The organism is Desulfonatronum zhilinae, assembly GCF_900182865.1.
Taxonomy (GTDB): domain Bacteria; phylum Desulfobacterota; class Desulfovibrionia; order Desulfovibrionales; family Desulfonatronaceae; genus Desulfonatronum; species Desulfonatronum lacustre.
The window spans coordinates 1-111056 of sequence record NZ_FXUJ01000015.1 but is presented as its reverse complement, the minus strand read 5'-3'; the positions used below and the strand labels follow the sequence as shown (position 1 = coordinate 111056).

Sequence of the window (111056 nt, the reverse complement as noted above, 5' to 3'; positions counted from 1 at the left end):
CAAAATTTCGGCAAGAGACTGGTCAAAATGCCCAAGCTGTATTTTTATGACCTGGGGCTTGCGGCGCACCTCCTGGAAATCCAAAGTCCGGAACAATTACGAACCCATTACCTAAAAGGTGCTTTATTTGAATCCCTGGTGATCACCGAGTTGATCAAGAAACGATACAACCAGGGCAAGCAAATGAACTGCTATTTTTGGAGAGATAAAACCGGAAATGAGGTGGACTGCCTCATCGACCAGGGAGGTTCTCAGCTTCCCATGGAAATCAAGGCAGGTCGTACAGTGTCCCCGGACTTCTTCAAGGGATTGGAGTATTATGTAAATCTGGCTGGGGATTCGGCGGCCAAACCCTGTGTCGTGTACGGTGGCAACGCAAACCAGAACAGAAGCAATGCCGAAGTGATTTCCTGGAACAATTTGAAAGGGTTGTTTTTGTACGGCACAAAATCTGTTGACACTTGAAGCGTTGAACGTCACTCGCTTCGCTGTTCATCGAGTTTGCCGACCAGACCCTCTCCATCTGCGACTCCGTCACCGGAGAGGTCCGGCAGGCGCAGATTTTCGTGGCCGTGCTCGGGGCCAGGAACTACACCTTCACCGAGGCTGAACGGCTGGCGCTTCTCATTGAACGGGAAAAACTGTACCGCGCGAATCGCCGTCTCGGCACTCGTCTAAAGAAGGCGCAACTCAAACATGACGCCTGCTTCGACGATCGACGCAGCAATTGGGAGTTATTCAACGGACTATTAAAGCATGTTCACCGGGTCCAAGTCCAGGGTCACGCGAAGAGGGGAGGAACCGGGGAGGGTGGAGCGCATGGCCGTGAAGGCTTCACGCAGGTTTTGCCAGGACATGGCCTTGAGCAGGCACTGGAAGCGTTTGCGGCCGTTGAGCAACCCCAGGGGAGCCGGGGCAGGGCCGAGGACCCGGAGGCCCAGTCGCGTTCCTTCGCGGCGCAGGTGGTCACCGGCCGTGGCCACCAGGGCCGCGCCTTCCTCCCATTCACGCGGATAGCTCAACCGGATCATGGCCAGCTTTACGAAGGGCGGGTAGGCGAATTTGCGGCGGCGTTCCAGTTCCTGTGCGAAAAATCCCTCGTAGTTGCCGGTCCGAATGTGCTCCCAACAGGGATGGTCCGGATTGCGCGTCTGAATCAGCACCCTACCCGGCCGATCTCCTCGTCCGGCCCTCCCTGCCAGTTGGACAAGCAGTTGAAACGTTTTTTCCGCGGCCCGATAGTCCGGAAGATTCAGCCCGACGTCCCCGTCCACGGCCACGACCAGGGTCACGCCTGGGAAATGATGGCCCTTGCTGAGCATCTGTGTCCCGACCATCACCTGGGCCCGTCCTTGGCTAAAGGCCTTGAGGATTTGATCCAGGCTGCCCTTGCGCCGGGTGCTGTCCCGGTCCAGGCGAACGATTCCCAGGCCCGAGGCCCCAAGGTTCTCCAGGTACTCTTCCAGCCCCTCGGTCCCCTCACCCAGAGGCAGGAACCGGGTTCCACCGCACTGACCGCACCCAAAAGGGAAAGGCTGAGCAAAGCCGCAGTAATGGCACAGCAGGCGCTCCCACCCCTTGTGATAGGTCAGCCCCACTTCGCAGCGCGGACATTTCGGGGCCGTGCCGCAGTCCAGGCATGAGACCAGCGGCGCGAAGCCGCGACGGTTGAGCAAAAACATGGCCTGCTCTCCGCGCTGGAGCGCGCCCTCCAACTCGGATCGACAGAGCTGGGAAAGCGGGGCGGAGCGAGGCTCCGGGCGCATGTCCACAAGTTGGATTTCGGGCAACGGCTTGCGACTGACTCGGTGACGCAGGGTAACGCTGTTGATCTCGCTCTGGTCGGCGGCGTGAAAGGTCTTGATGTCCGGCGTGGCCGAACCCAGCAGCAGCAGGCCGCCCTGCTGCTTGATCCGGAAATAGGCCACTTCCTTGGCCTGATACGTGAACCCCTCGTCCTGCTTGTAGGAGGCGTCGTGCTCCTCGTCCACCACGATCAACCCCAAGTTGGCGAAAGGTAAAAACAGCGCGGATCGGGTGCCCACCACGATCTGGGGCGTGGCCTGGTGGCGCAGGGCGCGAAACACCCCCAACCTGGCTCCGGCGGGAAGCGAACCGTGATACCAGTGTCGAGGCGTCTGGGGAAAAAACTGGTTCACCTCGTTCCAAAGCTGGGCGGACAAGGCCACCTCCGGGGCCAGCAACAGCACGCTCCTCCCCTGGGCCAGAGCCGCTCGAGCCAACCGCAGATACAGCAGGGTCTTGCCGCTGCCGGTCACGCCGTGGACCAGGCGGACACGAACTTGCCTCGGAGAGCCGTCAGGACTCCGGACATCTTCCGGTACAGGCTCCAGGGTCAGACGCAGATCTGCTTCCAGGGCCCCGAGCGCATCGACCTGCTCGTCGGAGAGAGGGTGGCATTCGAGAGAAGGAACATCGGAAGTGCCGGAAAGGACATCCGGGGATGATTGCGAGAGGCCCCCCGCAGTATCGGGAAGCGCTCGGGCCGACTTGTGAGCCTGCCAGTCAGCCTGCCAGTCAGCCTTTTGGGCGGAAAGAACCGGCACGGCCTGGACCAGCCCCTTGCGGACCAAGTCCGCCATAACACGTTTGAGACCTTGTTTCGTCTCACGCACTGAAAAAGCGTCCCGGGCCCGGATTTGATCCGTTTCCCCAGCGCACTGGACCAGCGCACCATCCGGACCATGATCCGCAAAGAGGGATTGATCCTGAACAACGGCCACGCCTCGAGCGATACCGCTCAAAGAAGCGCTGCCGTGGGCGAACAGGTGCTCAAGGACAGCTTGTTGCCGTTTGGCCTTGGGGCGCAGGCCCCAGGGAGGGTCGCGCAGCAAGGTATAGAGGACGTCGTCGTCCCCCTTGCGCTGGTTTTGCTCCAGGCACAATCGGCCTTCCATCCAAGCCTGTCCGAGTCGCGCCGACTCCTCGACGCGAAGACGGCTCATTTCCTCCAAGGTCCACCGCCGCGTCGCCGAACCCTCCTCCAGCCTGAACCGAGGTTGTCCGGAGCGCAGGGCCTTGGGCAGGATGCTGGAAAGAACGAGTCCCTCGGGGACCATCTGGCGTCTGGCCAGGTGCCGGACCAAGTCCAGAACGGCGTCTGTCAGGAGCAGTTCCTGGTCCAGGGGCCAAATCATGGGCTTCAAGGTCCGCCCCCCTCCGTCTTCGACCGCGGAAGGCTCCATGATCACCCCCATCCGCGTCCTTTTGCCCACCGGGACCATCACACGCTGTCCGGCGGCCCAGGCCGCGGAAGGCAGACAATCAGGCATCGCATAAGTGAAAACGAGGTACGGCGGGCTGCAAAGAGCCACATTCCAAGCCTGGGTCATGCCGCTCGTCTCGCAAGAAGATTCGTCCAAAGCTTGTCCATCAGTAAGGCCCGGCTCCCTTGTTGTCGAGTTGTCGAGGGGGATGAAACGCAACGAGCCGACCGCACGCCCCATGGTGCAGTCGGCTCGAAAAACCGGGGGATCAAAATCGAGTCCGCCGCGATCAACAATTGAAAGGAAGCAAATTCTTCAGCTTGCCTACCAATTCCTCGCGCAACGACTCGTCTTGCAAGGCGAAATAAATGTTGGCCGTGAGATAGTCGCTCCAGTCGCCCACGTCGAAGCGCATCCCGCGCATCTTCACCGCCAGGAGGCGATTCTTCTGAGCCAGTTTCATCAGTGCGTCCGTGATCTGAATCTCGCCGCCGTGACCCGGCTCGGCCCCTTCGAGATGTTCGAATATTTCCGGCATGAGCACGTAGCGTCCGACCACGGCCATCCTTGAAGGCGCCTGGGCCGGAGCCGGCTTCTCCACCATGGAGCGAACCCGATAGACTCCCGGAGCGAACTCTTCGCCATGGATGATCCCATAGCTACTCACCTTTTCCGCGGCGACCTCGATCACGCCGACCACGGACATATTTTCTGACAAGGCCACGTCCAGCAACTGCTTGATGCCCGGCTCCATCCCGAACATCAGGTCGTCCCCGAGCATCAAGGCGAAGGGTTCCTGCTTGATGACCTCCTTGGCGCAGAGCACGGCGTGTCCCAGCCCCAACTGCTTTTTCTGGCGCACGGAAATGATGTTCACCATCTCGGCAACGGCCCGAACCTCCTCCAATAGCGCCGTTTTCCCGGTCCGTTGCAGCAGGTCCTCCAAGGCCCAGTTGTAGTCAAAATGGTCCTCAATGATCTTCTTATTGGAGTTGTTCACGAAAACCACGTCCGTCAACCCGGAATACATGGCTTCCTCGACGATGTGCTGCACGGCCGGCTTTTTGAACACCGGAAGCATTTCCTTGGGGATGTTCTTGGTTGCCGGCAACGACCTGGTTCCCCAGCCAGCCACGGGAATGACGACTTTTCTGATCTGCATCGGAACAATCTCCTTCGTTTGGATCAATGCTGACGGATATCACTGGTGAAAACGCCACAGAGGAACACGCCCGGCATCGATGCGAAAAAACACAAAACTATCTTTTTTTATATCATTCGAATGAATTGCGACCAATCCTGGAACGCAAAAGGTCAAAAATGCAAGTCGCCGAAAGCTTTCGCCGGAAACTTGCGCAGGAAGCTTTGCCTCCGACAATCGGCTCAAGTCTATCCCCATTCGTGCAAACAGTCTATCGCAAATACGTATGCAAGACGTCCACCAGTTCATCGGCAAGCCGCTGAACCAGGACGGAATCCTCGCCTTCCACCATGACCCGGGCCACCGGCTCGGTTCCGGAGTAGCGCAGCAGCACGCGCCCCCTGGCCCCGAGCTTTTCCTCAGCCTCAGCCACGGCCTTGGCCACTTCCGGGGATTGTTCGAAGGGGATTTTGCGCTCCACGTGAACGTTGACCAGCACCTGGGGAAACGGCTTCAACTGCCCGGCCAGCTCGGACAGCGGCTTGCCTTTTTCCTGCATGATCCGCATCAGTTGCAGGGCCGCCAGGATGCCGTCCCCCGTGGTGCAATGGTTCAGAAAGATCAAGTGGCCGGACTGCTCGCCGCCGAACACCGCGCCTTCGCGACGCATGGCCTCCACCACGTAGCGGTCGCCCACGGGCGTGCGCAACAGTCTGCCGCCATGGTCCCGCATGAACAGTTCCAGAGACATGTTGCTCATCACCGTGGCCACCAGGGTATTGCCGGGCAACGTGCCGTTTTGCATCATGTCCTGGGCGCAAATGGCCATGATCTGGTCGCCGTCCAGCACGGTCCCCTGCTCGTCCGTGACGATCAGCCGGTCTCCGTCTCCGTCCAGGGCCAGGCCGATGTCCGCCCCGGATTCCAGGACGCGATGCGCCACGAGTTCCGGATAGAGGGAACCGCACTTGCGATTGATGTTCAATCCGTCGGGCTCCGTGCCGATTTCCTCGACCTTGGCCCCCAGTTCCTCGAACAGCAAGGGGGCGACCTTGTACGTCGCGCCGTTGGCGCAGTCCAAGACCACCTTCACCCCGTCGAAGGTCATGGTCGAAGGGATGGTGTTCTTCAAAAACACCAGGTACCGCCCCAGACTATCCTGAATCCGAGCGGCCTTGCCTACGTTTTCCGGCTGCGGATACTCCCAATCCGTATCCGGAGAGAGAATCAACTCCGAGATACTGTCTTCCATGGCGTCGGCCAGCTTGAATCCCAGATTGTCGAACAGCTTGATCCCGTTGTCCATGAACGGATTGTGCGAGGCGGAAATGACCACGCCGACGTCGGCGCGCATGTTGCGGGTCAGAAAGGAAATGGCCGGGGTGGGCATGGGACCGACAAGATAGACGTCCATCCCCGCCGCGCAAAATCCGGAAGTCAGGGCCGTCTCGAACACGTACCCCGACAAGCGCGTATCCTTGCCGATCACCACCCGAGGCCGCCGCGAACCGTTGCGCATCATTTGGCCCACGGCCAGCCCCAGCCGAAGGGCGATCTCCGGAAGCATGGGGAAAATATTCACCTGGCCGCGCATACCGTCCGTTCCAAAAAGACCTTTCCGCATTAAGCACCTCGCTATATCGTTCGCATATCTGCTTTGTATTGGTTCAATCACTCGCCGACGCTTGCTTCACCCGGAGGACCGGCTTCTTCCAGTTCAAGCGCCACCCGTATCCGTTCCGGCTCACTCTGCGTCAACGTCACTCCGGAAGGCAATTCAACCCGGTACCCCACCTCGTGCTCCCCAACGGGCAACTCTCCCACCGGGGAGACTATCACCCGCACCTGATCCTCAAGCCCGGGGTCGCGGGCCAGGGATACCGGAACGGAGAGCGTCAGGCGGATCGAGGTCGGCTCAAGCGTCATGACCATGCCCGAGGGCCGCGTGGCCTGAATATCTCGGTCCAGGGACACTTCGGTCCGCTTCTCACGAAAATCAAGTTGCACCACCACCCGGCTGGGACTGGCCTCTACTTCCGGAGGCAAGACCAACCCAACGGTCGTTTCCACCAGCCCGGGGCGGTCACCCTCCACCTTGACGGGCTGGGTTTCCACCTCCTCCACGGGCTCCACCATCACCAACGGCCCCCGGAGCACCACTCCCGGCGGCGTCACAGCGGATCGGCGCAATTCGAAGTCCTCGTCCAGGTCGACGACGACGTTCTTGTTCACGGGAATGGTTTTGGTCATCAGCCGGTCCACGAGCAGTTCAACCCGGGACGGCATGATTTCCACCACTTCAATGGCCCGGGACAGATTCAGGTTCCGGGTTTCGAAGTCAATTTGGTTCAAACCGACCTGCAATTCCGCAAGGTCCAAGGGGTAGAAAGCATTACGCATGTCAATGGTCCGGACCATGGGGCGCGGCCCGCGGACCCGGACCTCGATCCGATTGACCATGCCCTGCCGCACGATGTATCCCTGCGGCATATTGACCATTTCCACGGGCACCTGAATCCAGGAGTCCACCTTCTCCCGCCCGGAAACGAGATACCAGGAGAACACGGCCAGGGCGAAGGCCAAGGCCAGATATTGCCAATTGGCGCGTGGTATCATGATTGCTCCAGAACTTCGCGCAGCATGTCCTTGAGTTGGGCTTCACTCAGGTCTTCGGTCAACCGTCCGCCCTGAGCAATGGAGATGATGCCGCGCTCCTCGGAGACCACCAAGGCCACGGCGTCGGTTTCCTCGCTGACCCCGATGGCGGCCCGGTGCCGGGTCCCCAGCTTCGCGGAGTGATCCACGCCGGAGGACAACGGAAGAATGCAGCCCGCGGCCTCAATCCGCCCCCCCCGGACGACCACCGCTCCGTCATGCAGGGGAGTGTTCGGGTAAAAAATGGTCACCAGCAATTCACGAGTCAGGTCGGCCTTGATTTCCACGCCACGGGCAATGATGTCCCCCAGGGGAACGCCGCGTTCAAGGACGATCAAGGCCCCGATGCGGGACTTGGCCATGTTCAGGGCCGCGAAGACGACTTCGTTCACCAGCTGGTCCGAAACCTTGCGTCGCCGCCACAAGCTCCCGGCCCCCAACTCGGACAGGGCTTTTCGGATGTCCTGCTGAAAAAAAATGATGATCACCAGGAAAAGCGAGCCGAGAAAATTGGCCAGCAACCAGTTCAGGGTGAACAAGCCGAACTCGTCGGACAGGTAGAAGATAACCAGGATCAGGACCAGGCCGTAGATCACTGAAACGGCCCGCGTTCCCTTGACCAGCAGAATCAGTCGGTAAAAGGCGAAAGTTACCAGACCGATGTCCACCATGTCCCGAATGCTTATCGGAATGTTGATCGGCATCTCTAGCATGTCGGCCCTCCCCGGACGCGCAGGGCCTTTTCAACCCGCAATGTTCGCGCCGTGGCCCGCACGTCGTGCATCCGATGGATCAACACGCCCCGAGCCGCGAGCAAGGCCGCGGCCACCTGGGTGACCGTCCCCCGCTCTTCCAGTTCCAGACCCAAAAGGTCCTTCCAGAGCGACTTGTTGGAAACGCCCACCAGAATCGGACGGCCCAATTCCTGAAACACCTCGATGTTGCGCAGCAATTCCAGGTTGTGCTCCAGCCGCTTGCCGAAGCCGATGCCGGGATCGAGAACCACATGTTCTTCCGGCAGCCCGGAACGCGCCAAGGCGTCCAACCGTTGCTCGAAAAACCGACGCACCGCGTCCACGACGTCGTCGTACCGCGGATCATGCTGCATACTTTCCGGATTGCCCTGGGCGTGCATCAATACATAGCCGGGCTTGAACTGAGCCAGTACGTCCAAAAGCCCCGGATCGAACCGACACCCGGAGACGTCGTTGACAATGGCCGCCCCGGCCTGAAGGCACCGGGCCGCCACCGTGGATTTGGTCGTGTCGATGGATAGTACCGGAGAAGCGACGGAAGGTTCGGCCTCCGGACACGTCGTCGCCGACGACAACCCGCGAACCACGGGCAGCACTCGTTCCAACTCCTGCTGAACGCTCACGGGACGAGAGCCGGGGCGAGTGGACTCTCCGCCCACGTCCAGGATCAGCGCGCCTTGAGAGGCCAGCAACAGACCATGACGAAGAGCGGCGTCGGGCTCGTCATGCCGCCCTCCGTCATAAAACGAGTCCGGGGTGCAGTTCACCACCCCCATGATCACCGGATCGGCTAGATCGATCCAACGACCATCCTTGATTCGCCAGGAAGAAACGGGCCGCATCCGAAATGTCGTGACCAAGTCAAGACCGATTGGTTTTGTCCGGTTCTTCCAGGGCGAACTCGTCCGCGTCGTCTGTGTCGTCCGCGCCGTCCTTGTCTTCAGAACGTCCGTCGGTGGCGTCGGAAGACTCGGAAGGCTTGGCGGACTGCTCGAAGTCGGCTCTCTCAGCTTCCGCCTCTTTTTCGCCCCCGCCTTTGTCGTCGCCGAATCCAGTCCCGGATGCCGCTTCAGGCATCGTTTCAGCTTCCTTCCGGACCGGCTTCGCGAGAGTCGGGCTCATGGGCGGTAGCGGCTCGCCCTTCATCAGCAGAGTAATGTCCGCGCCGGTTATGGTCTCCCGCTCCAGAAGCGCGCCGGCCACGGCGTGCAGAACATCGATATTTTTTTCTAGAAGCTGCTTGGCCTTGCCGTGTGCCCTCGTCACGAAGCCCTTGATTTCCCCGTCGATCACCTGAGCGGTTTGTTCGCTGTAATCCTTATGGTGAGCGATCTCCCGGCCCAGAAAGACATGGTCGTTGTTTTCCCCCAGGGAAAGCGGCCCCAGGGTGTCGCTCATGCCCCACTGGCAGACCATCTTCCGGGCCATTTTCGTGGCCCGTTCAATGTCGTTGCCCGCTCCGGTGGTCAGTTGATCGAAGATGATCTCCTCGGCAACTCGACCAGCCATCAGCACGGCCAGGGTCTTTTCCAAATAGGATCGGCTGTAGTTGTGCCGGTCGTCGTCCGGAAGCTGCATGGTCACGCCCAGGGCCATGCCTCGGGGAATGATGGACACCTTGTGCACCGGGTCCGTGCCGGGAAGCAGACGGGCCACCAGGGCGTGACCGGCCTCGTGATAGGCCGTGGTTTTCTTTTCGTCGTCGCTGAGGATCATGCTCCGCCGCTCCTTGCCCATGAGCAGCTTGTCCTTGGCTTCCTCAAAGTCCCGCATGTCCAGCTGTTCCTTGCCTTTTCGGGCCGCGTGCAGAGCCGCCTCGTTGACCAGGTTTTCCAGGTCAGCTCCGGACATGCCCGGAGTGCCCTTGGCCAGGGATTCCAAATCAACTCCCTTGGCCATGGGCGTGCGTTTGGCATGGACCTGCAGAATGCGCACCCGGCCGCGCAAATCAGGCGACGGGACCACCACTTGCCGGTCGAATCGACCCGGGCGCAGCAAGGCCGGGTCCAAAACATCCGGACGGTTTGTGGCCGCGATCAGGATCACGCCCTCGTTGGATTCGAACCCGTCCATTTCCACGAGCATCTGGTTCAGGGTCTGTTCCCGCTCGTCATGCCCGCCGCCCAGTCCAGCCCCTCGCTGCCGTCCCACGGCGTCGATCTCGTCGATGAAAATCAAACAGGGCGCGTTCTTCTTGCCCTGGGTGAACAGATCCCGGACCCGGGCCGCGCCCACGCCCACGAACATCTCCACAAAGTCCGAGCCGGAGATGGAGAAAAACGGCACCCCGGCCTCGCCGGCCACGGCCCGGGCCAGGAGGGTCTTTCCGGTTCCCGGCGAACCGACCAGCAGGACGCCCTTGGGAATCCGCCCGCCCAGGCGGGTGAATTTCTTGGGCTCGCGTAAAAACTCCACCACCTCCATCAGCTCTTCCTTGGCCTCGTCCACCCCGGCTACGTCCTCGAAGGTGACTTTGGTGGATTCCTCGCTGAGCATCTTGGCCCGGGACCGTCCGAAAGACATGGCCCGCCCACCGCCGGACTGCATCTGGCGCATGAAAAAGATCCAGACGCCGATTAGCAGCAGCATCGGAAACCAGGAGATGAGCACCGTGAAGTACCACGGCGACTGGTCCTCGGGCTCGGCCACCACGCGCACATTGTTGTCCAGAAGCGTCTGCACCAGGTTCGGATCGTTGGGATTGAACGAAACAAAACGCTGTTCGTTAAGCAGAACGCCCTGGATGCGCTGTCCCTGGACCTTGACCTCGGTGATTTCACCGGCGCGCACACGGGTCAACAACTCGCTGTAGCTCAGCCTCTGCTCCGGCGCCGGCGGCTGGCTGAACATATTGAACAGAACCACCATGACCACGGATATGGTGGCCCAGAGCAGCAGGTTCTTAGAAAAATTATTCAATGAAAATTCCTCCGGTATCAGTTTGTCACGTCAACATAATCGAAATCGAAATCGGGATCGAAATCGAGCGTCATTTCAAAAAGGATTGCGGAACTGGCCAGATAAAGCACACTACGATTCCACGCCTAATCCGAGGTTCAGAAACGAATTCACTCCGAGTTTTTCTCATCCCGCGCTTGCGGATCAAGAACGAAATGGATACAAGTCACCGCTGTTCGCCAAGCAGCAAGCCCAATCAAGTACTGCGTAAGCATTGAGCACGAATTGAGGAAGCGTTTCGTCACCGGTGTGGCGCCTGGACTTCAAATCCAGTGGACGGTCGAGAGGTCGTCGGTAGGTTCGACTCCTATACGCTTCCGCCATTTTCCCCTCACTCCGGCTCTTCCCGCGTTCACCTCGCCGCACCAGCACTCGAACAGTCTCTACGTCATTCGCACCAAAAGCTTCTCTGTGTAGCCCCTCAGTCACCGATCACACCGATGGGCGCACGGCCTCCAGCCACGTTCGGAGATCGGCGACTTGCCCGCGCACCGGCCCTTCCCCCGTGCCCCCCGGCGCTGAGCGCCGGGCCACGGCCTGGTGGTAATCCAGCACCGTGAAGACGTCTTCCTCGATCAGCGGGGAAAATGACCGCAACGCTTCCAGAGACAGATCCTCCAGACCCAGCCTCCGCTCCTCGGCAAAGGCCACGGCCCGCCCGACGACATGGTGGGCGTCGCGAAAGGCCAAGCCCTTGCCCGCCAAATAGTCGGCCAGTTCCGTGGCATTAAGAAAACCCTTGCGCAGCAGGGCCAACATCCGCTCGGGGACGAACTCCATTTCGGCCATCATCGCGGCCATCAGCCGCAATGAGGACGACACGGTCGTGTCCGCGTCGAAAAACGGCTCCTTGTCTTCCTGCATGTCTCGATTGTACGTCAGCGGCAGGCCCTTGACCAGAGTCAACAAGGCCGTCAGATCGCCGTAGACCCGCCCGGTCTTGCCGCGCATCAGCTCGGCCACGTCCGGGTTCTTTTTCTGAGGCATGATGCTTGATCCCGTGGCAAACGCGTCTGGCAGCCGCACGAATCCGAAGGCCGGGTTAGCCCAAAGGATCAACTCCTCACAGAGCCGAGACAAGTGGGCCATGATCACGCAGGCGCAGAATACGGACTCCATGACAAAGTCCCGGTCCGCCACAGCGTCCATGCTGTTGGTGAAAATTTTGGAAAACCCCACTTCCCGGGCGACCATTTCCGGGTCAATGGGATAGGTGGTCCCGGCCAGAGCCGCGGCACCCAAGGGGCTGACCCGGACCCGCTGGCGGGCGTCGGCGACCCGGTCGAAATCCCGGCGACACATCCAGGCGTAGGCCAGGAGATGCTGGGCCAGACTGACCGGCTGGGCCGGCTGCAAATGGGTGCAGCCGGGCAGCAGGGTCCGGACGTGCTCTTCGGCCCGGCGGACCAGCACAGCGATCAGCTCATGCAGAGCACCCTGCCATTGCTCCAGAGCCTCGTCCACATGCAGCCGGAAGTCCAGGGCCACCTGGTCGTTGCGGCTGCGTCCGGTGTGCAGCCGCTTGCCGGCTTCGCCGATCAGCTCGGTCAACCGGGCTTCAATATTCATGTGCACGTCTTCCAGTTCGTCTTTCCAAACGAACGTCCCGGCCGCGACCTCGGCTTCGACCCGCCGCAACCCGTCCAGAATGGCGTCCACGTCCTCGGCTCGCAAAACACCCTGCTTGCCCAGCATCCGGGCATGGGCCATGGAACCCCGGATGTCCTGCAAGGCCAAGCGGCGATCCGCCCCGACCGAAGCCGTATACTGCTCCACGAGCCGGTTCGTGGCTGCCTCGAACCGTCCGCCCCAGAGTTTGCCTGTGGATTCTTTCCCGGACATTACTGGTTCCAGGCCCGCAGTCGCAGGGCGTTCAACCGGATGAACCCGGCCGCGTCGGCCTGGTCGTAAACCATGTCTTGCTCGAAGGTGGCCAGTTCAGGATTGTACAGGGAAACGTCAGACTTGCGACCCAGTACAGAGACCGCTCCTTTATACAGTTTCAGCCGCACAGTGCCTCGGACCCGTTCCTGGGTCTTGTCGATGAAGGCCTGCAGGGCCTCCCGCTCCGGAGCGAACCAGAAACCGTTGTAGACCATGGCCGCGTATTGCGGGATCAACTGATCGCGCAGGCGCATGGTTTCGCGGTCCATGGTCAGGCCCTCCAGGTCGCGGTGAGCGGTCTGCAAGACCGTTCCGCCCGGTGTTTCGTAGACTCCGCGGGACTTCATGCCCACAAAACGGCTTTCCACCATGTCCAGACGACCGATGCCGTGCCGCCCGCCCAGAACGTTCAGCTCGGCCATGATCGTTGCCGGACTCATGGACTGACCGTTAAGAGCCACGGGATTCCCGGCCTCGAATTCGATGGTCGCGATCTCCGGCTGGTCCGGGGCCTGCTCCGGCGGCACGCACATCAGGTAGGTGTGTGGTCCGGGCTCGGCCCAGGGGTCTTCCAGCTCTCCGCCTTCAAAGGAGAGGTGCAGAAGATTTCCGTCACAGGAATAGGGCTTGTCCTTGGTCACGGTCACGGGAATGCCGTGCTTTTTGGCGTATTCGACGCAGTCCGTGCGCGAACGCAGATCCCACTCCCGCCAGGGAGCGATGGTTTTCAAGGTTTTGTCCAGGGCCGCGGCGGTCAGTTCGAACCGGACCTGGTCGTTGCCTTTGCCCGTGGCCCCGTGAGCAATGGCCTGAGCCCCCTCGGCCCGGGCGATCTCCACCATCCGCTTGGCGATCAGGGGCCGGGCGATGGAGGTTCCCAGCAGATAGCGGCCCTCGTACACCGCGTTGGCCCGCATCATCGGGAATATATAGTCCCTGGCGAACTCCTCGCGCAAATCCTCGACATAAGCCTTGGTCGCGCCGGTATCCAGGGCCCGGCGCTCCACGCCGGAAAGGTCCTCTCCCTGGCCCAGATCCGCGGTAAAGGCGATCACCTCGCAGGAATAGGTTTCCTTGATCCACTTCAGAATCACCGACGTATCCAGACCGCCGGAGTAGGCCAATACGACCTTTTCAATTTTTTGATTCATTGCCGAGCACCCGTCCTGTTCAAGTGGATTTCGTTAATTCTGTTCCTCAAAAACCCATTCCAGCAAGGCCTTCTGCATATGCAGCCGATTCTCGGCCTGGTCCCAGACCACGGAGGCCTCGCCTTCCATGACCTCGTCGGTAATCTCCTCCCCGCGCTTGGCCGGCAGGCAGTGCAGGACCTTGCAGTCCGGCCGGGCCAAGGCCAGAAGCCGGGAGTTGACCTGGAAGGGCGCGAAAATCTCCCGCCGTTCCTCCGCCGAGTCCTCTTGGCCCATGGAAGCCCAGACGTCGGTGTTGACGTAGTGGGCCTCGCTCACGGCCTCCCTGGGATCGTTGGTCACCACCACGTTGGCCCCGTTCTCCCGGGCCTGCTGCAAAACCTCCGGATTCGGCTCATATCCCTGAGGCACGGCCAAATGCAGGGCAAAGGGAAAATGCATGGCCGCATGCAGCCAGGAATTGGCCATGTTGTTCCCATCGCCCACCCAGGCGATCTTCAGGCTCGGGATGTCCGGCGTCTGCTCGAAAACAGTCAGCATGTCGCTCATCACCTGACAGGGATGATGCAGGTCGGTCAGGGCGTTGATCACCGGGATCCCGCCCGCCGAAGCCAGCTCTTCGAGCACTTCCTGGGCAAATGTCCGCACCACCACGCCCTGGACGTAGCGTCCGAAAACCCGGGCCGTGTCCCGCAACGGTTCGTTCCGACCGAGCTGGGACTCCTTGTTGGTCATGAACAGCACGTCGCCGCCCAGGGCCCGGATGGCCACTTCAAAGGAAATCCGCGTCCGGGTTGAGGCCTTTTCGAACAGCAGGATCAACGTCTTGCCGTCGAGCAGGGACGAACGCCAATTGGAGGCCTTGATCTCCTTGGCCCTGGTCAACATGTTCCAGGCCTCGGAACGTTTCAAATCGGTTATCTGCAAAAAATGTCGAGCCATAACGCCCTCACGCGCCCCCTCAAACACTCACGGGGGGGATTCAAGATGAACAAACTCCACGACCCGATCCGCGTCACGAACACGCACCACGAACACGTATCGCAAGCAACTCTTGCGGAAAGAAAAATGATGAACATAGCCTGGGGGATTGTCGGTGTAAAGAACCAAAAACCGCGCCTCCTGAACGGAGAAGACGCGGTGTGATTGCTCGGCAAATCGACACGAAAAAAGTCGCCTCGATTGTCCATAAGACAAGGAAGTCCTTAACTGAGTGTTGAAAAAGTCCTTATCCGGCAGTCCGTTCAAAAACCCCAAGTGCAAGGAGCAAAAAAAAGTTCAAGGTCGAAGAGTATTTATTCATACGTGAGAGTTTGAACTTTTTGCAGCGACGCAGCAATTGGGAGTTTTTCAACGGACTGTTAAAAGCAAAACTCCCCATTCTCATAGATCACCCGAGTCTTTCCCGATCGCAGCCGGGCCGTGACGACCTTGGGGTGGGTGTTGACCAGATCCCAGTGCAGGGCGGATTCGTTGAATCCGAGGCCGCGCTTGCGGCGCTTGTCCAGGTCCGCGACGTTGCCGGAAAAGGACTCCACGTAGGACGATCCCAGGGCCAAATGGCAGTTACCGTGTTCGCCGCCGTAGTTCTCGTCGAACAAGGTATTGGCCATGAAGGCGTTGATGCGGGAGAAACGCTTGTCGGTCAGGGAAAACTCGCCGACCTGGGCCGCTCCGGCGTCCATGGCCACCTGGGAACGCAGGAATGCCTCGCCCTGTTCGGCCTGGGCGGACGTCACCCTTCCACCCGTGAACTCCAAACGCACTCCGGAAACCAGGTTGCCGTTGCGGTAAGACGGTTGATCGGCGACGTACACGCCGCGAACCCCTCGCCAGTCCGGAGAAAGAAAAATCTCGAAACTGGGGATATTGTGGCCGGACAGGCCCACCCATTTGCGTTGTTCGCCGATGGAGATCTCCAGATCCATGCCTTCGGATTCCACCCGGAGCGTCTTCGGGTTCATTTTGTTCAGCCAGCGCTTGATCCGGCTGACCGCGTCGAAAACTTCCCGCCAACTGCCCACGGCATCGTCGGCGTCCAGGTAACAAGCGTTCGCGATTTGCCGGGAGTAGGCGTCCAGGTCCATGCCCGCGGCCTGGGCCATCTCCTGGGTGGGCAGCATGGCCAGGGTCCAGCCGAACAGACCCCGCTGTTCCCGGGCGTCCAGGATGTCCCGAAGCGGCCTGCGGGCCAGGGTGGCCAGGCTGATCCGTTCCGGACGAACGTCGCGTAGGTGGGTCAAAGACTCCGGTGCACGCAGGTGGATCGCGCCGTGCAAGGCTCCCAACAACTCCTTGGTCCCCGGAGGGTGAAACGTGAGCTGTTTGTCCTCACCCAGGGCGTAGAAATCGTGCTCCATGCGCACCGTGGGATTCCAGCGCACCACGGGTTGCAGCGAGCGACCCAGCAGCAGCGCGTATATTTTCTCGGCCAGGGCCGAAGCCGCGGGATCGGATTGCAGCAGGACGACATTGCCCTTGCGCAGCTTTCGCCTCCTGGCCGTGTCCAGAGCCCAGATCATGACCTGGGCATAGGCGTCCAGGTGTTTTTCCGTCAACATTCTGCGATGATCTCCTTGTTTTTCGTTCATGAACCGTAACAATCGGGAATGGATAGGGCGTCATCGCCGATTTTGCAAGCGACGCCCTGGAGGCTCGGGCGACAAGATTGACGATCCCGGAAAAACAGGCCAACAAGTTCCCTTTCCCCCAACCCACCAATCAGCAAGGAGGACGTCCATGGCCGCCAGCCACCCGGAAACCCTTTTCCCTTCGGCACAAAACGACGTCGCAAGGGCCCAACAGCAGCCTTCCACGCCACAGACCGAATCCGCGGCCTATCGCTTGGCCTTTCTGGACAAAGATTTTATTCTCCAGGATGAACTGCGCCCGGTTCGCCTCCAGTTGGAACTGCTCAAGCCCGAAATGCTGATGCGGGATAATCGGATCGAGTCCACGGTGGTGGTTTTCGGCAGCGCCAGGCTGCTGGACGCCGAAACCGCCCAGTCCCGGCTGGACGAGGCCTTGGCCGCCGTCGGGAACCAGCCCGACGGCCCCGAAGACAAAGGCGCAACGGCCCGACTCCAGGCCGCCAAAAGCGCGCTGGAGCACAGCCGCTATTACGAGGAAGCCCGCAAGCTTTCCCGGATCATATCGGAAAACTGCCAGTGCGAGGAGAAAAAAACCCATGTGGTGATCACCGGCGGCGGTCCGGGAATCATGGAGGCGGCCAACCGCGGGGCGGCGGAAGTCCAGGCCAAAAGTATCGGCCTGAACATCGTCCTGCCTCATGAGCAGGCCCCCAACCCCTATATTACGCCGGAACTCAGCTTCCAGTTTCACTATTTCGCCATCCGCAAAATGCACTTTCTGATCCGGGCCAGGGCCCTGGTGATTTTCCCCGGCGGATTCGGCACCCTGGACGAGCTGTTCGACGCCCTGACCCTGATCCAGACCGGAAAGATCGCCCCCATGCCGGTTTTGCTCTTCGGCTCCCAATTCTGGAACAAGGTCATCAACTTCGGGGCTCTGGTGGAAGCCGGGACCGTTTCGCCCCGGGACCTGGAGCTGTTCGAGTTCGTGGAAACCGCCGATGAGGCCTGGGACCGGATCGCGGCTTTCGACAATCTGGAACGCAAGCGCTGAGCCCGGAGGAAAAGTCGTTCGCTTTGTTCACTCGCCGCCCAGCCCCAGCATCGCGACGGCTTGGACGGGATCGATCCGGAAGGGCGAACCGATGCCCTGAAAAAAGCCATGTCGCTCGATCAGGTGCAGGGCCAAAGGGGTGATGACGAGCGATTCCGCCCCTTGCTCGCGGACCACCCGGACCTGATGCTTGGGAAAGGTACCCTCGCCTGGAAACGGCGAAGGAATCCGCCCCCGGCACTCCAGGCACTCCGCGACACTTCCCGGGCCCACCGGTACCGGATCCCCACCGGCCTTCACCGCCCGTTCGTAAACCTCTCGCAGCTCTTCAACCAGCTGCTTCCTGCTCACTCCCAAGCCTTCCAGGGTTCGTGCGTCGTCGGCCAGGATATCCTCCCAGTCCCGGGCATCCTCGCCGAGAAAACCCAGGGCTGAAAAACGCGAAGGCCCGAGATGGGAGTACATTTCCGCTTCCAAAGGCGCCCGTCGCGGCATCTTCTTGCTCCTTGGTATCTGTTGAGGATATGTCGATCACGCCTTTCAAACAAACACGTCCGTTCATGCGGTCGTAGCGCAATCGTTTGTTCGGTGACAAGTTGTTTGTGAGCGGACAAAACCATGGACATCTTGAAAGGGATTATATATGGCAAACCGAATCGTCCACGGTGAACACGTGGTTTCCACTATTTTTTCCCTTGGTTTCTTGCAATGGCGGCGGCTTTGGGCTAGAGGCCGTCCAAGGAAGGTCGTTGATAGGGCTGTCAATCTGACAGTTTTTTTTCTCACCATCACCATTAAGTGCAAAAGGAGAAAGCGTTATGACAAAGGCGGATCTGGTAGCGAAAGTCGCCAACAAGGCGGGAATGACCAAGGCGAGCGCGGAGAGCGCCCTCAATGCCTTTATTGATTCCGTTGAGGAAATTCTTTCCGCCAACGGAAAGCTGACCTTGACCGGCTTCGGCACCTTTGAGGTTCAGCAGCGCCAGGAGCGCACCGGCCGCAATCCCCGGACCGGAGAAGAAATCAAGATTCCGGCCAGCAAGGTCGTCAAGTTTCGCCCCGGCAAACTGCTTAAGGACGCCGTCAACTAACTTTTGCACAGGAGAGAATGATGCTTCCCGGAGAAACCATTCAAAGTTTTCTGCCCCAGGACATCCCCTGGTGGATGCCCGACCACGCCATTTTCATGGGCGCCTTTTACTTGGCGCTGATCCTTATCGGCACGGGCGTGGGCGTCGTTGTCTTGAAATCCATCAAGGACACCCTCAACGATGACGGACACGGACACGGTCATTAGCCTGTCCATAAATTTTCCTTCAAACCGGACACCCTCTTCGGGAGGGTGTCCGGTTTTTTTTCATATCCACCTCCATTGAACCAGCCCAGAACCAGTTCCGGGCACCTCGGAAAAACCATGAGCACTGACGATAAAAAAATCATCTATTCCATGCACAGGGTCAGCAAGTATTACGACAAGAAACCGATCCTGAAGGATATTTCCCTTTCCTATTTTTACGGGGCGAAAATCGGCGTCCTGGGGATGAACGGCTCCGGAAAGAGCACGCTGCTGAAAATCCTGGCCGGAGTGGACCAGGATTTCCAGGGGTCAACATCCCTGGCCCCGGGGCATACCATCGGCTACCTGGAACAGGAACCACTGGCCAATGAACCACGCACGGTTCTGGAGGTCGTGGAGGAAGGCGCCGGGGAATCCGTCCGGTTGCTCAAGGAATTCGAGGAAATCAACGCCCAGTTCGCGGAACCCATGAGCGACGAGGCCATGGACGCCCTGCTGGCCCGACAGGCTTCGGTCCAGGAAAAGCTGGACGCCCTGAACGCCTGGGAACTGGAAAGCCGTCTGGAAATGGCCATGGACGCCCTGCGCTGCCCGCCCCCGGACATGCCGTTGAACCTCGTCTCCGGCGGTGAGCGTCGGCGGGTGGCCCTGTGCCGCCTGCTGCTCCAGCAGCCGGACATCCTGCTTCTGGATGAGCCCACCAACCACCTGGACGCCGAATCCGTGGCCTGGTTGGAGCATCACCTCCACCAGTACCCGGGGACGATCATCGCCGTAACCCACGATCGCTACTTCCTGGACAACGTGGCCGGCTGGATCCTGGAGTTGGACCGGGGCAAGGGCATCCCCTGGAAGGGCAACTACTCCTCCTGGCTGGACCAGAAGAAGGAACGTCTGCGCCAGGAAGAAAAAGCCGAGAGCGACCGCCAGAAGACCCTGCAGCGGGAACTGGAGTGGATCAGGATGTCTCCCCGGGCCCGGCACGCCAAAAGCAAGGCCCGGATCGGAGCCTATGAGCAACTCCTGTCCCAGGAATCCGAAAAGCAGGGCAAGGAGTTGGAAATCTTTATCCCGCCGGGCCCCCGTCTGGGTCAGAAGGTGATCGAGGCCCAGGACCTGTGCAAGGCCTACGGGGACCGGATGCTCCTGGCCAACGCCGACTTTCTGATTCCTCCCGGCGCCATCGTGGGGATCATCGGTCCCAACGGGGCCGGTAAGACCACCCTGTTCCGAATGATCTCCGGCCAGGAACAGCCGGACTCCGGCCGAATCGCCGTGGGCGAGACCGTGAAGCTGGCCTACGTGGACCAAAAGCGGGACGACTTGGAAGCGGACAAAACCGTCTTCGAGATGATCAGCGACGGCCACGACCTGATCCGCCTGGGCAATCGCGACGTCAACGCACGGGCCTACCTGGGCCGCTTCAACATCACCGGCGCGGATCAGCAAAAAAAGGTGGGCCTGCTCTCCGGCGGGGAGCGCAACCGGGTCCACCTGGCCCGCATGCTCAAGGAAGGGGCCAACGTCCTACTGCTGGACGAGCCCACCAACGACCTGGACGTGAACACCATGCGCGCCCTGGAAGACGCCCTGCTGAACTTCGCCGGAGCAGTCCTGGTGATCAGCCACGACCGCTGGTTCCTGGACCGCATCGCTACCCACATCATGGCCTTTGAGGGCGACAGCCAGGTGACCTTTTTCGACGGAAATTTCACCGAGTACGAGGAAGATCGCCGGCGACGCCTGGGCAAGGACGCCGACGTTCCCAAGCGGATCAAGTACCGCAAGTTCACCCGCGGCTGATCCTTTCGGCCATGGCCAAAAAGCGCACCCTTCGCAATCCGCTCAAGGCCATTCGGGCCAAGTGCCTGGAATGCTGCGGCGGCAGCCCCAAAGAGGTCCGCCTCTGCCCGGACGTGGCCTGCTTTCTGCATCCCTTCCGCTCCGGCACGAATCCCTTTCCCCGCCGCAAACCAAAGGCGAAAGCACTTCCCGCTGCTTCCGAGACGGCCCCCGCCCCTCGGAAGCAGCAGGAAGTGCAGCTCAGCCTGTTTCCGGACTGAAGCTTCTTTCCGCGTCGAGTCCAAAATACCCTGGGCCAATCCCAATCGAAATCGAAATCGGAAAATACCGTGCATCCCCCGTGATTACGCCACATAACGTCCGATTTCGATCACGATTTCGATTTCGATACCGATTCAGTGCCCTCATAAAGCATAAATGCTCTGGTTGACCATTCCTCTGCTGGCCGCGGCCCTGGATCTCTGGCTCAAGGATCCGCCGAACTGGCCGCATCCGGTACGGCTCATCGGATGGCTACTGGACCGCCTGGAGCGCCTGGCCCGGTCCTCTCCGCTCCCTCCGCGCCTGACTGGACTGCTTTGCGTTCTGGGCCTGGCCTTGGGCGTGGGACTCACGATCCAGTTGATCGTCTCCCTGCCCATTCTCGGCTGGTTGTCGGCCCTGTATTTCAGCTTCGCCGGACTGGCCCTGGGCGGACTGCTCCAGGAAGGACGCCGAGTCGCCCGATTGCTCCAGGATCAGGATATCGAAGCCGCCAGGGCGGCTCTTTCCGGGCTGGTCAGCCGGGACGTGGAGCAACTGGACGAAAACGGCATCCGCCGGGCCTTGGCCGAAACAATTAGCGAAAACCTTAACGATGGCTTCACGGCCCCGTTTTTCTACCTGGTCTGCTTCGGCCCCGCCGGACTGTGGGCCTACAAGACCGTGAGCACAATGGATTCCATGTGGGGGTACAAGACGCCGCGCTGGCGGGAATTGGGCTGGGCCGCGGCCCGGGCCGACGACCTCCTGGCCTTTCTCCCGGCGCGGTTGACCGCCCTGGCCTTGACGACAGCGGCCCGCCTGCTGGGCCACCCCGCCGTTCGCCTACCCGAACTGCGCCACGCCGCGGGCCTGACCGAAAGCCCCAACGCGGGCTGGCCCATGGCCGCCGCAGCCCTGACCCTCCAGGCCGGAATGGGCGGCCCGACCCGCTACTTCGGCCAAGCCAAGGTCAAGCCCTGGCTCGGGCCGGAAGGCCAAACCTGGACGGACCAAAAGCTGAACGACCTATTCCGACTGACCCTGCTCGCCGGCCTGGGAGTCTGCGTCGGGCTGGTTCTGATGGCGCTGTTCATGATGCTTGCTTTTTCCGTGCTTTGAGCAACGTTCCATCTTTCACTTGACCCCTCGGACAAACGAGAGTATCCGCCAACCAAAGAAAGAGCGTGCATCGCGCCGCTCAGGCCAGTCCTAAGGCCAACTCTCTGTATTTCTTTAAGGAGGTCTTTTTTTTATGGAAGGTGTTGTAAAGTGGTTCAGCAAGCAGAAAGGCTACGGTTTCATCACTCCGGATGGTCAGGAAGACGGCAAGGACGTCTTCGTTCATTTCTCGGCCATTGAGGGCGGCGGGTTCAAGACGCTGCGGGAGGGAGCCAGGGTTTCCTTCGAGATCGTCGACGGCGACAAGGGCCTGCAAGCCTCGAACGTCCAGGAACTCGACTAAATTCACGCAACATATAGCAAAAAAGGCCGCTTTGCTCAGCGGCCTTTTTTGTTGGTTCGGCCCCACTTCAGCCATGTCCCGTTCCGATATTTCCGACTTTTTGACGCCCCTGCAACGCCGCTTGATCAGCGTGGCCCTGGTGGTCCTGGCGCTGAACCTGATCGGCGCGTTCTTCTTCGGCGTCTTCCTGCTGCTCCAAGGCCTGGTGGTCTACTTTTCCGACGTGCTCTGGCCCCTGGCCGCGGCCGGGATCCTGGCCCTGCTGCTCAAGCCGCTGGTCCACTGGTTCCAGCGCATCCTGCATCTCGGACGCATCACGGCCATTCTCCTGCTCTACGGCATCGTCCTGCTGACCTTGGCTCTGCTGGGGGCCTTGATCCTGCCGGAAATCCTCTCCCAGGTTCGTTCCCTGATCGAACACCTTCCGGTCCTCGCCGAACAGCTGTCCCGTTTGATCGCCCGCCTGTTCCCAGACGCCGCGACCTGGGCCGAGGAGTCCCTGAATCCGGAAGTCCTCCGCGAACACCTGCAATCCTGGACTGAACACCTGCAAAAGATCATCCAGACCTCCCTGCCGGCCCTAAACACCCTGGGAGAATTCCTGGGCCGCACCTTCACCCTTGTCGCCGGAACGGCGATCATCCCGGTCTATCTGTTCTTCTTCCTGCTCACGGACAAGGACCCGTTGCGCGCTCTGGACGAACAACTGTCCTTCATCCCGCCCTGGCTGCGGGAGGACATCACGTTTCTGACCGGCGAGTTCGCCCGGATCATGGTCGCCTTTTTTCGGGGCCAGATCCTGATCGGGCTGATCATGGGCGTGCTCATGGCCGTCGGCTTTACCCTGGCCGGCCTGAAATTCGGGACCCTGCTGGGCATCGTCATCGGCCTGCTGAACATCATTCCCTACCTGGGCAGCCTCCTGGGCCTGCTCACGGTTCTGCCCCTGGCCTACCTGCAACAGGACGGCGGACTGTTCCTCCTGGCCCTGGTGCTGGCTATCTTCGTCGCGGTCCAACTCCTGGAAAGCTATCTGCTCACCCCACGGATCATGGCCCGGGGCACCGGGCTGCACCCGCTGATGATCATCATCGCCATTTTTTTCTGGGGCAAGGCCCTGGGCGGCATCCTGGGCATGGTCCTGGCCATCCCGCTGACCGCCTTTTTCGTGGTGGTCTGGCGACTGGTGCGCAAGAAATACCTCGCCGTCGCGACGAACCGGGACCAGTCGCCCTCTGAGGCCGAAACCGCGTCATGACCGAATCCCTCATCGAGCTGCTGCGCCACTACGGCATGTACGCCGCGCTGGTCAGCATCGGCCTGAACGTCCTGGCCACCATCAGCGGCGTCTTTCCCACATTCTTCATCACCGCGGCGAACATCGTCCTGTTCGGCTTCTGGACGGGCGCCTTTGTCTCGTTTCTGGGCGAGTCCCTGGGCGCGGTCACGGCCTTCCTGCTCTACCGGGCCGGATTTCGGTCCTCGGCCCAGACGGCCCTGAACCGCTACCCCAGAGCCAAGGCCCTGATCAACGCCCAAGGCCGGGAAGCCTTTCAGCTCATCTTCCTGCTCCGCCTGCTGCCCTTTGCCCCGGCCGTAGTCGCGACCCTGGGGGCGGCAGTGGGCAGGATTTCCCTGCCCCTCTTCGCCGCGGCCTCCACCCTGGGCAAAATCCCGGCACTGCTCATGGAAGCCTATGCCGTCTACGAAGTCACCCGGTTCCAGCTATCCGGCAAGATCATCCTGGTTGTCTTGGCCCTGTGGCTGGCTTATGATGTTTACAAGCGGTTTCAAGGGACGCATGTTTCTCCAAAAAACTAAGTAATCAAGGCTCAAAACGATTTCCAAGGAGAATGGCACGATGTTGCAAAGCTATGAGGCTGTATACGAAAAAAACTGTCTCCGATGGATTGATGAAAAGCCGGATATTGACCAAGCTCATGTCATTGTCACCATCCTACCGTCTTCCAAACACGTTTCCGCGCCGAGCTCGCGGCGTCCATCGCCTCGGATTGCCGGCAAAGGAAAAATCCTTGGCGACATCATGACCCCTTTGTCCGAAAATGACTGGGACGCATTGAAATGATCATCCTTGACACCCATATTTGGATAAAGTGGATACTTCTTGGAGAGAGCGGACTCCCCCCTGGAATTCTACATGCCATGACAACCCATGCTCGTCTTGCCGTATCTTCAATCTCCTGTTTTGAGATTTCCCTCCTCGTCAAACGAGGAAGGCTTGAACTGCCCTTGCCCACAGATGAGTGGATGAAAGAGGCTCTAACCAACTCCGGAATCGAGAATGTACCTGTAGACTGCTCAATTGCCAGAAAGTCCGTGATGTTGAGTGATATCCACAAAGATCCGGCGGATCGTCTGATCATTGCTACGGCGTTGTCCCTTAACGCAATGCTTGCCAGTCAGGACGCGTTTTTTCCAAGCTATCCTGAACTTGATGGTCGTTTGATCGTTTAGAACGATAATCCGTAGAGCAGTTTCTCAATGTAGTCAGCATCAACTGTATAATATGTCCTCAAACAACCCGAAACGCCCTCACTCAGGTGATCCATCCTTGCTTTTTCTCCGTCCACTCTTGATTTGCGCCCTGCTCCTCTTCACCGGGTGCGCCGAGACCGAACCGGTGTACGCACCGGGACCGCGGCCGGTGAAGACCATGGTCGTGGAGCCGCCACAGAGCCAAGTCGTGCGAAGCTTTTCCGGCATGGCCCGGGCCTCCCGGGACATGGCGCTCAGCTTTCAGGTCTCCGGCGTGCTGCGGGAACTGCCCGTCCAGATAGGCCAGCGGATCCGCGCCGGGGAGCTGATCGCCCGGCTGGACCCAAAGGATTTTGAGCTGAAGGTCATGGAACTGGAGGCCCAGACCGTCCAGGCCCGGGCGGCCTTCACACGGGCCAAGGCGGATTACGAACGATTTCAGACATTGTTCGAAGCGGACAGCGTCAGCAAAAGCGAACTGGATCAGGTCCGGGCCGAATTTGAGACGGCTCAGGCCCAACTGGCCGCGATGGGCAAAAGTCTGGAACTGGTCCGCCAACAGTTCTCCTACACCAGGTTGACCGCGCCCATGGCCGGGACCATCTCCGAAGTGCCGGTGGAGAACCATCAGACCGTTTCCTCCGGACAGCCCATCGTCGTCCTCAGCACCGACGACGATCTGGAGTTCGAAGTCGGCCTGCCGGATCAACTGATCCACCAGGTTCAACCAGGCGAACCGGCCCAGGTGATCTTCGACGTGCTTCCGAACCAACCCTACGATGCCACGGTCAGCGAGGTCGGGATCACTCCAGGACCGGTGAGCACCTTTCCGGTCAAGCTGCGTCTGGCCGAGCCCGCGCCGCAAGTCCGTCCCGGCATGATCGGCATGGCCCGGTTCACCTTTTCCCACGCAAACTCCCGGCCTTTCACCCTGGTTCCCGTGGAAGCCGTCTTCGGCCTGCCCTCCGGGGAACAGGCCGTCTGGCTGGTGGATCCCGAATCCGACACAAACTCCGGCACCAACTCCGGCACCGTCCACCGCCAACCCGTCATCGCGGGCCGCCTGCTCCCCGGGGGGCTGCAAATCCTGGACGGCCTGCTCGGCGGCGAAATCATCGTCATCCGCGGCGTCCACCGCCTGGAACAAGGCCAAAAAGTCCGCCTCCCCCAAAACGCCTCCTGACCTCTGACTTCAACCTTCATCCTTCAGCCTTCCCCCCTCATGAACATCGCCGCCTGGTGCATCCAAAACAACCGGACTTCCCTGGTCGTCTTCGCCCTCCTGGCCTTTCTCGGGCTGAGCACCTACCTGAGCATCCCTCGCCTGGAAGACCCCGAATTCACCGTGCGCGTCGCCCTGGTGATCACCCCCTTTCCCGGCGCATCGCCTCAGCGCGTGGAAGAACTGGTCACGGACAAGCTGGAGGAGCGCATCCGGGAAATCGCGGAGGTGGATTATATCACCTCCCAGTCCATGTCCGGCCTGTCCATCATTGAGGTGAACATCCAGCAGCGGTTCAAGGATCTGGGCCCGATCTGGCAGAACCTGCGCAACAAGGTGGCCGACGCGGCCCCGGATCTGCCCGACGGCGTTCTGCCGTCCATGGTCAACGACGAGTTCGGCGATGTGTTCGGTATTCTCATCGCCCTGACCGGAGACGGCTACACCTACCGGGAGATGAAGGACGCCGCAGACCATATCCGGGATCAGCTTCTGCGCCTGGAGGACGTGGGCAAGGTATCGCTGCACGGGGTCCAGGAAGAGCGCATCTTCGTGGAGTTTTCCAATGCCCGGCTAGCCGAGTTCGGCTTCAGCCCGGCCCATGTGCTCCACCTGCTCCGCGCCCAGAACGCCATTCAGCCCAGCGGCGTGGCCCTGGTGGGCACGGAACGGATCGTCATCGAGCCCACCGGCGAATTCACCTCTCTGGACGACCTGGCCCAGGTCACCTTTCGCTTGCCGGGGCGAGCCGACAACATTTCCCTGCGGGATTTCGCCACCATCACCCGGGACTACGTGGACCCGCCCGATCCCATGGCCCGGTTCAACGGCCAGCGCACCCTGATCGTGGCCGTGAGCATGGCCCAGGGCGGCAAGATCACGGATCTGGGGGATAGGGTCCAGGAACGATTGACCGAGCTGCGGGCCAACCTGCCCATGGGCCTGGATCTGGATATCCTGCTTTTCCAGCCGGATTTCGTCCGCACGGCCATTGACGACTTCATGGTCAACCTGTTTTTGGCCTTCGTCTTCGTGGTCGGGGCCATGTTCGTATTCACGGGACTGCGCACCGGCATCGTGGCCGGGCTGATCATCCCCATGTCCATCCTGACCTGCATCGCCCTGATGCCCGTGTTCGGCGTGGACCTGCAGCGAGTGTCCATCGCCTCGTTCATCATCGCCCTGGGTCTGCTGGTGGCCAACGGCGTGGTGGTCAGCGAAAACATTCTGGTCCGTTTGAACCGGGGCGAAGACCGCCTCAACGCGGCCGTCCGGTCGGTGCGCGAGCTCTGGTTTCCCCTGCTAACCTCCTCCCTGACCACGATCTTCGCCTTCATGCCCATCCCCATGGCCAAGTCCGAGACCGGCGAATACACCACGTCTCTGTTCATCGTGGTCAGCCTGACCCTGCTGCTGTCCTGGATATTCTCTCTGACCATGGTCCCCCTGCTCAGTTACTATTTCCAGAAACCACGCCAAAGGGAGCGCCAAAACGGTGGCCAGCCTTTTTCCGGGTTCTGGTATCGGGGATTCCGGGCTCTGCTGCTGTTCTGCCTGCGCCGTCGGAAGCTCTTTCTGACCTTCGCCCTGCTGCTGACCATCGGCGGGACCGCGGCCTTCAGCCTGGTGCCGGCCATCTTCTTCCCGCCCAATGACCGGGAAATGTTCACCATCGACTTCTGGCAGCCCTTTGGCACGGATATCCGCTCCACCGCGGACCGGTTGGCCGATCTGGAAGCCCACTTGATCGATCAACCCGGCGTGGCCTCTCTGGGCGCGTTCATCGGCGACGGCGGCCCGCGCTGGGACCTCGCCGTGAACCCGGAACACCCAAATCCCAACTACGCCTTCGTCATCGTGAACACCAAAACTCTGGAGGACGTCGGTCCGCTGATCCGGTCCACCAGGGTTTATCTGGACGATCACTTTCCAGACGCCCGGCATACGGTACGTCGCCTGGAACTGGGCCCGCCCGTGGGCGCGCCGATCCAGATCCGCGTCTCCGGCCCGGATATTGGCGCCCTGTACCGGCTGCGGGACGCGATCAGCCAGGCCATCGCTCCCATCGAGGGCATCAGTGCCATCTACGACGACTGGGGCGAGTGGACCAAGAAAATGGTCGTGGACGTGAACCAGGAGCAGGCCAAACGTGCCGGGCTGAGCACCCAGGACATCGCCTTGTCCCTGCAAACCCAGATCTCCGGCCTCACGGCCACCCAGTTCCGGGAAGGCGACAACCTTGTGCCCGTGGTCCTGCGGGCCCAGGAGAGCTTTCGAGAGGATCTGGGCAACATCGAGGGGCTCAACGTCTATGCCTTTGAAGACGGCCAAAGCGTGCCTCTGCTCCAACTGGCCTCCACCAGGCTGACCTGGCAGCCCAGCGACATCCGTCGCAGGGACCAGACCCGGACCATGACCGTAAAGGTGGAGATTTCCGGGCGCTACGCCGAGGATGTCCTGGCCGAGGTCCAGGCCCGGATAGACCGGATCGTCCAGGGGCCGGAATGGCCGGATCACTATTTCGTGGAGTACGGCGGAGAGGTGGAGGAAAGCACCGAGGCCAACGCCTCGGTCATGGCCGGGGTGCCTCTGGCCATGGGCCTGCTGGCCCTGGTGCTCATCGTGCAGTTCAATTCCATTCGCCGCTTTCTGATCATCCTGCTGACCATCCCGCCGATGATGGTCGGAATCAGCGCCGGCCTGCTGCTGACCCGGGAGCCCTTCGGGTTCATGGCCATGCTGGGTATGATCAGTCTGGTGGGGATCATCGTGAACAACGCCATCCTGATCCTGGACCGGATGGACATCGAACGGGCCGAGGGCAAGCCAGAACAGGAACTGGTGGTCAACGCGGTGCTGGAACGGCTGCGGGCCATCTTCCTCACCGCGGTCACCACGATCATGGGCCTGGTCCCCCTGGCCGTGCTGGGCGGCGACATGTGGCGGCCCATGGCCAACGTCCTGATCTTCGGCCTGGCCTTCTCCTCCCTGTTCACCCTGGTGCTCTGCCCGGTGCTCTACGCCGCGTTCTTCCGGGTGCGGTTCGCGAAGTCGTAGGCCTGGAGCGGCAAAGCCGTCCGGAATCGAACAGAAATCGTAACTACTCAGCACAGAGTGATTCTGCTGCCGGGGTCGGAATCGGGATCGGGATCGGGATCGAAAACGCTGGGATGCTTCTTAATTCTTCCTGTTTCGATTCCGACCCCGATACCGATTGCCGGAGCAAGAGCGGACACAAAATGTACTGAGTAGTTACCAGAAATCTAATCAGTGGAGGCAGAGAAACAAAAGGAGATCACGCGAATAAACGGAGGAAAAGCGAAGGAAAAGAGGGAAAAAAAGCGGAAAGGTATTTTTTTTTGGCGGAGAGGGAGGGATTCGAACCCTCGATAGAAGTTTTAGCCCCTATACTCGCTTAGCAGGCGAGCGCCTTCGTCCGCCTCGGCCACCTCTCCCCAAAGAGGACAGTCTCCTATCCAAATCTTCGGACCGGGTCAAGTAGGAGCGGACCTGTGCGTCCGCCCCTACAGTTCGGATAGTGCGCCCGCCTTTGACAGAACCACGCCCCCCGGATACATTCCACGACCGGTTTTTCCTGGACATCTTACCTTAACGGCAGGCCCTTCATGGAACAATTTCCTCGCGTACACAGACTGCCCCCCTATGTTTTCGCCGTGGTCAACGAACTCAAGGCCCGGATGCGTCATCAAGGGGAGGACATCATTGATCTCGGCATGGGCAATCCGGACCTGGCCACGCCCAAGCACATCGTGGACAAGCTGTGCGAAGCCGCGCACAAGGCCACGAACCATCGCTATTCCGCTTCCAAGGGTATTCCCAAGTTGCGCCTGGCCATCTGCGACTGGTACTGGCGGCGGTTCGGGGTGGAGCTGAACCCGGACCAGGAGTCCGTGGTCACCCTGGGCGCCAAGGAAGGCTTGGCCCACCTGGCCATGGTCATGCTCAGCCCCGGCGACGTGGTCTTTGCCCAGGACCCGACATATCCCATCCATCCCTACTCGGCGATCATCGCCGGCGCGGATGTCCGACGCATCCCCATTGGTCGGGACCGGGACTTTTTCGAAGATCTGATGGTGGCCACCCGCCAGACCTGGCCCCAGCCCAAGGTGCTGATCATCTCCTATCCGCACAATCCCACCACCCAGTGCGTGGACCTGGCCTTTTTCGAAAAGATCGTGGATTTCGCCAAGGAACACAAAATGTACGTGATCCACGATCTGGCCTACGCCGACCTGACCTTTGACGGCTACCAGGCCCCCAGCTTTTTGCAGGCCAAGGGCGCCAAGGACGTGGGCGTAGAGTTCTTCTCCTTGTCAAAGAGCTACTCCATGGCCGGCTGGCGGGTCGGATTTTGCGCGGGCAACCGGGACATGGTCCAGGCCCTGACCCGGATCAAGAGCTACCTGGACTACGGCATGTTCCAGCCCGTTCAGATCGCGGCGATCATCGCCCTGAACGGCCCTCAGGACTGCGTCCAGGAAATCGTGGAGACCTACAAGGATCGCCGGGATGCACTGATCGAAGGCCTGCACCGCATCGGCTGGGACGTTCCCTCGCCCAAGGGCACGATGTTCGTCTGGGCCCAGATTCCCGAAGAATTCCGAAGCATGGGTTCGGTGGAGTTCTCCAAGCTGCTCCTGCGGGAAGGCAAGGTGGCCGTGTCTCCGGGGCTTGGTTTCGGAAACTACGGCGACGACCACGTCCGCTTCGCCCTGGTGGAGAACCGCCACCGCATCAATCAGGCAATCCGCGGATTGCGCAAAGTCATTTCGGGGGAATCATGTCCGGAGAGCTGATCCGCCTGGGACTGGCCGGACTGGGCACCGTGGGCACGGGGCTGGCCAAGATCCTGGCCTCCAACGCGGATTGGATCGAGCGACGGCTGGGCCGACGCGTGACGATCAAAACCGCTTTGGTCCGCGATCCGTCCAAAGTCCGTGACGTTCCAGAGGACATGCCCATCCGGCTGACCGCCGACATCCAGGATTTACTCGACGATCCGGAACTGGACATCATCGTGGAGTTGATGGGCGGCCAGGACACAGCCTACGAACTGATCACGAAATCCCTACGCTCGGGTCGGCACGTGGTCACGGCCAACAAGGCCTTGCTGGCCAAACGGAGCAACGAACTTTTCGCCCTGGCTGCGGAACACGGGGTGGGCCTGGGTTACGAAGCGAGCATCGCCGGGGGTATTCCCATTGTCCAGACCCTCAAGGAAGGGCTGGCCGGCAATCGGATCAATGTACTCACCGGCATTCTCAACGGCACGGCCAACTTCATCCTCTCGGAAATGACATCCCGAGGACTGGACTTCCAGACCGCCCTGCGCCAGGCCCAGGTCAAGGGCTATGCCGAGGCCGACCCCACCCTGGACATCGAAGGACTGGACGCGGCCCACAAGCTGATTCTGCTGATCCGGCTGGCCCATGGTCAGGACTATCCCCTGGGCAGCCTGCCGGTCACGGGCATCACCCACGTGGACCCACAGGACATCGCCTTTGCCGAGGAGTTCGGCTACAGGATCAAGCTCATCGCCCAGGTCCGGGAGTCCGACGGCCTGCTGGACGCCGGGGTGTTCACGGCCCTGGTCCGGCGGGAGGCCATCCTGGGCAAGGTGGACGGCCCGTTCAACGCCATCCTCCTGGACGGCGACGCGGTGGGGCCGATCATGCTCTACGGCCAGGGAGCCGGAGACCTGCCCACGGGCAGCGCCGTGCTCGCGGACATCATGAGCCTGGTTCGCAACGGCCGGGCCCCGGACAATACGGGCTTCCAGAACGCCACCCTGCCCCCGGCCCGCATTCTGCCCCCCGAACTGGTTCGCTCCCGGCACTATTTCCGCTTTTCCGTCCAGGATCGCCCCGGCGTGCTGGCCAGCATCGCCGGGATGCTCGGGCAACGCAACATCAGCATTGCCCAGGTGGTCCAGAAGGGGTCACCGACGGGACGCAGCGTTCCGGTGGTCATCGTCACCCACAAGGCCCAGGCCCAGGACGTCCAGGCGGCCGTCGGCGAAATCGATGGGCAAAGCTTCATCACCGCCCCCACGGTGCATCACAGGATACTCCCCTCCCCGGCATGAACGCTGTTTGCCGCGATAGACCACGGTGCCACGGAATCATCCCGGCCCGCTTCGCTTCCACTCGTTTTCCGGGCAAGCCGCTGACCGACATTCTGGGCAAGCCCATGATCTGGCACGTGTACCAGCGAGCCCGGGCCTGTCCGGAACTGTGCGGCGTGACCCTGGCCACGGACGACCAACGCATTCTGGACGTGGCCGGGGAGCTGGACATTCCGGCGACCATGACCCGCGACGACCACCCCAGCGGCACTGACCGGACTCTGGAAGCCGCTGAACGACTGGGGGTCGACACGGACGACGTGGTGGTCAACATCCAGGGCGACGAACCGGCCCTGTGCCCGGAACTGTTGACATTGCTGCTCAGCCCCTTTGACGACCCAGCCGTCCAGGTGAGCACATTGGCCAGACCGCTTTCTCCCGAAGAGGCCCGGAGTCCCGACGTGGTCAAGGTCGTCACCGACGCCCGGAGCCAAGCCCTCTACTTCTCCCGCGCCCTGATCCCTTACCCCAGGGAAGGAACCGGCGAATTTCTGGGCCATATCGGACTGTACGCCTTCCGGATGCGCACCCTGCGCGCCTTTGTCGACCTGGGTCCGGGCAAGCTGGAACAGATTGAAAAACTGGAACAACTACGGCTTCTTGAAGCAGGCATTCCCATCCGCGTTCTGCGCACGGAGCACCGCACCCACGGCGTGGACCGGCCCGAGGACGTCCCCAGCGTTTGCACGCTGCTCCGGGAGCAAGGATTGGCCTGAATTTCGGCCATCATCACGACAAACCCACATGAGGCACGACATGCGCGCAATATTGGCCCTTGAAGACGGCGCCTGGTTCGCCGGACGCTCCTTTACCGGCGAAGGCGAAGCCGGCGGCGAGGTGATTTTCAACACCGGCATGACAGGATATCAGGAAGTGCTCACCGACCCCTCGTACATCGGCCAGATGGTCTGCATGACCTATCCGCTGATGGGCAACTACGGGGTCAACCCCGAAGACGTGGAGTCCGACCGGGTCCAGGTGGAGGCGATGATCGTCAAGGAGTGCTGCAAGCAACCCTCCAACTGGCGGGCCACCCAGTCCCTGCCGGACTATCTGCGCGACGCCGGGGTGGTCGGCCTGGAAGGCATCGACACCCGGGCTCTGACCCGGCATCTGCGCATTCATGGAGCCCAGCGCGGCATCATCTCCACCCGGAACGTCCCGGTCCAGGAGCTGGTGGAACAGGCCCGGGCCCTGCCTTCCATGGAGGGCGCGAACCTGGTCCAACGGGTCAATGTTCCCGGCCCGTACGTCTGGGACGGCCAAAGGCCGCAGCCGGTGAACATCGATCAGGGCTTTTCCTGGCCCGACCGAGGATATGGCAAAAGATACCGGGTGGTGGTCTTTGATTTCGGCATCAAGTGGAGCATCCTGCGCATTCTTCAGGAAAAGGGGCTGGATATGCTGATGGTCCCCTCCACCTTTACGGCGGATCAGGTCCTGGCCCTGAAGCCGGACGCGGTGTTTCTGGGCAACGGACCGGGCGACCCGGCGGCGGTGACCGAAGCGGTCCAGACCGCGAGAACGCTCACGGACAAACTGCCCATGGCCGGAATCTGCCTGGGTCAGCAGATCATGGGCCTGGCCCTGGGCGGGACCACCTTCAAACTGAAGTTCGGCCACCACGGCCTGAACCATCCGGTCAAGGAACTGGCCACGGGCCGGGTGGAGATTTCCTCCCAAAACCACGGTTTTTGCGTAGACTTCGGGCAGGCCGATTTTTACGAACCCACCCACATCAATCTCAATGACAACACCCTGGAAGGCTTCCGGCACAAGACCAAGCCGCTGATGGCCGTCCAGCACCACCCCGAAGCCGGTCCCGGCCCCCACGACTGTCGCTCGTTCTTCGACCGCTTCATCTCCATGTTGGACGACGTGGTCGGCAAACGTTAGGAGGGCTCCCATGTCCAAGGAACTGATCAAGGCCCGGGCCTCGCTGGCGGGCATCGGCACCCTGCTTAAGCAACAAAAAGTCCTGCCCGCGGTCCTGGCGCTGCACGACGCCCTGGGCCAGATCATCCGTACGCCTTTGATGAAAAGCGAAAAGGCGGACTTTGAGCGTTCCCTGGAGAAAGCCGTCTATCAGCTCAACGGTGACGCCAATCTGCGCAAAATCTACCCGATCCTGCTCAAATACACACCCGGTGAGGAAGCCGAACTCCAGAGTATGCTCCGGGAATTGCTGGGCGAGCTGCAGGAAAGCGCGGTCCAGGACGCCAGAGACATGCTGGCCGAACGGGAACGCCGCAAGCAGGAAGGACTGGCCAAGGGCCAACAGTTGATCCTGGAAGGCCAGTACGATCCCGCGGGCCAGTTCTTCGACAAGATGCTCAAGTATTTCCACGACGATCAGGAGCTCCGGGTGGACATCGGCGAACTGTTCCTCGAGGCTGGCCAGTTCGACCAAGCCTTCACCTACCTGCTCGAATCCTTGCGGAACAACCCGGAATCCGTCCATCTGCTGAACCGCATCGGCATGGGCCTGCGCAAGCTGGGCAAGTTCGAGGAGGCGGAACAGTGTTTTCTGCAGGCCCTGAAGCTGTCCACGGACGACGAACGGCTTTATTTCAACCTGGGCCGCGTCTATGTCGACCGGGCCCAATGGGATAAGGCCGAGCAAGCCGCTTCCAAGGCCATGGTCCTTAATCCCGACCTGGAACAGGCCAAAAAAATGCGGAATTTCGCCCAACGCAAGCAAAAGGGCTGATCATTTTTCCCATACGTTGACAATTGTCCTCAACACTCTCTATCAACCAGAGTTTTGTCACGGCCCGACCCCGTACACCCCATTTTGCCAAAGGACGACGTTCCATGTCCACTTCCATCGATACCGCCGTCTTCGTCCCCAGCCCCTCCCGTGCTTCGGCCTGTCTCGACTGGCTGCAAATGCTCACCGGCGCCGGCCTGATCCTGTTCATGTGGGCGCACATGATTCTGGTGGCCAGCGTGATCATCGGTCCGGGAGTGATGAACGCCATCGCCCATTTTTTCGAGGCCACCTACATGGCCCAGGTGGGCGGCCCGATGATCGGCTTGATCTTCCTGCTGCACTTCGTGCTGGCGGCCCGCAAGATTCCTTTCCGGGCCGAACAGCAGTCCAAAATCTGGAAGCACTCCCGGATGCTGGCCCACAAGGACACTTGGCTCTGGCTCGTCCAGGTGGTCACGGCCATGATCATCCTGATCATGGGGGCGATCCACATGTGGGTGGTGCTCACGGACCTGCCCATCACCGCGGAAAAAAGCGCGGCCCGGATTCAGGACGGTTTCTGGATGGGCTTCTATCTCGTTTTGCTGCCCCTGGTGGAACTGCACGTAGGCGTGGGCTTGTACCGGATCGCCGTAAAGTGGGGATTCGTGGGCCGGGCCGATCGGCCCAGAATGCAGCGCATCGAGTACATCGTCACCGGCGGGTTCATCTTCATCGGCCTGATGGCCCTGCTCCGGTTTTACTTTCTCGCGATATAGCGGGGATGCGGGTTCACGGTTCACAGTTATTTCAAGCATAAGATAAGGATAGACCACATGCAGACCTTCCAAACCGACCTTCTGTGCATCGGCGCCGGACTCGCCGGAGAGCGCGTGGCCATCGAGGCCGCCGCCGCCGGATTCGACGTCACCTGTCTGAGCCTTGTCCCGGCCCGCCGCTCCCACTCTTCCGCTGCGCAGGGGGGCATGCAGGCAGCCCTGGGCAACTGCGCCATGGGCGAGGGGGATTCTCCGGACGTGCATTTCGAGGACACGGTCAAAGGTTCGGACTGGGGCTGCGATCAGGAGGTGGCCCGGCTGTTCTGCGACAACGCGCCCATTGCCATGCGCCAGTTGGCGGCCTGGGGCGTACCCTGGAACCGGGTCGTGCCGGGCAAGTCCACCTATTTCAAGGGTGGCAAGCTGTTCGAAAAGGAAGAAAAGCAGGAGAAGGAAGGGCTGATCACGGCCCGGGCCTTCGGCGGCACGGCCAAATGGCGAACCTGCTACACCTCCGACGGCACGGGCCACACCGTACTCTACACCATGGACAACCGGGCCGTGCAGTTGGGCGTTGCGGTCCATGACAAGATCGAGGCCCTCAGCCTGATCCACGACGGAGAAAACTGTCTGGGCGCGGTGGTCCGGTGCCTGAAAACCGGCGAGTTGCGCGTCTATCTGGCCCGGGTCACCCTCATCGCCACCGGCGGTTTCGGCCGGATCTACCGGGAATCCACCAATGCCGTGATCAACGACGGCGGCGGCCTGATCATCGCTCTGGACACCGGAGTCGTCCCCCTGGGCAACATGGAGGCGGTCCAGTTCCATCCCACGGGCATCGTGCCCACGGACATCCTGGTCACCGAAGGCTGCCGCGGCGACGGCGGGACCTTGCTGGACAAGAATGAACACCGCTTCATGCCCGACTACGAACCGGACAAGGCCGAACTGGCCTCACGGGACGTGGTCTCCCGCTGGATGACCCATCATATGCGCCAGGGACTGGGCGCACCCAGCCCTTACGGCGACCACCTCTGGCTGGATATCCGTCATCTGGGCTGCCACCATCTGGCCACCAAGCTGCGGGAAGTGGACGAAATCTGCAAGAATTTCCTGGGCATTGACCCTGCCGTAAACCTGATCCCGGTCCGTCCCACCCAGCACTACAGCATGGGAGGGGTGCGCACGGACAAGGACGGTCTGGCCTACGGCCTGAAAGGCCTGTTCTCCGCCGGGGAGGCGGCCTGTTGGGACATGCACGGCTTCAACCGCCTGGGCGGCAACTCCCTGGCCGAAACCGTGGTCGCCGGAATGATCGTCGGCGCGAAGGTCGTGGAATACCTCCGAAACCACCAGGTTTCCTATCCCACCGGCTTGATCCGGGACTTCGCCGCCCAGCAGCAAGACCGGACCAAGCGTCTGATTTCCAAGGCCGACGGCAAGGAAAATGTCTTCACCGTGCGCAACGCCATGTACGACGCTCTGATGCACGGCGCGGGCATCTTCCGCAACGGCAAGGACCTGGAAGCCTGTGTCCAAGCGCTCCAGGAGGTCCATGAGCGGGCCAATAAAATCGGTCTGCGCTCCAACGGTCGGGGCGCGAACCCGGAACTGGCTCTGGCCCTGCGCTTGCCGGGCATGGTCCGCCTGGCCCTATGCGTGGCCCAGGGAGCCCTGCAACGCACGGAAAGCCGGGGCAGCCATGCCCGGGAAGACTACCCGGAACGCAACGACCGCGACTGGCTGGTGCGCACCCTGGCCACCTGGCAACCCGGCGCACCTCTGCCGACCCTGAACTACGAACCGGTCTCCCAAGTCTGGTCCATTCCCCCGGGCGAACGCGGCTACGGCGGCGGCAAGATCATCCCGGCGGAGCCCAAGGAATAGGCTGAAAGCTGACTTGTATCGAACCATGGTGGAACTGAGACACTATCGAACCTCTGATGGTCGAGATCATGTTTCAGAGTGGCTCGATAGCCTGGAAGCCGCCACAAGAGCACGTATAACGAGAAGATTGAATCGGTTTGCTTCTGGTCTTATGGGAGATTGTAAATCCGTAGGCGACGGCGTGACAGAAGCTCGAGAAATGTTTGGCCCTGGATATCGAATATACTTTGCACGAATAGGTGACCAAGTCATCCTTTTGCTTTGCGGTGGAAGCAAGACAAATCAACAAGAGGATATCAGTCGCGCCAAGAAATTTCTGCGAGACTACAAGCTGAGGAGCGAACAATGAGTGTATACGGCGCTGCATCCATTTCCCATCATGATGCCATTGTGGGCCTTCTGAAGAAAGATCCGGAATTTGCAAAAGCATATCTTCAGCAAACTCTTGAGGAAGACGCGAATGATCCAAAGTCTCTCAGCATGGCACTGAAGCAACTTGCGGATGCCATGGGAGTAAACTGGTTGACGGAGAGGCTTGCATTCATGTCTTCGCAAACATCAGCGATACAGAGTGAAATAGCATTCTTGGAAAGCCGGATAACACAACTGGATAATGCATCCTACACCAGACTTCGCGATTGGTTTCTGAAGTTTGACCAAGCACGATGGGATAAAGAAATCAAAGCGGATTCTAGCTCTAAAAGAATCGACTTTCTCATTGATGCCGCTTTAGTCAAGCATGAAAACGAGAGAACCAAAAACTCATAAATATCCATCACAAAACCAATTAGCCCCGAACGATACGTTTGCATCACGTAAAACGAGGAACCGCATGGCCAGGAACCTGACCTTTTCCATTTTTCGCTATAATCCCCAGGACCCGATCTCCGTGCCGCATACGGACACCTTTGTCCTGGACGAGACCAACCACATGACCCTGTTCATCGCCCTGAACAGAATCCGCGAGGAACAAGACCCCGGCTTACAATTCGATTTCTGTTGCCGGGCCGGGATCTGCGGAGCCTGCGCCATGGTTGTCAACGGTCGTCCGGGTCTGGCCTGTCATACCAAGACCAAGGACCTTCCGGACGCCATCACCTTGATGCCCCTGCCCTTTTTCACCCTAGTGGGCGATCTCTCCGTGGATACGGGGACTTGGTTTCGGAACATGGCCCAACGAGTCCGCTCCTGGGTGCACACGGACAAGGACTTCGACCCCAAGGCCTTGGAAGAACGCATGGACAACGCCGTGGCCGAGGAAATCTACGAACTGGAACGCTGCATCGAGTGCGGCTGCTGCGTGGCCGCCTGCGGCACAGCGATCATGCGTCCCGATTTTCTGGGCGCCGCCGGGCTGAACCGCCTGGCCCGCTTTGTTCTCGACCCGCGGGACAAGCGCACGGAACAGGACTACTTCGACATCGTGGGCAACGACCAGGGCATCTTCGGCTGCATGGGCCTTCTGGCCTGCGAGGACGTCTGCCCCAAGCATCTGCCCTTGCAGGATCAGCTGGGCATGCTGCGCTGGAAAATGGGGTGGGCCGGCATCATGAATCTGTTGCCGTGGAAAAGGAAATAAGGAGTCAGCCGTGCGTACCGTCACATCATCCGATATCGCGGACCGGGTCGCGGAAATGGTGGTCCGGGCCAACCGCGTCCTGCCTCCGGACGTCCTGACCGCCATCAGCCGCGCCAAGGAAAATGAAAGCTCCCCCTCGGGGCGGGAAATCCTCGGGCAGCTTGAGGAAAACGCGGCCCTGGCCAGGGAAAGCGGCCTGCCGCTTTGCCAGGACACGGGCATGGCCGTCTTTTTCGTGGAACTGGGCGAACAGTGCCGGGTGGAAGGCGCGAACCTGCGCGAGGCCATTACCCAGGGCATGGTCCGTGGCTACCAGGACGGTCTGCTGCGCAAATCCATGTGCCATCCGCTGACCCGCAAGAACACCGGCGACAATACCCCCGCCGTGATTCACGTGGACCTCGTGGAAGGGGACGGCTTGAAAATATCCTTCATGGCCAAGGGCGGAGGCAGCGAGAACATGTCCCGGGTGACCATGCTCTCTCCGGCCCAGGGCTGGAAAGGCATCAAGGACTTCGTCCTGGGCCGGGTGGCCGAGGCCGGTCCCAACCCCTGCCCGCCGACCATGCTCGGCATCGGCATCGGCGGCTCCTTCGAGCTGGCCCCCAAGCTGGCCAAGCAGGCCCTGCTCCGCCCGCTGGACCAGCCCCATCCGGACCCGGAAATCGCCCGGATGGAACAGGAACTGCTGGAAGAGATCAACACCCTGGGGATCGGCCCCATGGGCCTGGGCGGCGACACCACCTGCCTGGGGGTGCGCATCAGCATGGCCCCCTGCCATATCGCCAGCCTGCCCCTGGCCGTGAACGTTCAATGCCATTCCGCACGCCACGAGGAGGTGGAGCTGTGAGCAAGGAATATCGATTGCAGGCCCCTCTGCGCGACGAGGACGTGATTCAACTCAAGGTCGGGGACCGGGTGCTGCTCTCCGGCATCATCTACACGGCCCGGGACGCGGCGCACAAAAAGATCATCCAGGCCCTGGAAAGCGGCTCGGAACTGCCCTTTCCCCTCAAGGGTGCGGTCATCTACTACGTCGGCCCGTCCCCGGCCCCGGAAGGTCGGCCCATCGGCTCCGCCGGCCCCACCACCAGCTACCGCATGGACAGTTACACGCCCCGACTGCACAGCCTCGGAGTCAAGGCGACCATTGGCAAGGGCAAGCGCAGCCAGGACGTCAAGGACGCCCTGGTCCGCCACAACGCCGTCTACTTCGGGGCCACCGGCGGAGCCGGGGCCCTGCTCTCCCAACGTATTGAGTCTTCCAAGATCATCGCCTTCGAAGACCTCGGCCCGGAGGCTGTCCGGGAACTGGTGGTCCGGGACTTTCCCTTGCTGGTGGTCAACGACGCCTTTGGAGGCGAACTCTACGCCAAACCGAATCTGCCCGGCTAACCTTTCGCCGTTCGGAGGGACGCTCATGGACGACAAGGAATCCGTCCGCACCGGTCTCTCAATCCAACCATGCGCACCCTGGTCATGAATTTGACCCGCTTCGGCGACCTGCTGCAGACGCAGCCGGTCATCGCTGGATTGCGGGACCAGGGGCATTCAACGGCCCTCATCTGTCTGGACAACTTTGCCGGGGCGACGAGGTTTCTGCCGGACGCGGAAGAGGTCTTCGCCCTGCCCGGGGCCGGTCTGCTGGCTGACCTGGACCGCAGCTGGCCCGCAGCCCTGGAACGCCTCGCCGCCTGGAAACACGCCATTGTCCGAGATCATTCCACCTCGCCGCTGCTGAACCTGACCCCGATCCAAAGCGCCCGCCTGCTGGCCCGGGTCCTGACCACCGGCCCGGTTTCCGGTTTTGGTCTGGATGAGCAGGGCTTTGGATATTACGGCAACGCCTGGGCCGCTTTTTTGCAGACTTCCACCATGAATCGGGGATGCAGTCCGTTCAACCTGGTGGACCTGATGCTGCGCGCGGCGGATTTACCGGTATCCGGCCGCGACCTGGAGCTGGCCAAGCCAGACCAGGAAGCCTTGGATCACGTCCAAGCGATGCTGGAAGCCGCTCCGACCACCGCCGCTTCCTCCCGCCGGGGCTACGTGGCCCTGCAACTCGGGGCCAGCGAGCCACGCAGGCAGTGGCCGGAGGAATATTTTGCCCAGCTCGGCGGCCTGCTTTGGGAGCGGTTCGGGCTCTGCCCGGTACTCCTGGGCACGGCATCGGAGCGTCGTCTCGTGGACGGTTACGCGGCCAAGGCCTCAGCCCCGTTCATCGACCTGATCGGCCGGACCTCCTTGCCGGAGTTGGCCGCTGTCCTCTGCCACGCCGATCTGCTGGTGACCAACGACACCGGCACCATGCACCTGGCCGCCGGTCTCGGCCGCCCCGTGGCCGCCATTTTCCTGGCGACGGCCCAACCTTGGGACACCGGGCCGTACCGGGAAAACAGCCTCTGCCTTGAACCAAACCTGGCCTGTCATCCCTGCGCCTTCGGCACGTCCTGCGACCGCCGGGAAGAATGCCGCCAAGCCATCACCCCGGAACAGGCCTTCGAGCTGATCCGCGCCCATCTCCTGCCCCTAGCGGCCCGCGAACAGCCCTCTGGGAGCCCGGACCTGCGCTCCGTCCGGGCCTGGAAGACTTGTCGGGACGCTCACGGATTTCTGGATTTGTCGGCACTCACCGGCCAGGAAACAGACCTGCGCACCCAATGGATCCGCGTCCAGCGGCACTATTATCGTCAATTTCTTGACCAACGGTCCGACATCCGTCCCCCCGACCACCTTCCTTCCCTGCCGGCCGAGACCCGGTCGCAAATCCTGACCTCTCTGGAACAGTCGATCGCCTTGCTGCGCATTCTGGAAAGCCAGGCCCAGGTTCTGGCCATATCCCCCCTGCCCAGGATCAAGCAAAAATTCATGGCCTATTGGGAACGTCTCCAGGCCCATTGGCAAGCGGACCCGTTCTTTCCGGTCCTGGGCCGACTGTGGTTGACGGAGTCCCAAGACCAAGGCCGGGACATCGCCGGGGTTCTTCACCTCACGCACCGCTACCTGAACCTGGCTTTGGCCTGGAAGGACGCCTTTGACCGTCATTAATTCTCGGCACGAATCTTGAATTGGAGTGGGAAATCCCTACCCACCTTCAGGAGGTTCTTGCGATGATCATTATCGACGGTCAAAAATCTGATTTCAACATCACCAATTTTACCAATCTGGACGAACTGCTCATCGGGCTGATGAGCATGAAACACCTGGACAATCGGATCGTCACCGACGTGCTCGTCAACGACGAGGCATTCTCGGAGATCTACCCCCATCAAGCCGAAGACGTGGATTGTCGGGACATCCAGAAGGTCGAGATCAAGACCATGGGCGTCCCGGAAATGGGCGTGAACATCGCCCGGGAGCTGTACAAGGTCATCCGTCTGATGAGCGAGGGCTCCAAGCAGATCGCCGACCTGTTCCGCCGGGCCGACGACGCCGAAGCCTTGGAAATGTACCAGGATCTTCTGGACGTGACCCGCGATTTTCTGGGAATGATCGGCGCATTGCGCGACGAGTTCGCCCTTTCGGCCAACCCGCAATTCGAGGACGCGGTGAACGACCTTTCCGAGCTGTTCACGGAAATGCTGGAAGTTCAGGAAAACGAGGACTGGATTTTACTTTCCGACCTGCTGGAATACGAATTTCATCCGCTGGTGGAACGCTGGAAAAGCATCGTGGCCCAACTCCGGGAAGACGTCCGCAAGTCCATTCGGGAGGGATGAATGCACACCGCCGAAGTCGAATCCTATCTGGACGAGGCCCTGGATCTCGGACGACTTGAGCTGAACATGCTCACCGAAGGCAACGTGGAACAGGCCGAGGCCCTGGCCAACGACCGGGGCCGACTCCTGGACATGGCCTGGCACGGTCGGGGACGCATCTCCCAGGACATCTTCCTGAACAAAATGGAACAGTTGCAGGCCGTACACAGCCAAGTCAGCGCCGAGGCCAGACGACTGCACAAGCTGCTCAAGGACGATCTGCTCCGCACCCGCCGCCAAAGCCAGGGGTATTCCGGATACCGCAACAGCATGCCCACCGCTGTGTCGGAGGCCAAATTCGTCCAACTAAAGGGGTAAGCAGAAGCGGCTTGCGGAGCCGAAACTCAGTTTTCAGCGTACGTCTGGACCGTGTTACGCAGCAGTTGGACGATGGTCATCGGGCCGATTCCGCCGGGAACCGGGGTGATCGCGGCGACCCGGTCGCGCAAGGCGTCGAAATCAGCATCGCCGACCAAGCCCTGGTCCGTGCGGTTGATGCCCACGTCCACCACCACGGCCCCTGGGGCGACCATGTCCGCGGTAGCGAATCGGGGACGGCCCACGGCCAGGAACAGGAAGTCCGCCCGCCGCATTTCCCCGGCCAAATCCGGCGTGCGGGAGTGGCATAAGGTCACCGTGGCGTTGCCCTGGGCAGTGGGCTGCGCCAGCAACAGGGCCAACGGCTTGCCCACGATGTTGCTGCGGCCCACGACCACGGCCTTTTTTCCGGCCACGCTCAGGTCGTACCGGGCCAGCAGTTCCAGAACCCCGGCGGGCGTGCAGGGTCGCAGCCCCGGCAGGCCCAAGGTCAGCCGCCCCATGTTCTCGGGATGAAACCCATCCACATCCTTCTTCGGATCAATCAGTTCCAGGCAGCGCTGGGCTTCCAACCCTCGCGGCAACGGCAGTTGCAGCAGGATGCCGTGGATGGACCGATCCGCGTTCAGATCGCGAATCAGGCCTTCCAGGTGATCCTGCGTCACGTCCCCCGGCAGGCGCAGACTCCGGGAAACAATGCCCACCTCGACGCAGGCCCGCTCTTTGTTGCGCACATAGACCTGGGAGGCCGGGTCATCACCCACGAGGATCACGGCCAAGCCCGGTGGCAAACCGCGGGAAGCGGCCAGATCGGCCACTTCCCGCCGCAGTTCCTCGCGCATGGCCGCGGCCGTGCGCTTGCCGTCCAGCAGCACCGCGCTCACGCGTCGTCCTCGTCCGTTTCATCGTCCAGCCACTGGGCGATCATGCTCGGGCCGAAATACGCGCCCTGCTCTTCCAGCACCTCTTCGATACGCAGCAACTGATTGTACTTGGCCAGCCGGTCGGAGCGGCACAGGGAGCCGGTCTTGATCTGACCGGAGTTCAGGCCCACGGCCAAATCAGCAATGAAGGCGTCCTCGGTCTCTCCGGAGCGGTGGGAAATGACCGTGCCGTAGGAAGCGGACTTGGCCAGTTCAATGGTATCCAGGGTTTCGGTAACCGTGCCGATCTGGTTCAACTTGACCAGGATGGCGTTGGCGATGCCTTCCTGGATGCCCTCGGCCAGGATGTCCGGATTGGTCACGAAGATGTCGTCGCCCACGATCTGAATCCGGTCCTCGAAGGCCAGGGTCATCTTCCGCCAGCCGTCCCAGTCGCCCTCGGCATGGCCGTCTTCAATGGAGATCAGCGGGAATTCCTGGGTAAACTGACTATAGTAGTCGATCAGTTCTTCCGAGGACAATTGCAGGTTCTCCCCGCTGAGCACGTACTTGCCGTCCTTGTAAAATTCCGAGGCCGCGGCGTCGATGGCCAGGGCGATTTCAATGCCCGGCTGGTACCCGGCCGCATCAATGGCCCGCATGATGTACTGGAAGGCCTCTTTGTGGCTCTTGAGATTCGGCGCAAAACCGCCCTCGTCGCCCACCGAGGTGATGTGCTTGTCTTTGGTAAGGATGCTCTTCAGGGCGTGGAAGGTTTCCGCGCCCATGCGCAAGGCTTCGGAAAAGGACGCGGCCCCCAGGGGCAGGATCATGAATTCCTGGATGTCCAGGTTGTTGGGCGCGTGGGCCCCGCCGTTCAGGATGTTCATCATCGGCACCGGCAGAATTTTGGCGTTCACTCCGCCCAGGTACTGAAACAATGGCAGGCCCAGATAGTTGGCCGCGGCCCGGGCCGTGGCCATGGACACGCCCAGCAGCGCATTGGCCCCCAACCTGGACTTGTTCTCCGTGCCGTCCAGGTCCAACAGTGCCTGGTCCACCCGGAGCTGGCTCAAGGCATCCAGACCGATCACCGAGTCCGCGATCTCCTCGCGGACATGCTCCACCGCGGTCATCACGCCCTTGCCGGCGTAGCGGCGCGGGTCGTTGTCGCGCATCTCCAGGGCTTCACGGGTTCCGGTGGAGGCTCCGGAAGGTACGGCCGAACGCCCCGTGGCGCCGGACTCCAGAGAGACCTCCACCTCCACCGTGGGATTACCGCGGGAATCAAGAATTTCTCTGGCCCAAACGCCGACAATGGTGCTGCTCATACAAGTACTCCTTTTCGTAACATGTGTGCATTATCCAAAGAGGTCTTTACCAAGCCTCGCATCAACAAATCCGGTTGATGGTGATCAATCCCGGAACAAACCTCCACCAGCGTCTTTGCCGGCCCACCGGTAACCACCACCTCCACGGGATGGGCCAACTGGGCCTTCAAGCGGACGCACAGCCCCTCCACCATGGCCGCGAACCCGAAGACCATCCCGTGCCGGAGACTTTCCGCCGTGCTCCGGCCAATACGGAGACCGGGCTCGGCCCCGTCCAGGGCGATGGTCGGCAGCTTGGCGGTTTTCGAAGCCAGGGCCGCGGCCGAGGAATACAAGCCGGGACAGATCAATCCGCCTAAATAGGCGTTATCCTGAATGCAGTCAAAGGTCGTGGCCGTGCCGAAGTCCACCACGATCAACGAACGGCTGGAAAAAAGCGAACGGGCCGCGTACCCGGCCACCAATCGGTCGGCGCCCACCTCGTGAGGCCGCGCATAGCGGTTCTCCAAAGGCAGGGGCAGGTCTTCGGGCACGAAAAACACCGGACAGCCGCAGAACCGCTCCCCGGCGGCCCGGATCAGTTCGCCCACCGGCGGCACCACGGAGCAGACCATCCAGCCCGACACGTCGCCCGGACGCAACCCGTGCAGACCAAGGATCTGCATAATCCGCAACCCCCAGGCGTCCGCCGTGGAATCTCGATTGGTGGGCAGGCTGTAGGTCCCAAGAATCGCGTCGTCACGCACCACGCCGATCTTGGTGTTCGTGTTGCCGATGTCCAGCAGAAGGAGATGAGGCATGGGAAAGGAGGGGCGGGATTGATGGTTGCGGAAGGCAAAGCAATGAATGAAAAGCCGGGAAATGACAAGAGGCCGAGTCACCGCCGGTCCGGACCGGCGGTAACAACGATACGGTTTCTTGTATCGCGGAGACATTTGGAATACCAACAGCACGGTCAGCAGCATCCTGCTCCGGCTCCAGTCCAGGCTGAAGTAGGAAAAAGCGCTTCGGGGAAGGGTGGATTCGATGAAAAAGGAATACTGACGAGCCAAGAGCAGACTTGACCCATCTCCGGCCCGCTTGCCGTTCAAATCCGGGCCGCCAGTTCCCCTCTTTGCTCGTTGACCGTCAGGGAAACGAGCAGAGCCGCGATGAAAAACACCAGGCAGAGCAGCACGGAGAGCTGTAATCCGAACCGGACCTGGAGCACGCCCAGGCCCAGGATGCCGAAGATGGACGCCAATTTGACGGTCATGCCCCAAAAGCCGAAAAACTCGGCCGCTTTGCCCAGGGGCGTCAGTCGGCCCACCAGGGCTCTGGCCGAGGACTGGAGCGAACCGAGTCCGAATCCGGCTATGCAGCCCGCTCCGAGGAAGACCTGCTGCGGCTCCAGGGAGAGACCGGCGAGGCGGTTGAGCAGCACGGTCAGTTGCGGCGTGGCGGCGATCATGGTCACTGCCGCGATCCAGAGCAGCAGGGTCAGGTTGTAGGTGCGTTTGGCGCCGATCCGGTCCTGGAGCAGGCCGAACAGGAACGCCCCGGCTGCCGCCGTGATCTGGGTCAGCACGAACATCAGCATCTGGTACAACGGGTCCCAGCGGATGATCTGGTCTCCGTAGATGAAGGCGAAGCTGATGATGATGGACAGCCCGGCCATGGCGAAGAACAGGGAGCCCAAAAACAGGCCGAGGTCCCGGAACCGGCCCAGTCGGGCCAGGGTCCAGGCCACGCGGTCGAATCCGATGCGCAAGTAAGCCAGCCTGGACGGAACAGGGCGATGGCCCGAGGAAACCCGCTGAAGTCGCGGCTCCCGCAGCCAGAGAAAGGTGGGAATCGCGCCCACCAGGAAGAACAGGGCCGCCAGCGGTCCCACGAAGCGCAGGTTGGCGAAGTTGTCCTCCGCGATCCCGCCCAACCCCAGGAGCACGAACCCGGTGGCCAAAAGCCCGCCCACATATCCCAGGGCCCAGCCAAACCCGGAAATCCGGCCGAGTTTATCCGGCGGCCCGAGGCTGGGCAGGAACCCGGCGATGAAGGATTCACCCACGGCGTAGCCGAAGTTGGAGACGATGATCAGGGTCATGGCCAGGGCGATCTGGCCGGGGGCAACGAAGTACAGGCAGGCCGTGGAAATCACGGTCAGCAGGTAGCTGGCGAACAGAAACCGCTTTTTCACCGCGGCATGGTCCATGATCGCCCCGCAGATCGGGGCGATCACGATCACCAGGGCGTAACTCACGGCCAGGGAAACGCTCCAGAGCAGGTTTCCCAGGTGGTAGTCCGGACCGTCGCCCACGATCACCCGGGTGAAGACCACGCCGAAGATCACGGTGATGATCAGGGTGGTATAGGCTTGGTTGGCCAGATCGAACATGGCCCAGCCGAAGATTTCCCGCCTGGAGGCCATGGGCCGCGCCATGGATGCAAGCGCCGCGCCTTGGGAATCAGCCATGATCCGGGTCGCGGTCCGGCGTGATCACATCGCCGGGCTCGGGCAGGAAGCCGTGCTCACCCATAACCTGGGCAAGCATGGTCCGGATGGTCCCCGTGCTTTCCCGCCGCACCCGACGGTTGACGTGCACCAGGGCCAGATTTCGGGCTTGGACGTCGCGGGCCAGCTCCAGGCAGCCCGGAACCCCGCCATGGCCGGGAGTGTCCGGCTCCAGGCCGTAGGCCTCGTGAACGAGCAGGTCCACGCCCCGGGCCAGCTCCGCCGTGGCCGGAGTGGGCCGACCGTCCCCGCTGTACATCACGGCCCCCCCGTCGCAATCCAGACGCACGGCCAGACACGGCGTCGCGACGCTGTGATCGCCAAGAGCGAAACTCCACCGCGCCCCGGCGACTTCGATCACCTGGCCGGAAGCGGCCTCCTGAAAGCGCACGGGATAGCGCAGACGAGGCCGGAACCCGGGATAAGCCAGCTCGAAGGCGGCCCAGACCTTTTCCTCGACCCCGGCCTGACCGACGATGGTCAGGGGCCGAGTTCGCCCTTCTTCCCAGAAGCGCAGCAAAAGCAGCGGCAGGCCCAGAAAGTGATCTCCGTGAAAATGGGATATCCAGATCGCGTCAAGCCCGGAGCCGGACCGCGCGTCTTCCGGGGCATGGCGGTAATAGGCCGCCGGGGCCGTGAATCCGCAATCCAGAAGCATATGGAACCCGCTGTCCGGGCTGGGAATGGAAACCAGCAGGGAGGTGTTTGGGTAGTGTTCGTCAAAGGCCTCGCCGACGCCGAGAAAACAGATGCGCATGATTGCTCCGGCTTGAAGTTCAAGGATGGCCGACGACTCTGGTCATTCGGCTTCGGCCAACCGTTTCAGCTTCTTGCGCAGCCCCTCGCGGCTTATCCCCAGCAGTCTGGCGGCCTGGGTCTTGTTCCCTCCGGTGGCCCGCAAGGCGTTCCGGACGAGCATTTTTTCAGTTTCAGCCAAACTCGCGGGAACCGTTACAATGGGCAAACTCGAACCACGTTCATGGGAAGGACCGGAAGCCGAGCCACGCGGACGGGGCTGTTTGGACGGTTTGGGAGAGGGGCTTGGCTCGGACGGTATCGAAGAAGGAACCATGTGGCTCGCGCCTGGCACTGCGCCTGGCACTGCGCCTGGTACTGCGCCTGGTACTGCGTCTGGTACTGCGTCCGAAATCACCGTCGGCCCACGATCCTGGTTGCCGGTGATCCTGGAAGACAGATCCTCCAGATGCACCTCGTCGGCAAAAGACAGCGCCACCAAGCGCTCCATCTCGTTGCTCAACTCACGGACATTCCCCGGCCAGTCATAGCGCAGCAGGGCTTCCAGGGCCGACTTGGTCAACCGAGGCCGATCCCGGCCCATAGTCCGGGAGTGGACGTTCAAAAAGTGGTGCACCAGCGCGAGGACGTCTTCCCCGCGCTCGCGCAAAGGCGGCAAATGCAGCGACATCACGTTCAGTCGGTAGAACAGGTCCCCGCGAAAGGCCCCGGTCTGGACGGCCAGCCCCATGTCCTTGTTCGTGGCGGCGATGATCCGGACATCCACGGGCAAGGGCCGCGTGCCGCCCACCCGTGTCAGTTCCCGCTCCTCCAGGACGCGAAGCATCTTGCCCTGGCAGGACAAGGGCATGTCCCCAACCTCATCCAGCAACAGGCTCCCGCCCTGGGCTTGTTCCAGCAGGCCGCGGTGCATCAGCACGCCGGTGGCCACGCCCTTGTCGATTCCGAACAGCTCCCTCTCGAACAAGGTTTCCGGCACGGCCGAGCAGTTGACGGCGATGAACGGCCCGGCCTTGCGCGGAGAATTGTAATGCAGGGCCTTGGCCAGCAGTTCCTTGCCCGTACCGGTTTCACCGGTGATCAGCACGCTGATGGAGGTGTCCGCGATCCGCTCCACCTGATCCAGAACGGCCCGCACGGTCGGGCTTTGCCCCACGATTTGCTTGGCCGAATACCGTTCGATCAAGCCTTGCTTGAGCCCCTGGTTCTCCCGAAGCAGCCGCCGCCTTGCCTCGCGCAACTCATCACCGACCCGCCGCAACTCCGCGACCATTCCTTCCAACCGATATTCCCTGGCCTCCACCTTGACCAGCATCATGCCGAAGGACTCGGCCAGCTTGGCCACCGGGAAAGGATACTCCGCCTTCCGGGTCAACTCGAACAATTCCCCAGCCCGATCATACCGCCCCCAGGCCAGTTCGTTGCAAATCTGCTCCATGGCGGTCAGAAGCTGTTCCAGCCCCGGAGAAAGTGATTCATGTCCGTCTTCGGTGGTTTGCATGCTTTTATCCTGTTGAAAAAAGTATTCTCCACGCCAAACGTCACCCCATGTGCCTGGCCCAGGTGTTTGGCCCACAGGCGTTAATCATCGACGGAGAACATAATATAGATGGTCGTGCAGCACGTCGATAGTTCACGGAGAGACTTTTTGAGGGGGGCAGGTCCAGCAAAAAACCGGACACCTTGGGCAGAAAGGCCAGGGCGAACAGGATGGCCAGATGGACGGTCTGGGCCAGCGGGGCCCGCGCTTCCGTATCATCCTCGGCCAGGAGGACGGTCATCTCCCGCAGGGGAGTAAGGTGGTCGGCGTTCATGCGCGGTGGTCATAACTAAGTGTTGAAAAAGTCCTTATCCGGCAGTCCGTTCAAAAACCCCAAGTGCAAGGAGCAAAAAAAGTTCAAGGTCGAAGCGTATTTATTCATACGTGAGAGTTTGAACTTTTTGCAGCGACGCAGCAGTTGGGAGTTTTTCAACGGACTGATAAAGGGTTACTGCCACCCCAGCGGGTCCGTACACATGGGGTTGCGACAGAGCAGGTCGCAGAAGCCCGGGTGATCGTGCATGCTGATAGAGTAGTTGATCTGGTTTGGTCCGTAATTATCCAGGCATAGCCCGTTGATGCACGTATAGGACTTGAACTGGCACCCGATGAGGTGACCCTTTACGACGTTTCCATCCACCACCTTGGCGAAGGCATATGGATGGATCGTGCACCGCTTCGAAAAATAGTCTTCGTTGGTATTGCAGATGAGGATTCTGGCTGAGAGGTTCCCAGCCGCCAGGAGCGTGGTCGCGAGGATGAGGATCGTGACCAAAGCCGTTCTGATGATACCGCGCATGTTCGTTCTCCACGTAGTTTGGCTTTTTGGCATATCCAGAGTGATTTCAAGCTATTGCCTTTGGCGGGATGAGGCTGCCCTCAGCGACAGACCCTTCCAGCCAAAGGGGCAAATCATTTAACGATCATCCTCATGACAATACGCGCACGTTGGGTCCGTTGATTTTGTCAAACCGGCTTGCGGAGCACCTTCCTGCCATTGCGGGCAAACGAAATCCCGGGAACCCTGCCCCAGGCAGTCATTCCTGTCACGCATGCAGTTGTTCAAACAGTCCACGGCTCCCGGAGGGCACAGGGCCTCGCATCGGTCCCGGTTTGCGTCGCATGTCGTCAGGACGTCGCTGAACACCGCGTTGCAGCAGTTGCTGCAGACGATCAGGTCAGGGCAGCCATGAATGCAGTCGATGTAAGTGCCCGAGGGGGCATGGGAGGCGGCATGGGAGGGGGAAGACGCCACGAACAACAGGGCCAGGGCCAGGAAGGCGGTCAGGCTGAATTTACGCATTTTCAATCTCCTCTGGAGTGTTGAATGGTGAATGGTGAATGTGATGATGTTTTACAATATAGCACGATCCATGCCATAAAAAATGATATTATTTTAGGTAATTGAAAAAACGCCAACCAAGCCGAGCCAACCGATTTGCGCCAATTTCGTTGGCAGTGCCAACATTTATTGGAGGAGCGGACGGTTCGCATGGTTTTGAGTCCTTTCCTACCAGGTACGCTTGAACCGGAAGAGTCTTGTTCCCGGTAATTCCGTCAAACCGGCCATGAATCAACTCAAAATCCCAACAACGGCCCCGGTCATCAAGGTGGCCAGAACCCCGGAGAGGAGCGAACGTGGGCCCAGGGCCGTGATTTCCCGGCTGCGCTCCGGCGCGATGCTGATCAGTCCACCGATCAGGATGCCCAGGCTGCCGATATTCGCGAATCCGCACATGGCGTAGGTCATGATCAGGGTGCTGCGCGGGGAGAGCGTCCCTTCGGGCAGCGCGGCCATCTCCAGGTAAGCCAGCAATTCGTTCAGGATCACCTTCACGCCCATCAGCCCCCCGGCTGCGTGGGCCTCGCTCCAGGGAATCCCGGCCAACCAGACCAGGGGCATCATCACGTATCCCAAAAGCCTTTGGAGGGTTAGCGCCTCCTCCGCCAAACTTGGCAGCATTCCCAGTGCGGCGTTGACCATGCTGACCAGCGCCACCAGGACCACCAGTAAGGCCACGATATGCAGATACATGTGCAGGCCGAAGCCCGTGCCCTTGACCACGGCGTCCATGGAGGAGACGGTTTCCACCGGAGGGACGACCTCGCCCATGGTCGGCGATTCGGTTTCCGGAATCAGGAGTCCGGAAACCAGGATCGCCGCCGGAGCACTGATCAGGGACGCGGCCATGATGTGCCCCAGTGCCCCGGGCACCACGGCCCCGACGATCCCGGCATAGAGCACGAGCACGGTCCCGGCGACGGTGGCCATGCCGCAGGTCATCAGGGCGAAGAGTTCGCTGCGGGTCAGGGAGGCGACATAGGGACGGATGAACAACGGGGATTCCACCATGCCGGCGAAGACGTTGGCCGCGGTGCCCACTCCCAGAGCCCCGCCAATGCCCAGGGTCCGCCGCAGTACGGCGGAAAAAACCCGGACCAGGACCGGGATGATCCTCCATTGATAGAGCAAGGCGGTCAGAGCCCCGGTGACGATGATCACGGGCAGGGCACGGAAGGCGAAGATGTACGCCGCCCCGCTGTAAGGTTCCTCAAAAGGCAGGGGCCCGCCGCCGAGGTAGCCGAAGACAAAGGTGGTCCCGGCCCGGGTGCCGCTTTCCAGGGCTTCGGCGGCATTGTTCAGAAGCAGGAAGAAATCGGTAAAAATAGGCAATTTGAGCAGAACCAGGGCCAGACCCAATTGCAGACCGATCCCGGCAAGAATCAAACGAGGCCGAACAGCCCTCCGGTTTTCCGACAAGGCCCAGGCAATCAGGACGAAAGCCAAAAGGCCGAATAGGCTTTGCACGGAGAGCAGAGACATCGAAGGCTCCTGAATTTTCAAAGGGGAGAAAAGTTGCTCGTCAGGCTCTTAGCACCAAAACGTGAATGGCTTCAATACGCGGTTTTGGCCGTTCCCGCAGCTCACATTATGGAAGAGCTTCACGACTCCACTCGATTTGTAACTACTCAGCACAAAGCAATGCTGTTGTCGGGGTCGGAATCGGAATCGGGATCGAAAACGCTGGGATGCGTCCTTAATTTTTCCTGTTTCGATTCCGATACCGACCCCGACCCCGATTGCCGGAACAAGAGCGGACGTAAAATGTGCTGAGTAGATACCTCGATTTTACGATAAGCATTGCCATCTGCTTCTCATCCGGTTATCGTGGAGGCACTCTATAAAAAATGAGCAAGGAGGGACCGACATGAGCATCACTGGTATTGAATCGGCATGGCAATCTCCGGGCATGCAAAGCAGGTCGAATTTCGGCGCGGCGGTGGTGGAAAAGACCATGGACACCCTGAACAACGCCTCCGGCTCTTCTTTTGCTCCGGTGGACAAGCAAACCTTTGGAGCCGCCGTTGTAAACAAGACCTTTGAATACATGAACAACGGCCCTGGGGGCGCCATGGGCGGCTCCGGCGACATGAATCAAACCTACGACTTTGCCAAGAATGTCCTCAGTGCGTATGCCACCGGCAAGGGCGCTATTGCCGACATCACCACCTAAGAAACTTCCCAACCCCCTCCTGTTGCCATGCGGACGGCCCCTCCCGCACCATGCCGTCCGCATGGCTTCAAGTTTCCACCGTCCTGAAACTTTCGATCCCCATCTTCTTTGCACCCAGGGTCCGTGTACGCCGTCCTTGAACCAACATTAGCCCTTGCCGGGCTCACGGGCGTCACGATTTTCGTCGTCGGGCAGGCTGTCGCCAGGCATCGCTTTCTCTCTGCTCGCTCACATCTTTTCAACCACGCCGCGCTGTTTTTCGGCTTGGCAATCTGGACCATCTTGTTCTTGCTTCGGCACGACGTGGTGACCGTGGTCGGCCTGTTGCTGGCCATGGCCCTGCTTCACCGCCGCAACCGCGCCCTTGCCGGCCGGGAGACGGACAAAGGCCGCGAACAGGGCTCTTCGTCCAGTCTCGAAAGCTGAACACAGGCGAGACGGCTCACTCTACGGACACTTCGTCCAAATCCGCCACCACCACGTCCGCGCCGTTGGCCAGCAGAGCCTCCCGGTTGCCGCCCCGGTCCACCCCGATCACCAGACCGAAGTTGCCGGCCCTTCCGGCCTGGACCCCGGAAACGGCGTCTTCCACCACCACAGCCCGGCTCGGTTCCACGCCCAGCTCCCGAGCCGCGCTCAGAAAGATGTCCGGCGCGGGCTTGCCGTCAATGCCCAACTCCAGGGAATCCACGCCGTCCACCTTGGCTTCGAACAATTCGAGCGCTTCCGCGGAACGCAGAATCGTCTCCGCGTTCTTGCTGGAGGAGATGATCGCGGTCTTGAATCCGCCGTCGTGCAGCTTGTGAATCAATTCCACCGTGCCGGGATAGGTCACGGCCCCCTCCTCTTCCAGCAGTTTGCCGAACAGCCTGTTTTTCCAGTTGCCCAGGGCGTAAACGCTGCCCGTGCCCGGTTCGTCCTCCAGCGAACCTTCGGGCAGGGATATGCTCCTGGACGCCAAAATGCCGCGCACCCCGTCAAAACGGGGCTTGCCGTCCACGTAATCCAGGTAGTCCCGGCCAAGATCAAACGGTTCCTGGGGGACCCCGCTCTTCCGGGCGTGTTCTTCCAGAAATCGGTCGAACATCTCCTTCCAGGCCTTGCCGTGCAGGCCGGCGGTGTCGGTGACCACGCCGTCCATGTCAAAAATCACGGCGTCAAAACGGTCTTTGGTCAAAGTCGGGACATTCGTGGGGTTGGTCATGGAAAACCTCCTTGGGACAAAGGGTCAAAAAATGCATCAGCGCCGGTTTGACACCCCATGACGGAACTGGCACAGGGCATCACGGCGCTCTGCGGCCCATCAATACGATTTTCGAATCGGTGGACATCTCAATCTGAAAGGTAACTGCTCAGCACATTCTCACTGCAAGGCATGAATTGGTCCGGCATGTCTCGATTTTTCGGCATCGCTTGTTTGACTGAGCCGGGAATCGTTCATCGAACCATTGCCGGGCACGTGAAGCACGAAATGTTGTTTATTCACGCAATGGTTCGATGGTACGAGGCCGGCAAAGGAGTTGCGAGGTCGAAAAATCGAGACATACCGGACCACTGGTGAGGAGTTACTCTGAAAGTAAGGAAAAATCATGTTGCGCGGCGTGGATCGGGTGGCCACGGGGGCGTTGTTCGCGGCCACGGTGCTTTGGGCCGGGTCGTTCATCGCCATGAAGCTGGCCATCGGGGTGTACGGGCCGATGTTCGTGGTCTTCGCCCGGATGGTCCTGGCCAGCGGCTGTCTGCTGCTTCTGGTCAGGCGCTTCAAGTCCGTACGGTACCAGCGCGGAGACTGGAAACTCCTGCTGTTCATGGCCCTGTGCGAACCCTGCCTGTACTTTGTCTGCGAAGGCATGGCCCTGACCTATACCAGCGCCTCTCAGGCCGGGATGGTCGTGGCCATGCTGCCGCTCATGGTAGCCATGGCGGCCTGGGTGGTGCTCAAGGAACGTCTGCGGCCCCGGACGTGGTTCGGTTTTCTTCTGGCCATCCTGGGGGTGATCTGGCTGACCCTGCTTTCGGAGACCACGGACCACGCTCCCAATCCCTTGCTCGGCAACTTCCTGGAATTTTTAGCCATGTGCTGCGCCACGGGAAGCATGATCGCCCTGAAGAAGCTCTGCGTCCGCTACAGCCCGCTGTTCCTGACCACGGTCCAGGCCTTTGTGGGCTGCGTTTTTTTCCTACCGATCATGTTCCTGCCCGGCACAACCATGCCGGACACCTTCCACCTGGGAGCCGTGCTCTCCATCCTCTACCTGGGCATCGGCGTGACCATCGTGGCCTACTGGTTCTACAATTTCGGCATCAGCCGCCTTCCGGCGGGCCAGGCTTCGATCTTCGTGAACCTGATCCCGGTGATCACCCTGTTTCTGGGCTGGCTGATCCTTGGTGAACGGCTCATGCCCATGCAGTACGCGGCGGCGTTTCTGGTCGTGATCGGCGTCTTTCTCAGCCAGGGCAACCAAGCCTCAAGCCGACCCGTGGAGTTGACCGTCCGGCATACGCCGAAAAGCTGACCTGCTCAGCGTACCCCGAGCAGCATCCGCAGCACGCCGAACCCGAACAGCGTCACCGCCACGGTCCTTCCGTATTCCACGTCCAGTTGCAACACGAAAAACGCGGCGATGATGCACAAAAAACCGCTTACCAACGGACGCAGGAGTCCCCGCAACCGCTCGTTGATCTGATCCACGGTATGACGGGAGATTTTGACTTGCAGCTTTTGTTCGCTGAGGTCCGTGATGATTGTTTTGATCCGCTTGAAGGTCATGGGCAGGGTGCTGATCTCCCGGCGGACCTGGCTGACCAGCCCCTTGTCGAACCCCAGGGCCTTGGGCAGCTTCTCCCGGAGCACGGGCAGAATGTCCTTCACCCCGTTGAAGTTCTCCACGTAATTGGTGCCCAGCCCCTCGATCAGCGTACTGGCCCGAAGCACGTAGACCACCTCCTGGGGCATCTTGAAGGGCGTCTCCTTCATGGAAAAGAGCACGTCCAGGGCCAGGGTCTGCATGCTGGCCGCGTCCAGGTCGATGTTCCCGAAGATGTCGAACATCTTCTCCGCGAATTCCAGCATTTCCTCCGGCGGAGCCGAGGGCGTGATCACCCCCAGACGCTCGCAGGCCGCGATGAACATCTCGAAATCCCGGGCCGAGGCCGCCTCCACCATCTCGATCATGGCCATCTTGGAGGAGTTGGTCAGGCGCTTGACCATCCCGAAATCCAGCAGCACCAGGGTCCCGTCCTCGCGCACGAACAGGTTGCCCGGATGCGGGTCCGCGTGGAACAGCCCCTTGACCAACATCTGCTCGGTGTAGAAGTCCACCAGGGTGTCCATGATCCGGTTGAACGGGATGTGCAGCCGCTCCAGGGCCGCCGCGTCGTCCACTCGAACCCCGTGCTCAAAGCTCATCACCAGGACGTCCCGGTTGCTGTATTCATGGTAATAGCTGGGAAAATGGACGTCGTCCCGGGTGTACATCTCCCGGAACTTGCGCAGATTGTCCCGCTCGATGGTCATGTCCACTTCCTTGAGGATCATGGCCGAGAATTCGGTCAATACGGCTTCCAATGAGTTGCGGGTGTAGACGCTGAAAAACGGCCGGAACAGGCCCAGGAAGAATTCCAGAATCCGGATGTCCACCCGGACCTTACGTTCGATGTCTAGCCGCCGGATCTTCACGGCGACTTCAGTGCCGTCCGCCAGCTGGGCCCAGTGAACCTGCCCGATGGATGCGCTGGCCATGGGCTCGGATTCGAACCGGACAAAGGGCGGAGAGTCGCCGAAGGCCCGGCGGTACATTACGTCCAGATCGGCCTGGGTCATGGGCGCGACCTCGTCGTGGATGGTGCGCAACTCCACCAGATACTCTTCGGTAAAAAAATCCGCCCGCGTGGCCAGGACCTGGGCCAGCTTGATGAAGCTGACGCCCAGATCCAGGACGGTCTTTTTCAAGGCCGTCGGCCCCAGGGGCGGAATAAAGAGAATATGCTTGCGCTTCAGGACCGTGGCGAAAATGGTCGCCAGAAACCTAAAAGCGCTCCAGATTCGTCGCGGAGCGTAATAATTATGCATTCCGTTTCATCAACAAGGCCTTGATCTCCGCGATGTCCTCCTTGGTGGCCAAACCCAGTTCCCGGGCAGCCTCGGCGACCTTTTCCTTGATCCTGGCGTCCAGGGCGTCGGTTTCCTGTCTGGCACGCTGCTGGGCTTCCTCCACGAAGCGATTCAATTCATCCCTGCTGATGGTTCCCAACTGTTCCAAATCCTTGAGCTGGGCCTCGATCTTCTCCTTGGCCATGAAGGCCGCTCCCAATCCGATATGCAGCAGGTCCGTCGGTTTCATGCGTTGGTCTCCTTCGAATTGATGGGTTCAAGGGTTCAGAATTCACGGGTAATCAAGGCCCATGGGCAGGTCAAGCCTGAAGCCAAATGCCAGACGCCAAATGCCTGAAGCCCGCCCCTCGACTCACAGCACGCCCTTCTGTTTCAGAAACGGCGCGTAGCGCTTGTCCACGCCCATGATATGCCCGGTAAGCCACTGCTTGAGAAAGCGCATGATTTCCATGGACACCGTGGCCTTACCCGAAGAAACGGCCCGCTCCCATTCCACGACCTTGCCCACGAAGGCCTTGTGCGCGGCGATGTGTTCCTCGGTTTCGGGGTAGCCGTGCTTCTTGAACAGCTTCTCCTCATTGGCGAAGTGAGACGCGGTGTATTCGCGCAACCGTTCGAAGATCCTCAAGAGCGCGTCCCGAGACTTGCCCTTCTTCATCGCGGCGTGCAGTTCGTTGATCATGCCCACCAGTATCTTATGCTGATCGTCGATCCCGGAGATGTCCACGGACAGGTCGTTGGACCATTGGATCAGGGTGTCGGCGTCCCCGGAAGCGACCATGTCCACGCTGCTCTCTCCAGTAATGGCCTGGGTGACCGTATCCAACTCCTCCACCTGGCTGGCGATCTCCACCAGGGCCTTCGCGGAACGGTCCATGCCTTCGGAAGTTTCCGAGGCGATCCGGGTCACGTCGGTCACTGCCCGGTTGATCTCCTCGCTGGTGGCGGACTGCTCCTCCGCCGCGGTGGCAATGGACGTGACCATGCTCGTGGTTTCCTCGACAAGGCCGAGAATTTCGCGCATTAACCCGCCAGCCTTGGTCGCGGCCTCGGTGCTGGCCACTATGTCCTCGGTGGTGGTTTCCAGGGACTGGATGTTCTCGCGGGTATGGGCCTGGATAGTATCCACCGCTTGGCGGACCTCCACCGTGGCGCTCATGGTCTTTTCCGCCAGCTTGCGCACCTCGTCGGCCACCACGGAAAAGCCTCGGCCGGCGTCTCCGGCCCGGGCCGCCTCGATGGCCGCGTTCAAGGCCAACAGGTTGGTTTGATCCGCGATGTCAGAAATTACGGTCATGATCTTGCCGATGCTCTCCACCTGGACCCCCAACTGGCCCATGGTCTCCTTAAGGATAAACACCCGTTCCCGGATATGCTCGAAGGACTCCACGGTGCGCAGCACCTCCTTGGCCCCGGTATCGGCCTTTTCCTGGGAGTTGTCGGCATGTTCCGCGGCCATGGAGGCGTTTTTGGCCACCTCCAGTACGGTGGCGTTCATCTCCTCCATGGCCGTGGCGATCTCGGTCATCCGGTCATGCTGCACCCCCACGCCCTGGTTCACGGCGTCCACCTGTTCGGAAAGTTCGTTGATCCCGGCGAACACCCGTTCCGAAACGTTCTTGGCCTTGCCCGCTGCCGCGGTCATCCGGTTCATGAGCGAGGACACCTTGCGCTCCTGGTTTCTGGCCTGCTCCATGGCCTCCTGAGCGACGACGGCCTTCTGTTCAGCCTGTTCGCCCTTGCGCAACGCATCCTCATTCAGCGTACGCAGGTTGGCGACCATCCGCGTCAGGACGCCCTTCAATTCCAGCAGTTCATACTGAAACCGTCCGCTGGGATCGGCGTCCCAGTTGCCCTGGGCCACCTTCCCGGCAAAATTGGTGATGGACCGCAACGGGACCAACACATGCCGACGCAAGGTGACGAACAGCATCACGGCCAGGGCCACGAAACCCAACGCCGCCAGGGTGATCAACAGCAAGGCCCCCCGCATGGCCTCGTTGACAATGCCCTGAACAAGGCGCGGCGGCACATCCACATCGACCGTGTCGGCCATTCGCTGATTCAACGTCGCGGCCATCATGTCGTGGACTTCCTGCTCGACCCGCTGGGTGATCAGTGTGCGCTGATGGCCGTAAATCAAAAAACACCCGACCAGCACAAGCAGCAACATCCCGCCGACCCTCGCCAATACGCCGGCATTCAAGGACTGAAACACAACCATCGGATTACCTCCAGTTTGATCAATACGCACACGGCCCCCTGGAGCCATGACTCCAAGTCGGACTTACTTTGTTCCATAGCCGAATTTCTGGCAAGGTTTCTCGATCAAAAACATCGAATGCCTCGTGAAGGTTGGAAAGCCAAAAAAAAAGGGTTGCAAGCGTGACAGCTTGCAACCCTTTGATTTTTCTTGGCGTCCCCAAGGGGATTTGAACCCCTGTTACCGGCGTGAGAGGCCAGCGTCCTAGGCCACTAGACGATGGGGACGTTTTTGGTGGGTCGTGAAGGACTCGAACCTTCGACTCTCTGCTTAAAAGGCAGATACTCTACCGACTGAGTTAACGACCCCGAAAACGAAGCTTTATATGGACTTTCGAGTACCCTGTCAAGAAATTCAGCTCGTCAGGATATTAGCGACCGGGTAGGTCTGGGTGAAGACTTCTTCGTCGTCATTGCTGAAAATGACCACACGGATAGCAAAAATCGTGTCCAGGTCCAAGCCGGAAGGAACCTTCAACATCGAATTGACGCGGCGGAATCGTTGGATTTCAAAGCTCAGTTCGTTCTCATCGCCCTGGGCTTCGAGGACCGAGGCTTCCTGGGTGATGAAATAGACCTTGATCTCCCCGGACAAGGTTCCCTCGGCGAGATTGTTCAGCTCGAAATTGATGCGCAGATCCTCTCCGGCCTTTTTGAGCTGCAAATTGGCAACTCCGGCCATTTGCAGGTCCTTGGCCACGAAGATTTCCTGGAGGTTGACGACCTGGGGCAGACTCTGGCGTTCCTTGGTCACCGTGCTGAACAGAGAATGAATTTCCTCCGGATCGCTGGTCTTAAGGATTTCCTGAATATTCTGAAGCCGTTCCAGTTGGATGGACTGGTCGGACAGCTGGGCTCGCAGATCCTTGTTGGCGTTCACCAGTTCAAGGTGCTGCCCCCAATAGACGATCCCGGCGTACGAACCGCCCGCGGCCGCGAGAATCAGGACAATTTGCAGGTAGAGAAAAAACCTGAACCACGCCACGCGCAGCCGATACCGGCGAACCCGGGTATCGTCGCGCATGATGATCAGATTGAGCTTGTCGTCCTTGCCCACGCGAAACCTCGTCGGTGTTGGGTGTGCTCGCCTCTACGGCGTCGGCGCAAAAGGATCGATCATCAGTCGCTTTCCTCCCACATCAGGGAGAAGCCGCCGGCTGGGCCGGTGAAGAGCAGTTCGATGGGGGCGTCTGTCTTCGGGAACCGGACTTTGTAATACCGTTGCCAGGGGTGGTGGTACGGATAGAAAGCCTGAAGTTGGGACGGATGGACGTCCAGGTGGCGGATTTCCAGGGGCTGGACGGTTTGATCCGGAGATTGGCGCAACAGCACCCGCCACTGGGTCAGGCGATGGGTCAGACGGGCGTCGTCCGAATAGGTGCTGGCCACGGACACGACGAAGTCCGTGTACTCATCCGCTGCTTGGAGCTGGTCGGCCAGCATTTTTCGGGCCTCATCCGCCGTCAGTTCGAAAATTTCCGAATACCGCCCGACATAGGCTTTCCGCCATGTCGCGGATTCGAGCAGGGCCACGACACGGGTTTCCGTCTCCAGGCCGTCCCGGACCACGTCGGAGCGGCTCCAGGATTTGGTCAACTGGAAGTAGGCGTCATGCAGGTCGGGCCAGAGCAGTTCACTGACCGAACGTCCTTGGCACCCGGGCTGCGAAAAGGCGACGCTAAACAAAAGAATCAGGATGAACCAACTATGCGCCGGCCTCATGCAGCAACTGGCTCCTTGTGTAAAGGGCGGTAAAGGGAAGACCGGCCGCGGCGAGGGCTTCGGTAGCCCCCTCTTCGCGATCCAGAATGCAACAGACCCGGTGAACCACGAACCCGGCGTCCGTCAGACGCCGACAGGCCTTGAGCGCACTACCTCCGGTGGTGGCCACGTCTTCCAGTACGACCACCCGGTCGCCGGCCTGAAAATTGGCCAAGCCTTCCAGGTAGCTGGCCGTGCCGTGCCCCTTGGCTTCTTTGCGCACGATCATGGCCGGCCAGGAAAGCCCTTCGGCCCGTGCGACCAGGGAGGTGGCGGTGACCAGCGGATCCGCGCCCAGGGTCATCCCAGCAACCCCTTGAATGGATGCGGCGTCAGGATCGTCGCGCAGCATCTGGACGAACAGACTGCCGATCAAAAACGCGCCCTCGGGATGCAGGGCCGTTTGTTTGCAGTCGAAGTAATAGTTGCTGCGCTTGCCGGACGTCAGGACGACATCCTTTTCCAGGTAGGATTTGGCCATCAGCAGTGCGGCCAGTTGTTTGCGCCAATGGTTCACAATCGTCTCCTAAACAAAGACCCGATCATAAATAAGGTCTACATGCCGAAAAAAATAGTTCAGGTCAAAGAGGTCGTCCAAAGTTTCCGGGGAAAGCCGGGCCGTGATTCCCTCGCTGGCCCGGACCAGGTCCTCGAAGGGCGTTTTTTCCTCCCAGGCCCGCATGGCCAGTCCCTGGACCAGTTCGTAAGCTTCTTGACGCTGCAACCCTTTTTCCACCAACGCCAAAAGGATGCGCTGGGAAAAGAAAAGGCCTTGGGAAGCTCCCAGATTGCGCGCGACATTGTCTTCATGCACCCGGATTCCGGAAAGCAGCCCGGTGAGCCGGTGCAGCATGTAGTCCATGAGGATGGTGGAATCCGGCATGATCACCCGTTCCACCGAGGAATGGCTGATGTCCCGCTCGTGCCAAAGGGCCATGTTCTCCAGGGCCGCCAGGGCGTTGCCCCGCAGCAGCCGAGCCAGACCGGTCAAGTTTTCCGCGGAAATGGGGTTCTTTTTGTGCGGCATGGCCGACGAGCCCTTCTGCCCCTTGCCGAAGCCTTCCTCCAGTTCCCGGACCTCGGTGCGCTGCAAGTGCCGCAGTTCCACGCACAGCCGTTCGATGCCGCCGGCAATAATGGCCAGGGTGGTGAAATACTGGGCGTGACGGTCGCGCTGGATGATCTGCGTGGAGATGGGGTCCACGTTCAGTCCAAGCCGATCGCAAGCCAGGGCTTCCAGGCGTGGTTCCAGGTGGGCGTAGGTCCCCACGGCCCCGGAGATCTTGCCGAAGCGGATGTTTTCCACGGCGTCGTTCCAGCGTCGGCGATGGCGGTCGAATTCGGCGTAAAACCCGGCGAACTTCAGCCCCAGGGTGATGGGTTCGGCGTGGATGCCGTGGGTGCGGCCCATGGCCGGGAGCAATTTGTACTGTTCCGCGGCATCGCGCAGAACGGCCAGAAGCCCGTCCAGACCCGAGGAAATGATTCGCCCGGCCCGCACCAGAAGCAGGGCGTTGGCCGTATCCACGATGTCCGACGAGGTGCACCCCAGGTGGATATACCTGGCCGAAGGCCCGGTCTTCTCCTCCACCGCGGTAAGGAAGGCGATCACGTCGTGCCGGGTGCGCTCCTCGATCTCCAGGATCCGTTCCAGGTCGAAACCGGCTCGCTCCCGGATGTTGCGGATATCCTCATCCGGAATGTGGCCGAGTTCATGCCAGCCTTCGCAAACGGCCAGCTCCACCTCCAGCCAGGCCTGGAAGCGCGCTTCCAGGGTCCAGAGCCGCCCCATTTCCGGGCGGGTGTAACGCTCGATCATGTTCCGTCCTTTGTCGCAAAAAAGGCAGCCTCTTCAGGCTGCCTTTCCACACAAATTTAGTCGGCGGCAGGCGCGCTGGAGCCGGACGTCGAAGGCTCCGCTGATTTGGCCGGAGCTTCCTTGGCCGGCGCATCCGTCTTGGCTTCCGTGCTCTCCGTCTTATTGCCGTTGCCTCCGGAAGACGCCGCGTTCTTACAGTAATCCGTGACATACCAGCCCGAGCCCTTCAAAACAAAGGACGTGTTGGAAATCAGGCGCTGGGATTGACCGCCACAGACAGGACAGGATTTGTCCTGGTCGCTGTAATCCTTCTGCCACTGCTCGAAGATTTGCTGACACTCCTGACAGCGATACTCATATATCGGCATAACTTCCGCTCTCCTTGATGAAATGAAAATGTCGACGGCCGGCGGCTACTTCGCCTCCTTGGCCTCCCGGATGCGCTGCTTCATGCGCTTCTCGCGACGTTGACGGCGGCGATCCAGTTCTTTTTTCCGTTCGATTTTCTTATGGCGTCCCATGATTCCTCCCGAGGGGTTGAAATTTAATACGGTGCATCCCCCTGTCAACGGGAGACGACATCACTTCGAAGTAAGAACAGGGTATTATATGCTCAAAATGTGCCGTTGTCCATTTCCCATGATGATCGAGTCAGGGCAGACGTGTTTTCTCGATCCTCACGCGCTACCCGAATCGAAATCGAAATCGTGATCGAAATCGAACGACATATCAAAAAAGATGACACCATCGCGTGGGGTGGTGCACAGTATTTTCCGATTTCGATTTCGATTTCGATTTGGTGATGGGCCAATCTGCCACGTCAAATCTCCCGAACGACATAGTTTCGCGTGCCGATGCCCAGCCCCTCGGCGTACGCCAAACCGTAATCCTCCGGAACATGGGGGTGCATGGCCCGGAATTTGTCGTCCCCGGGACGGATGTCCGGGGGAAGGTGGCTGGGGTGCAGGGGGGGGGCCGCGTTGACCATGTCCAGGCAGGCCTGGTCCAGGGCCACCGGGTCACGGGAAACCAGAACCCCGATGTCCGGACACACGGGCTTGTCGCTGTATCCGGCGCAGTCGCATTGGGGCGTGACCTGGGTCACGAAGCTGACGTGAACGCAGGCCGGAGAGGGACGCTGCGGCGTCTCCATGGCCCGGAGCACCGCCGCGGCATACTCCATCATCCGTTCCACGAACGCCGTCACGTCGGTTTTCCAGTCCACGGCCAGGCATTTTTCCCGGCAGACATGCAGACAGGCCCCGCAGCCGACGCACAGTTCCGGATTCAGTTCGACCTTGCCTTCATGCCCTTTTGGCCCTTCAGGACGAACGCGCAGCGCACCAGACGCGCAAACCTCCACACACGCTCCGCAGCCCTTGCACTTGTCCGCGTGGACCATCGGGGCCAGGCAGCCGTGCTGGTGCATTTTGCCCCGGCGGGTGGCGCAGCCCATGGCCAGGTTTTTCAGGCTGCCGCCGATACCGGCCAGTTCGTGGCCCTTAAAGTGGGACAGGGTCAGCAGGGAATCCGCGGCCAGGATGTCCCCGGCCAGATGGGCCTCCTGAACATGTTTGCCCGGAAACGGCACGGAGACTTCGTTGCGGCTGTTCAATCCATCGGCGATGATCACCGGGGCCTGGAGGAGCAGCGGATCAAACCCGTGCTCCGCGGCCAGCATGCCGTGGGAAACGGCCTCGCCGCGTTGTCCGACATACAGGGTGTTGGTGTCGGTCAAAAACGGTCTGGCCCCGAGCTTGCGCAGGAACGCGACGATGGGCCGCACCCAGGTCGGGGTGATGAACCCGGTCACGCCGAATTCGCCGAAATGCATCTTGACCGCGGCCAGGTCCCCGGACCGCACCACGTCGGACACGCCGCCGGCCTTGAGCAACCGACGCAGGCGGACATCGTACGCGGCCTTGCGGGTCGCGCGCAGGTTCCAGAAGAAAACGTCGCTGGGCATGGGTGTGGTGGGGGTAAGAAGGTTGAAGGTGAAAAGTGAAAGGTTGAAGTCAGGAATGAGCGCCGGAGTCGATGGGGGCGTCGAAATAGCCCGAGAGCCGGGGGGTGATCGACACCTCGAAGGAACCAAGGCCCGCCCCGACGATCAGGTCTCGCAGGTGCTCCTCTTGGTCGCGCAATGCATGGCTCTCGTCTGGATGAATCTGCAACAGGTTGCGTTCCCGTCCCGTGACCCGAAAACGAAACCGGCTCAAGCCCAGGGCAGAGAGACCGTCTTCCACCCGCCCCACCGCTTCCAGGTCCGCGACCGTCACTCGGCGATCATAGGGAAAGCGGGTCAACAGGCAAGCTCGGGAGGGCTGGCCCGGCGCTTCGAGGTCGAGCCTCGCCGCGGCTCGGCGAATGTCGGCCTTGGTCAGGCCCGCCTGGGCCAGCGGGCTGTGTACGCCCAGTTCCTGCAGCGCCTTTTGGCCGGGCCGGTGGGCCGTCAAGTCGTCGAGATGGGTCCCGTCCAGGACGGACCACGGCGATTCAGCGGCGGCCATCTCCTGAAATATCGAAAACAGCGCCTTCTTGCACCAATAGCACCGCAGGCGGGAATTATCGCGGACTTCGGGCTGAGAGAGCGGGTCGAACCGGATGACACGTGGGATCACGTCTTGGGCCCGCAACAAGGCCATGGTCTGACGCTGCTCCAGGGCCGACTGATGCGGCCCCGCGGCATGCACGGTCTGAAATTCCAGGTTCCAGAGCCGGGAAACATGTACCAGAAACCGGCTGTCCACACCGCCGGAAACCGCGATCAAGCCCGGCTGCAAGGCCTCCAGGCGGGCGCGCAGGGCTTCAAGCCTGGTGGCCGGGGAGATCGTGGGCGAGAGCGTTGTCACTCGGCGGGAATTTTCTCCTGGGCCTCGCCAAGGGTGAAGCCGTCTTTTTCGATCCACTGCTTGAGGGTCTGGGCGATTTCCAGGGACAGCGTGTAGCTGGTCAGGGGCACGGTGGCCGTATCCCGGTCGCCCACGCGAATGGTTCCGGAGCGTAGCTCGGCGTAGCTGACATGCCCGTGGTTTCGGGCCACGCCGTTGGGGTAGTCGTGGCCGTAGTCCACCACGGGAACCATGATGTCCGCGTCGCTGACCCCGGTGAACCAGGCCATTTCCTCATCCAGGATCGGGATGGGAATGCCCAGGCCGACGTTCAGGGAGCAGCCGTAGCCCAGAAAGCTGATCCCGCGCAGATAGCGGGCCTGCATGCCCTTGAGGTCGCCCTTGACCATCAGTGTCCCGGAGGGAGTCAGGGGCAGGCCGCGTTCGGTGCGTTGCGGCTTGGGATTATGCTGGGTTCCGGCTCCGATCACCCAGCCCGTTCCACCACCGAGAAAAATTTTCGTGCCCAGGCCGATGGTCCGGAAATACGGATCGTTGAACAGCGGGCTCAGAGCCCCGGAGGTGGCGTAGTTGGCGTTGGCGCAGCGCGGCTTGATCGGCCCCATGTAGGTGTAGATGACCTTATCGCCGAAGTTCACCGCGCAGTTGTAGTTCTGGTAGGCGTTGCGGGGGTTGAGCAGGTCCGCGCTGCGAAAGTCCCCCAGGGCGTATTCCCGTTCCAGGGTTCTGCGGGGATAACAGTCCGTTCCGTAGCCCGTCGCGCGCAACCGGACCTTCTCGCCCCGGAGCAGATCCTCGATCACATGGCCGCCGCCGTACTTGAACCGCCCCGGAAATACCTTGTTCAGCGGATCGTCCTCCGCGGGCTCGGTGACCCCGAGATACGCGTCCACCGCGGCCAGTCCGCCGTAGGCCGGAACATCGTTCAGCCAGACCTTGGATGCCTTGATCAGCGGCGGCTCGGGCTGGCCCATGTTGAAGAGCAGGCCCGAGGAACACATGGGGGAAAAGGTGCCCGTGGTGACAACGTCCACTTCCCGGGCCGCCTTGACCTTGCCCATGGATTTCACGGCGTCGATCATTTCCCTGGCCGTGAGCACCACGGCCTTGCCCTTGCTGATCCGGTCGTTGATCTCCCGGATGGTTTTCTTGACTTTCTTTGGTTCGCTCATGAGATTATGTGGTTCAACGGTTCAGGGGGTCAGCGTAAGCTTCAGGGATCTCGTCCTCACCACGGTGTTCGAAATCGCAATCGAAATCGAAAAGCTCCACAAAAGCTCGGGGAAGCAATCGATTCCGAGCACGAGCAAGCCGTGACCGGCTGAGACGAGCAGGATTCCTCTCAGGTAGGCTTGGCTGTTTTCTGCAAGGTGCGCTGCAGATGTTCCATGGTCTTGTAGTCCGTGAAATCGAAACGCAGCGGGGTCAGGGTGATATAACCCTGGCTGAGCAGGCCGCGATCCGTGTCGTGACCGACCTCGTCAGCCGGGATTTCGCCGTGCAGCCAGTAATAGCCCACGCCGCGCGGGTCAACCCGATGGTCGTGCTTGTCGTGGTACACGGCCTGGGTTTGGGGACAGCAACGCAGCCCCAGGACCTCGCGCAAATCCCGGTCCGGAAAGTTCAGGTTCAGCAGGCAGCGAGGGGGCAGCGCGGCCCAGTCGATGTCCTGAACCAAGCGCACCGTGTAATCCGCCTGGTCGTCCAGGTTCGCGGGATGGAAGTTGTCCATGGATACGGCCAGGGAAGGCATCCCGGCCAGGGCCCCTTCCGTGGCCGCGGAGACCGTGCCGGAATAGAGGATGTCCACGCCCACGTTGGCCCCGTTGTTGATGCCGGAAATCAGGACGTCCGGCGGCGCGTCCAGCAGCGAACTCAGGGCCAGCTTGGCGCAGTCCACCGGTGTTCCGGATACCCCGACGCCCTGAAAGTCCGGCTCCCGGAGGTGCTTGATCTTCAAGGGCAGGCTTAGGGTGATGGCGTGCCCCACCGCGGATTGCTCGGTCAGCGGGGCGACCACGTGCACGGTATGCCCGGCCCGGCACAGAGCCCGGTACATGGCCCGCAGCCCCAGGGCGTAGATCCCGTCGTCGTTGGTTAGGAGGATGTCCATTGGGACTGCACGTCGGGATATTTCTTTTTGGCCTGGGTCAAGCCGAGCTGAAACGCCTTGAGATTGGATTCCAGGAATCGAGGATTCAAGCTGGTTTCCAGCCCCTTTTTCATGGCCCTGGGCAGGATGAAGGGCACCAGATGGGCCAGGGCCCCCAGCAGGACCATGTTCGCGGCCTGGACCATGCCCAGCTTGTCCTTGGCCAGGGTGGTGAAGGGCAGGCCCCAGTAGATGTTGGTCGGGGTCTGCTTGACCAGGGAGTCGTCCACCAGCAAAAAGCCGCCCGGCTTGAGGTGCCGGTAATACTGGTTACAGGCTTCCTGGCTCAGGGCCACCAGCAGGTCCAGTTGTTCCGGCTTGGGGTAGCTGATGGGCTGGGAGCTGATCACCAGGTCCGAGCGGCTGGCGCCGCCCCGGGCCTCGGGACCATAACTCTGGGTCTGGGCCACGAAGTAGCCTTCTTCCAGGGCCAGTCCGGCGCCCAGCACCTTGCCCAGGGTCAGAATCCCCTGTCCGCCCAGGCCGGAAAGCCGCAGCTCAAAGCGTTGGATTTCTTGAGGGTTCTTCATGATGGCGCTCCGTCCGTCAAGCGGGCCTTGATCGCGGCATGGCGTTCCTCCAAGGAGGGCCGGTTCTCTTCGACGAAAATCCCGATGGGCGTGCGTTTGGCCCGCTCCGCCTCGGACAGCTTGTCCAAGGCTTCAATGGGCGTGGCGTTCTTCTTGTACCACTGGTACATGTCCACGTTGGTCTTGAACTTGTTCTTGCGCCCGAACTGGGTGTGGCAGGGGGTGAGCACCTCCACCAGGTTGAACCCGGGCCGTTCCAAGGCCGTGGTCAGAATCCGGTCCAGCAGTTTGACGTGCAGCACGGTGCTTCGGGCCACGTAGGGCGCCCCGGCGGCCTTGGCCAGATTGACGATGTCGAAGGACTGCTCCTGCTGCCCGTAGGGGCTGGTGGTGGAATAGCAGTTCTCCGCCGTGGTGGAGGAACTCTGGCCGCCGGTCATCCCGTAGATGTTGTTGTTCAGGATCAGGGCGGTCACGCCGATGTTGCGCCGGGCCGCGTGCAGGAAGTGATTGCCGCCGATGGACAGCGCATCTCCGTCGCCCATCACCGCGATGACCTTCAGCTTCGGGTTGGCCATTTTGATCCCGGTGGCGAAGGTCAGGGCCCGGCCGTGGGTGGTGTGCACGGTGTTGAAGTCAACATAGACCGCGATCCGCCCGGAACAGCCGATCCCGGCCACCAGCACCACTTCGTCCTTGGACAGGCCGAGCTGATGCACGCAGCGCACCAGGGAGCCGAGCACGATCCCGTGACCGCATCCGGGGCACAAGACATGCGGGAAACGCTTGTTGTGCCGCAGATAGTGATGAATCAGTTGGGTAACTTCTGCCATGATTGTGTTTCCTGTCTGCTACGCTTTTTGGAGCAGTTTGAGAATCTCCGCCGGAGTGATGATCTGCCCGTCGATTCGGTTCAAGGTGCGGATCCGGCTGTGACCGTCGTTCACGCGCTTCACTTCCCGGGACATCTGGCCCATGTTCAGTTCCGGGACGATGACGGTCCGGCATTGCCGGATTATCCGGTCCACGGCCGGCCTTGGGAAGGGGAACAGGGTCTTCAGCTTGAGCAGGCCGGCCTTGATGCCCTTTTCCCTGGCCTGCAGCACGGCCAAATGGGCGGAGCGGGCCACGCAGCCATAGGCGATCACCGCCACCTCGGCGTCCTCGCAGGCCGTCTCCTCAACGATCTGGATGTCGTAGAAAAATTGATCGATTTTACGGAACAACCGCTGCATCAGCTTTTCCACTTCGTCGGGCCGGGAAGTGGGATACCCGTTGACGTCGTGGGTCAGGCCGGTGACGTGGAACCGGTAGCCATCTCCCAAAGCCGGCATGGGCGGGACCCCGCGCATGGATTCCTCGTAGGGCACGAACCATTCCGGCGGCATGGTCGGCTTGATCCGGGAAAAAATTTCGTAGGTCTCCCGGTCGGGGATATGAATTTTTTCACGGGTATGGGCCGTGATCTCGTCCAGCAGAAGAATGACGGGCGAGCGGTACTTTTCGGACAGGTTGAAGGCCCGCACGGTCATGTCCAGACACTCCTGCACGTCGCTGGCTGAAAGGACGATGATCGGATGGTCGCCGTGGGTGCCCCAGCGGGCCTGCTGCACGTCGCCCTGGGCCGGACTGGTGGGCATCCCGGTGCTCGGCCCCCCGCGCATCACGTTGACGATCACCAGCGGCGTCTCGGTCATGGAAGCGTAGCCGATGTGTTCCTGCATCAGGGAAAATCCCGGCCCCGACGTGGCGGTCATGGATTTGCGACCGGCCAGGGACGCGCCGATCACCGCTCCCAGGCTGGCGATTTCATCCTCCATCTGGATGAACACCCCTTCCGGGATTCCGGGCAGGCGTTCGGCCATGATTTCGGCGATTTCCGTGGACGGCGTAATGGGGTATCCGGCAAAAAAGGAACACCCGGCCAGCAGGGCCCCCTCCACCACGGCCTCGTTGCCCAGAGCGAAAATGGCCCGCTCTTCCTTGCGCTGATTTTTCTTAACCTTCGTGGGCATGGTCGACTTCTTTGTTGGCTGTGCTGCGTTTCATCTTCACCACAATGGCGAAATCCGGACAGTGGTACTCGCAAAACCCGCAGTTCCGGCAAGATGCGCCCTCAATGACCCTGGCTTTGCCGTCCGGTCCCAGTTCCAAGACATGACCGGGACAGAAGGCCACGCAGACGCCGCACCCCTTGCACCAGTCAGGATAGATGGAAACCACCGCTTGTTCTTTCTTTTTGGCCATAATCACGCTACATGTGCTGGGAAGATCGTCGCCGTGCGCAACCGGAAAGGCGACATGAGTGCGGGCGAGCCGCACTTCCACGAACACGATCCGTCTTTTGCGCGAGAGACGGAAGGTTGGCCTTAGCGCAACCGACAGAGGATTTCAACATGGCCGTGCAAAAAAAAATGTTCATTCCGGACATTCAGCCCGGAACGCGGATCGACGAGGTATTCGTCCTGGTGGAGGCCAGGCAGGGCCAGGCCCGCAACGGCCCGTACTGGCAGGTGCGGTTGCAGGACGCCCGCGGGGCCGTGGATGGAAAGATATGGAGTCCGGTCAGTCAGAATTATCCGGAACTGCCCGTGGGTGAAGTGGTTCGGGTCGCCGGAAGCGCGGACCTGTTCCGGGACCAGCTCCAATTCCGCATCGAGCAACTGGAAACCGTCGCGGCCCCCCGGGACCAGATCGACTGGTCGCTGTTCCTGCCGCGCAGCGTCCGGGAACCGGATGAAATGCTCCTGGAGATGGAGGAACTGTGCAAACGGGAGCTGCATCACGCCCCGTGGCGCAAATTCTGCCGCAAGGTCCTCCAAAACCCCGAAATCCGCTCCCGTCTCCTGCTCGCACCGGGCGCCAAGTCCATGCACCACGCCTACATCGGCGGCCTGCTGGAACACACCCTGTCGGTCTGCCGCCTGAGCCTGGCCATCAGCGACCAGTATCCGGAGGTGGATCGGCAAGTCCTGCTGGTGGGCGCGGTGTTCCACGACCTGGGCAAGGCCTGGGAACTGGATGCCGGAATCCAACGCGAGTACACCGACCCCGGACGGCTGCTGGGCCATATCCTGCTGGGTCTGGAAGTGCTCGAACCGTTCCTGGCCAAAAACGACGACCTTACCACGGGCTTGAAGCTGCACCTCAAACACCTGCTGGCCAGCCACCACGGAACCTACGAATACGGCTCCCCCAGCCTCCCCAAAACCTCCGAAGCCCTGATCCTGCATTACGCCGACAACCTGGACGCCAAGGTAAACATGACCTCCGTGCTGGTGGAAGCCCTCCCTGAGGAAACCACCTGGACCCCCTACCAACGCAGCATGGAACGCCAATTCTACCGCCCGGAACGCACCCCCAAACCGGAAGCCAAACGCCCGTCAGCGACTAGTCGGACGGAACGCCCCGGCGTTCGCAGCTTTCTGCATGAATTGCGGCCGACGTATGCGGATGTGAGTGAAAATGGGGAGGGGTGAGGGGTGGCGGTAATTTGATCCGCCAGTAAAGAGGCCGCCCCTGACGACCATTCAAATGTCCCACACGTGGAGGGCTTCTAGAGAGTCCAAGGTGCTTTCGCAGTATTAGCAGGCTAGATCGTCGGCATCCTGCTTCTAGACTGCTCTTCGATCCCTGGCGTTACAAGGGGGACGAACTGAACCTCGTCCTTTCGTGTTGCCAACTCTGCAGCCATCCCATTAAGGCCAGCTTCCAACGCTGCAAAGTACACATCATCCCAAGTGAGATAGAGCATCTTCCTGTCTATTTCGGGAGCAGTTTGCTCATGAATATTTTGCCAATAATTCATAGCATATCTATGATTTACACCTTTTCTGGTTAGATAGCCTTCAACAAAATACTTATATTTTTCGGCGCTAGGATTGTTTTTAAGATGGACGGGATTCGAGTAGAGAAGCACAGGGACAATATCCAGCATGGGGTCAAAGTATAGTCCTTTCCCTACCAAGTCCTTGAGCTTTACATAGTTCCTAACGATTTCTCGCTTGACGTTTGTCGCATTAGGATTTGTAAAAGCCTTCACTTCCACACAGTATAGAATATCTCCATACCATAGAAGCAGGTCCAGCTCCGACTTATCATCGCTACCAAAATCTTCCAGATGAAAAAGAAACCAGTAGTGCCACCGCTTCCCGTTTGGAAAACTTAGGGGCTGCTTTTCCTGGCCGTCTCGCGCACGAGACATCAGCTTGTTGAGCCCACACTGATCTGGCAACACGAGGTCATTCACTAGGCCCTGCGCGAGATAGCGGATGCTCAAACCATTCTCTCTCCTCGACCGTCTAAGCTCTTTTGGCATGTCCAATGCTGTACCCCTTATCGACTCACCATTCTGAATACGCGGTTTGGGCTTGGTTCCCACTCATCCGACAATGTTCCGCTCTTCCCGCTCGAATTCCACGCCGATCAGATACCCGGCGTCGGTTTGATCCCAGTATTTTCCGCGTAACCCTTAGCCTTAATCTGGGCAAGGGTCGCCGGGGGCTATTTCAAGGTCCGTGACTTTGAACTCGAAAATGGAGGCATGTTTCTCGAACAACACGGTCATGTCGATCTGCCCGTGGTGACTGGTCGCGTCCTCGGCCCTCGTGCCTAGGTCCAAGTCTGGAAAGCAGCAGTAGAACGCCTGGAAGTATTTCAACGGACAGCTAACCGATCCGGGATGATCAGTCCACTATTCTGCAAAGGCCGGAGAATGGCCGCAACGGAAAGCAGTAGCCGATCATGCTCATTTCCGCTATTGCGGCCCTGGAGAGATATCGGGTGCGGTCATCGGTCACCCCCGCGAAGTACTCGCTTGATTGTCAATGTTTCCGCGATCCATGGTTACTCCATGCTGATCATTTTGACCGTTTCTTCGCTGTTTCAACGTCCTTCACTCATATTTCAAACGTCTTCCGGATAAAGCATGTTCATCACGTTCGAAGGTATCGAAGGCTGCGGAAAGAGTACGCAGAGTCGGATGGTGCTCGACCATCTCCAGCTTCGGGGCGTTTCGGCGCTCTGGACGCGGCAGCCGGGAGGCTGCGATTTAGGCGTCCGGTTGCGAAGCTTGTTGCTTGGGCGGGAGGGGGAAGGGCTGACGCCGTTAAGCGAGTTGTTCCTGTATCTCGCCGACCGGGCCCAGCATGTGGCCGAGGTGATCCGCCCGGCTTTGGCCGCGGGCACGGTGGTGCTCTGCGACCGATTCACGGACTCCACCTTGGCCTACCAGGGTTACGGGCGAGGCCTGGACGTATCCCTGATCCACCGGCTGAACACCGTGGCCGTGGACGGCTGCTGGCCGGATTTAACCTTGATCCTGGATCTGCCCGTGGAAACCGGACTGGCCCGGGCCCGATCCCGCAACGAGGATCAAGGCCAAACCGAGAGCGAGGGCCGATTCGAGGCCGAAGAAACGGCCTTTCACCAACGCATCCGGGACGGCTACCTAGCCTTGGCCGCGGAGAACCCGGGCCGCTACGTGGTGATTCCGGCGGACGGCGAGCCGGAAGAAGTATTTGGGCGGGTTTGGCCGACCGTGTGCTCCAGGCTGGAAATCATCGAGCAACAGTAAGCATCGGAAGTGACGTCAGGCGCTCGGTTTCCGGGCCACGAGCCGGGCCATGGCCCGGTCCGGGTCGGTCAGGACGCCCTCGAACCGATGCAGCACCTCCCAATCTCTGAACCACTCCTCCAACTCTCCCGGTTTGAGCAGATGGTCCGGGTTGCGTGGGGGGCCGAATTTGGGATGGTCCACGGTGAAGGTTTCATAGATCACATATCCACCAGGGCGCACGGCCCCACGGATTTCCGGGATCAACGGCCTGTGCAGGTAGCGGAAGACCAGCACCGCGCCGAATGTGTTTTCCGGCAACGGTGCTCTGCCCTCTGCCTCCAGGTCCGTCCACCACAACCTGATCCGGACGCCCCGAGCCCCGGCCTCCCGCCGCGCCTGCCTCAACGCAGGTCGGGACCGGTCGCAGCAAATCACCTCCAGGCCGTGTCGGGCCGCATATATCCCGTTGCGCCCGTCGCCGCAGGCCAGGTCCAGGACCGGCCCGGGGATGTGGTTCGGGTCAAGCAGCCGCGCCCAGGATTGAAGCAGTTCGGATGCCTGGCTCTGTCGTCCTTCGTGACCCATCGCGCCTCCTTTTCTTCAGTCTACGATTTCTTGCCCCGCGCTCAGCCGCGGGATGTGCCGGACGCACTCCATATCCGTAGCGAAGCAGGACACGCGAATACCTACAACACCAAAAAATAATTTATTATTTTTGGCCAAATATTTTTTCGTCATTATCTTGACTGCCTCTTCCCCATGTTTAGTTAAAGGACCGTAAGGCAACACCAACACCAATTTTGTATAAGGAGGATAGTATGGTTATCGACATGAGTCCCTTCTACGGCGGCATGGACAATTTCGACAGGGTCTTCAACGAGCTGTGGGGCCCGTTGAACATCAGCCAGCGCAGGGTCGCCTACCCTCCGCTGAACATCAGCGAGGACGCGGAAGCTCTGTACGTACGTTGCGAAATTCCCGGAGTGAACGTGGAGGACATCGACCTGACCTTTACGGATTCGACCCTGATGATCAAGGGCGAGCGGAAGATCGAAAAAGGCAAGTACTTCCGCCAGGAGCGCCCCACGGGAAACTTTCAGCGTGTGGTGAACATCAACGCCCCGGTGGACGTGGATAAGGTCAAGGCCGTGGCCAAGAACGGTCTCCTGGAAATTCGGCTGCCTAAATCCGAGGACACTAAGCCCCGCAAGATTTCCATCGACATGAACTAGCATCACAGGAGGAGAACCATGAACAAAAATATCGCCCAAACCGAAGCCAAGGGCTTGCCGAGGATGAAGCCGGCCACCGACATCCTGGAGACCGGCGACGGATTCTTCATCTATGTGGATATGCCCGGGGTGCGCAAGGAGGACCTGGTCATCGACCTCTCGGACGACGAACTGCGTATCGGCGGCAAGTCCGCCTACCAGGGGGTGACCAACGAGAACCGGATTCACGTGGAATTCGGCAATGTGGAATACACCCGGGCCTTCACCCTGTCGCACATCGTGGACCGAGAAAGGATCAAGGCCACCTTGAAAAACGGGGTCCTGGAACTGCACCTGCCCAAGGCGGAACAAGCCCTGCCCCGAAAGATCCAGGTTGAGTTGGAATAACTTCGAACAACGGCAATACTTCAGAGATGATCGCATGAGGAGGTGTTTTCCATGTTGAATCGCTTCTTTCCCGTGTTGCGGCCCAAAGGCAACGTCGAGAGTGCGCGACAACCGGATTTGTTCAGCATGATGGAGCCATATTTTTCGTCTCCGTTTCCGGCCAGGGAATCGTTTGGAAAAATGATGCCCGCCGTGGACGTCTCCGAAACCGAACAGGCCGTGCTGGTCAATGCCGAACTGCCGGGCTTGGCGGCGGAGGACGTGGAGCTGCACGTTGAAAACAACTATCTGGTTCTGCGCGGCGTGAAGAAAGAGGAACGAGAGGAGAAGAAGAAAAACGCCGTACACCGGGAATGCTCCTACGGCAGCTTCAGCCGCTCCATCCCCTTGCCGGCGGAAATCCAGTCCGACAAGGTCACGGCCAAGTTCAAGAACGGCGTGTTGAAAGTCACCCTGCCCAAAAGCGAAAAGGCCCAGACCAAACGCATTTCCATCGAAAGCTGAGCCCGCTTTCCGGCCCCTTTCAGTCAACCAAAAAGCCCTCGCCGGGATTCCCCGGCGAGGGCTTTTTCTTTCGGCGCACTTGAAAAGAGCGTCCCGAGAAGCCCTTACGGGGTGATGCGCGTCCCGCCCCCGGACTCCAGAGCGTTCTTCAGATTGTCCGGACAGGTGATGATCACCTCCTTGCCCCCCTTGGCGAGAAAGTCGATGGCCGCCGCGATCTTCGGCCCCATGCTTCCGGGAGGAAAGTGACCCTGGGCCAGGTAGGTGCGCATCTCCTGGGCTGTCACGTCGGCTAGGTCCGTTTGATCCGGAGTGCCGTAGTTGAGGCTGACCTTGGGCACGGCCGTGGAAACCACCAGTAAGTCCGCGCCCAGGGTCGTGGCCAGCAGGCCGGTGGCCAGGTCCTTGTCGATGACCGCGGCCACACCGCGCAGCTCTCCGTCGTCGCCGCGAACCACCGGCACGCCTCCGCCTCCCACGGCAACCACGTTGAAGCCCTGTTCCAGCAGGGAGCGGATCACGGGCAGTTCAATGATCTCCAGCGGCCTGGGGCTGGGCACGACCCGCCGCCATCCTCGGCCCCGGTCCGGCTTGAGCACCCAGTGCGGATACTCCTCGCGCAAAACAGGCAGGTCCGCCTCCTGGTAAACTTCACCCACGAACTTGTCCGGATCGACGAAACCCGGATCGTCCACATCCACCAGAACCTGGGTGACCACGCTCACGGCCATGCCGCGATGGGTCGCTCCCAGGCCGCGACGGCGCAGCTCGTTGGACAAGGCCTGCTGGATCTGCCAGCCGATGGCGCCCTGGGTGTCCGCCACGCAGGAAGCCAGCGGCACGGGATGCATCCCGGCCACCTTTCGGGCGATCTCCGAGCGCCGCAGGATAAAGCCCACCTGGGGCCCGTTGCCGTGGGTCACGCAGACCTGGCGGCCCGCTTCGATGACGTCGGCGACGTGACGCACGGTCTCCCGGATGGCCTCGTACTGATCCTCCACCGTGACCTTTTCCTTTGCACTGATCAGGGAGTTGCCGCCCACGGCAATGACCACCGGATTGGAATTCGACATGCGTGTTGCTCTTTGGTTTCGCGAACAGGGTGAAAAAACCGGGGATGGTTCAGCATCTGTTGACACTTCCAGAGATAAACCGCCCGCTTCGCTCAGGGCGCGAAGGTCGCCAAGAAGAGATTTTTGCCTTCCGCTGGAAAGATGCGGAAGCCAAAAGACTCGCCGCCTATCGACGCTGTTGATTCCTCCCGACAGGGAGGGGCTATGTTTTGGAAAGCAGCTTTTTCCCTGCTTTCCAAAATTTTACCTTGGAGTCCTTGGCGTCTTTAGCAAAGCGGGCGGTTCAGTTTTGAAAAAAGAAATTGGGCAAATTAACGATGGTGCCCGGAAAAATGTCACTCTTTTTCCCTTTTTTGAATTGAACCATCCCAAAAAACCGCGACTGCATCGCGGTCGGTCGAATCAAGCCTCAAACCAACGGCCGGACCATGACCTCGGTTCCGGCGGTGAACCCTTCCCGGTTCTCCGGAATCTCCATCAGCCCCTGGGCCTGGAGCAGGGTCTTCAGCAGACCGGATTTGCCCAGGACCGGAGTGGCCACGAGGCCGCCGTCCGTGTCCCGGCTCAGGGCGACCCGGACAAAGTCCGTACGGCCCTGCCGGGAGGCCACGTTGCGGGACAAGCGGGCCGGGACTGTCTCCAGGGGGCCGGGGTCGAAGGCGTGATTCAGGCCCTGGAGATGTGCCAGGAAAGGCAGAACCAGAACCTGCATCACCACCTGGGCGCTGGCCACCTGCCCGGGCAGACCGAGAACGGCCTTGAGGCCGGTATCCGTCTCCGCCCGGGCCAGAATTGTCGGCTTGCCGGGGCTCATGGCCACGCCGTGGGCCAGGATTTCCCCGCCGGGCAGCCGTTCCAGGGCTTCCAGGGAATGATCACGGGTACCCACGGAACTGCCGCCGGACACCAGAACCACGTCGCACTCCTCCAGCCCCTTTTCCAGGGCCGAGGCCAAGGCTTGCAGATCGTCCCGGACCAGCCCGAGGCGAACGGCTCTGGCTCCGGCGGCTTCGGCCAGGGCCGCGAGGGTGTGGGAATTGACGTCCCGGACCAGCCCGGGTCGTACCGGCTGGTCCACGGCCACCACTTCGTCGCCGGTGGAAAGGATGCCCACGGTGACCGGGGCATGTACCCGAACCCGCGAATACCCCAGGGCCGCCAGCAGGCCGATCCGGGCCCCGTCCAGGCGCGTGCCGGGCTGAAGCAGCGTCTCCCCGGCCTGGACGTCCTCCCCGCGGAGCATCACGTTGTCCCAGGGAGACAGAGATTTATGAATCTCGATGGTCGTGCCGCCCAGCCCGCCCGCGGCCTCCCCGCCAACAGCCTCTGGCGTTCCCTGTCCGCCCATTTCCAGGGTCTGTTCGACCATGACCACGGCGTCCGCGCCCTGGGGCAGACTCCCGCCGGTGGTGATCCGGGCGCAGGTTCCCGGCTCCAGGGCCGCATCGGACGGGGTTTCGATGGCCACGGCAAAGGCCAGATCCAGGTAGGTGGGGTTGGACTCCGAGGCTCCGAAGGTGTCCGCGGCCCGCACCGCGTAACCGTCCATGCAGGAGCGGTGCATCAAGGGCAGATCCTCCGCCGCAACCACGGGTTCGGCCAGGACCATGCCGAAAGCTCCGGCGATTTCCCGCTCCAGGGTCGCGGTACGGGAAAAGGTCTTCAGGGTCTCGACAAACCGGGCAATGGAAACGACCTGAAAAAACGACTCCTTCATGACGTTCCTCCGGAAGCTGGGCCGAGATGCACGTCAATGGCTCCGGGCGCATAGCCTTTGAGCTGACACAACATGCCCCGCAGGGTCGAGGCCATGATCCTGGCCACGAAAGGATTCATGCCCAGAGGCACGCCGTTCACGCGCACGGAAAAGGCGTCCTCAACGGCCTTGCAATCATCGGGAGAGGCCCTTCCGGCCACCACGTCCCGGGCCAGCTCCGCGCAGTCTTCCCGTCCGCAGGCACCGCAGTCCAGAGCCGGAAGCAGGAACCCGCGCTGGAGCACCAAATCCGCGACCTCGTCAACAGTTGAGCAGACGGGCAGGCCCGTGGCTTCTTCCTGCTCCCAGGCGGCCAGGGCCAGGCCGTCGGCCAGGGCCGCGGGATCATCCGTGGACCCCGGCTCGGTTCGCGGCAAGACGATCCGGGGCAGGAAGCTCAGCTTTTTTCCGCCTTCCACCAGAAGAATGTCCGCGTCCAGCAGGGACCAGGTGGACATGACCGGCATGGAATTGGGCAGCACGAGCATGGTCTGGTCCGGGTTGATCCCGGCCACGGGGCATCCGGTCCCGGCCAGCTTGCCCGTGTCCGTCGCTCCCAGGTCAAAGGGATGATGGCTGCTTTTGATGATCCCCACCCGGTGCCCCTGGTCGCGCAAACGCTGCGCCACCTGGGTCACCAAGGTTGTTTTGCCGGATTTATGAAAACCGACGAAGCCCATGGCTCGCGTGGTCATGTTGGCGTCTCCTTATGGTTTGTCTCTTTTCTGCTAATCCTTGTGTGCTTGCATTCGTCGAGGATAGCAGAAACGGTTTTACGGGCAAAGGAGCCAATGGCGGGCAGATGAGTTCTCAACCCCGCTATCTGAATCGGAATCGAAATCGAAATCGTGATCGAAATCGAATGTCAGTCAATGAAGATGGTCTAACCGAAGTAAGTTACACGGGATTATCCAATTCCGATTTCGATTTCCAAGAGAACGGGTTTGCTCCGCAAGTCGATTGACGCGTTTTTGACAGGCTACCTTGATTGCGCTAAAAAATTCAGTTTCGCTTTTTGAGACGCTGGTGACGGGTTCGACCAAGGTCCGCCCATCACTCCAGGCCCATTGCGGCCTGCTTTTGTTGTTCCCACCCCTCAAGGAAAAACGATGACCATGATACAAAGCGGCAAAGGATTCGTGGACCTCTTTCCGCCGAAAAGCGACCTGTTCACCTCCATAGAAGCCACGGCCCGGGATGTCTTTGCCGGATACGGCTGTCGGGAATTGCGCACGCCGATCATCGAGTACACGGAACTCTTCGTGCGGGGCATCGGCGACGAGACCGACGTGGTTCAGAAGGAGATGTACTCCTTTCCGGACCGCAAAGGCCGCTCCATGACGCTGCGGCCCGAGGCCACCGCCGGGGTACTGCGGGCCTGCATCCAGCACAAGCTGTTGCGCCAGGACGAGGTGCTCAAGTTCTTCACCCTGGGCCCCATGTTCCGCTACGAGCGTCCGCAAATGGGCCGCCAGCGCCAGTTTCATCAGATCAACGTCGAAATTCTGGGATCAGCGTCCCATCTCGTGGACGTAGACATGCTGTTCATGCTCCACCGTTTTCTCTCGGAAATCGGCCTGACCGGCCTGGAGTACCAGCTCAACAGCCTGGGCTGCGCCGCCTGCCGACCGACGTTTCGGGCCGCCCTGGAGGATTACCTCCGGGACGTGGACCAGGCGGGCCTGTGCGAGGACTGCCAGCGTCGGATAACCACCAATCCATTGCGCGTCCTGGACTGCAAGGTTCCCGGATGCAAGGCCTTGACCACGGGCGCGCCGGTAATCACGGACCATAACTGCGACGCCTGCCGGGCGCATTTCGACGCCGTGCTGGACCTGCTGGGCCGCTCCCGGCTCCAGGTCACGCTCAATCCCCTGCTGGTCCGCGGCCTGGACTACTACCAGCGCACGACCTTTGAAGTGGTTTCCACGGACATCGGCGCGCAGTCTTCGGTGGCCGGCGGCGGGCGCTACGACGGCCTGGTCAAACAGCTCGGCGGCCCGGACGTGCCGGGCATCGGCTTTGCCTGCGGCCTGGAGCGCCTGGCCATGCTGGCCCCGGAGCAGCCGGATCCGGGAGTGGACGTGTACATTGCCGTGCATGCCGACCCCCTTTTGGAAAAAGCCCTGGAGATCGCCCAGGTTCTGCGCGGTCAACGTTTTTCCGTGGAGTTCCCTTACGCCTTCCGCAGCCTGAAAAGCCAGATGCGCTCCGCGAACAAGGCCGGAGCCCGCTTCGCGCTGATGCTGGACGAGGACGGGGCGGCTCAGTGCACCGTGGCGGTCAAGGACATGCGCGACGGCGAGCAATATGTCGTGTCCGAAGCGGATCTTCCGGCGAACCTGTTGAACCGGATGGCGGGCGGCGCGTAGCAGTCCGTTGAAAAACTCCCAATTGCCGCGTCGCTGCTGTTGCCGGGGTCGGAATCGGGATCGGGATCGGGATCGAAAATGCGGGGATGCGCTCAATTTTTTTCTGTTTCGATTCCGATACCGATAGCGACCCCGACACCGATTGCCGGAACAGGAGCGGACACATAATGTGCTGAGTAATTACACATTTCTTGCTCCTTACACGTGTTTTTTTGATCGGACTGCACCTTTTACTTGTCACATTCTTCTGTAAGGATTTTCACCCCATGACCGAAACCACATCACAGCGCGAATGCGAGGCCCTGGGCGACTGGCGGCGCAGCCATCATTGCTCCCAACTGCGGATTGACGACACGGACCAAGAGGTCTGTCTGATGGGCTGGGTCCAGTTTCGCCGGGACCACGGCGGGCTGATCTTCATCGACCTGCGCGACCTGCACGGCCGGACCCAGGTGGTGTTCAACCCGGAGATCAACGCCGAGGCCCATGCCCGGGCGCACGTGCTGCGCTCCGAGTACGTCCTGGCCATTCAAGGCGTGGTTCGCGCCCGGCCCGAAGGGATGCGCAATCCGGGTCTGCCCACCGGGGACGTGGAAGTGGAGGTGCGTTCCTGGAAGCTGCTCAACAGCGCCAAGACTCCACCCTTTCCCATTGAGGATCGGGTGGAGGTCACCGAGTCCACCCGCCTGGAGTACCGCTATCTGGATCTGCGCCGTCCCCAGTGCACCCGCAACCTGATTCTGCGGCATAAGGCCACCCAGGCCTTCCGGAATTTTCTGAACCGGGAAGGCTTCCTGGAGCTGGAAACCCCGATCCTGACCAAAAGCACCCCCGAGGGCGCACGGGATTTCCTGGTCCCCAGCCGCATGAATCCGGGCTCGTTCTATGCCCTGCCCCAATCGCCGCAGCTCTTCAAGCAATTGTTCATGGTCGCGGGCATGGACCGCTATTATCAGATCGTGCGCTGTTTCCGCGACGAGGACCTGCGCGCCGACCGCCAGCCGGAGTTCACCCAGATCGACCTGGAGCTGTCCTTCGTGGATCAGGCCCAGGTCATGGATCTGGCCGAGCGGATGATTCGCCAGGTGTTCAAGCAGTCCATGGACATCGACCTGCCCGACCCGTTCCCCCGCCTGACCTACGACCAGGCCATGGGCGCCTACGGGGTGGACAAGCCGGACATCCGCTTCGACCTGCTGCTGCATGACGTGACGGACATCGTCCACGGCTCCCAGTTCAAACTGTTCGCATCGGCCAAGCTGGTCAAGGCCCTGGTCCTGCCCGGAGGATCGACCCTGTCCCGCAACGACATCGACCAGTTGACCGAATTCGTGAAGATTTATGGGGCTCAGGGTTTGGCCTGGATCAAGATCAAGGCCGACGAGTGGCAGTCACCCATCGCCAAGTTCCTCTCGCAGGAGGAGCGGGCCGGGCTGACCGCGGCCCTGGGGCTGAAGGAAGGCGACATCGTCTTTTTCCAGGCCGCCTCCCCGGACGTGGTCAACGCGGCCCTGGGCAATTTGCGCCTGGAGCTGGCCCAGCGGTTCAACCTGGTGGATGAAACCAGCTTTCAACCGGTCTGGATTACGGACTTTCCGCTCCTGGAGCACGACCCGGACGCCCAGCGCTGGGTGGCCCGGCACCATCCCTTCACCAGCCCCCAGGACGGCCATGAAGAACTCATGGTGAACCAGCCCGGAGAGGCCCTGGCCAAGGCCTACGACCTGTGCCTGAACGGCTACGAGATCGGCGGCGGATCCGTGCGCATCCATTCCGCGACCCTGCAGGAGCGGATGTTCGCTGCCCTGGGAATCAACGAGGAAGAGGCCCGCAGGCAGTTCGGCTTTCTGCTCAAGGCCCTGGAATTCGGCGCCCCGCCCCATGCCGGGATCGCTTTTGGCCTGGACCGGCTGGTGATGCTGATGACCGGGTCGGCCTCCATCCGGGACGTGATCGCCTTCCCCAAAACCCAGAAGGCCTCGTGCCTGATGACCCAGGCCCCTTCGCCCGTGTCCAACGTCCAGTTGCGCGAGTTGGGATTGAAAGCCCGGGAAGCGGTAAAGTAGGTTCGGCTGATGATTCGCCCCGTACTGACCTACCCGGACCCGATTCTGTCCAAGACCGCGGCTGAAATCGAGACCGTCACCCCGGAGATTTGCCAACTGGCCGAGGACATGCTGGAAACCATGTACAACAAGGAGGGCCTCGGCTTGGCCGCACCCCAGGTGGGCGAGTCGTGCCGGTTGATCGTGGTGGACGCGAGCGGTCCGGACAAGCGCGAGGAGCCGCTGGTTTTCGTCAACCCCCGGATCGTGGAGACCCAGGGCCAGGTGGAATCCAGCGAAGGATGCCTGAGCGTGATGAATTACCGGAGCAAGGTCCAGCGGGCCGAGCGCATCCGGTTGCAGGCCCTGAACCTGGACGGCCAACCCGTGGACCTGGAAGTGGACGGCATGCTGGCCATCTGCCTCCAGCACGAACTGGACCACCTGGACGGCGTGCTCTTCATCGACAAGATCAGCCGCCTGAAACGCTCGCTCTACGAGCAGAAGTTGAAAAAATGGCTCAAAAAACGTTGACGCGCCCGATCATTCCCGGGCCCATTTCCTCATCCGTTCCTCCCACCGGGACGTCACCCAATTCCGGCGACCCGTTGCGAGTGGTGTATTTCGGCACCCCGCCCTTTGCCGCCCGGATATTGGACGATCTGGGCACGGATCAACAACTCCGCATCCTGGCCGTGGTCACCCAGCCGGACCGCCCCTGCGGCCGAGGCCGGGCCTGCAAACCCTCCGCGGTCAAGGAACTGGCCCTGACCAAGGGCTACCCGGTCCTGCAGCCGGAAACCCTCAAGGATCCGGCCATGGTCGCGGAGCTGGAAGCCTTTCAGGCGGACTTCTTCATCGTCGCGGCCTACGGGCTGATCTTTCCAGAAACAGTACTGAACCTGCCCAGACACGGCTGCCTGAACGTCCATGCCTCCCTGCTGCCACGCTACCGGGGGGCCTCGCCCATCCAGGCCGCGCTGCTGGCCGGGGACCCGGTCACCGGAATCACCATCATGCGCATGGCCAAGGGCATGGATACCGGGCCGATCCTCTTGCAGCGGGCCATGGGCATCGACATCAACGACACGGCCCAGACCCTGCACGACAACCTGGCCGCCCAGGGCGGCAGACTGCTGCTGGAAACCCTGGCCCGGCACCGGGCCGGTACGCTGATCGCCGTGGAACAGGATCACTCCCTGGCCTCCTACGCCCCCCGGCTGACCAAGGACATGGGGCTGATCGACTGGAACCAGCCGGCCCGGGTCGTTCATGACCACGTCCGAGCCATGCATCCCTGGCCCGGAGCCTATTTCTTTCTGCCCGAAGACAACCAGACCAGGCGAAAGATCGCCGTGCATCCCGGCCACGTCGGCGAACTTCTTGAGGGCGACAAGCCCGCCCCCGGCTCGTTCATCGGCATGCAGGGCGACATGCTGGCCATCGCCTGCCGGGACAAGGCCTATCTGGTCCGCCACGTCCATCCTTCCGACGCCAAGCGCATGGACGCCCAGGCCTTTTGCTGCGGCTACCTGCGCCGATTCCGTCCCGGTGACAACCTTTGCCTGGGGCCGGACGAGCCGGTCTGTCCCCCGCCCGAGGAGTCCTGATGTCCCTGAAGCCGCTTGAGCCGGCCCAAAAGCAGGATCGGAAGCAGGACCTGGACCCGGAATTTCTGGAAACGGTCTCCAACCCCGGAAAGCGGCTGTTCATCGGCCTGATCCTGGGCACCTCGCTGCTGCTGTGTCTGGTTCTAGTCGTCTTGTGGGTCATCCCCTTCATCGGCCTGCAAAATATTCATCCTCTGGCCTCGGGTCTGCTGGCCGTCGCCCTGCTGGCCCTGGGGAGCATGATCCTCTGGTCCTCCATCGGCTTAGTCCTGAACATTCTCCTGGGCCGCAGCTTTCCCCTCAGTTCGCGGTTTCGGGGGATCACCATCAAGCTCTTTCTGCCCCTGATGACCCTTCTGGGGCGGCTGTTCAACATTCCCAGGGACGACATCCGACTGTCCTTCATCAAGGTGAACAACGAGCTGGTCACCTCGGAACGAGGCCGGTTCCAACCCCACGAAATACTGCTTCTGCTGCCCCACTGCCTGCAAAATTCCCGCTGCCCAAGGCGCCTGACCTACGACATCAACCACTGCAAGCGCTGCGGCGAATGCCCCCTGGACGGGCTGATCGGCCTAGCGGAAACCTACGGCATCCGCATCGCCATCGCCACGGGCGGAACCATCGCCCGGCGGATCGTGGTCCAGAACAAACCCAAGCTGATCATCGCCGTGGCCTGCGACCGGGATCTGTCCAGCGGCATCCAGGACACCTACCCCATCCCGGTCTACGGCGTCCTCAACCAACGCCCCTTCGGCCCCTGCCTGGACACCCTGGTGGATCTGCCAAACATCGAAGCCGCCCTGCAACGCTTTTTGGCCGTGTCGGCAGGGTAATCCGTTTATGAATCACAATAGAATGCGCCCCGTACATCCGGGAGAAGTTTTACGTGAGGAATACCTTGTGCCGTTGTCCATGAGCGTAGAATCACTTTCCGAAGCGCTTCACCTCCCTCCTTCCCTGCTTGCCAATGTTGTCCAAGAGCAACAAGGCGTATCGCCAGACACGGCACTTCGGCTGGCCCGCTATTTTGGAACCACCGCCCAGTTCTGGTTGAATCTGCAAAGCTCCTATGATCTAAAGATAGCTGAACAATCAATCGGTCACCGCATCGAGCAGGAAATCTATCCCCTGCAACAGGTTGCGTACGGCTAATCGGTACGGCGATATAGTTCGGGGACATCGATATCGCGCCGGAAACCATCTATCATGACGGATTGCCCGCGACACCATCTTCTGTTTGAGCAACAGTAAACCTCCAGCATGCCTCTCGTGGACGCAACGAGAACGTAATCGTCATGCCCCAATCGACAATCCCCCCGGCCCGCCTCGCGGCCCTGGCCGCCCTGGACCGGATCAGGCGGGGCGAGGACGCGCAGTTTGCCTTGGACGGCCAGATTCGCGAGCGCAAGCTCGACGTCCGGGACGCCAACCTGGCATCGGAGTTGTGTTACGGGTATTTGCGCCACAAGGGCAGGCTGGCCTTTTGTCTGGACCGGTTCCTGCGCAAGCCCGGCAACCTGCCGCCCCAGTGCCGGACAGCCCTGGAACTAGCCGGATACGAGGCGCTTTTTCTGGAGCGGATTCCGGAATTCGCTACCCGGTCCTGGCTGACCAACCGGGTGCGCAAGAAGTGGGGAGGCGGACTGGCCAAGGTGGCTTCGGCCTGGATGACCTGGGTTTACGAACAGTCCCAGACCCTGCTTGACCCGGATTTCTATCGCCGGGATGCGCCAAATGAGCGGCCAAATGAGCTAACAAACGAGCTTACAGGCGAGCGGACCTTTCTCTCCCGCTACCATTCCCTGCCGCTTTGGATCGTTGATCTGTGGATCGACGGCTACGGCCTGGACACGGCTTCCAGGCTGGCCGAGGCCCAGTCCTCGCCTGCTCCGTTGGGGCTGCGGATCAACCCACTGCATCCTCGGCGGGACGCCCTGACCCGTCAGGTGGAAGCCTTTGCCCCGGAACTGGAAATCCTCGATCCCCTAAGCATCGCCTGTTCCCGAGAAACGGCCCGCCGGGCGTTTCCGGACCTGACCGAGGACACCCGAAACGGAGCCATCTCCCGGCAAAGCCTGGAAGCACAACGTGTCTTGCGAGCCCTGGGTGCGGGCTCCTGGCCGGAGCCGATCTGGGACGCCTGCGCCGGAAGGGGCGGAAAAACCGCTTACCTACTGGAGCGAGGCCAAAAGCGAGTGCTTGCCAGCGATCCCAATCCGGTCCGGCTGCGTGGCCTCGTCCAGGAACTCCGCCGCCTGGGCCTGTCCCCCATCCCCGCCGCCCTGGCCCGGGCCGACGCACCGCCGCCCTGGAAGGAGCAACCCCGAACCATCCTGCTGGACGTACCCTGCTCCGGTCTCGGCGTCCTGGCCCGTCGCCCGGACAGCAAGTGGAAACGCACCCCCAGGGACATCCCCCCGCTCATCGCCCTCCAAGACCGCATCCTCCACCAAGCTGCAGCAAGCCTGGCCCCGGGCGGACGCATCGTCTACATCACCTGCACGCTTAATCCCAACGAAAACCAATCCAGAATCGACCACTTTCTCGACAATCATCCCGCCTTCACCATCACCACCCATTACGCCACCCCGCCGGACTCGCCAGCCGGAGAATTCTTCTGGGGAGCAGTGCTGGAGAGAAAACTGAACGGTTAAATACCCACCTAAATTTGCCAATTCATGCCGCCCCCCGTCACTCTCGCCGGGAAAATTATGATCAATGGATTGATATTCCAACTCGCTGAGGATAGCTAAAGACTAATGTCTTTCTATCCAAGCCGCGACGATCTTTTGGCCTAAAGGGGAACGGAACATGATGCGTGCCATGGTCAAGTTTCTGATACGGCTGGGGTCCGGGTCCACAACCAATCTGATCTTCCACCCATCAACAGGGGGACCATCATGGCTTTAAGTGACCTGCAACGGCTCGTGGTTTACGATACGGCCAATCAGCTCTGGCAGCAGGACATGCTGATGAACGCCTATTTTCACGGCTCCAGCGTGGGCGCCAACCTGCGGTCCATGATCCTGGGCCGCCAGCCGGTCCAACCCCTGACCAACCCCTTTGACGAGGCCATCACCGGCAAACTCCGCGCGGACAGCGCCACCATCCGGCAAAATGCCCGGAACGTCAGGGAGGCCGGGTCCATGATGGGCATTGCCAAGGAGGCCGTGAGCACCATCAAGGGATTGTTGGAGGAGATGGAGGCGCTGGCGAAGAAGGTGAAAGAGGAAAAGGTCTCGGATCCCTCATATGACACAACCGATGACCAGGGTGATTACGAGGCATTACGTAAGCGAATTACAGGCATCATTGAATCCACACGGTACAATAATATCTCCCTCCTGGATGGGAGCCAGTGGGGTACTGAACAGATTTCAGCGGATGGCAAGGTGCATATCCAGGGTTTTCCGGATGGCGGATTCGATCTCACTTTTCGGGCACTGGATTCGGATAATTCCGACTTTAACTGGGATACTGACCTGACTGGTGCCAAGCTCGATGCCGACCCGGATGAGCAATTGATAACCCTCTCCGGCTACATCGGCGACATGACCCTCATCGAAGACATCTACTCCAACCGCCAGGACGGCCTGGAATATCAGGCCGCCTCACTGGAATCCCAGGCTGATCTGCTGGATCAGGCCGTGGAGGCTCGGCGGCATGTGCCCACGAAGTCGCTGGAACAAATCCTGCTGGATTTGCTGTTTCGCAACTCCGGGCGAATTGTGGACGAGACGGGGTGAGGGGCCGGGTTCAGCGGTCCATTCAGCGATCCAGGGGCAGGCCGTGGCGCAGCCAGCCTCGGCCATGGCTGCTGCCGGCCATGCCTTCGGGGATGGCCCTGGTCGCGGTGAATCCGTTGGCGTGCAGGAAGGGAAGCAAGAGGCCGGTGCGGTTGCCGGTGCGGCAGATGATGGCGAAGGGGCGGGTCTTGTCGGATTCCAGGGCCGCTTCCAGGTCGCGGAGAAACCCTTCCGGCCCTTCGGGGTGGGTTTCAAAGGACAGCCGTATCGCACCTTGGGGCGTTCCGGTTTGTCGCCATTCTTCCGGACGCCGGATGTCCACGATGCTCAGCTCTCCTTCCTGAACCAGCTCCCAGGCGGCTTTGGCCGTAAGGTTTTCTCCCGAAGCGGTTGTTGATGAGGACTGGGTCGCGTAGTGAAAAATCAGCACCGCGACCAGCAGAGCCAGAAGCGCCGCGGGGATCAGGTACCACCTTGAGGGCTTTGGAGACGAGGTAGGCATGGGAGTCTCTGTAGGGCCTCTTTGGGCAGGAATCAAGGCTCGTTTTTCTTGACACATTTGAGCATTGGAGCGCGACATGGTTGGAGAGCCCATTGGTTTGTTCGTTCGTTTCATGTATTACGCCGCCTTGAGCATGGAGGCTCTAGGCGTGGCGATAATCTGCGTCGGCGTGGTGGCCACCACCGGACTCTTTTTGTACCGTTCCTGGGTGCATCGCAATACGGATCGCTTCTATCACGACTATCGTCGCGGCATGGGCAAGGCCATTTTGCTGGGTTTGGAACTGCTGGTGGCCGGGGACATCATCTTGACCGCCACCCACAATTTCAACTTACAGCATGTCGCTCTGTTGGGGCTTTTGGTATTGATCCGGACCTTTCTCAGCTTTTCCCTGGAAATCGAGCTGAACGGCCATCTACCCTGGCGACGGCCCCGCGAGGCCAGTGAGAACGGAAACTTTGTGTGACGCAACCAGCAACCACGAAAGAGGAAAAACGGATGAACAAGCTCGCGGATATCGGGGTGATCGGTTTGGCGGTGATGGGCGAAAATCTGATCCTGAACATGGAAAGCAAGGGGTTCCGGGTGGCCTGCCACAACCGGACCGTGGACAAGGTGGACGCCTTTCTGGCCGGCCGGGGCCGGGGCAAGAATCTGGTCGGATGCCGGACCCTGGAGGAGCTGGTCGCCAGCCTGGAACGACCTCGCCGGATCATGCTCATGATCCGGGCCGGCGCGGCCGTGGATCAGCTCATCGACGCCCTGGAACCGCTGCTGGAGCCGGGAGACATCCTCGTGGACGGCGGCAACAGTTCCTACCTGGACACGACCCGGCGCTGCACGGATCTGGCCGCGAAAGGCTTGCTGTACGTCGGGGCCGGGGTTTCCGGAGGAGAGGAAGGGGCCCTGCTCGGGCCGTCCATCATGCCCGGCGGCAACGCCCTGGCCTGGCCGGCGCTGAAGCCGATCTTCCAGGCCATCGCGGCCAAGGTGGCGGACGGCACCCCGTGTTGCGACTGGGTTGGACCCGACGGGTCCGGGCATTTCGTGAAAATGGTCCACAACGGGATCGAGTACGGCGACATGCAGCTGATCTGCGAGGCCTACCACCTGCTGTCCCAGGGCCTGGGCCTGGGCGCGGAACAGATCCAACCCATATTCGCGGCCTGGAACACCAGGGAACTGGACTCCTATCTGATTGAGATCACCGCGGACATTCTCGGGCATGTGGATCCGGAAAGCGGGAGGCCCACCGTTGACCTGATCCTGGACACGGCCGGCCAGAAAGGCACGGGCAAGTGGACCTCCCAGGTCGGCCTGGACCTAGGCGTGGCCATCCCCCAGATCGCCGAGGCAGTCTTTGCCCGGTTCCTTTCCGCGATCAAGGAGGAGCGGGTCGCTGCCGGACCGTACCTTTCCGGCCCAGATAAGGACTCCTTGCAAGGCGTTGACGGCGAGGCGGCCGCGTTTGTGGACCAATTGGAGAAAGCCGTCTACGCGGCCAAGATTTGCTCTTACGCCCAGGGATTTCAACTGTTGCGCGCGGCCTCCCTGGAATATGGATGGAACCTGAATCTCGGAGAAATCGCCCTGCTCTGGCGGGAAGGGTGCATCATCCGGGCCCGCTTCCTGGGCACGATCAAGGAAGCCTACGACGCCGACCCGGAACTGCCCAACCTGCTGCTGGCCCCGTACTTTCGGGAAGTCCTGGCCGGAGCCCAGGCCGCATGGCGCACGGTCCTGAAAACGGCGGTGGACCTGGGCGTCCCGGCCCCGGTGGTGGCCGCGTCCCTGTGCTACTACGACGGCTACCGCTGCGAACGCCTCCCGGCCAACCTGCTCCAGGCCCAGCGCGACTACTTCGGCGCGCACACCTACGAGCGCATCGACAAGCCCAGAGGGGAATTCTTCCACACCAATTGGACGGGAACGGGAGGAGAGACGGCGTCGTCGACCTATAACATCTGACTTTCTCACCAGAAGACAATCAGAGGTGAATGATATGCCGACAGAAAAAACAAGAGTGGATGTGGAGTTGGGTGGAGAACTTTACGGAGCTGTAAGTGAGCTCGCCCAGGGGCATGGCGTTTCGATGTCCATAATCATGCGCGATTTGGTCAAGGAAGCGATGGAGATCAGGGAAGATGTCACCATGGCGAATATAGCGGACCAACGAGCATGCTCATTTGATCACGACAAGGCCCTGTCCCACGAAGAGGTTTGGTCTTGAATTCTTATCGGTTGGTTTATCACCATGATGTTAAGACGAAAGACCTGCAAAATATCAGTTCCGAGATGCGAGAGCGTATAAAAAAGGCCATTGAATCTCGGTTGCTGATTGCTCCCAATGCCTACGGATTACCTCTGCGAAAGACATTGAAAGGCTACTGGAAGATGAGAATCGGTGACTACCGAGTGATATACAAGGTTAAAGATGACCTGATCTTGATCTACTGTATCTGTCATCGAAAAATTGTGTATCACGTTGCAGTCGGTAGAGGCTGATTTTCCTTTTCACGTTAACGCTTAAACCGGCGATCCCAGTCGAATTCCTTGGAGGTGACGACGTTTTCCAGGCGGCGGATGCGTTTGTCCAGGCGGTCGAACTTGCTTTTGATCCTGGAAAGCCCCTCGTTTCTGGAACGGGCGTAGGCTTGGTAAAAATCGCTTTCCTCGTCGTTGTTCAGAGGCAGCACGGGCTCAGGTTTAAGCAGGAAACCGGCCAGCAAATAGATGCCCACCAGGGGCCAAAAGCCGGTGAAGAGCATCAACAGCACGGCGATGACCCGGATCCAGAACAAGGATACGTCGAAATACCGGGCCAATCCCTTGCACACTCCGAGAATCACGCCGCTCCTGGAACGATAGAGCCGATCCCGGCCCGTATGGTCGATCATTTTGGACCACCTTCTTCTTTTTGGCGCATTAAGATGGATTCCAGGTTGTCCACCCGGGCATCCAGTTTTTCCAGGCCGCGGTAGATCTCCTGGATTATGCGGGCCTCGTCGGTCTCTTCCGGGGAAATCCGGCCATCCGGGCCGGAACGGAAATGACGGACGCCGGTGAGTACGATCACGCCCAGGAAGAAAACGATGATCAACGCCGTTCCGGCGAGAACCAGGGTGGTCAGGAAACCTATCATGGCCGTATTCCTTGATAGTGGTTGGGGAGTCGGCAACGGGCCGGCGGCCGATTACAGCCCAATCCGATCGGTCCGTTCGGTCCGTTCAATCTGGTCAGGCCTGTCGGTCTGGTCAGGCCCGGACGGGGCGACGTTTCTGGCGCGCAAAGCGGCCAATTCGCGTTCGATATCCTCGTCCGCCGCCAACTTGGCGAATTTTTCCTCCAGCGTAAAGGGCTCCTCGCCTTTACCCCGTTGTTGACGACCAGCGGAGGGTGTTGCCCAGGGACCGGCCAGCTCCGCTTCGGCCTCCATCCGGTCGATGCGCTGTTCGAACTCATCGAAGCGCAGCATGGCCGCATGGGAGTCGGCCCGGCGCAGATCCAGGCCGGCTCGCTTGCGGCCCTTGGCGCGCATGTGGCGCTGGACCAGAAGGCGCTGCTTGTCCTTGGCCGAGAGCAGCTTTTCCTCCAGTGTGGCGATATCGTCCTTGTAGCCTTCGATAATGCCCTCGCTTTCCGCCAACTCCTCGGCCAACCGATCGGCCTTGGCCTCCAGTTCCCGTTTCTCCAGCAGGGCTTCCCTGGCCAGGTCTTCGTAGCCCTTGTCCACGGCCATGGCGGCTTTGTCTCCCCAGCCCAGGACCTTGGCGTCCACCTGCTCCCATTCCCTGCGAATCCTGACCGCGGCGGCCATGGCCCCGGCGCAGGAGGCCTTGAGTTCCACCAGGGTTTCCTCCATCTCCTGGATCATCAGGCGCAGCAGCTTTTCCGGATCTTCGGCCTTTTCCAGCATGGCGTTGATATTGGAACTGATGATGTCGCGAAATCGGGTGAAAATACCCATGACTTGGTCCTCCTTGCGGTTTGGGGCGATATAATCAGCTCCGGAAAAGCATATGGCGTGCCAACGGGTATTAGTTGATATTTCGGTGTGTTGCGAAAAACAGGAACAATACTGCTTGACGAAATCAGGCAATATTCGGCATTAAAGAACAAGTTATGACAAATTTGACCACAAACATTTCCGCGACGCTTGAGGCCCTGGGACGCTCGGACGCCTTCCTGGCCTTTCAGGAGCGCCTGGTTGCCGTGGCCAAGGTGAACCGGCCCGTGATCATCGTCGGTGAGCGGGGAACGGGCAAGGAATTGGCCGCAATTCGGCTGCACTACCATTCCCATCGCTGGCAGGGTCCCCTGGTGGCCGTGAACTGCTCGGCTTTGTCCGAATCGCTTCTGGAATCCGAACTCTTCGGCCATGAGCCAGGGGCGTTTACCGGAGCGGTCCGGTTGCGGCGCGGCCGGTTTGAAGCGGCGCACAAGGGCACCCTCTTTCTGGACGAAATCGGAACCATGCCCCTGGGCATGCAGGAAAAGATCCTGCGCGTGGCCGAATACCAGGTCGTGGAGCGCCTTGGCGGAGCCACGCCTCTGGAGGTGGACGTACGAATTATCGCGGCCACCAACGCCGATCTCGTCGCCCTGGCGGTCCAGGGGCGGTTCAAGCCCGACCTGCTGGACCGTCTGGCCTTCGAGGTTCTGCGCGTTCCACCGCTGCGTGAGCGGTCCGGTGACGCGGTCCTGTTGGCCGAACATTTCGCGGCCCGAATGGCCGTGGAACTGGGCCGTGCCGAACCGCCGCGCCTGTCGGCACCCGTGGTTAAGACCCTGGAAACGTATTCCTGGCCGGGCAATGTGCGGGAGTTGAAAAACGTCGTGGAGAGGGCCGTGTTCCGGGCCGGTGACGCGACGGTGATCAATGATGTGGTCCTTGATCCCTTTGCCGCATCACCATCCGCGACAAAGGCCGAGGCTCCGGAACGATCACCCCAGGCCGGACAAGAAGTGCGACATCCGGGCTCAAGTTCCCCGGCTGGACAAAACATGGCGCATGAAGAACCATTCTTGCCCGAGCAACTCAGCCTGCCGGAAGCCGTGGCCGAACTGGAACGCCGCTATCTCCGCCGAACCTTGCGCCAAGCCAGGTTCAACCAGAGCCAAGCCGCGAAACTCCTCGGCCTGCGCTACAACCAGTTCCGCGGCCTGTACCGGAAACATCGGGATGTTCTCGGGTTTGAGGCGGATGTTGGTTCTGATGAGGTGACGAGTCGAGGATAATGCCCTGGAAATGTTATCCAGTGTCGCCCTTTGACCTGGATCACGCGTCCGCCACGGCCCTCTCTCCTTCCCCGATCCGGCCTTCCAACTCTTCCAACCGAAGCATCAGACGCTCAGCCTGTTGCTCAACGTCATGATATTCCTTGCTCAGACGGGTAAATTCCTCGCTCCGAGCATAGGTTTCCGGATCGGCCAGGATTTGTTCCAGTTCGCTCTGGCGCGTCAAGACCGTTTCCAGTTCGGACTCGGCCTGGACGTATTCGGCTTTCAACGGCTTGAGCTTGCGGGAAAGCGCGTTGCGGCGCTCAGCCTCGGCCCGGCGGCGTTCCTTGTCCTCCTGGCGTGAAACCTTGCCGACCTGGGAAGGCTTTTCCACGACGCACTCGGAGAGGGTCGCGCGGCGATGCTCCTCATACTCATCGTACCCGCGAGAGAACACGTGCAGTCCCTCCGGCCCCACGGCCCAGACCTCCTGGGCCGCCTCGGCCAGCAGGCGGCGGTCGTGGGCCACGAAGATCAGGGTCCCGGTGTATTCCTCCAGGGCGCGAATCAAGGCTTCCCGGCTTTCCAAGTCCAGGTGGTTGGTGGGCTCGTCCAGAACCAGGAAGTTGGCCCGGGCCGCGAACAGGGAGGCCAGCAGCAGGCGGCTTTTCTCCCCGCCGCTGAGGCCGGCCACCGGACGTTCCCAGTACTCCTCGCCCAGCAAAAACAGCCCGAGAATGGAGCAGACCTCGTAATGGCTGGCCTTGGGTCCGGCCAGGCGACGCATTTCAGACAGGACCGAGGTTTTCGGATTCAGAATTTCGGTCTGGTGCTGGCTGAAATAGCCCATGACCGTATTCGGGCCGACCTTGATCCGCCCGGTATTCGGCGCCAGATCCCCGCTGATCAGCTTGAGCAGCGTGGTCTTGCCCGCGCCGTTGGGCCCGGCCAGGGCCACCTTCTGTCCCCGGTAAAGCTGAAAGGTCAGCGGCGGCCAGAGCGGTCGACCGTCGTCAAAGGCGAAACCGAGATCCGCGGCGGCCAAAACCGTCTGATCCCCCCGGCTGGGTTCCGGCAGGGAGAAGGACAGGGTCTTGGCCCGGATTTCCGGGCGCTGGCCGCGCAGTTCTTCCAGTTCCTTCTGCAGCTTGTCCGTGCTCTTCAACTTGCTCTGGGCTTGCCGGGCCTTGCTGGCCTTGAACCGGAAACGGTCGATAAACACGGCCTGATGACGAATCTTATCGTCAATGGCCGCGGCCTGGCGCTCCCACTGCTGCTCCATCTCTTCCCGCCAGGCCAGGAATTCGGAAAACGTGCCGGGCCGGAGAATAGGCTTGGCTTCGCCTAAATACAGGGTCTGGGTGGCCACCTTGTCCAGAAAGACCCGGTCATGGGCCACAAAAATCAGGACGCCGTCAAACCCGAGCAGATATTCCTCCAGCCAGGTCACGGCCTCCAGGTCCAGGTGGTTGGTGGGCTCGTCCAGAAGCAGCACGTCCGCCCCGGCGGTGAGCACCCGGGCCAGCTTGGCCCGCTCCCGCCAGCCCCCGCTCAGGGCTTGCAGCGGCTTGCCCAGATCGGCATCGGCAAAGCCCAGGCCGCAGAGGATGGTCTTGGCCCGGTGTTCCGGGCTGTAGCCGAGCTGGTGCTCCAGCACGGTCTGCTCCTCGGCCAGAATCTTCAAGGCCGCTTCATCCCGGCGCTGAACAGCCTCTTCCCAGCGATGCCAAAACCCGGCCCAGGACGGCAGGGCGTCCATGACCCAGGGCAACAGCCCGCGCTCCAGGTCGCCCGCGTCCAGTTCCTGGGCCACGTACCCCAGACGCGCCCCGGTGGAAAAAATCACCCGTCCGCTGTCGGGGTGGGATTCTCCGGCCAGAATGCGCAGCAAGGTGGATTTGCCCGCGCCGTTGGCGCCGACCACCGCCAGGCGGGTTCCGCCGACGATTTCCAGATTGAAATCCTTGAAAATATCCCGACCGCCGTAGGACTTGGTCAGGGCATGAATGGTGAGTTTGGACATAATTCTATTGGAAAGTCAGGGGTCAGGGGTCAGGGGTCAGGGGTCAGGGGTCAGGGGTCAGGGGTCAGGGGTCAGGGGTCAGGGGTCAGGGGTCAGGGGTCAGGATTGATCAAAAAATAGAGTATTTGTCAATAGGCAGAGCTGTGAAAGGTTAATATAACCAAGGCTTTCACATCAGCTGTCAACAAAATTCGTGAAGAAAAAACACGCATTTTGCGACTCGATCTGTTTTGGGATACCGTGGCGGTGTTTTGGAAAAAGCGTCACGCAACCACAACCCGCGTTCGCGCGGTGACACTGGAGGAGAATATGGAACTGTCCGGCAAGAAGGTCATGATCATGGTCGCGGAACTGTTCAATGATTACGAGTTCATCTACCCCTACTACCGGCTCCTGGAAACCGGGGCTCATGTGGAGGTGGTCGGCGCCAAGGCCGGGATGGTCTATTCCAGCAAGGTCGGAACCACAGCCAAAAGCACGGCCGCGGCCAAGGATCTGAACCCGGCGGAGTTCGCCGGGCTGGTCATTCCCGGGGGGTACGCCCCGGACTTCATGCGCCGCGACCCGGCCATGGTTTCGCTGGTCCGGGAACTGACCAACCAGGGCAAGGTCGTGGCCGCCATCTGCCACGCCGGCTGGATGCTGGCCTCGGCCAAGATCCTTCAGGGCCGCACAGTGACCTCGTATTTCGCCATCAAGGACGACCTGATCCATGCCGGAGCAAACTGGGTGGACCAGGAGGTCGTGGAGGACGGAGGCCTGATCACCAGCCGCACCCCGGACGATCTGCCGGCCTTCATGCGCGCGGTGGTTGGGGCTTTGGGCCGGGTCTGATCGTTACAGGCATTCAGACGAACCGCCCGCTCCCGATGGTCGCTCAGGACGCCAGGGACGCAAAGGAAAAGATCGCCGATAGGCGGCGAGCCTTTTGCCTTCCGCATCTCTCCAGCGGAGTAACTACTCAGCACAGAGTAATTCTGTTGCCGGGGTCGGAATCGGGATCGGGATCGAAAACGCTGGGATGCGTTCTAAATTCCTCCTGTTTCGATTCCGACTCCGATAGCGAAGCGCCGACCCCGACACCGATTGCCGGAGCAAGATCGGACACAAAATGTACTAAGTAGTTACCCAGCGGAAGGCAAAATCTCTTCTTGGCGTCCTCCGTGTCCTGAGCGAAGCGGGCGGTTTAATTCTTCCAATGTCAACAGGTTTTGAACCATCCCGATCAAATCATGTACTTGATGTCCGAAACATGGGTCGGGTAGGCCCAGAGCAGGCTTTTGAGCTGCGTTCTGGTCAGGCCGAACTTGATGGCCAGGGCCAGAATATTGATCATCTCCCCGGCGTTGTGGCCCAGCAGGTGCGCTCCCAGGATCGTTCCGGCGTCCTTGTTCAGGATGACCTTGTAGGCCGCGTGCTTCTGGCCGATGCGCCGAGAGGTCATCCAGCCTGTGGCGTCGCCGGTGTTCACGGTGAGCTGGAAGCCTTGCTCCTCCGAGGCCCGGCGGGCCCGTTCCTCGCTCATGCCCACAGTGGCCAGGGGTGGAATGGAAAAGACCACGCTGGGAACGGCTACGTGGTCCGCCTCGGTGGTGTTGCCCTGAAGAATATTGACCGCCGCGGTCTCGGCCTCCATGTCCGCGGTGGTGGCCAGGGCGAACGGCGTATCCGCAGCGTCGCCCACGGCATACACAGCCGGGTTGGAGACGCTTTGCATGAAGGCGTTCACGCTGATCCCTCTCGGGGTTTCGCTGACTCCGGCAACGTCCAGCCCCAGCCCGTCCAGGTCCGGCACCCGCCCGACGGCGGCCACGGCCGATTGAACACGCAGGGACGTCGGCCCTGACCCGTCCAGGTCAAGCACGATATCGCGTCCATCCCTGCGCACCGCGACAACGTTGGTTTCGGGCAGAAACTCGATCCCCCGAGCCTTGCCAGCCTCCATAAGCAAAGCCACCAGGTCCGGGTCAAAGTTGCGCAGAAAGCGGTCGCCGCGATGGATGACCGTGGTGCGCACCCCGGCCAGGGCGCAGATAAAGGCGAATTCAAAGCAGACGAATCCGCCGCCCACGAAGGCGATGCTTTCCGGAAGCGCGTCCAGTTCCAGGAAAACGTCGCTGTCCAGCAGCAGCTCGTCGCCGGGAATCTTCAGTTTTCTGGGTACGGCCCCGGCGGCGATGACGATATGCCTGGCTTCATGCTCCTCTTCTCCGATCCGCAATCGGCGAGGGCCAACGAACGTGGCCAGACCGTGGGCCGTGCGCATCCCGGCGTCCAGGAAGCCCTGCTCCGTACCCTGGGGCACGGCATCGGTGAAGTCGCGTTTGAAGCGCATCAAGGAAGGCCAATCCAGGCGGCTTTCTCCGGTCACGCCCTGCCCGTGCAGGGCATTGGCCCCATGCACGGCCTGAACCGCGGCCACCAGAATCTTCTTGGGCTGGCAGCCGCGCATGGCGCAGGTTCCGCCAAAGGGCCGCTTGTCCACCACCAGGACGCTCTTTCCGGCCTTGCGACAGGCATGGGCCGCTGTATACCCGGCCGTTCCGGATCCGATGACGATCACGTCGTGCCGTTGCATTTCGCCTCCAGGTTCCGTTTTCGTTTTTTTAATCTTCGCTCACGTCGTTGACCCAACTCGTGGCCGTGGCCACGGCCGGAAAGCCAATGGTCGAGGTGAGCACGATCAGGGCGTGGCGCACTTCCACTTCCGTGGCCCCGGCGGTCATGGCCCGGCGGGCATGGCTGTGCACCGCCCCTTCCATGCGCAGAGCCGCGGCTGCGGCCATCTGGAGCAGGTTGATGGTCTTCTCATCCAGCGGACCGGCCTCGCGCACGGCCTTGCCCAGATTGCCCACGGCGGCCATGAAGTCGGGATGATTCTGCTGCAACTTCTGAAAATTCTTCGGCAATTTGTCCTTAGACATTTGCATCTCCTTCTTGAGGTTATGATCAGGGATTACGGGCGGCCCGCTCCGTAGAGGACGCATATCCTTCCACTCAGGCCGCTCACCGCGCAATAGCGCCAACAGCCTTGCAATCTAGCAAAGAAGGAGTAGGTTATCCAGCAGCCTCTATTTCGTTTCATTATCGAACGATATAGCTGAATACTGAAAAAGTCCTTTCTCGGCAGTCCGTTCAATAACCCCAAGTGCAAGGAGCAAAAAATTTCAAGGTCGAAGCGTAATTGTGATACGGGAGAGTTTGAACTTTTTTTCGGTGACGAAGCAATTGGGAGTTTTTCAACTGCTAGCCGGTTTCTCAAGAGGGTCAATGCCAATGAACACCATGAACTACGCATTTCTCTGTTCCGCGCCGCCTCCGCCCAACGGATTGAAGGCGGCGGTGGTCGGGTCCGGGCCGGCCGGGCTGTCCGCGGCCGGATGGCTGGCTTGCGCCGGGTATGAGGTGCATGTCTACGACAAATTGCCCAAGGCCGGTGGACTGCTTGTCTTCGGCATTCCCGGCTTCCGGATTCCGGCCCGGCGCATCGAGGACGCCGCTGAAAAGCTTGCCGAGGAGTACGGCGTGCGGTTCCATTTCTGTACGAAGATCTGCACCCAGGACAAGGTCTGCGAGTCCGGGGATGAATTCGTGGACGAAATGGTCAGTCTGTCCGAACTGCTCCACGAATGCGCGGCCGTATTGATCTGCACCGGCAGTTGGCGACCGCGACGACTGAACATCCCCGGCGAAGACCTGTCCGGAGTCTATACGTCACTGGAGTTTCTCTTTCCTTTGCGGGCCTGCAAGATGACTCAATCCCCGACCCAGACGCCCCTGGTCGCCCCTCCAAAAGTCGAAGGACAACGGGTGGCGGTGATCGGCGCGGGATTGTCCGCGGTGGACGTGGTTCAAAGCTGCTTGCGCCTGGGAGCCGAGGAAATCACCCTGCTCTACCGCAAGACGGTGGACGAGGCCCCGGCCGGACGGATGGAGATCAAGCTCCTGCGTCAGCGCGGGGTGCGTTGGGTGGAACGAACCTCCCCGAAGCGAATCGTCGGGGATGGTAAAGCCCGGCGACTGGTTTTCACCCAAGGCGAGGAAACACGGGAACAGGAGCTGGACGTGGACTTGGTGGTGGCGGCCATCGGCGAGGTGCCCACCAACCCCTTTCCCAGGGAGCTGCGCCTGGAGGACATTTCCAAGGACGGCCATGGCTGGCTGCAGATGACCAAGTTCGAAGGTGTCTTCGTGGCCGGGGACGTGCTCACCGGGCCGTCCAAGATCGGCCGGGCCATTCTCAGCGGCCTGAAGGCCGCTGAGTCCCTGGACGGCTGGATCAAGGCCCATCCGCTGGATGCGGCCCCCCCCAGAGGGGAAATGGCGGGGGAAACGACCGGGGACACGAAGAACAAGGCGTCCCGGAAGGAGGTGGCCGATGTCTAAGTCCAAGAAAACCCTGTACATCGACTACAACCTGTGCATCGGCTGCGAAAGCTGCGAGGCGGTCTGCGGGTACCTGTACGGCCAGCCCCGGATCCACATGACCCGGACCAGCGACGGAATCACCGTGCCCATCAGCTGCCACCACTGCACCAACCCGGCCTGCCTCAAGGCCTGCAACGTCAACGCCTTTTACCAGGACGACGAAGGCGCGGTCATCCTCCAGCCCAAGGCCTGCGTGGGCTGCATGGTCTGCCTCTCGGTCTGCCCCTTTGCCGCCATCTCCCATTCCCGAACCGGCCCAAATCCCGTGGCCAAATGCGATCTCTGCGCCGAACGCCGGGCCAAAGGGATGACGCCGGCCTGCGTGGAAATCTGTCCCTGCGGGGCGATCTTGTTCGGCTCCCCGGAAAAAATCGAGGCCGAACTGCGCCAGCGGGTGGCCGAGGGCATCGTCCAGTCCCACATGCACCCGGAACGGTTCGGCACCCAGGTCGGACTGCGGGCCATGAAAAAATCCGTGAGCGTGGAAGGTTATGCGGCAGGCACGACGAAAAAGGAGGAAGAACAGAACGGTTGACCGATCTTGGCTGATGCCCTGTCTCCGAGGCAATACTCGAAATCGAAATCGCGATCGAAATCGAGGAAATCAGCTGGTCAAAGAATGACGGGGATACCGATTTCGATTGCGATTTCGACCTTGACTCCTTGAAGAAGCACCTTCGCGAACGGATCGTTTATCGGCTATTTCTCCCGCTCCTCAAAACAGCGCGCAATATACCCCGCTGCCCCTTTTGCGTCCAACGGACGGGAAAACATGAAGCCTTGGGCGTTGTCGCAGCGCAGGTCGCGCAGGCAGGACAGCTGTTCCTCCCGCTCCACGCCTTCGGCGATGACCGAGAGCCCCAGAGCCCTAGCCAGGGAGATGATCGAGTTGACGATGTGCGGGTTGCCTTCGGACTGCTCGGTGCCGCTGATGAAGGAGCGGTCGATTTTCAGATGGTCGATGGGCAGTTGCTGGAGATAGCTCAAGGAGGAATAGCCGGTGCCGAAGTCGTCGATGGCGATCCGCACGCCCAGGTCCTTGAGCCGTTGCAGCTCCCGGGCCGTGTGGGCCGGGTCGTGCATCAACACGGTTTCGGTGATTTCCAGCTTCAGGGCTCCCGGCTTCAGGCCCAGGTCTCGGAGCACCTCGGCCACGTAATCCACGATATTATCCCGCAAAAATTGCAGGCAGGAAACGTTCACGCTCATGGACAGATCGGTTCCACCGGGCAGTTCATCACGCCATAAAGCCAACTGGCGGCAGGCTTCCCGGATCACGAACCGGCCCAGGGGCAGGATCAGCCCGGTTTCCTCGGCCAGGGGAATGAACCTGGAAGGCGGCACCTGGCCCATGGTTGGGTGATTCCAGCGCAACAGGGCCTCGAAGCCATCCAGCCCGCCGTCGTCCACGCGAATGATGGGCTGGTAGTGCACGGCCAAGGCTTCGTCGCCCACTGCCAGACGCAGCTCGTTTTCCATGTTCATGGACTCCTGCAGTTCCAGACGCATGGAGCGGTCGAAGAGCAGATTGCCGCAGCGCAATTCCTTGGCCCGGTACATGGCGATGTCCGCGTCGCGCAGGATGTCCTCGGCCCGGGCGTACTCCCCGGAGTGCATGACCACCCCGATGCTGGCCTCGGGCCGGACTTCACCGGAAACCAGCACCAGGGACCGGCGCAGGGTTTCCTCAATCCGCCGGACAATGGTCAGGGCTTCCTCCTCCGAGACCAATTCCTCCAGAATCAGCGCGAACTCGTCTCCGCCCAGCCGGGCCACGGTGTCCATGGACCGGACGCATCCGGACAGCCGACGGCCCACTTCGACCAACAGGTCATCGCCGGCCTGGTGGCCCAGGGTGTCGTTGACCGCCTTGAACTTGTCCAGGTCCACCATGATCACCGCATAATGGTAGTCCGTGCGTCGTTTGCCCCGCTCCACGGCCCGGGCCAGCCGCTCGGCGAACAGGCTGCGGTTGGGCAGGCCGGTCAGGCCATCGTGGAAGGCCTGATGGGTGATCTGCTCCTCAAAGGCCTTACGCTCGGAAATGTCCTGATAAATGAAGACCACGCCCTGAATGGCCCCGCGGACCATCAACGGGAAACCGATCATGGACACCGGAATCAGCCGTCCGTCCTTGTGGCGGCGCTGGGTCTCGGCCTGCATGGAGTTGCCCGAGAGCACGGCGGCGCGGAAGGTTTCCATGTCGGCCATCAATTCCTCGGGCACGATGAAACCACGGATGGAAAATCCGCGAATGTCTTCGGCCCGGAACCCGAAAAGCCGTTCAAAGGCCTGGTTGGCGTTGATCACGTTGCGGTCCATGTCCGTGAGCACGATGGCCTGGGGCGAATTGGCGAACAACTGAGTGAACAGTTCCCGCTGGGTTTCCAGGGCCTCTTCCGCCAGCTTGCGCCGGGTGATGTCCACCACGGTCCCCTCGAAGTAGGCGATATTTCCGCGATCATCGTACACGGCCCGGGCATTTTCCGAAATCCAGATCCGGCTTCCGTCTTTTTTGTAAATCTCGGAGACAAAGTCCCAGACCTCGTGATTCTGGTCCATGACCCGCACGAACTCGTCCCGGCGCAGAGGATCGACGTAGAGCTGCGTCTTGATGTCTCGGAAGGCCCGGATCATCTCCTGGGGCGAGGCATAGCCGTAAATCCGGGCCAGGGATGGATTGACGTCCAGATAGCGCCCGTCCGGGGTGGTCTGAAAAATGCCCTCCACGGCATTGACGAAAATGGAACGGTACTTGGTTTCCGCGTCCTGAAGCATTCGTTCCGCCTGCTTGCGGTCGGAGATGTCCACGAAGATGCACCAGGAAAACCGGCGGCCATCGGCCATGGCAATGGAAAACTGGGAGGCGCAGGTTTCCACGGTCCGGCCCCCAATTGCCCGCCAGCAGACATCGACGCCCTGAAAGGCCGCATCACCGCTCCAGACCCGCTCAGCCTGGACATCAAACCCCGTGCATGGCTGCAATATATCCCGCAACCGCGGTTTCGCCCCCCCGGCGGCACGTGCGCCCAGCGGCCCGAACATCCGCTCGAAAGCGGCGTTGTGGACGACCATCCGGCCCTCCTGGTCGCGCAGAACCACGGCATTGGGTGATCCGGCGAAAAGCTGCAGAAAGGCCTCGGCGCCCTCCAGAAGGTTGGCTTCCATCGCCTCTGGACCGAAGAGAACGGACGCGGTAACGGGAAACGGAGCCAAGGTATCGCCGAAAACACTCCCGACGACGCTTTCGGAAACCCGAACGCCCTCGGCGCTGGATACGGAATGAGTGATTGGATTTGTAAGATTCATGAACATCATGTTACAATTTTGTTTGATTGGTGAGTGAACAGGGCGCCCAAAACCGATCGCCCCTGAAATCGCAAAAGCCGTGGCCTGGCCATGATCCCCGCGGCCCCGTGCGCCGGAAGCGCGGTCGATCCAAGGGCGACACCCGGGCTTCTTTGCAGAGAGCATGCCGAGAAGCCCGGTCTTTCAAAGCCGTAACTACTCAGTACATTTTGTGTCCGCTCTTGCTCCGGCAATCGGTATCGGGGTCGGCGCTTCGCTATCGGAGTCGGAATCGAAACATGAAGAATTTAGAACGCATCCCAGCGTTTTCGATCCCGATTCCGACCCCGGCAACAGAATTACTCTCTGTGCTGAGTAGTTACAAACTCATTCGAATCAGGAGAAATCCATGCCGTACGTGAACATCAAGATCACCAGGGAGGGAGCCACAGCGGAACAGAAGGACCTGCTGATCCGGGGCGTCACCCGACTGCTGGCCGACGTGTTGGGCAAGAACCCGGAGACCACGGTGGTGGTCATCGACGAGGTGGAGACGGACAACTGGGGCATCGGCGGGGTACCGGTCACCGCCCTGCGCCGCAAGCGGAAGGAGGGGTGAAATGGCCGAGGAGACCATTTCCTGGCAAGATTTCGAACGGGTGGAGATACGCGTGGGCACGGTGGTGGACGCACGGCCTTTTCCCGAGGCCCGCAAACCGGCCTACATCGTGGAGGTGGATTTCGGCCCGGAAGTCGGCCGCAAACGGACCAGTGCCCAGGTCACGGACCATTACGCACCGGAGGAGCTCATCGGTCGGCAGGTGGTCGGGGTAACCAACTTCCCGGTCAAACAGATCGGCCCGATCCGGTCCGAATTCCTGCTGACCGGCTTCTATCGACCGGACGGAGGGGTGATTCTGGCCGTACCGGACAAGCCCGTCCCCAACGGGGCCAAGCTGGGGTGAGTGTTGAAACGAGAGGTCACCGACACCCAGTCAATGTCGACCTCTACGCAACACAAATAACCAACCACCAGCTGTAAGCTGGTGGTTGGTTAGTGACTCAACGTTATTGCTTCGGCTGTGCATCAAACGGCACGCCTTGCTCCCGACCTTGTCCATTGGGTTGCAAGCCCTGACCTGGCTCCGACTCTCCCATTGGGGCTTCAGGCTGCATCAATGAACGCTCCTGGGGTCGCTCCTGGGGTCGCTCCTGACCAAGCGGCAGTTCGTACCCCGGAGGGCTTTCTCCAGGCCTGGCCGGTATTTCATACTCCTCCGGGTCCGGGCCGCAAGCAGATCCCAAAAACATCCCCATTGCCAGAATCAACAAGGGAACGGTCTTTTTACCGAACATCAGCGTTCCTCCATTCAGGTTCACTCCGTTCTACTGCATCTGGTCCAGCTTGGACGCCATCTTTTCCTGCAACTCGGTGCTCACCTGCACTTCCTGCATGACCTGATTATACGTGTCCACGTCCAACCCGCTGTCCTGGACGGCCTGGACCATGGCGGCTCCCGCCTGCTCCTGCATTTGCTGTGCGGACTCCGGATCAGTCACCCCGGCCAGGGTTTCCTGCAATTCCATGCGAATCTCATGAATTTCCAGGTATGCGGTCGCTACTTTTTGAAGCTCGGCATCACTAAATTGAGCCGTGGTTCCAGGTTGCTGCATCATCTGCTGTTCTTCGGCTTGACCAGTTTGGGCGTGAACGCCCACGCTCAAGGCCAAAACGAGCAAACAGGTGAGGGTCGATCCGGTCAGCAGCAAAATTAACTTCTTCATCTTCAAAAACCTCCGAAAGAATTTGAGCCGCAAGGTCATCAAGCGGCATCATCCCTTTTTAAGCATGCACCGTGCCAGAACCGAAACAGTCTCCCTCGCAACCACAAGAAAAATTAAAAATACACATATAATACAAGATATTGACGCATGTTGCCAAACGAAGCGGAAACAATGTCCACCCTGATCGTCCTTGAAATGCGCTCATTTGATATGTATAAAAAAGCCACATGTGCAACTTCATCCCAGTCCAAGCTTAGGAGGACCATGCTCCCTCGTATTCCGGCGTTGTCCGACTACTTCAGTCTGCGTACAGCCCTGGTCATCTCCGTCGTCCTGCCCCTGGCCCTGGCCATGGGGCTGACCGGTTACCTGCTCCTGCAGCTCGTGGAGCGAAATATCGAGCACCGGATGCAAAAGGATCTGGAGCTGGTGGCCAGGGCGCTGCAATTGCCGCTCAGCCACTCAATGGAACTGGACCGCAAAGGCAGCGTCCTGAGGGCCGTGGAGTCCGCCTTTTCCATCGGCAGGGTCTACAGTGCGTATGTGTATGATCGGCAGGGGCGCCTGATCGCCTCGGCCGGGCGAAGCGAACCAACGCCGGAGCAGGACCGGCTGACCGAGCTGGCAGCGGACGGCAAACAGCGCGGGGAGTACGGACATGTGGCCGGGCGAGAGGTTTTCTCGTACTTCGTTCCGCTGAGCGACTCCGGCGGCAAGGTCAACGGCCTGCTCCAACTGACCCGGCGAAAAAGCGACATCCAGGAGGATGTCCGGGCTCTTCGCGTCCGCGTCGCACTGGGTCTGGGCTTGGGGTTGCTGGGCATGTCCGGGCTCGTGCTCTTCGGGCACCACCGCGCCCTGGGCCGCCACCTCTCCAGCCTGGGAACCAGCATCTCCAGGGTGACCCAGGGGGACCGGGGCCATCGTTTTTGGCCCCACGGACCAGGGGAAATCGTGACCATCGGTCGGCAATTCAACCGCATGCTGGATACCATTGAAGAGGCCAAGGCCGAACTCCGGGAGCGACGCATCAGACAGGTCCAATTGCAGGCCCAATTGCGTCAGGCCGAAAAACTGGCCGCCATCGGGCAGCTGGCCGCCGGCGTGGCCCATGAACTGGGTACGCCCTTGAGCGTCGTCAGCGGCAAGGCGCAACGCGCCTTGCGCAAGGCCGACCTGGACGCCGGGGTCGTGGAGACGCTGCGCGACATTCGCCGGGAAGTGGACCGTATGGAACACATCATCCGCCAGCTTCTGGATTTCAGTCGCGGAAACGCATTGCGCAAAAAGCCGACCTCCCTGGTGCAACTGATCCGCTCCGCCTTGTCCGCGACAAGCGAAGAAGCCGACAAGCACCGGACTCATCTGGAAACGGCCTTTCCCTTGAACGAAGCGAATGAAGCGCTCCAGATCAACCTGGATGGGGTGCGCATGGAGCAGGCCCTGGTCAACCTGATCCGCAACGCCGTCCAGTCCGCTTCCGGTGGGCGGGTCGTCGTTTCCTGGGGCAGGGAGGGCGACCAGGCGTGGATGCAGGTGGATGACGACGGTCCGGGCATTGCCGATGAAATAAAATCCAAGTTGTTTGAACCGTTCTTCACGACCAAAAGCGTCGGCCATGGCACCGGGCTGGGTTTGGCAGTGGTTCACGGTATTCTTCGAGACCACGGCGGAGGCATCGATGTCGGCAAGAGTCGGCTGGGCGGAGCATTCTTTCGCATCTGGCTGCCCGTTGACCACCAACCCACGATCCGTGTTGAGGAGAGATGAGCATGGCACCGCGCCAAACAGAGCAGAATGTCGGCGGCAGCAAGGTGCTGGTCGTCGAGGACGATCAGTCTTTCGGACAGCTCCTGAGTCAGGAACTGGACGACCACGACCTCACCGCCCGCTGGGTGGACAATGCCGAAAAGGCCCTGGCCGTAATCCAGGAATGGCACCCGGAGTTGGTGGTCAGCGATCTGCGATTGCCGGGAATTGACGGTCTGGAACTGTTGCGACGGGTCAGAAGCGAGGAGATGGACAACCCTCCGGACTTTCTCCTGATCACGGCTTTTGGAAGTATTTCCAAGGCCGTGGAGGCGCTCAAGGCCGGAGCCGAGGACTTCCTGACCAAACCCCTGGATCTGGACCACTTCATCCTGACGGTGGTTCGGGTGTTGAAAAACAGGGCGTTGCGCCAGGAAGTTCAACGCATCCGGGATTATCTGAGCCAGGACGCCTTTCACGGCATGATTGGCCAAAGCCCGGCCATGCGCGGCCTTTTCGAGCAGATCGGCCGCGTGTCCCGAGCCGATGGGCCGGTGCTGATCCTGGGTGAGTCGGGAACGGGCAAGGAATTGGTGGCCAGGGCGGTGCATGCGGCCAGCCCGCGAAAAGGGGCGTTTCAGGCCGTAAACTGTGCCGGCATCCCGGAACAGTTGCTGGAAAGCGAGTTTTTCGGCCACAAAGCCGGCGCCTTTACCGGCGCGGGCAAGGCTCGGCGGGGGCTGTTCGCCGAAGCCGAGAGTGGGACCCTGTTTTTGGACGAAATCTCCGAAATGCCTCTCTTCCTGCAAGCCAAGCTGCTGCGCATCCTCCAGGACGGCAAAGTGCGCCCAGTGGGGGCGGACAAGGAGGAACAGGTCGATGTCCGCACCGTGGCCGCCACCCACCGGGACCTGGAGCAGGAGGTCGAGGCCGGAAAATTTCGCGAGGACCTTTTTTTTCGTCTGGAGACATTCACCCTCAGACTCCCGCCTTTGCGGGAACGCGGTGACGATCTGGAGCTGTTGGCCGGTCACTTCCTGCGTCGATTCAGCATCCAAGTGGACAAGAGCATCCAAGGATTTGATCAAAAAGCCCTGGATATTCTTAAAAACTATTCTTTTCCGGGAAATGTGCGCGAATTGCGAAACGCCATGGAACGAGCCGTAACCTTTTGCGACGGGACCACCATTCTACCCGCGCATCTTCCCAGTCGGATCAGGGACGGCGGCAGCCAGCCGACCTTGCAACCTGCCCCGCTCTTGGCGGCCATGGCCGCGAACGGAGAACATCTGCCCACCCTGGCCCAGGCTGAACAACACTACATTCGCCATGTCCTGGACGCAGTGAACGGCAACAAACGCCGCGCCGCAGCCATCCTCGACATCCACCGCCGCACGCTCTACCGGAAGCTTGAGCAAGACTGACACGAACAGAAGCCCCTGCTGATCCAGCCGGCATCACCTGCCTGTTGGCGGACGTGCTGGCCAAGAGTCCACAGCCATGATGGCCGCAGCCTGGTCCGGCGCGGCCGCGATGGTGAAACACACAGTGGTGCCCTGTCCCAGGGAACTCTCAATCCAGATGAGTCCACCGTGCCGTTCGATGAACTGCTTGCACAGCATCAGCCCCAGGCCGGTTCCACTTTCGCCTTCAGTGCCCAGTCGCCTTTTGGCTTCTCCCAGGGCAAAGACAGAGGACAGAACCCGTTCGTCCATGCCGATGCCGTTGTCCTGAATCGCCATGGTCACATGTTGCTCGGTCTGCTGAGCCCTGATCACGATTTCTCCGCCGCGCGGGGTGAATTTGAGGGCGTTCAACAGGATATTGCGGATCACGGTCCTGATCATGGGCTGGTCGATCAGGGCACGCAGGTTTTGCGCAATGTCCACGCGGACGGCGATGTCCTTGCCCTTGGCCATGTCTCGGGCCGTGGCGCCTTGTCGACCATATCCTTAAGGCCGCAAGGCGTGGGCGAGTAGTTGACGCCTCCCTGCTGCAAGCGCGCCCATTCCAGGAGGTCTCCCAGCAATTCGAAGATGTTCTTGGCGCTTTTATGCACTTCCGTTACAAGAAACCGGATGTTCTCTTCGGATAATACCTCGGGTTGGGTGATCAGAGGTTCCGTCGAGACCACGATGCTGTAAATGGGCGACTTGAGGTCGTGGGCAATGATGGCGAGAAGCTGGTCCTTTTCCGCGTTGGCTTGGTGAAGCTGTTAATTGATGTGATTGATTTTCTCCTCCGCCTGCTTGCGATCCGTGATATCCTGTATCAGTTCCACCGTATATTCAACCTCACCGTCCGCATTCAGGATCGGATTGGCCCGACAGTTCATACCTGAATCCGTGACTTTGCTTGGTTAGGACCTCTCAGCAACTGTTTTGGAACGATTTTTCATCGCACGATCTACGCTGCCAAGATACTGGAAGCTTAAAATGAGCTATCTCAGCATGAAATCATTCAGATCACCGTCTATTACCAGATTTTTGGCGCAATACACCTGTATCATTTTTCTATTCCAAATTCTGCAAGCGCTACGCTGCCTTGAGGCGTTGAAACAACCTGCCAAACCAATCGTGCCATTCCTTGGAACATCCCAGTTGCATCACCAAGGTCCGGGCATGGCTGATCAAACGGCAAGACATGAAGATCACGCTGCTCATCACCGTCTTGATCCTGCGCCTTGTAGCCTT

At 60.7% G+C, this 111056-nt stretch carries 113 protein-coding genes, 4 tRNA genes and 2 pseudogenes (1 of these 119 running past the window's edge); 59 read left to right on the top strand and 60 right to left on the bottom strand.

Features of this window, described 5'->3' with window-relative positions:
* On the top strand, positions 1–465 hold the 3' portion of the coding sequence (locus AC559A_RS12815; protein ID WP_498818213.1) for an ATP-binding protein. Its footprint begins 723 nt before the window's first position; only the last 465 of its 1188 coding nucleotides appear in the window; the start codon falls outside the window, past its left edge; its stop codon occupies positions 463–465.
* Positions 466–749: 284 nt separating this feature from the next.
* On the opposite strand, the gene priA is transcribed toward AC559A_RS12815, so the two are convergent.
* From priA to ftsH, 7 genes are all read right to left on the bottom strand, one after another.
* Positions 750–3353 (bottom strand): replication restart helicase PriA, encoded by a 2604-nt coding sequence (gene priA, locus AC559A_RS12810; protein ID WP_498818212.1) that lies wholly within the window; start codon positions 3351–3353, stop codon positions 750–752.
* A 163-nt stretch (positions 3354–3516) separates the two neighbouring features.
* Positions 3517–4389 (bottom strand): UTP--glucose-1-phosphate uridylyltransferase GalU, encoded by an 873-nt coding sequence (galU, locus tag AC559A_RS12805; RefSeq protein WP_028571381.1) that lies wholly within the window; start codon positions 4387–4389, stop codon positions 3517–3519.
* Between the two features lie 250 nt (positions 4390–4639).
* The gene (glmM, locus tag AC559A_RS12800; protein WP_498818211.1) at positions 4640–5992 is read right to left on the bottom strand and encodes a phosphoglucosamine mutase; all 1353 of its coding nucleotides are present in this window, start codon (positions 5990–5992) and stop codon (positions 4640–4642) included.
* A 47-nt stretch (positions 5993–6039) separates the two neighbouring features.
* On the bottom strand, positions 6040–6984 hold the full coding sequence (locus AC559A_RS12795) for a CdaR family protein (protein WP_498818210.1): 945 nt from the start codon (positions 6982–6984) through the stop codon (positions 6040–6042).
* Positions 6981–7736 (bottom strand): diadenylate cyclase CdaA, encoded by a 756-nt coding sequence (cdaA, locus tag AC559A_RS12790; RefSeq protein ID WP_028571378.1) that lies wholly within the window; start codon positions 7734–7736, stop codon positions 6981–6983. The genes AC559A_RS12795 and cdaA overlap by 4 nt, the downstream gene beginning before the upstream one ends.
* The gene (folP, locus tag AC559A_RS12785; RefSeq protein ID WP_498818209.1) at positions 7730–8620 is read right to left on the bottom strand and encodes a dihydropteroate synthase; all 891 of its coding nucleotides are present in this window, start codon (positions 8618–8620) and stop codon (positions 7730–7732) included. The genes cdaA and folP overlap by 7 nt, the downstream gene beginning before the upstream one ends.
* Positions 8621–8639: 19 nt before the next feature.
* A complete protein-coding gene (gene ftsH / locus AC559A_RS12780) occupies positions 8640–10697 on the bottom strand; it encodes an ATP-dependent zinc metalloprotease FtsH (RefSeq protein ID WP_084031845.1) in 2058 nt (685 codons plus the stop codon).
* Between the two features lie 268 nt (positions 10698–10965).
* On the opposite strand from ftsH, the gene AC559A_RS12775 reads away from it, so the two are divergent.
* A tRNA-Sec gene (locus AC559A_RS12775) sits at positions 10966–11059 on the top strand.
* A gap of 109 nt (positions 11060–11168) precedes the next feature.
* Here the strand turns inward: AC559A_RS12775 and argH are convergent.
* From argH to AC559A_RS12755, 4 genes are all read right to left on the bottom strand, one after another.
* The gene (gene argH, locus AC559A_RS12770) at positions 11169–12578 is read right to left on the bottom strand and encodes an argininosuccinate lyase (RefSeq protein ID WP_498818208.1); all 1410 of its coding nucleotides are present in this window, start codon (positions 12576–12578) and stop codon (positions 11169–11171) included.
* The gene (locus AC559A_RS12765) at positions 12578–13771 is read right to left on the bottom strand and encodes an argininosuccinate synthase (protein ID WP_498818207.1); all 1194 of its coding nucleotides are present in this window, start codon (positions 13769–13771) and stop codon (positions 12578–12580) included. The genes argH and AC559A_RS12765 overlap by 1 nt, the downstream gene beginning before the upstream one ends.
* 33 nt (positions 13772–13804) lie before the next feature.
* Positions 13805–14713, bottom strand: a complete 909-nt coding sequence (gene argF, locus AC559A_RS12760) for an ornithine carbamoyltransferase (protein ID WP_028571374.1) — start codon at positions 14711–14713, stop codon at positions 13805–13807.
* Between the two features lie 419 nt (positions 14714–15132).
* Positions 15133–16332 carry an aminopeptidase gene (locus AC559A_RS12755; protein ID WP_498818206.1) on the bottom strand — a complete coding sequence of 400 codons (1200 nt, stop codon included), beginning with the start codon at positions 16330–16332 and terminating at the stop codon, positions 15133–15135.
* Positions 16333–16510: 178 nt separating this feature from the next.
* On the opposite strand from AC559A_RS12755, the gene AC559A_RS12750 reads away from it, so the two are divergent.
* Entirely contained in the window at positions 16511–17416 is a 906-nt protein-coding gene (locus tag AC559A_RS12750) for an LOG family protein (RefSeq protein ID WP_028571372.1), read from the top strand.
* A gap of 27 nt (positions 17417–17443) precedes the next feature.
* Here AC559A_RS12750 and AC559A_RS12745 read toward each other — a convergent pair whose 3' ends face one another.
* Positions 17444–17911 (bottom strand): hypothetical protein, encoded by a 468-nt coding sequence (locus AC559A_RS12745; RefSeq protein WP_498818205.1) that lies wholly within the window; start codon positions 17909–17911, stop codon positions 17444–17446.
* A 323-nt stretch (positions 17912–18234) separates the two neighbouring features.
* On the opposite strand from AC559A_RS12745, the gene AC559A_RS12740 reads away from it, so the two are divergent.
* From AC559A_RS12740 to AC559A_RS12685, 12 genes are all read left to right on the top strand, one after another.
* The gene (locus AC559A_RS12740; RefSeq protein WP_028571370.1) at positions 18235–18507 is read left to right on the top strand and encodes an HU family DNA-binding protein; all 273 of its coding nucleotides are present in this window, start codon (positions 18235–18237) and stop codon (positions 18505–18507) included.
* Between the two features lie 17 nt (positions 18508–18524).
* The gene (locus AC559A_RS12735; RefSeq protein ID WP_435050748.1) at positions 18525–18713 is read left to right on the top strand and encodes a hypothetical protein; all 189 of its coding nucleotides are present in this window, start codon (positions 18525–18527) and stop codon (positions 18711–18713) included.
* A 117-nt stretch (positions 18714–18830) separates the two neighbouring features.
* Positions 18831–20516: an energy-dependent translational throttle protein EttA gene (ettA, locus tag AC559A_RS12730; protein WP_498818204.1), complete on the top strand. Its 1686-nt coding sequence runs from the start codon at positions 18831–18833 to the stop codon at positions 20514–20516.
* An 11-nt stretch (positions 20517–20527) separates the two neighbouring features.
* Positions 20528–20776: a hypothetical protein gene (locus AC559A_RS12725; RefSeq protein WP_498818203.1), complete on the top strand. Its 249-nt coding sequence runs from the start codon at positions 20528–20530 to the stop codon at positions 20774–20776.
* Between the two features lie 157 nt (positions 20777–20933).
* Positions 20934–21878: an adenosylcobinamide-phosphate synthase CbiB gene (gene cbiB / locus AC559A_RS12720; RefSeq protein ID WP_498818202.1), complete on the top strand. Its 945-nt coding sequence runs from the start codon at positions 20934–20936 to the stop codon at positions 21876–21878.
* A 133-nt stretch (positions 21879–22011) separates the two neighbouring features.
* Positions 22012–22221, top strand: coding sequence for a cold-shock protein (locus tag AC559A_RS12715; protein WP_028571366.1), 210 nt, complete (start codon positions 22012–22014; stop codon positions 22219–22221).
* A gap of 73 nt (positions 22222–22294) precedes the next feature.
* The gene (locus AC559A_RS12710; protein WP_498818201.1) at positions 22295–23479 is read left to right on the top strand and encodes an AI-2E family transporter; all 1185 of its coding nucleotides are present in this window, start codon (positions 22295–22297) and stop codon (positions 23477–23479) included.
* On the top strand, positions 23476–24042 hold the full coding sequence (locus AC559A_RS12705; protein WP_498818200.1) for a TVP38/TMEM64 family protein: 567 nt from the start codon (positions 23476–23478) through the stop codon (positions 24040–24042). The genes AC559A_RS12710 and AC559A_RS12705 overlap by 4 nt, the downstream gene beginning before the upstream one ends.
* A gap of 40 nt (positions 24043–24082) precedes the next feature.
* A complete protein-coding gene (locus AC559A_RS12700) occupies positions 24083–24307 on the top strand; it encodes a hypothetical protein (protein WP_498818199.1) in 225 nt (74 codons plus the stop codon).
* The gene (locus tag AC559A_RS12695; RefSeq protein WP_498818198.1) at positions 24304–24696 is read left to right on the top strand and encodes a type II toxin-antitoxin system VapC family toxin; all 393 of its coding nucleotides are present in this window, start codon (positions 24304–24306) and stop codon (positions 24694–24696) included. Before AC559A_RS12700 ends, AC559A_RS12695 begins: the two co-directional genes overlap by 4 nt.
* A gap of 97 nt (positions 24697–24793) precedes the next feature.
* Complete coding sequence (locus AC559A_RS12690) at positions 24794–25900, top strand: efflux RND transporter periplasmic adaptor subunit (RefSeq protein WP_498818197.1); 1107 nt, start codon at positions 24794–24796, stop codon at positions 25898–25900.
* 39 nt (positions 25901–25939) lie between these two features.
* Positions 25940–28996 (top strand): efflux RND transporter permease subunit, encoded by a 3057-nt coding sequence (locus AC559A_RS12685; RefSeq protein ID WP_498818196.1) that lies wholly within the window; start codon positions 25940–25942, stop codon positions 28994–28996.
* Between the two features lie 303 nt (positions 28997–29299).
* Here the strand turns inward: AC559A_RS12685 and AC559A_RS12680 are convergent.
* Positions 29300–29394 (bottom strand) — tRNA-Ser (locus AC559A_RS12680).
* A 171-nt stretch (positions 29395–29565) separates the two neighbouring features.
* On the opposite strand from AC559A_RS12680, the gene AC559A_RS12675 reads away from it, so the two are divergent.
* The 15 genes from AC559A_RS12675 to AC559A_RS12605 all read left to right on the top strand — a co-directional run bounded on the left by AC559A_RS12675 (position 29566) and on the right by AC559A_RS12605 (position 43097).
* On the top strand, positions 29566–30756 hold the full coding sequence (locus tag AC559A_RS12675; protein WP_028571363.1) for an aminotransferase class I/II-fold pyridoxal phosphate-dependent enzyme: 1191 nt from the start codon (positions 29566–29568) through the stop codon (positions 30754–30756).
* Positions 30741–32045, top strand: a complete 1305-nt coding sequence (locus AC559A_RS12670; RefSeq protein ID WP_498818195.1) for a homoserine dehydrogenase — start codon at positions 30741–30743, stop codon at positions 32043–32045. Before AC559A_RS12675 ends, AC559A_RS12670 begins: the two co-directional genes overlap by 16 nt.
* A complete protein-coding gene (gene kdsB, locus AC559A_RS12665) occupies positions 32042–32800 on the top strand; it encodes a 3-deoxy-manno-octulosonate cytidylyltransferase (protein ID WP_498818194.1) in 759 nt (252 codons plus the stop codon). Before AC559A_RS12670 ends, kdsB begins: the two co-directional genes overlap by 4 nt.
* Positions 32801–32840: 40 nt before the next feature.
* Positions 32841–33980: a glutamine-hydrolyzing carbamoyl-phosphate synthase small subunit gene (gene carA, locus AC559A_RS12660; protein ID WP_498818193.1), complete on the top strand. Its 1140-nt coding sequence runs from the start codon at positions 32841–32843 to the stop codon at positions 33978–33980.
* Positions 33981–33990: 10 nt separating this feature from the next.
* Positions 33991–34794, top strand: a complete 804-nt coding sequence (locus AC559A_RS12655) for a tetratricopeptide repeat protein (RefSeq protein WP_498818192.1) — start codon at positions 33991–33993, stop codon at positions 34792–34794.
* A gap of 104 nt (positions 34795–34898) precedes the next feature.
* A complete protein-coding gene (locus AC559A_RS12650; protein WP_498818191.1) occupies positions 34899–35555 on the top strand; it encodes a succinate dehydrogenase/fumarate reductase transmembrane subunit in 657 nt (218 codons plus the stop codon).
* A 57-nt stretch (positions 35556–35612) separates the two neighbouring features.
* Entirely contained in the window at positions 35613–37442 is a 1830-nt protein-coding gene (locus AC559A_RS12645; RefSeq protein WP_498818190.1) for a fumarate reductase flavoprotein subunit, read from the top strand.
* Between the two features lie 25 nt (positions 37443–37467).
* On the top strand, positions 37468–37791 hold the full coding sequence (locus AC559A_RS12640; protein ID WP_498818189.1) for a type II toxin-antitoxin system RelE/ParE family toxin: 324 nt from the start codon (positions 37468–37470) through the stop codon (positions 37789–37791).
* Complete coding sequence (locus tag AC559A_RS12635) at positions 37788–38210, top strand: hypothetical protein (RefSeq protein ID WP_498818188.1); 423 nt, start codon at positions 37788–37790, stop codon at positions 38208–38210. Before AC559A_RS12640 ends, AC559A_RS12635 begins: the two co-directional genes overlap by 4 nt.
* Positions 38211–38274: 64 nt before the next feature.
* The gene (locus AC559A_RS12630; protein WP_028571356.1) at positions 38275–39021 is read left to right on the top strand and encodes a fumarate reductase iron-sulfur subunit; all 747 of its coding nucleotides are present in this window, start codon (positions 38275–38277) and stop codon (positions 39019–39021) included.
* A 10-nt stretch (positions 39022–39031) separates the two neighbouring features.
* On the top strand, positions 39032–39871 hold the full coding sequence (locus AC559A_RS12625; protein ID WP_498818187.1) for a fumarate hydratase: 840 nt from the start codon (positions 39032–39034) through the stop codon (positions 39869–39871).
* Positions 39835–40416 carry a Fe-S-containing hydro-lyase gene (locus AC559A_RS12620; protein WP_498818186.1) on the top strand — a complete coding sequence of 194 codons (582 nt, stop codon included), beginning with the start codon at positions 39835–39837 and terminating at the stop codon, positions 40414–40416. The genes AC559A_RS12625 and AC559A_RS12620 overlap by 37 nt, the downstream gene beginning before the upstream one ends.
* 69 nt (positions 40417–40485) lie before the next feature.
* Positions 40486–42069, top strand: coding sequence for a glycosyltransferase family 9 protein (locus AC559A_RS12615; protein ID WP_498818185.1), 1584 nt, complete (start codon positions 40486–40488; stop codon positions 42067–42069).
* A 62-nt stretch (positions 42070–42131) separates the two neighbouring features.
* On the top strand, positions 42132–42740 hold the full coding sequence (locus tag AC559A_RS12610) for a DUF8043 domain-containing protein (RefSeq protein WP_028571352.1): 609 nt from the start codon (positions 42132–42134) through the stop codon (positions 42738–42740).
* A complete protein-coding gene (locus tag AC559A_RS12605) occupies positions 42741–43097 on the top strand; it encodes a hypothetical protein (protein WP_051434328.1) in 357 nt (118 codons plus the stop codon).
* Between the two features lie 26 nt (positions 43098–43123).
* Here AC559A_RS12605 and folD read toward each other — a convergent pair whose 3' ends face one another.
* The 10 genes from folD to AC559A_RS12555 form a co-directional block, all read right to left on the bottom strand.
* Complete coding sequence (gene folD / locus AC559A_RS12600; protein WP_498818218.1) at positions 43124–43972, bottom strand: bifunctional methylenetetrahydrofolate dehydrogenase/methenyltetrahydrofolate cyclohydrolase FolD; 849 nt, start codon at positions 43970–43972, stop codon at positions 43124–43126.
* Positions 43973–43977: 5 nt separating this feature from the next.
* Positions 43978–45291, bottom strand: coding sequence for a phosphopyruvate hydratase (gene eno, locus AC559A_RS12595; RefSeq protein ID WP_028571350.1), 1314 nt, complete (start codon positions 45289–45291; stop codon positions 43978–43980).
* The gene (locus tag AC559A_RS12590) at positions 45288–46091 is read right to left on the bottom strand and encodes a type III pantothenate kinase (RefSeq protein WP_498818217.1); all 804 of its coding nucleotides are present in this window, start codon (positions 46089–46091) and stop codon (positions 45288–45290) included. The genes eno and AC559A_RS12590 overlap by 4 nt, the downstream gene beginning before the upstream one ends.
* Before the next feature lie 287 nt (positions 46092–46378).
* Positions 46379–47743 carry an MFS transporter gene (locus tag AC559A_RS12585; protein ID WP_498818184.1) on the bottom strand — a complete coding sequence of 455 codons (1365 nt, stop codon included), beginning with the start codon at positions 47741–47743 and terminating at the stop codon, positions 46379–46381.
* Positions 47736–48539, bottom strand: coding sequence for an MBL fold metallo-hydrolase (locus AC559A_RS12580; RefSeq protein ID WP_498818183.1), 804 nt, complete (start codon positions 48537–48539; stop codon positions 47736–47738). Before AC559A_RS12580 ends, AC559A_RS12585 begins: the two co-directional genes overlap by 8 nt.
* A gap of 42 nt (positions 48540–48581) precedes the next feature.
* Complete coding sequence (locus AC559A_RS12575) at positions 48582–50039, bottom strand: sigma-54 interaction domain-containing protein (protein WP_498818182.1); 1458 nt, start codon at positions 50037–50039, stop codon at positions 48582–48584.
* 40 nt (positions 50040–50079) lie between these two features.
* Complete coding sequence (locus AC559A_RS12570) at positions 50080–50352, bottom strand: hypothetical protein (RefSeq protein WP_498818181.1); 273 nt, start codon at positions 50350–50352, stop codon at positions 50080–50082.
* Between the two features lie 174 nt (positions 50353–50526).
* Positions 50527–50877 carry a hypothetical protein gene (locus AC559A_RS12565; protein ID WP_498818180.1) on the bottom strand — a complete coding sequence of 117 codons (351 nt, stop codon included), beginning with the start codon at positions 50875–50877 and terminating at the stop codon, positions 50527–50529.
* Between the two features lie 117 nt (positions 50878–50994).
* Positions 50995–51381 carry a hypothetical protein gene (locus AC559A_RS12560; RefSeq protein ID WP_498818179.1) on the bottom strand — a complete coding sequence of 129 codons (387 nt, stop codon included), beginning with the start codon at positions 51379–51381 and terminating at the stop codon, positions 50995–50997.
* 270 nt (positions 51382–51651) lie between these two features.
* Positions 51652–52902 carry a NupC/NupG family nucleoside CNT transporter gene (locus AC559A_RS12555; RefSeq protein ID WP_498818178.1) on the bottom strand — a complete coding sequence of 417 codons (1251 nt, stop codon included), beginning with the start codon at positions 52900–52902 and terminating at the stop codon, positions 51652–51654.
* A gap of 385 nt (positions 52903–53287) precedes the next feature.
* On the opposite strand from AC559A_RS12555, the gene AC559A_RS12550 reads away from it, so the two are divergent.
* Entirely contained in the window at positions 53288–53593 is a 306-nt protein-coding gene (locus AC559A_RS12550) for a hypothetical protein (protein ID WP_245589988.1), read from the top strand.
* 123 nt (positions 53594–53716) lie between these two features.
* Positions 53717–54019, top strand: a complete 303-nt coding sequence (locus tag AC559A_RS12545) for a hypothetical protein (protein ID WP_028571340.1) — start codon at positions 53717–53719, stop codon at positions 54017–54019.
* A 16-nt stretch (positions 54020–54035) separates the two neighbouring features.
* Here AC559A_RS12545 and AC559A_RS12540 read toward each other — a convergent pair whose 3' ends face one another.
* Positions 54036–54797, bottom strand: a complete 762-nt coding sequence (locus AC559A_RS12540; RefSeq protein ID WP_498818177.1) for an HAD family hydrolase — start codon at positions 54795–54797, stop codon at positions 54036–54038.
* 385 nt (positions 54798–55182) lie between these two features.
* Here AC559A_RS12540 and AC559A_RS12535 point away from each other — a divergent pair, with 385 nt between their 5' ends.
* Positions 55183–56109, top strand: coding sequence for a DMT family transporter (locus AC559A_RS12535; protein ID WP_498818176.1), 927 nt, complete (start codon positions 55183–55185; stop codon positions 56107–56109).
* A 5-nt stretch (positions 56110–56114) separates the two neighbouring features.
* On the opposite strand, the gene AC559A_RS12530 is transcribed toward AC559A_RS12535, so the two are convergent.
* The 18 genes from AC559A_RS12530 to AC559A_RS12445 all read right to left on the bottom strand — a co-directional run bounded on the left by AC559A_RS12530 (position 56115) and on the right by AC559A_RS12445 (position 71411).
* A complete protein-coding gene (locus AC559A_RS12530; RefSeq protein ID WP_028571338.1) occupies positions 56115–57665 on the bottom strand; it encodes an ABC1 kinase family protein in 1551 nt (516 codons plus the stop codon).
* Positions 57658–57936 (bottom strand): phasin family protein, encoded by a 279-nt coding sequence (locus AC559A_RS12525; protein WP_498818175.1) that lies wholly within the window; start codon positions 57934–57936, stop codon positions 57658–57660. The genes AC559A_RS12530 and AC559A_RS12525 overlap by 8 nt, the downstream gene beginning before the upstream one ends.
* A 123-nt stretch (positions 57937–58059) precedes the next feature.
* Complete coding sequence (locus AC559A_RS12520; protein WP_498818174.1) at positions 58060–59931, bottom strand: bacteriohemerythrin; 1872 nt, start codon at positions 59929–59931, stop codon at positions 58060–58062.
* A gap of 190 nt (positions 59932–60121) precedes the next feature.
* Positions 60122–60197 (bottom strand) — tRNA-Glu (locus AC559A_RS12515).
* 5 nt (positions 60198–60202) lie between these two features.
* Positions 60203–60278, bottom strand: a tRNA-Lys gene (locus AC559A_RS12510).
* Positions 60279–60324: 46 nt separating this feature from the next.
* Entirely contained in the window at positions 60325–61026 is a 702-nt protein-coding gene (locus AC559A_RS12505; RefSeq protein ID WP_498818173.1) for a hypothetical protein, read from the bottom strand.
* 62 nt (positions 61027–61088) lie between these two features.
* Positions 61089–61691 (bottom strand): hypothetical protein, encoded by a 603-nt coding sequence (locus AC559A_RS12500; protein ID WP_498818172.1) that lies wholly within the window; start codon positions 61689–61691, stop codon positions 61089–61091.
* Positions 61675–62247, bottom strand: a complete 573-nt coding sequence (gene pyrE / locus AC559A_RS12495; RefSeq protein ID WP_028571334.1) for an orotate phosphoribosyltransferase — start codon at positions 62245–62247, stop codon at positions 61675–61677. The genes AC559A_RS12500 and pyrE overlap by 17 nt, the downstream gene beginning before the upstream one ends.
* A gap of 9 nt (positions 62248–62256) precedes the next feature.
* Positions 62257–63549, bottom strand: coding sequence for an adenylosuccinate lyase (gene purB, locus AC559A_RS12490; RefSeq protein ID WP_498818171.1), 1293 nt, complete (start codon positions 63547–63549; stop codon positions 62257–62259).
* 56 nt (positions 63550–63605) lie between these two features.
* Positions 63606–63917 carry an FmdB family zinc ribbon protein gene (locus AC559A_RS12485; RefSeq protein WP_028571332.1) on the bottom strand — a complete coding sequence of 104 codons (312 nt, stop codon included), beginning with the start codon at positions 63915–63917 and terminating at the stop codon, positions 63606–63608.
* Between the two features lie 452 nt (positions 63918–64369).
* Positions 64370–65515 carry a DUF362 domain-containing protein gene (locus AC559A_RS12480; RefSeq protein WP_498818170.1) on the bottom strand — a complete coding sequence of 382 codons (1146 nt, stop codon included), beginning with the start codon at positions 65513–65515 and terminating at the stop codon, positions 64370–64372.
* A 49-nt stretch (positions 65516–65564) separates the two neighbouring features.
* Complete coding sequence (gene larE / locus AC559A_RS12475) at positions 65565–66401, bottom strand: ATP-dependent sacrificial sulfur transferase LarE (protein WP_498818169.1); 837 nt, start codon at positions 66399–66401, stop codon at positions 65565–65567.
* Entirely contained in the window at positions 66398–67573 is a 1176-nt protein-coding gene (locus tag AC559A_RS12470) for a homocysteine biosynthesis protein (protein ID WP_498818168.1), read from the bottom strand. Before AC559A_RS12470 ends, larE begins: the two co-directional genes overlap by 4 nt.
* Before the next feature lie 170 nt (positions 67574–67743).
* Positions 67744–68514 carry a 5'/3'-nucleotidase SurE gene (gene surE / locus AC559A_RS12465; protein WP_498818167.1) on the bottom strand — a complete coding sequence of 257 codons (771 nt, stop codon included), beginning with the start codon at positions 68512–68514 and terminating at the stop codon, positions 67744–67746.
* Complete coding sequence (locus tag AC559A_RS12460; RefSeq protein ID WP_498818166.1) at positions 68499–69083, bottom strand: 2-oxoacid:acceptor oxidoreductase family protein; 585 nt, start codon at positions 69081–69083, stop codon at positions 68499–68501. The genes surE and AC559A_RS12460 overlap by 16 nt, the downstream gene beginning before the upstream one ends.
* Positions 69080–69916, bottom strand: a complete 837-nt coding sequence (locus AC559A_RS12455) for a 2-oxoacid:ferredoxin oxidoreductase subunit beta (protein WP_028571327.1) — start codon at positions 69914–69916, stop codon at positions 69080–69082. The genes AC559A_RS12460 and AC559A_RS12455 overlap by 4 nt, the downstream gene beginning before the upstream one ends.
* 18 nt (positions 69917–69934) lie before the next feature.
* Positions 69935–71098 (bottom strand): 2-oxoacid:acceptor oxidoreductase subunit alpha, encoded by a 1164-nt coding sequence (locus AC559A_RS12450; protein ID WP_028571326.1) that lies wholly within the window; start codon positions 71096–71098, stop codon positions 69935–69937.
* Entirely contained in the window at positions 71082–71411 is a 330-nt protein-coding gene (locus AC559A_RS12445) for a 4Fe-4S dicluster domain-containing protein (RefSeq protein WP_498818165.1), read from the bottom strand. Before AC559A_RS12445 ends, AC559A_RS12450 begins: the two co-directional genes overlap by 17 nt.
* 68 nt (positions 71412–71479) lie before the next feature.
* On the opposite strand from AC559A_RS12445, the gene AC559A_RS12440 reads away from it, so the two are divergent.
* On the top strand, positions 71480–72562 hold the full coding sequence (locus tag AC559A_RS12440) for a 3'-5' exoribonuclease YhaM family protein (RefSeq protein WP_498818164.1): 1083 nt from the start codon (positions 71480–71482) through the stop codon (positions 72560–72562).
* Positions 72563–72675: 113 nt separating this feature from the next.
* Here the strand turns inward: AC559A_RS12440 and AC559A_RS12435 are convergent, their stop codons facing one another.
* A complete protein-coding gene (locus AC559A_RS12435) occupies positions 72676–73362 on the bottom strand; it encodes a hypothetical protein (protein ID WP_498818163.1) in 687 nt (228 codons plus the stop codon).
* A gap of 648 nt (positions 73363–74010) precedes the next feature.
* On the opposite strand from AC559A_RS12435, the gene tmk reads away from it, so the two are divergent.
* Positions 74011–74658, top strand: coding sequence for a dTMP kinase (tmk, locus tag AC559A_RS12430; protein ID WP_498818162.1), 648 nt, complete (start codon positions 74011–74013; stop codon positions 74656–74658).
* 15 nt (positions 74659–74673) lie between these two features.
* On the opposite strand, the gene AC559A_RS12425 is transcribed toward tmk, so the two are convergent.
* The gene (locus AC559A_RS12425; RefSeq protein WP_498818161.1) at positions 74674–75225 is read right to left on the bottom strand and encodes a class I SAM-dependent methyltransferase; all 552 of its coding nucleotides are present in this window, start codon (positions 75223–75225) and stop codon (positions 74674–74676) included.
* A gap of 233 nt (positions 75226–75458) precedes the next feature.
* On the opposite strand from AC559A_RS12425, the gene AC559A_RS12420 reads away from it, so the two are divergent.
* Genes AC559A_RS12420 through AC559A_RS12410 form a run of 3 tightly spaced genes read left to right on the top strand, consistent with a single transcriptional unit; the run spans position 75459 to position 76763 of the window.
* Positions 75459–75872 (top strand): Hsp20/alpha crystallin family protein, encoded by a 414-nt coding sequence (locus AC559A_RS12420; RefSeq protein ID WP_498818160.1) that lies wholly within the window; start codon positions 75459–75461, stop codon positions 75870–75872.
* Between the two features lie 18 nt (positions 75873–75890).
* The gene (locus AC559A_RS12415) at positions 75891–76259 is read left to right on the top strand and encodes an Hsp20/alpha crystallin family protein (protein WP_498818159.1); all 369 of its coding nucleotides are present in this window, start codon (positions 75891–75893) and stop codon (positions 76257–76259) included.
* Between the two features lie 51 nt (positions 76260–76310).
* Positions 76311–76763 carry an Hsp20/alpha crystallin family protein gene (locus tag AC559A_RS12410; RefSeq protein WP_498818158.1) on the top strand — a complete coding sequence of 151 codons (453 nt, stop codon included), beginning with the start codon at positions 76311–76313 and terminating at the stop codon, positions 76761–76763.
* 104 nt (positions 76764–76867) lie between these two features.
* Here the strand turns inward: AC559A_RS12410 and AC559A_RS12405 are convergent, their stop codons facing one another.
* From AC559A_RS12405 to AC559A_RS12395, 3 genes are all read right to left on the bottom strand, one after another.
* Complete coding sequence (locus tag AC559A_RS12405) at positions 76868–77836, bottom strand: carbamate kinase (RefSeq protein WP_498818157.1); 969 nt, start codon at positions 77834–77836, stop codon at positions 76868–76870.
* 409 nt (positions 77837–78245) lie between these two features.
* Complete coding sequence (locus AC559A_RS12400) at positions 78246–79553, bottom strand: molybdopterin molybdotransferase MoeA (protein ID WP_028571318.1); 1308 nt, start codon at positions 79551–79553, stop codon at positions 78246–78248.
* Positions 79550–80287 (bottom strand): molybdopterin-guanine dinucleotide biosynthesis protein MobB, encoded by a 738-nt coding sequence (locus tag AC559A_RS12395; protein ID WP_498818156.1) that lies wholly within the window; start codon positions 80285–80287, stop codon positions 79550–79552. Before AC559A_RS12395 ends, AC559A_RS12400 begins: the two co-directional genes overlap by 4 nt.
* A gap of 414 nt (positions 80288–80701) precedes the next feature.
* On the opposite strand from AC559A_RS12395, the gene hisS reads away from it, so the two are divergent.
* The 8 genes from hisS to AC559A_RS12355 all read left to right on the top strand — a co-directional run bounded on the left by hisS (position 80702) and on the right by AC559A_RS12355 (position 89368).
* Positions 80702–81964 (top strand): histidine--tRNA ligase, encoded by a 1263-nt coding sequence (gene hisS, locus AC559A_RS12390; protein ID WP_498818155.1) that lies wholly within the window; start codon positions 80702–80704, stop codon positions 81962–81964.
* A 266-nt stretch (positions 81965–82230) separates the two neighbouring features.
* Complete coding sequence (gene aspS, locus AC559A_RS12385; protein ID WP_498818154.1) at positions 82231–84030, top strand: aspartate--tRNA ligase; 1800 nt, start codon at positions 82231–82233, stop codon at positions 84028–84030.
* A 9-nt stretch (positions 84031–84039) separates the two neighbouring features.
* A complete protein-coding gene (def, locus tag AC559A_RS12380; RefSeq protein ID WP_498818153.1) occupies positions 84040–84543 on the top strand; it encodes a peptide deformylase in 504 nt (167 codons plus the stop codon).
* Positions 84525–85619, top strand: coding sequence for a methionyl-tRNA formyltransferase (gene fmt, locus AC559A_RS12375; RefSeq protein ID WP_498818152.1), 1095 nt, complete (start codon positions 84525–84527; stop codon positions 85617–85619). The genes def and fmt overlap by 19 nt, the downstream gene beginning before the upstream one ends.
* Positions 85620–85684: 65 nt before the next feature.
* Positions 85685–86455, top strand: coding sequence for a DUF116 domain-containing protein (locus AC559A_RS12370; protein WP_498818216.1), 771 nt, complete (start codon positions 85685–85687; stop codon positions 86453–86455).
* Positions 86456–86462: 7 nt separating this feature from the next.
* The gene (locus AC559A_RS12365; RefSeq protein WP_498818151.1) at positions 86463–86774 is read left to right on the top strand and encodes a HigA family addiction module antitoxin; all 312 of its coding nucleotides are present in this window, start codon (positions 86463–86465) and stop codon (positions 86772–86774) included.
* Between the two features lie 143 nt (positions 86775–86917).
* Complete coding sequence (locus tag AC559A_RS12360; protein WP_498818150.1) at positions 86918–88276, top strand: RsmB/NOP family class I SAM-dependent RNA methyltransferase; 1359 nt, start codon at positions 86918–86920, stop codon at positions 88274–88276.
* Positions 88277–88522: 246 nt separating this feature from the next.
* Positions 88523–89368 (top strand): flagellin N-terminal helical domain-containing protein, encoded by an 846-nt coding sequence (locus tag AC559A_RS12355; RefSeq protein WP_498818149.1) that lies wholly within the window; start codon positions 88523–88525, stop codon positions 89366–89368.
* Between the two features lie 22 nt (positions 89369–89390).
* Here the strand turns inward: AC559A_RS12355 and AC559A_RS12350 are convergent, their stop codons facing one another.
* The gene (locus AC559A_RS12350) at positions 89391–89870 is read right to left on the bottom strand and encodes a rhodanese-like domain-containing protein (protein WP_498818148.1); all 480 of its coding nucleotides are present in this window, start codon (positions 89868–89870) and stop codon (positions 89391–89393) included.
* Positions 89871–89946: 76 nt separating this feature from the next.
* Here AC559A_RS12350 and AC559A_RS12345 point away from each other — a divergent pair, with 76 nt between their 5' ends.
* Genes AC559A_RS12345 through AC559A_RS12330 form a run of 4 tightly spaced genes read left to right on the top strand, consistent with a single transcriptional unit; the run spans position 89947 to position 92375 of the window.
* Complete coding sequence (locus AC559A_RS12345) at positions 89947–90336, top strand: DUF1622 domain-containing protein (protein WP_211239016.1); 390 nt, start codon at positions 89947–89949, stop codon at positions 90334–90336.
* A 32-nt stretch (positions 90337–90368) separates the two neighbouring features.
* A complete protein-coding gene (gnd, locus tag AC559A_RS12340) occupies positions 90369–91838 on the top strand; it encodes a decarboxylating NADP(+)-dependent phosphogluconate dehydrogenase (protein ID WP_498818147.1) in 1470 nt (489 codons plus the stop codon).
* A gap of 34 nt (positions 91839–91872) precedes the next feature.
* Positions 91873–92100: a hypothetical protein gene (locus AC559A_RS12335; protein ID WP_028571305.1), complete on the top strand. Its 228-nt coding sequence runs from the start codon at positions 91873–91875 to the stop codon at positions 92098–92100.
* Positions 92091–92375: a type II toxin-antitoxin system RelE family toxin gene (locus AC559A_RS12330; protein ID WP_353740156.1), complete on the top strand. Its 285-nt coding sequence runs from the start codon at positions 92091–92093 to the stop codon at positions 92373–92375. The genes AC559A_RS12335 and AC559A_RS12330 overlap by 10 nt, the downstream gene beginning before the upstream one ends.
* Before the next feature lie 14 nt (positions 92376–92389).
* On the opposite strand, the gene pspC is transcribed toward AC559A_RS12330, so the two are convergent.
* The 3 genes from pspC to AC559A_RS12315 are packed head-to-tail and all read right to left on the bottom strand — an operon-like array spanning position 92390 to position 93837.
* Positions 92390–92767 (bottom strand): envelope stress response membrane protein PspC, encoded by a 378-nt coding sequence (gene pspC / locus AC559A_RS12325; RefSeq protein ID WP_498818146.1) that lies wholly within the window; start codon positions 92765–92767, stop codon positions 92390–92392.
* Positions 92764–93012 carry a hypothetical protein gene (locus AC559A_RS12320; RefSeq protein ID WP_498818145.1) on the bottom strand — a complete coding sequence of 83 codons (249 nt, stop codon included), beginning with the start codon at positions 93010–93012 and terminating at the stop codon, positions 92764–92766. The genes pspC and AC559A_RS12320 overlap by 4 nt, the downstream gene beginning before the upstream one ends.
* 51 nt (positions 93013–93063) lie before the next feature.
* Complete coding sequence (locus AC559A_RS12315; protein ID WP_498818144.1) at positions 93064–93837, bottom strand: PspA/IM30 family protein; 774 nt, start codon at positions 93835–93837, stop codon at positions 93064–93066.
* A 155-nt stretch (positions 93838–93992) separates the two neighbouring features.
* Here AC559A_RS12315 and AC559A_RS12310 point away from each other — a divergent pair, with 155 nt between their 5' ends.
* Positions 93993–95108: a sigma 54-interacting transcriptional regulator gene (locus AC559A_RS12310; protein ID WP_498818143.1), complete on the top strand. Its 1116-nt coding sequence runs from the start codon at positions 93993–93995 to the stop codon at positions 95106–95108.
* 40 nt (positions 95109–95148) lie between these two features.
* On the opposite strand, the gene AC559A_RS12305 is transcribed toward AC559A_RS12310, so the two are convergent.
* Entirely contained in the window at positions 95149–97113 is a 1965-nt protein-coding gene (locus AC559A_RS12305) for an ABC-F family ATP-binding cassette domain-containing protein (RefSeq protein WP_498818142.1), read from the bottom strand.
* Positions 97114–97422: 309 nt separating this feature from the next.
* Here AC559A_RS12305 and AC559A_RS12300 point away from each other — a divergent pair, with 309 nt between their 5' ends.
* Complete coding sequence (locus AC559A_RS12300; protein WP_498818141.1) at positions 97423–97947, top strand: type 1 glutamine amidotransferase domain-containing protein; 525 nt, start codon at positions 97423–97425, stop codon at positions 97945–97947.
* A gap of 391 nt (positions 97948–98338) precedes the next feature.
* Here the strand turns inward: AC559A_RS12300 and AC559A_RS12295 are convergent, their stop codons facing one another.
* Complete coding sequence (locus AC559A_RS12295) at positions 98339–99691, bottom strand: dihydrolipoyl dehydrogenase family protein (protein ID WP_498818140.1); 1353 nt, start codon at positions 99689–99691, stop codon at positions 98339–98341.
* A gap of 28 nt (positions 99692–99719) precedes the next feature.
* Complete coding sequence (locus AC559A_RS12290) at positions 99720–100037, bottom strand: carboxymuconolactone decarboxylase family protein (RefSeq protein WP_028571296.1); 318 nt, start codon at positions 100035–100037, stop codon at positions 99720–99722.
* A 346-nt stretch (positions 100038–100383) separates the two neighbouring features.
* Between AC559A_RS12290 and AC559A_RS12285 the strand changes: the two genes are divergently transcribed.
* Both AC559A_RS12285 and AC559A_RS12280 read left to right on the top strand, forming a co-directional pair.
* The gene (locus AC559A_RS12285; RefSeq protein ID WP_498818139.1) at positions 100384–101499 is read left to right on the top strand and encodes an FAD-dependent oxidoreductase; all 1116 of its coding nucleotides are present in this window, start codon (positions 100384–100386) and stop codon (positions 101497–101499) included.
* On the top strand, positions 101492–102076 hold the full coding sequence (locus AC559A_RS12280) for a 4Fe-4S dicluster domain-containing protein (protein WP_084031835.1): 585 nt from the start codon (positions 101492–101494) through the stop codon (positions 102074–102076). Before AC559A_RS12285 ends, AC559A_RS12280 begins: the two co-directional genes overlap by 8 nt.
* 164 nt (positions 102077–102240) lie before the next feature.
* Here AC559A_RS12280 and AC559A_RS12275 read toward each other — a convergent pair whose 3' ends face one another.
* The gene (locus AC559A_RS12275; RefSeq protein ID WP_498818138.1) at positions 102241–104709 is read right to left on the bottom strand and encodes a sensor domain-containing protein; all 2469 of its coding nucleotides are present in this window, start codon (positions 104707–104709) and stop codon (positions 102241–102243) included.
* A gap of 526 nt (positions 104710–105235) precedes the next feature.
* On the opposite strand from AC559A_RS12275, the pseudogene AC559A_RS12270 reads away from it, so the two are divergent.
* Positions 105236–105448, top strand: a pseudogene (locus AC559A_RS12270) (tautomerase family protein); the annotation flags it as partial.
* A 1-nt stretch (position 105449) separates the two neighbouring features.
* Entirely contained in the window at positions 105450–105794 is a 345-nt protein-coding gene (locus AC559A_RS12265; protein WP_498818137.1) for a tRNA-binding protein, read from the top strand.
* A gap of 103 nt (positions 105795–105897) precedes the next feature.
* Here the strand turns inward: AC559A_RS12265 and AC559A_RS12260 are convergent, their stop codons facing one another.
* The gene (locus tag AC559A_RS12260) at positions 105898–106185 is read right to left on the bottom strand and encodes a hypothetical protein (protein ID WP_498818136.1); all 288 of its coding nucleotides are present in this window, start codon (positions 106183–106185) and stop codon (positions 105898–105900) included.
* Positions 106186–106215: 30 nt separating this feature from the next.
* Complete coding sequence (locus AC559A_RS12255) at positions 106216–106614, bottom strand: DUF4168 domain-containing protein (RefSeq protein ID WP_498818135.1); 399 nt, start codon at positions 106612–106614, stop codon at positions 106216–106218.
* Between the two features lie 264 nt (positions 106615–106878).
* On the opposite strand from AC559A_RS12255, the gene AC559A_RS12250 reads away from it, so the two are divergent.
* Together AC559A_RS12250 and AC559A_RS12245 are read left to right on the top strand one after the other, a co-directional pair.
* Entirely contained in the window at positions 106879–108384 is a 1506-nt protein-coding gene (locus AC559A_RS12250) for a sensor histidine kinase (RefSeq protein WP_498818134.1), read from the top strand.
* 2 nt (positions 108385–108386) lie between these two features.
* Complete coding sequence (locus tag AC559A_RS12245) at positions 108387–109787, top strand: sigma-54-dependent transcriptional regulator (protein ID WP_498818133.1); 1401 nt, start codon at positions 108387–108389, stop codon at positions 109785–109787.
* Positions 109788–109820: 33 nt separating this feature from the next.
* Here the strand turns inward: AC559A_RS12245 and AC559A_RS12240 are convergent, their stop codons facing one another.
* A complete protein-coding gene (locus tag AC559A_RS12240; protein ID WP_498818132.1) occupies positions 109821–110282 on the bottom strand; it encodes a sensor histidine kinase in 462 nt (153 codons plus the stop codon).
* Positions 110222–110497, bottom strand: coding sequence for a hypothetical protein (locus AC559A_RS12235; RefSeq protein ID WP_498818131.1), 276 nt, complete (start codon positions 110495–110497; stop codon positions 110222–110224). The genes AC559A_RS12240 and AC559A_RS12235 overlap by 61 nt, the downstream gene beginning before the upstream one ends.
* Before the next feature lie 27 nt (positions 110498–110524).
* On the opposite strand from AC559A_RS12235, the gene AC559A_RS12230 reads away from it, so the two are divergent.
* Positions 110525–110704 carry a hypothetical protein gene (locus tag AC559A_RS12230; protein ID WP_498818130.1) on the top strand — a complete coding sequence of 60 codons (180 nt, stop codon included), beginning with the start codon at positions 110525–110527 and terminating at the stop codon, positions 110702–110704.
* Positions 110705–110897: 193 nt separating this feature from the next.
* Here the strand turns inward: AC559A_RS12230 and AC559A_RS12225 are convergent.
* Positions 110898–111056: pseudogene (locus tag AC559A_RS12225) on the bottom strand (IS1380-like element ISDth1 family transposase); the annotation flags it as partial.

What these genes read in the sequence shown, in the direction of transcription:
- AC559A_RS12645 (WP_498818190.1), top strand. Translation starts at nt 35,613, where the DNA reads ATGCAGACCTTCCAAACCGACCTTCTGTGCATCGGCGCCGGACTCGCC.
- AC559A_RS12245 (WP_498818133.1), top strand. Translation starts at nt 108,387, where the DNA reads ATGGCACCGCGCCAAACAGAGCAGAATGTCGGCGGCAGCAAGGTGCTG.
- AC559A_RS12520 (WP_498818174.1), bottom strand. Translation starts at nt 59,931, where the DNA reads ATGGTTGTGTTTCAGTCCTTGAATGCCGGCGTATTGGCGAGGGTCGGC.
- AC559A_RS12535 (WP_498818176.1), top strand. Translation starts at nt 55,183, where the DNA reads ATGTTGCGCGGCGTGGATCGGGTGGCCACGGGGGCGTTGTTCGCGGCC.
- AC559A_RS12460 (WP_498818166.1), bottom strand. Translation starts at nt 69,083, where the DNA reads ATGAAGAACCCTCAAGAAATCCAACGCTTTGAGCTGCGGCTTTCCGGC.
- AC559A_RS12275 (WP_498818138.1), bottom strand. Translation starts at nt 104,709, where the DNA reads ATGGAAGCCAACCTTCTGGAGGGCGCCGAGGCCTTTCTGCAGCTTTTC.
- AC559A_RS12565 (WP_498818180.1), bottom strand. Translation starts at nt 50,877, where the DNA reads ATGCGCGGTATCATCAGAACGGCTTTGGTCACGATCCTCATCCTCGCG.
- AC559A_RS12765 (WP_498818207.1), bottom strand. Translation starts at nt 13,771, where the DNA reads ATGAATCAAAAAATTGAAAAGGTCGTATTGGCCTACTCCGGCGGTCTG.
- AC559A_RS12560 (WP_498818179.1), bottom strand. Translation starts at nt 51,381, where the DNA reads ATGCGTAAATTCAGCCTGACCGCCTTCCTGGCCCTGGCCCTGTTGTTC.
- AC559A_RS12640 (WP_498818189.1), top strand. Translation starts at nt 37,468, where the DNA reads ATGGTGGAACTGAGACACTATCGAACCTCTGATGGTCGAGATCATGTT.
- AC559A_RS12290 (WP_028571296.1), bottom strand. Translation starts at nt 100,037, where the DNA reads ATGTCTAAGGACAAATTGCCGAAGAATTTTCAGAAGTTGCAGCAGAAT.
- tmk (WP_498818162.1), top strand. Translation starts at nt 74,011, where the DNA reads ATGTTCATCACGTTCGAAGGTATCGAAGGCTGCGGAAAGAGTACGCAG.
- AC559A_RS12355 (WP_498818149.1), top strand. Translation starts at nt 88,523, where the DNA reads ATGGCTTTAAGTGACCTGCAACGGCTCGTGGTTTACGATACGGCCAAT.
- AC559A_RS12415 (WP_498818159.1), top strand. Translation starts at nt 75,891, where the DNA reads ATGAACAAAAATATCGCCCAAACCGAAGCCAAGGGCTTGCCGAGGATG.
- AC559A_RS12705 (WP_498818200.1), top strand. Translation starts at nt 23,476, where the DNA reads ATGACCGAATCCCTCATCGAGCTGCTGCGCCACTACGGCATGTACGCC.
- AC559A_RS12360 (WP_498818150.1), top strand. Translation starts at nt 86,918, where the DNA reads ATGCCCCAATCGACAATCCCCCCGGCCCGCCTCGCGGCCCTGGCCGCC.
- AC559A_RS12395 (WP_498818156.1), bottom strand. Translation starts at nt 80,287, where the DNA reads ATGACCACGCGAGCCATGGGCTTCGTCGGTTTTCATAAATCCGGCAAA.
- AC559A_RS12450 (WP_028571326.1), bottom strand. Translation starts at nt 71,098, where the DNA reads ATGCCCACGAAGGTTAAGAAAAATCAGCGCAAGGAAGAGCGGGCCATT.
- AC559A_RS12555 (WP_498818178.1), bottom strand. Translation starts at nt 52,902, where the DNA reads ATGTCTCTGCTCTCCGTGCAAAGCCTATTCGGCCTTTTGGCTTTCGTC.
- AC559A_RS12575 (WP_498818182.1), bottom strand. Translation starts at nt 50,039, where the DNA reads ATGCAAACCACCGAAGACGGACATGAATCACTTTCTCCGGGGCTGGAA.
- AC559A_RS12570 (WP_498818181.1), bottom strand. Translation starts at nt 50,352, where the DNA reads ATGAACGCCGACCACCTTACTCCCCTGCGGGAGATGACCGTCCTCCTG.
- AC559A_RS12500 (WP_498818172.1), bottom strand. Translation starts at nt 61,691, where the DNA reads ATGAGGCCGGCGCATAGTTGGTTCATCCTGATTCTTTTGTTTAGCGTC.
- AC559A_RS12740 (WP_028571370.1), top strand. Translation starts at nt 18,235, where the DNA reads ATGACAAAGGCGGATCTGGTAGCGAAAGTCGCCAACAAGGCGGGAATG.
- AC559A_RS12725 (WP_498818203.1), top strand. Translation starts at nt 20,528, where the DNA reads ATGGCCAAAAAGCGCACCCTTCGCAATCCGCTCAAGGCCATTCGGGCC.
- AC559A_RS12455 (WP_028571327.1), bottom strand. Translation starts at nt 69,916, where the DNA reads ATGGCAGAAGTTACCCAACTGATTCATCACTATCTGCGGCACAACAAG.
- cdaA (WP_028571378.1), bottom strand. Translation starts at nt 7,736, where the DNA reads ATGCTAGAGATGCCGATCAACATTCCGATAAGCATTCGGGACATGGTG.
- argF (WP_028571374.1), bottom strand. Translation starts at nt 14,713, where the DNA reads ATGGCTCGACATTTTTTGCAGATAACCGATTTGAAACGTTCCGAGGCC.
- AC559A_RS12250 (WP_498818134.1), top strand. Translation starts at nt 106,879, where the DNA reads ATGCTCCCTCGTATTCCGGCGTTGTCCGACTACTTCAGTCTGCGTACA.
- surE (WP_498818167.1), bottom strand. Translation starts at nt 68,514, where the DNA reads ATGGACATCCTCCTAACCAACGACGACGGGATCTACGCCCTGGGGCTG.
- ettA (WP_498818204.1), top strand. Translation starts at nt 18,831, where the DNA reads ATGAGCACTGACGATAAAAAAATCATCTATTCCATGCACAGGGTCAGC.
- AC559A_RS12735 (WP_435050748.1), top strand. Translation starts at nt 18,525, where the DNA reads ATGATGCTTCCCGGAGAAACCATTCAAAGTTTTCTGCCCCAGGACATC.
- def (WP_498818153.1), top strand. Translation starts at nt 84,040, where the DNA reads ATGATTCGCCCCGTACTGACCTACCCGGACCCGATTCTGTCCAAGACC.
- AC559A_RS12550 (WP_245589988.1), top strand. Translation starts at nt 53,288, where the DNA reads ATGAGCATCACTGGTATTGAATCGGCATGGCAATCTCCGGGCATGCAA.
- eno (WP_028571350.1), bottom strand. Translation starts at nt 45,291, where the DNA reads ATGAGCAGCACCATTGTCGGCGTTTGGGCCAGAGAAATTCTTGATTCC.
- AC559A_RS12365 (WP_498818151.1), top strand. Translation starts at nt 86,463, where the DNA reads ATGAATCACAATAGAATGCGCCCCGTACATCCGGGAGAAGTTTTACGT.
- AC559A_RS12755 (WP_498818206.1), bottom strand. Translation starts at nt 16,332, where the DNA reads ATGTTGACGGAAAAACACCTGGACGCCTATGCCCAGGTCATGATCTGG.
- AC559A_RS12240 (WP_498818132.1), bottom strand. Translation starts at nt 110,282, where the DNA reads ATGGCCAAGGGCAAGGACATCGCCGTCCGCGTGGACATTGCGCAAAAC.
- AC559A_RS12670 (WP_498818195.1), top strand. Translation starts at nt 30,741, where the DNA reads ATGTCCGGAGAGCTGATCCGCCTGGGACTGGCCGGACTGGGCACCGTG.
- AC559A_RS12530 (WP_028571338.1), bottom strand. Translation starts at nt 57,665, where the DNA reads ATGCATAATTATTACGCTCCGCGACGAATCTGGAGCGCTTTTAGGTTT.
- AC559A_RS12590 (WP_498818217.1), bottom strand. Translation starts at nt 46,091, where the DNA reads ATGCCTCATCTCCTTCTGCTGGACATCGGCAACACGAACACCAAGATC.
- aspS (WP_498818154.1), top strand. Translation starts at nt 82,231, where the DNA reads ATGACCGAAACCACATCACAGCGCGAATGCGAGGCCCTGGGCGACTGG.
- AC559A_RS12655 (WP_498818192.1), top strand. Translation starts at nt 33,991, where the DNA reads ATGTCCAAGGAACTGATCAAGGCCCGGGCCTCGCTGGCGGGCATCGGC.
- AC559A_RS12695 (WP_498818198.1), top strand. Translation starts at nt 24,304, where the DNA reads ATGATCATCCTTGACACCCATATTTGGATAAAGTGGATACTTCTTGGA.
- folP (WP_498818209.1), bottom strand. Translation starts at nt 8,620, where the DNA reads ATGCGGCCCGTTTCTTCCTGGCGAATCAAGGATGGTCGTTGGATCGAT.
- AC559A_RS12265 (WP_498818137.1), top strand. Translation starts at nt 105,450, where the DNA reads ATGGCCGAGGAGACCATTTCCTGGCAAGATTTCGAACGGGTGGAGATA.
- priA (WP_498818212.1), bottom strand. Translation starts at nt 3,353, where the DNA reads ATGACCCAGGCTTGGAATGTGGCTCTTTGCAGCCCGCCGTACCTCGTT.
- AC559A_RS12585 (WP_498818184.1), bottom strand. Translation starts at nt 47,743, where the DNA reads ATGGCTGATTCCCAAGGCGCGGCGCTTGCATCCATGGCGCGGCCCATG.
- AC559A_RS12440 (WP_498818164.1), top strand. Translation starts at nt 71,480, where the DNA reads ATGGCCGTGCAAAAAAAAATGTTCATTCCGGACATTCAGCCCGGAACG.
- purB (WP_498818171.1), bottom strand. Translation starts at nt 63,549, where the DNA reads ATGATCGAGCGTTACACCCGCCCGGAAATGGGGCGGCTCTGGACCCTG.
- AC559A_RS12635 (WP_498818188.1), top strand. Translation starts at nt 37,788, where the DNA reads ATGAGTGTATACGGCGCTGCATCCATTTCCCATCATGATGCCATTGTG.
- argH (WP_498818208.1), bottom strand. Translation starts at nt 12,578, where the DNA reads ATGTCCGGGAAAGAATCCACAGGCAAACTCTGGGGCGGACGGTTCGAG.
- AC559A_RS12610 (WP_028571352.1), top strand. Translation starts at nt 42,132, where the DNA reads ATGATCATTATCGACGGTCAAAAATCTGATTTCAACATCACCAATTTT.
- fmt (WP_498818152.1), top strand. Translation starts at nt 84,525, where the DNA reads ATGGCTCAAAAAACGTTGACGCGCCCGATCATTCCCGGGCCCATTTCC.
- AC559A_RS12540 (WP_498818177.1), bottom strand. Translation starts at nt 54,797, where the DNA reads ATGACCAACCCCACGAATGTCCCGACTTTGACCAAAGACCGTTTTGAC.
- AC559A_RS12525 (WP_498818175.1), bottom strand. Translation starts at nt 57,936, where the DNA reads ATGAAACCGACGGACCTGCTGCATATCGGATTGGGAGCGGCCTTCATG.
- AC559A_RS12420 (WP_498818160.1), top strand. Translation starts at nt 75,459, where the DNA reads ATGGTTATCGACATGAGTCCCTTCTACGGCGGCATGGACAATTTCGAC.
- AC559A_RS12580 (WP_498818183.1), bottom strand. Translation starts at nt 48,539, where the DNA reads ATGCGCATCTGTTTTCTCGGCGTCGGCGAGGCCTTTGACGAACACTAC.
- AC559A_RS12300 (WP_498818141.1), top strand. Translation starts at nt 97,423, where the DNA reads ATGGAACTGTCCGGCAAGAAGGTCATGATCATGGTCGCGGAACTGTTC.
- glmM (WP_498818211.1), bottom strand. Translation starts at nt 5,992, where the DNA reads ATGCGGAAAGGTCTTTTTGGAACGGACGGTATGCGCGGCCAGGTGAAT.
- AC559A_RS12795 (WP_498818210.1), bottom strand. Translation starts at nt 6,984, where the DNA reads ATGATACCACGCGCCAATTGGCAATATCTGGCCTTGGCCTTCGCCCTG.
- AC559A_RS12470 (WP_498818168.1), bottom strand. Translation starts at nt 67,573, where the DNA reads ATGAGCGAACCAAAGAAAGTCAAGAAAACCATCCGGGAGATCAACGAC.
- AC559A_RS12335 (WP_028571305.1), top strand. Translation starts at nt 91,873, where the DNA reads ATGCCGACAGAAAAAACAAGAGTGGATGTGGAGTTGGGTGGAGAACTT.
- AC559A_RS12295 (WP_498818140.1), bottom strand. Translation starts at nt 99,691, where the DNA reads ATGCAACGGCACGACGTGATCGTCATCGGATCCGGAACGGCCGGGTAT.
- carA (WP_498818193.1), top strand. Translation starts at nt 32,841, where the DNA reads ATGCGCGCAATATTGGCCCTTGAAGACGGCGCCTGGTTCGCCGGACGC.
- AC559A_RS12260 (WP_498818136.1), bottom strand. Translation starts at nt 106,185, where the DNA reads ATGTTCGGTAAAAAGACCGTTCCCTTGTTGATTCTGGCAATGGGGATG.
- AC559A_RS12315 (WP_498818144.1), bottom strand. Translation starts at nt 93,837, where the DNA reads ATGGGTATTTTCACCCGATTTCGCGACATCATCAGTTCCAATATCAAC.
- AC559A_RS12345 (WP_211239016.1), top strand. Translation starts at nt 89,947, where the DNA reads ATGGTTGGAGAGCCCATTGGTTTGTTCGTTCGTTTCATGTATTACGCC.
- AC559A_RS12285 (WP_498818139.1), top strand. Translation starts at nt 100,384, where the DNA reads ATGCCAATGAACACCATGAACTACGCATTTCTCTGTTCCGCGCCGCCT.
- AC559A_RS12685 (WP_498818196.1), top strand. Translation starts at nt 25,940, where the DNA reads ATGAACATCGCCGCCTGGTGCATCCAAAACAACCGGACTTCCCTGGTC.
- AC559A_RS12605 (WP_051434328.1), top strand. Translation starts at nt 42,741, where the DNA reads ATGCACACCGCCGAAGTCGAATCCTATCTGGACGAGGCCCTGGATCTC.
- AC559A_RS12745 (WP_498818205.1), bottom strand. Translation starts at nt 17,911, where the DNA reads ATGCCGCGACGGGCGCCTTTGGAAGCGGAAATGTACTCCCATCTCGGG.
- AC559A_RS12615 (WP_498818185.1), top strand. Translation starts at nt 40,486, where the DNA reads ATGCGCACCCTGGTCATGAATTTGACCCGCTTCGGCGACCTGCTGCAG.
- AC559A_RS12750 (WP_028571372.1), top strand. Translation starts at nt 16,511, where the DNA reads ATGGCCGCCAGCCACCCGGAAACCCTTTTCCCTTCGGCACAAAACGAC.
- AC559A_RS12630 (WP_028571356.1), top strand. Translation starts at nt 38,275, where the DNA reads ATGGCCAGGAACCTGACCTTTTCCATTTTTCGCTATAATCCCCAGGAC.
- AC559A_RS12400 (WP_028571318.1), bottom strand. Translation starts at nt 79,553, where the DNA reads ATGAAGGAGTCGTTTTTTCAGGTCGTTTCCATTGCCCGGTTTGTCGAG.
- AC559A_RS12255 (WP_498818135.1), bottom strand. Translation starts at nt 106,614, where the DNA reads ATGAAGAAGTTAATTTTGCTGCTGACCGGATCGACCCTCACCTGTTTG.
- galU (WP_028571381.1), bottom strand. Translation starts at nt 4,389, where the DNA reads ATGCAGATCAGAAAAGTCGTCATTCCCGTGGCTGGCTGGGGAACCAGG.
- AC559A_RS12650 (WP_498818191.1), top strand. Translation starts at nt 34,899, where the DNA reads ATGTCCACTTCCATCGATACCGCCGTCTTCGTCCCCAGCCCCTCCCGT.
- AC559A_RS12310 (WP_498818143.1), top strand. Translation starts at nt 93,993, where the DNA reads ATGACAAATTTGACCACAAACATTTCCGCGACGCTTGAGGCCCTGGGA.
- AC559A_RS12480 (WP_498818170.1), bottom strand. Translation starts at nt 65,515, where the DNA reads ATGCCCAGCGACGTTTTCTTCTGGAACCTGCGCGCGACCCGCAAGGCC.
- AC559A_RS12405 (WP_498818157.1), bottom strand. Translation starts at nt 77,836, where the DNA reads ATGTCGAATTCCAATCCGGTGGTCATTGCCGTGGGCGGCAACTCCCTG.
- AC559A_RS12320 (WP_498818145.1), bottom strand. Translation starts at nt 93,012, where the DNA reads ATGATAGGTTTCCTGACCACCCTGGTTCTCGCCGGAACGGCGTTGATC.
- AC559A_RS12715 (WP_028571366.1), top strand. Translation starts at nt 22,012, where the DNA reads ATGGAAGGTGTTGTAAAGTGGTTCAGCAAGCAGAAAGGCTACGGTTTC.
- AC559A_RS12350 (WP_498818148.1), bottom strand. Translation starts at nt 89,870, where the DNA reads ATGCCTACCTCGTCTCCAAAGCCCTCAAGGTGGTACCTGATCCCCGCG.
- AC559A_RS12410 (WP_498818158.1), top strand. Translation starts at nt 76,311, where the DNA reads ATGTTGAATCGCTTCTTTCCCGTGTTGCGGCCCAAAGGCAACGTCGAG.
- kdsB (WP_498818194.1), top strand. Translation starts at nt 32,042, where the DNA reads ATGAACGCTGTTTGCCGCGATAGACCACGGTGCCACGGAATCATCCCG.
- AC559A_RS12675 (WP_028571363.1), top strand. Translation starts at nt 29,566, where the DNA reads ATGGAACAATTTCCTCGCGTACACAGACTGCCCCCCTATGTTTTCGCC.
- AC559A_RS12620 (WP_498818186.1), top strand. Translation starts at nt 39,835, where the DNA reads ATGCCATTCCGCACGCCACGAGGAGGTGGAGCTGTGAGCAAGGAATAT.
- cbiB (WP_498818202.1), top strand. Translation starts at nt 20,934, where the DNA reads ATGCTCTGGTTGACCATTCCTCTGCTGGCCGCGGCCCTGGATCTCTGG.
- AC559A_RS12710 (WP_498818201.1), top strand. Translation starts at nt 22,295, where the DNA reads ATGTCCCGTTCCGATATTTCCGACTTTTTGACGCCCCTGCAACGCCGC.
- pspC (WP_498818146.1), bottom strand. Translation starts at nt 92,767, where the DNA reads ATGATCGACCATACGGGCCGGGATCGGCTCTATCGTTCCAGGAGCGGC.
- AC559A_RS12280 (WP_084031835.1), top strand. Translation starts at nt 101,492, where the DNA reads ATGTCTAAGTCCAAGAAAACCCTGTACATCGACTACAACCTGTGCATC.
- AC559A_RS12305 (WP_498818142.1), bottom strand. Translation starts at nt 97,113, where the DNA reads ATGTCCAAACTCACCATTCATGCCCTGACCAAGTCCTACGGCGGTCGG.
- AC559A_RS12700 (WP_498818199.1), top strand. Translation starts at nt 24,083, where the DNA reads ATGTTGCAAAGCTATGAGGCTGTATACGAAAAAAACTGTCTCCGATGG.
- AC559A_RS12485 (WP_028571332.1), bottom strand. Translation starts at nt 63,917, where the DNA reads ATGCCGATATATGAGTATCGCTGTCAGGAGTGTCAGCAAATCTTCGAG.
- AC559A_RS12425 (WP_498818161.1), bottom strand. Translation starts at nt 75,225, where the DNA reads ATGGGTCACGAAGGACGACAGAGCCAGGCATCCGAACTGCTTCAATCC.
- gnd (WP_498818147.1), top strand. Translation starts at nt 90,369, where the DNA reads ATGAACAAGCTCGCGGATATCGGGGTGATCGGTTTGGCGGTGATGGGC.
- hisS (WP_498818155.1), top strand. Translation starts at nt 80,702, where the DNA reads ATGACCATGATACAAAGCGGCAAAGGATTCGTGGACCTCTTTCCGCCG.